Genomic DNA, 113,149 nt, shown 5'->3' with positions numbered 1-113,149 from the left:
GGGGCCTGCGGTGTTCGCCGAAAGCAACCGCTGGCGGCCCTTCTGCAGCGAACGTTGCCGCAGCGTGGACCTGGGCGCCTGGGCCAGCGAGCGCTTCCGGGTGCCCGCTGAGACGCCGCCGGGCGACGACGACCAAGCCCCGCCGACGCACTGAGCCACGCGGCCACGCGCCGCGCAACGGTGGCGCTCAAGGCGCCGGCGCTGGGCTGACGGTGGACAGGCTGCGCAAGAAGGCCAGCAGATCATCTGTTTGCTGCGGGCTGAGGCGCAAGGGGCGCAGGATGCGCTCACCATCGGTGTGCAGCCGCTCTTCATTCAGCTCGCTGTAGTGCCGCACGACATCGGGCAGCGTGCGCAGGCTGCCGTTGTGCATGTAGGGCGCGGTGTGCACCAGCTGCCGCAGCCCGGGCACGCGGAACTCGCCGAAGTTGCGGTGCTGCTGCACCACGTGGCGCGTGGCCACCGCCTGCGGGTCGGCCGGGCCGGCGTCGTTGTGCGACCCCAGCCGGTTCCAGGGGCTGGCCAGCAAGCGCTGCAGCCCACCATGCCGGCCGCTGTCCACGCCCCCCGGCACGAAGAAGGGCACACCGATATCCGCGAACTCGCCGTTGGTGAAGCCAGGCCCGGCATGGCACACGGTGCACCGGCCCTCGCCGATGAAGAGGCGCAGGCCGCGCTGCGCCGCCAGCGGGTAGCGTGCGGCGCCGCGGCGGTCACCGCGCGCCATTGCATCACGGAAGTCGTCGAAGGGCGTGCGGGGCGACACCAGGGTGGCCTGGTAGGCCGCCAGGGCCTTGCCCAGGTCCACCGGCAGCTGTGCGGGGTCGGCCGGCAGCGGCCGCCCGAAGGCTTGCGTGTAGGCGCGCTCGAGCGCAGGCCGGGCGCGCAGCCGCTGGGCCAGGTGCGCAGGCTTCGCGGCCATTTCACCGGCAGCCAGCAAGGGGGTGATGCTGGCGGCCCACAGGCTGTCGTGCGCGCCGTCCCACCCCAGCCATCGGTGGCCCGCGGCATCGAAGAGGCTGGGCGTGTTGCGCGGTCGTTCACCCGCGGGCAGCGCCACGGCGCGGCCGTCCTGGAAGGCGCGCGCCGGGATGTGGCAGCTGGCACAAGCCAGATCTCCCCGGGCCGAGAGCGAAGCGTCGAAAAACAGCTGCCGGCCGAAGGCCACGGCCGCGGGCTGCCCGACGAACCGGTTGGAGGCATCGCGGTGGCGCGGCGGCGGCCAGGGGCCGTGCGCCTGGATCTGCTGCAGCTCGGCTGGCGTGAAGGGCAAGATCCCGGCCTCGCGTTCGGGCTCGGTCTCGGGTTCGGCAGACTGCGCCTGCAGCGCAGCGGCCAGGGCCAACAGCAGCACCAGCAAGCGCCCTGCCCGTCCCAAGCCGACGACCCCATCGCGCTTCATCGCAGCTCCACCGCCTGGCGCAGGCTGTGGCGGGCCCCGGCCACTTCCACGTCGAAACGCAACTCCCAGGCGCCCGCCATGTGCCAGAGCATGCCGTCCACGCGCCAGCGGCCATCCCCCAGCGGGTGCAGGCTGGGGCGGTAGTTCATGCCGTGGCGATGCGCGGGCATGGTGGCGTCGACGGCCTTCAGCACGGCCGTTGCGGGGCACAGCCGCACCGCGAGCCCGAAGGGCTGGCCATTGCGGATCGGCAAGGGCTGGGCCTGCCAGGCCAATTGCACGCCGGCGGCCGAAAGCGGCTGCCCATCACCCTCCTGCAGCGTGCAGGCCGTCGCCCAGGGCACGCCGGCGGCAGCCAACGCTCCAGCAGCAGCGGCCCGCTGCCAGCGGCACCAGCGGCGGCTCACGGTCGCGCCCCGGCCAGCATCGTGGTGAACAAGGCCTCGCCGTTGCGCCACGCGATGCGCTCGGCCACGTCGGCGGGCAGGTCGGCCAGCCACTCGCGCGTCCAGCGCGCGTGTTCGCCCACGTAGTGCCAGCGCTCGGGCGTGAAGGTGTCGGTGCCGACCAGGAAGCGATCAGGGAAGGCGAGGAAGACGGCACGCCAGGCGGGATCGACCTTGCCGCCGCTCGCGTGGTCGCTGCGGAAGGCGAGGTCGCACCACAGGTTCTGGTGCTTGCGCAGCATCTCGGCCACCTTCTCGGGCGCATCGAATCCGGCATGCGCCCACAGGATGCGCGCCTGCGGGTCTTGCGCAAACTGGCGGTCGATGGCCTCGGCGTCGGAGTGCGAGTGCAGGAAGAGCCGGTGCTCGCGCGCCAGTTGCACCACACGGCGCATCACGGGCAGGTCGGCATCGGCGCCGAACACGTGGTACTCGCCGATGGCGACATACCGGAAGCGCCGCAGCCGGGATTCCAGGTGCGCGATGACGGAGCCGTCGCGCACCCAGGTGCCGATCTCGCCGCGGGTGCGGTAGGGGCGCAGCGAAGGCAGCACCAGATCAGGGGCTGCCGCGTACAGCTTCTGCGTGCCTTCGTCGCTGCTGCTGCTGACCATCGCCCGCTTCAGCCCGGCCTGGCGCAGCAAGGCGATGGCCTGGGCCGGCGGCAGGGGCTCCCAGGCGTCGTGGCTGTAGTGCAGGTGGGCGTCGAAGATGGGCAGGGGCGGCTTGGCAGCGGCCGGCGTTTGGGCGTGCGACGTCGAGAGCGCGCACAGCCCGAGGGCCGCGAACACCGATGCCGCGGCGACGCGGCCAACACGCCGGCGCGGCAAGACAGGCCGGAAAGGTGCGTCAATGCGTGGCATGCAAGGCTCCTTCGGCCGGGTTCGCCCGGCCGTGCCCGCGATGGTGCAGCATCCCGCCGCGGCGCGCGCATGATGCAAGCCTGGGCAAGGTGCATCGCGAGCGCACGCCTTGCGCATCCACCAGACGGCAGCCCGACCATGTTCATCTTCCGCCAGCTTTACGACGCGACCTCGTCCACCTACACCTACCTGCTGGCCGACGAGGGGCAGGCCGTGCTGATCGACCCGGTGTTCGAGCAGGCGCGGCGCGATGCGGCCCTGCTGCGCGAACTCGACCTGAGGCTGCTCTACACGCTCGACACCCACGTGCACGCCGACCACGTCACTGCAGCGTGGCTGTTGCAACGCCGCCTGGGCAGCCGCATCGCCTTGTCGGCCGCCTCGGGCGCGCAGGGCGCCGACCGCTTGCTGCAGCACGGCGACCGCGTCAGTTTCGGCCGCCGCCACCTGGAGGTGCGCGCCACGCCGGGCCACACCGACGGCTGCGTGAGCTACGTGCTCGACGATCAGCAGATGGCCTTCACGGGCGACACGCTGCTGATCCGCGGCTGCGGCCGCACCGACTTCCAGCAAGGCAGCGCCGAACGCCTGTTCCGCTCGGTGCACGGGCAGCTGTTCACCCTGCCGGCGGGCTGCCTGCTCTACCCCGGGCACGACTACCGTGGCATCACCGCCAGCAGCGTGGCCGAAGAGCGCCGCCACAACCCGCGGCTGGGCGGCGAAGCCGACCTGGGCGACTTCACGGGCTACATGCAGCACCTGGGCCTGCCGCACCCCAAGCTCATCGACCAGGCGGTGCCGGCCAACCTGCGCTGTGGCCGGCCGGCCGACGGGGCCCTGCCCCCGCCCGAGCCCGGCTGGGCGCCGCTGGCCTACACCTTTGCCGGGCTCTGGGAGATCGAGCCCGATGCGCTGGCAGAGAGCGCCGCCCGGGTGCAGATCGTCGATGTGCGAGAGGCTGCCGAACGCAACGACGCGCTCGGCCACATCCCCGGCTCGCTGGCCCTGCCGATGGCGGAGCTCGAGGCGCGCCGTGCGGAACTGGCCACCGACCGCCCCATCGTCACCGTCTGCCGCTCCGGCACGCGTTCGGCCCAGGCCTGCCTGCTGCTGCAGCGGGCCGGCCACACCCGGGTGGCCAACCTCTCGGGCGGCATGCTGCGCTGGCGCGCCCAGGCCCGCGCTGTGCACGGCGAAACCGCCTGAGCGCCGCCGCGCCACGCTGCGCCCGGGGCCAACCCCAGCCCTTGAACTGTCACCGGCCGCCCCTATAATCCTGCTGCTAGCACTCACCGAGCTTGAGTGCTAACGATCGACGAGGCGCTTCGCGCGCGCCGATCCCCGCATGTCAGCGAGCGCTGACTTTGTCAACGCACCGCAAAGTGCTTATCCGTACCCTGAAGGAGATGCTATGAAACTTCGTCCGTTGCACGATCGCGTGATCGTCAAGCGCCTGGAACAAGAGACCAAGACCGCTTCCGGCATCGTCATTCCCGACAACGCCGCCGAAAAGCCCGACCAGGGCGAAGTGCTGGCCGTCGGCCCGGGCAAGCGCAACGACAAGGGCGACTTCGTGGCCCTGAACATCAAGGTCGGCGACCGTGTCCTGTTCGGCAAGTACTCGGGCCAGACCGTCAAGGTCGACGGCGACGAGTTGCTGGTGATGCGCGAAGAAGACCTGTTTGCCGTCGTCGAGAAGTAATCCTTCCGACCACCGCAAACCCTCAACACTGAATCTCGGAGATACACAACATGGCAGCAAAAGACGTCATCTTTGGCGCTGACGCCCGTCACCGCATGGTCGAAGGCGTGAACATCCTGGCCAACGCGGTCAAGGTCACCCTGGGCCCCAAGGGCCGCAACGTCGTGCTCGAGCGCAGCTTCGGCGCCCCCACCGTCACCAAGGACGGTGTCTCGGTGGCCAAGGAAATCGAGCTGAAGGACAAGCTCCAGAACATGGGCGCGCAGATGGTCAAGGAAGTCGCTTCCAAGACCAGCGACAACGCCGGTGACGGCACCACCACCGCCACCGTGCTGGCCCAGAGCATCATCCGCGAAGGCATGAAGTTCGTCGCCGCCGGCATGAACCCCATGGACTTGAAGCGCGGCATCGACAAGGCCGTCCTGGCCCTGGTCGACGAGCTGAAGAAGGCCAGCAAGGCCACCACGACGAGCAAGGAAATCAGCCAGGTCGGCTCGATCTCAGCCAACTCCGACGAGTCCATCGGCGAAATCATCGCCAAGGCCATGGACAAGGTCGGCAAGGAAGGCGTCATCACCGTCGAAGACGGCAAGAGCCTGGACAACGAGCTCGACATCGTCGAGGGCATGCAGTTCGACCGCGGCTACCTGTCGCCCTACTTCATCAACAACCCCGAGAAGCAGAGCGCCACGCTGGACAACCCCTTCGTGCTGCTCTACGACAAGAAGATCAGCAACATCCGCGACCTGCTGCCCGTGCTGGAGCAGGTGGCCAAGAGCGGCCGCCCTCTGCTGATCATCGCCGAGGAAGTTGACGGCGAGGCCCTGGCCACGCTGGTGGTCAACACCATCCGCGGCATCCTGAAGGTCGTGGCCGTGAAGGCCCCTGGCTTCGGCGACCGCCGCAAGGCCATGCTGGAAGACATCGCCATCCTGACGGGCGGCAAGGTCATCGCCGAAGAAGTGGGCCTGACGCTCGAGAAGGCCACGCTGGCCGACCTGGGCCAGGCCAAGCGCGTCGAAGTGGCCAAGGAAAACACCACCATCATCGACGGCGCCGGCGCTGCGGCTGACATCGAAGCCCGCGTCAAGATGATCCGCGTGCAGATCGAAGAAGCCACCAGCGACTACGACCGCGAGAAGCTGCAAGAGCGCGTGGCCAAGCTGGCCGGCGGCGTGGCCGTCATCAAGGTCGGTGCTGCCACCGAAGTCGAGATGAAGGAGAAGAAGGCCCGCGTCGAAGACGCCCTGCACGCCACGCGCGCTGCGGTGGAAGAAGGCATCGTCGCCGGTGGCGGCGTGGCCCTGCTGCGTGCCCGCCAGGCCGCTGGCACCATCAAGGGTGACAACCCCGACCAGGAAGCCGGCATCAAGATCGTGCTGCGCGCCATCGAGCAGCCGCTGCGCGAGATCGTCGGCAACGCCGGCGACGAACCCAGCGTCGTGATCAACAAGGTGCTGGAAGGCAAGGGCAACTATGGCTACAACGCCGCGAATGCCACCTACGGCGACATGATCGAGATGGGCATCCTCGACCCGACCAAGGTCACCCGCACCGCGCTGCAGAACGCCGCCTCCGTGGCCGGCCTGATGCTGACGACCGAGTGCATGGTCGCCGAAGCGCCGAAGGAAGAAGCGGCCGGCGGCGGCATGCCGGGTGGCATGGGCGGCATGGGTGGCATGGGCGGCATGGATATGTAAGCCCCACGGGGGCCACGAATCCGCCACCGCGGGTTCGTGGCATCCGCACCGGGTTCCCACCCCAAGAAAAGGCCTGCAGGGTTTCTGCAGGCCTTTTTCATTGATGCCGCCACGGGCCTGACGGGATAATGGCACGCATGGTTCAACGGCCGCTCTCGCCCGCGATGCGCAGGTTCGTCGATGACGAGCTGTTGCGCGCGCCGTTGCTCTTCGACCAATTGCTCGACGGCACGCTCGACCACACCCGCAAGAGCCTGCCGACGATGGCCCCCCTGCAGCGCGCCACCACGGGCGAACTGATGCAGGCCATGCTCTCGCAGCGCCGTCGCCTCGGCGACTACTTCATGCGCTCGCTGCAGGAACAGGTGGACGCCGAACTGCAGAACCAGCCTCGGCACGGTGCAACCGCTTCGACCGCGCCGCGCCGGATGTCACTGGCCCTGGTGGACGAAGAAGTGGTCGCGATGGATGTCGAGCTCTCGCACATCATCGAAGCCATCAAGAGCAACGCCGAGTACGAGCTGCGCGAGTTGCAGACCTACATCTCGGCGCTGGTGGGCGACATGGACGTCAGCGTCGACCACAACCCTTTCCGCGCCGAAACCTACGCGCGCGCCACCTGGGCTGCCGCGCAGGCGCTGCCGCTGTCACGCGGCCACCAGCTCGCCTTCATGCGGTCTGCCGGGCCGGCGCTCGCGCAGCTGCTGCGGACGGCCTACGCCGCTTCAAGCTCGCGCCTGGACGCGATGGGCATCGAGCCCGCGGCGCACCGCACGGTGATCCTGCCTTCCGGCACACGCCGAGGCTCGCGCAGCAACGAGGTGACCTTCAGCCCCGACCTGCACAGCATCCGCGACACGATGCCAGGCCCGATCGACGCGCCCTTGAGCTACGAAGGTCAGGGGCGCCAACCGGGTGGGTCGGCCGCGTCCACGCCCGCCTTCAGGCCTGCGGGCGGCAGCACGGCCGCTGCCCCGGGCACACCGCGCGAGCACTGGACCGAGATTGCGCGCACCACCAGCAGCCGCGTGGACCGGCAGTCGATCGAACTCGTCAGCCGGCTCTTCGATGCCATGCTCACCGACGAGCGCGTGCCCGAAGACGTGCGCATGATCATCTCGCGCCTGCACGGGCCGGCCATGCGCCTGGCCCTTCGCGACAGCAGCCTGCTCGACCGCGACAAGCACCCCCTGTGGCGCTTCATCAACCGGATGGTCTTCGAGTGCGAGATGGCCCCCGACCCGAGCGACCCGGAACGCCGCCAGTTGCTGAAGACGGCGTTGGGCACTGCCGAGCAACTGGTGGCAGAACCCGAGCAGAACAACGCCCTCTACCGGTGGGCGCTCGACCGCTTCGAGAGTTATCTCCACAAGCGCCTGACACGCCGTCTGGCTGCTGCGGCCAGCCAGATCGGTGCCCTGCAGAAGCTCGAGGACAAACTCCTGTCCGGCCGCACCGACGCCCACAGCTCCTTCCACGGCATGCTCGACGTGGAAGCGCTGGACACCGTGCCCGCCGACCTGATGGAGCACAGCGCCCCGATCTCGCGCGCTGAAACCCCCACCGACACCTGGCTCGACGGCCTGCGGCCGGGTGACTGGGTGCGCATGTTCCTGCAGGGCCGCTGGGTGCAGGCACGGCTGTTGTGGCCAGGCGAGCGCGGCGAGGTCTTCCTGTTTGGCGATGGTGCTTCCGACACCACCTGGGCGGTACGGCGCGGCGCCCTGCTGGCCATGCACGCCGCGCGCCTGGCCAAGTCGCTCAAAGAGCGCTCCATCGTGGGCAGCGCCGCCGCCCGGGTGCAGGAGCAGATGGCCTCTGCCGCGGCCTGAACGGGCGCGCCTCGCGGTCCGCCACCGGCTCAGAGCAGGCCGGCGATCACCTCGGCCACACGGCCCGGCCGCTCATGCACCACCCAATGCGTCGCCCCCGGCTCGCGCAGCAACTGCAGCTGTGGCACCCATGAGTCCAGGCCGTCCAGCAACCCGGGTCGCAAGGCCACGTCACCCTCGCCCCACAGCACCGTGGTCGGCACCGGCACCGTGACCACGGTGTCGGGAAGCACCAGGGTGTACAAGGCATCGTCGGGCCCGGTGGCCGGGCGCAGCGGCGACGCGCGGTAGTAGTTCAGCGCGCCCTCGAGGCCCCGGCCCCCGTTGTGCCAGGCCTGCCGGTACCGGTCTCGCAGGGCCGGGGTGAGCCAGGCCGCATCGCCAAAAAATGGCCACAGGCGGGCGTAGTCACGCTCCGCCAGCAAGCGGGCGGCATCGGGCCGGCAGAGGAAGTTCATGTAGGCGCTGGCCGCCTGCTGCTCGGCGTTGTGCCTCAGTTCGCGCAGGAAGGTGGCCGGATGCGGCGAATTGACGATGAGCAGGCGCTTCATCAAGCCGGGATGGGCAGCCGCCAGGTTCCAGGCGAGCGCGCCGCCCCAGTCATGCGCCACCAGCAGGTCCAGCGGGCCGCCAGTGGTTTCGATGGCGGCCGCGATGTCGGCCACCAGGGGCCTGGCCTTGTAAGCCGCCACCTCGGTCGGCGCCGAAGACCCTTCGAAACCGCGCAGGTTGGGGGCCAAGCAGTCTGCACGGTCGGCCAGCAAGGCCATCACCTCATCCCAGACGAAGGCCGCTTCGGGGAACCCGTGCAACAGCATGACGCGGGGCGCCCCCAGCCGGCCCTCGGCGCGGCAGGCGAGTGTGATGCCGTGGGGCAGTGCGAGATCGAAACAGCGCGTCATCTCTCGCCGGGGGTGAGGGTCGGCGCGGGCACAGGCGCAGGCTCTGTGCTCTCGCCGGCCTCCGGTGCCTGCAAGGGCGCGTGAACCCAGCCGTACAGCGTCTCCGCCACGTCTTCCAGCCCCTGGCGCGAGAGCGCCGAGAACAGCGTCACGCCGATGTCGCTGTTCTCGGTGGAGATCGCGCCCAGTTCGTCCTGGGCCTTGCGCAGCGCCAACTGGCCCTCGCTGCGGTTGAGCTTGTCGGCCTTGGTCAGCAACGCCAGCAGGCGCACTTCGCCGTTGGCCAGGCGGGGCGCCATCAAGGCCAGCAGCCGCTTGTCGAGATCGGTGAACCCCAGGCGCGAGTCGACCATCAGCACCACGCCGTGCAGCGGGCGGCGCAACTGCAGGTAGTCGGCCATCACCTCCTGCCAGCGCAGCTTGGCCGACCGCTCCACCGCGGCGTAGCCGTAACCGGGCAGGTCGGCAAACAGCGCGTCGGCGGCGTCTTTCGGGCCGACCTCGAAGAGGTTGATGTGCTGCGTGCGACCCGGCGTTCGCGAAGCGAAGGCCAGGCGCTTCTGCTGCGCCAGCCGGTTGATCGCGGTGGACTTGCCGGCGTTGCTGCGGCCCACGAAGGCGATCTCGGGCGTCTCGCTCGCCGGCAGCTGCGAGAGCTGGCTGGCCGTGGTGAGGAAGCGCGCGCTGTGGGTCCAGGCCAGGGCCTGCCGGGCGGTGTCGGCGGGGGCGGCAGGGCGGCCGGGAAGCCCGTGAAAGCTGTTTGTCATGGGGCATTGTAAAATTCATGGCTTTGGTTCCCGCGCACTTCTCAACGAAGCCACCTGCGCACCCCCTTTGAAGGCACCTGCATGATGTCGCGAATGAAGTCGCTGGCCGTGTCGACCCTGTCGGCTGCCACCCTGGCCCTGCTGTCTGGCGCGGCCCTTGCCGCGGCCCCCGCCCCGGCGTTCAAGCCCGATCTGGCCAAGGGCCAGCAGCTTGCGGCCTCGTGCGGCGCCTGCCACACCAGCGATGGCTCGCGCGGCACGCCGGCCAACCCGATCCTGGCGGGCCAGCACCCCGAGTACCTGGTCAAGCAGCTCGTCGAGTTCAAGAGCGGCAAGCGCAAGAACGCCATCATGGCCGGCATGGCGGCCGGGCTGTCCGAAGAGGACATGAAGCACATCGCGGCCTACTACGCCTCGAAGAAGGCCAAGCCGGGCGCGGCGCGCGACCCCAAGACCGTGGCCTTGGGTGAACAGATCCACCGTGGCGGCATCATGGCCAAGGGCGTGCCCGCGTGCGCCGGCTGCCACAGCCCCAACGGCGCCGGCATCCCTGCGCAGTACCCACGCCTGCAAGGGCAACACGCCGAGTACACCGAAGCCCAGCTGCTGGCCTTCCGCTCGGGCGCCCGCGGCAACAGCGCCCAGATGATGGCCATCGCCGCGAAGATGAGCGACGCCGAGATCAAGGCCGTGTCCGATTACCTCGCCGGCCTGCGCTGACCCCCACGCGCCACAACACCCCCGACGGGCCGGTCTTTACCGGCCCGTTTTCATTGCAGCCGCACGGGCGATGTAAGGTGCAGGCGTCGGCCTCGACCGACAGGCACACCCCCGGAGCAGACATGCACTTCCTGAAGGACCACGGCTTCCAGCACCCCATCGCCTCGGAGATCACGCCGCGTGCGGTCTACCAGCAGCGTCGTCAGCTGTTGCAGGGGCTGGCCGCCGCCGGGGCGCTGGGCGCGCTGCCGGCCTTGCGCCCGGCCCAGGCACAGAGCCCCCGCCCGGGCAAGCTGGCGGCCTTGCCCGGCGCGCGCAGCGCGGTGGCCGGCGCCATGGCGCTGGACAAGCCCACGCCCTACAAGGACGTGACCAGCTACAACAACTTCTACGAGTTCGGCACCGACAAGGCCGACCCCGCCAAGTACGCCGGGTCCCTCAAGACCCGCCCCTGGACCGTCGCCGTGGAAGGCGAGGTCAGGAAGCCCGGCAACTACGACCTCGACACCTTGCTGAAGCTCGCGCCGATGGAGGAGCGCATCTACCGACTGCGCTGCGTGGAAGGCTGGTCGATGGTGGTGCCCTGGGTGGGCTGGTCGCTGGCCGAGCTGATCAGGAAAGTGGAGCCGACGGGCAACGCCAAGTTCGTACAGTTCATCACCTTGGCCGACCGCGCGCAGATGCCGGGCCTGAGCCAGGCCGTGCTCGACTGGCCCTACGTCGAGGGCCTGCGCATGGACGAAGCCCTGCACCCGCTCACGATGCTGGCCTTCGGCCTGTATGGCGAGGTGCTGCCCAACCAGAACGGTGCCCCGGTGCGCCTGGTGGTGCCCTGGAAGTACGGCTTCAAGAGCGGCAAGAGCATCGTCAAGATCCGCTTCGTCGAGAAACAGCCGCGCACCAGCTGGGAAGCCGCCATCCCCAGCGAGTACGGCTTCTATTCGAACGTGAACCCCAAGGTCGACCACCCGCGCTGGAGCCAGGCCACCGAGCGCCGCCTGGGCGAAGACGGCCTCTTCGCGAAGAAGCGGCCGACGCTGATGTTCAATGGCTACGAGCCGCAGGTGGGCCAGCTCTACGCCGGCATGGACCTCAAGAAGTTCTACTGAGGTGAACCGCCTGCTGCTGAAACCGGCGGTCAAGCCGCTGGTCTTCGCGCTGGCGCTGGTGCCGCTGGGCTTGCTGGTCTGGGGCGTCTTCGCCGACACGCTGGGGGCCAACCCCGCCGAGACGCTGATCCGCAGCACCGGCGACTGGACGCTGCGGCTGCTGTGCCTGACGCTGGCCGTGACGCCGTTGCGGCAGCTGACGGGCTGGCACGCACTGGCGCGGCTGCGCCGCATGCTCGGGCTCTTCACCTTCTTCTACGGCCTGCTGCACTTCCTGGCCTTCGCCTGGCTGGACATGGGGCTGGACCTGGCCGCCATCGTGGCCGACATCGCCAAGCGCCCCTTCATCCTGGTGGGCAGCGCTGCACTTCTGCTGATGCTGCCGCTGGCGCTGACCTCGTTCAACCGCGCCATCAAGGCCCTGGGTGCGGCCCGCTGGCAGGCGCTGCACCGCGCCGTCTACGCCGTGGCGGTGCTGGCGGTGCTGCACTTCCTGTGGATGCGCAGCGGCAAGAACGACCTGGCCGAGGTGGGCGTCTATGCCGCGGTGATCGGCAGCCTGCTGGGCTGGCGCGTCTGGCGGCTTCGGCAGAGTCGCTGAAGCGCGCCTCGCGCCAGGCCTCAGGCCACGCGGCCGAGCACAGGCGCCAGCGCACGCCCCGTGTGCGAACCACTGGCCACCACGGCCTCTGGCGCGCCGGCCACCACCACGCGGCCGCCGCCCGTGCCGCCTTCGGGGCCCAGGTCCACCACCCAGTCGGCTTCGGCGATGACATCGAGGTCGTGCTCGATCACCACCACGCTGTGGCCGCCTTCCACCAGGCGGTGCAGCACGCGGATCAGCCGCTCCACGTCGGCCATGTGCAGGCCCACGGTGGGCTCGTCCAGCACATACAGCGTCTTGGGCGGCTTCTGGCCGCGGCGCGTGACGTCGTCGCGCACCTTGCTGAGTTCGGTGACGAGCTTGATGCGCTGCGCCTCGCCGCCGCTGAGCGTGGGGCTGGGCTGGCCCAGCGTGAGATAGCCCAGGCCCACGTCCTTCAGCAACTGCAGCGGGTGCGCGATGGAAGGCATGCTGGCGAAGAACACCACTGCCTCGTCCACCTCCATCTGCAGCACGTCGCCGATGCTTTTGCCGCGCCAGGTGACGGCCAGCGTCTCGGGGTTGAAGCGCGCGCCGTGGCACACGTCGCAGGGCACCTTCACATCGGGCAGGAAGCTCATCTCGATGGTCTTCATGCCCTGCCCTTCACAGCCCGGGCAGCGCCCATCGCCGGTGTTGAAGGAGAAGCGCGCCGTGCCGTAGCCGCGGGCCTTGGCCTCCAGCGTCTCGGTGAAGAGCTTGCGGATGGCGTCCCAGAAGCCGATGTAGGTGGCCGGGCAGCTGCGCGGCGTCTTGCCGATGGGCGTCTGGTCGACCTCCAGCACGCGGTCGATGTGATGGAAGCCTTCCAGGGTCTCGCAGCCGGCCCATTTCCGGTTGCCGGTCAGCGCACTTTGAACGTTGGCCAGCAGCACGTCGCGCGCCAGCGTGCTCTTGCCGCTGCCGCTGACGCCGGTGATGGCCACCAGCCGCCCCAGCGGCACGCGCAGGTCCACACGCTGCAGGTTGTGCAGCGTGGCGCCGCGCAGCATCAGCGCCGGGGCTTCCCAGTCGATGGCGCGGCGCGCCACCAGCGGGTGCTGCAGCGGGTGCGCCAGCAGCCGGCCGGTGACGGAGTCGGGCTGCGCCGCCAAATCGGCCGCCGTGCCTTGGGCCACCAGATGGCCACCACGTTTGCCGGCGCCGGGACCGATGTCGATGATGTGCTCAGCGCGGCGGATGGTGTCTTCGTCGTGCTCCACCACCACCAGCGTGTTGCCGGCGCTGCCCAGCTTGGCCAACGCGTTGAGCAGGATGCCGTTGTCGCGCGGGTGCAGGCCGATGGTGGGCTCGTCCAGCACGTAGCACACGCCCTGCAGGTTGCTGCCCAGCTGCGCCGCCAGGCGGATGCGCTGCGCCTCGCCGCCTGACAGCGTGGGCGCGGCGCGGTCCAGCGTGAGGTAGCCCAGGCCTACGTCTTCCAGGAAAACGAGGCGGCTCTTGATCTCGCTGACCACGTCGCGCGCGATGTCGGCGTCGCGGCCGGTGAGCTGCAGGGTCTCGATCCACGCGCGGGTCTCGTGCACCGAGAGGCGGGCGATGTCGCTGATGGCCCGCTCTTCGAAGGTCACGCCGCGCGAGGCCTTGTTCAGCCGCGCGCCGCCGCAATCGCCGCAGGGCTCGTCGACCACGCCTTCGACCTCGGGCTCTTCGCTCGGGAAGCTCTGCTCTCGGCCCTTGTTGTCGTCGTCGCGCACGCTGTCGTCGTAAGCCTTGCGCTGCTCACGCGTCAGCTTCAAGCCCGTGCCCACGCAGCCGGTGCACCAGCCGTGTTTGCTGTTGTAGCTGAACATGCGCGGGTCCAGCTCGGGGTAGCTGGTCCCGCACACCGGGCAGGCGCGTTTGGTGCTGAAGACCTTCACCGTGCCGATGCCGCGGCCTTGCGTGCCGCCCTCGACCATGCTGTCGTCCAGCCCCGTCAGCGGGTGCAGCAGGTGCAGCACGCCCTTGCCCAGCTCCAGCGCCTTGCTCAGCATCTCGCGCAAAGCGGTTTCGTTCTCGGGCGTGACGATCAGGTCGCCCACCGGCAGCTCGATGGTGTGTTCCTTGAAGCGGTCGATGCGCGGGAAGGGACTCAGGCTCAGGAACTCGCCATCCACGCGCAGGTGGCTGTGGCCGCGCGCCTTGGCCCACTTGGCGAGGTCGGTGTAGACGCCCTTGCGGTTCACCACCAGCGGCGCCAGCAGGCCCACGTGCTCACCCTTGTGGTCGCGCAGCAGCTGCGCCGCGATGCTCTCGGCGCTTTGCGCCTTCACCGGCGCGCCGTCGTGCACGCAGTGCTGCAGGCCCAGCTTCACCCACAGCAGGCGCAGGAAGTGCCACACCTCGGTGGTGGTGGCCACCGTGCTCTTGCGGCCACCGCGGCTCAGGCGCTGTTCGATGGCCACCGTGGGCGGGATGCCGTAGACCGCATCCACCTCGGGCCGGCCCGCCGGCTGCACGATGCTGCGCGCGTAGGCGTTCAGGCTTTCGAGGTAACGCCGCTGCCCTTCGTTGAACAGGATGTCGAACGCCAGCGTGCTCTTGCCGGAACCACTCACGCCGGTGATGACGTTGAACTTGCCGCGCGGGATCTCCACGCTCAGACTCTTCAGGTTGTGTTCCTTGGCGTTGACGATGCGGATGCTGTCGTCCGCCGCTTGGCGCGCGCGGCGCGCCTCGCGCAGCACGGTCTGCAGCGCGCGGCTTTCTTCGGCCTGCGGCGTGCCGAAACCCAGGGCCTGCTCGTACTCGCGCAAGGCGAGCGCGGTGTGTGAGGTGGGGTGCAACTTCACATCGTCCGGCGTGCCTTCGCAGACCAGCTCACCGCCCGCCTCGCCGCCCTCGGGGCCAAGGTCGACGATCCAGTCGGCGGCGCGGATCACATCCAGGTTGTGCTCGATGACCAGCAGCGAATGCCCCGCGTCCTGCAGCTTGCGCAAGGCGCGCATCAGCTTGGCGATGTCGTCGAAGTGCAGGCCCGTGGTGGGCTCGTCGAAGAGAAACAGCGTGCCCTTCTTCGCCAGCCGTGAACTGGCGTAGCTGCTGGCCGAAGCCGCCGCTTCGGCCAGAAAGCCCGCCAGCTTCAGGCGCTGCGCCTCGCCGCCCGACAAGGTCGGCACGGGCTGGCCCAGGCGCACGTAATCGAGGCCCACGTCCACGATGGGCTGCAGCCGCGCCACCACCTCGCGGTCGTTCTGGAACCAGTGCGCGGCCTCGGCCACGGTGAGGTCCAGCACGTCGGCGATGCTCAATTGCATCGGGCCGCGCACCACCTTCACGTCGAGGATCTCGCTGCGGTAGCGGCGGCCGTCGCAATCCTGGCAGCGCAGGTAGACGTCGCTGAGGAACTGCATCTCCACGTGTTCAAAACCGCTGCCGCCGCAGGTGGGGCAGCGGCCGTCGCCGGCGTTGAAGCTGAAGGTGCCCGCGGTGTAGCTGCGCTCGCGCGCCAGCGGCGCCTCGGCAAAGATCTTGCGCAGTTCGTCGAAGGCGCCCACGTAGCTGGCCGGGTTGGAACGCGCGGTCTTGCCGATGGGGCTCTGGTCGACGAACACCGCGTCGGCCAGCGCGTCGGCGCCCAGCAGGCGGTCGTGCACGCCGGGCGTTTCGGTGGCCTTGCCGAAGTGGCGGGCCAGCGCGGGGTAGAGCACATCCTGGATCAAGGTGCTCTTGCCGCTGCCCGACACGCCCGTCACGCACACCAGGCGCTGCAGCGGGAAGGCCACGCTCACGTTCTGCAGGTTGTGTTCGCGCGCGCCTTCCAAGATGAGCTTGGGCGTGGCCTCGTTGACCAGCTTGCGGAAACCAGCGCCCACCTGCTTGCGGCCGCCGAGGTAGGCACCGGTCAGCGTGTTGGCGTTGCGCGCGGCCTCGGGCGTGCCGTCGAAGACGATCTGCCCGCCGCGTTCTCCCGGGCCCGGGCCCATGTCGATCAGGCGGTCGGCGGCCAACATCACGGCCGGGTCGTGCTCCACCACCACCAGCGTGTTGCCGGCGTCGCGCAGGCGCTGCATGGCCTGCACGATGCGGTTCATGTCGCGCGGGTGCAGGCCGATGCTGGGCTCGTCCAGCACGAACATGGTGTTCACGAGGCTGGTGCCGAGCGCCGTGGTGAGGTTGATGCGCTGCACCTCGCCGCCGCTGAGCGTGCGGCTCTGGCGGTCCAGCGTGAGGTAGCCCAGGCCCACGTCGCACAAGTACTTCAGGCGCGTGCGCACTTCATCCAACAGCAGCTTCAGCGCGTCGTCCAGCAGCGTGCTGGGCAGCGTGAGGCTGTCGAAGAAACGGCGCAGGCGCTCTATGCTCAGCTGCATCAGGTCGTGCAGGCTCAGGCCGGGCAGGGCTTCGAGCTGCGCGCGGCTCCACTGCGCGCCCACCGGCAAGTAACGCTTCTCGGCCGGCAGCACGGCATCGGCACCGGGCTTGTCGCCGATGCGCCAGAGCAAGGATTCGAGCTTCAGCCGCGCCCCGCCGCAGGCGCCGCAGGGCGTGTAGCTGCGGTACTTCGACAAGAGCACGCGGATGTGCATCTTGTAGGCCTTGCTCTCGAGATACTCGAAGAAGCGGCGCACGCCGTACCACTGCTTGTTCCAGTTGCCGCTCCAGTTCGGCGTGCCTTCCACCACCCAGTCGCGCTGTTGCGGGGTCAGCTGGCTCCAGGGCGTGTCGCGCGGGATGCCGGCCTCGCCGGCGTACTTCACCAGGTCGTCCTGGCAATCGGCCCAGGCCGGCGTCTGCATCGGCTTGATGGCGCCGTTGCGCAGCGTCTTGCGGTGGTCGGGGATGACCAGGCCCATGTCGACGCCGATCACGCGCCCGAAACCGCGGCAGGTTTCGCAGGCGCCGTAGGCGCTGTTGAAGCTGAACATCGCTGGCTGCGGGTCGGCGTAGCGGATGTCGCTCTCGGGGCAATGCAGGCCGGTGCTCCAGCGCCACAGTTGCGCTTCGCCTTCGGCCGGCTGCACGTGCACCTTCAGCCGGCCGCCGCCGCGCTTGAGCGCCAGTTCGATGGCGTCCATCGCCCTCACCTTCTCGGTGCCGGCGATGCGGAAGCGGTCGGCCACCACGTCCAGGATCTTGCGCGTGCCTTCCACACGCTCTTCCTGCACGCGGGTGAAGCCGCTGGCGGCGAGCCACTGCTCTTGCTGCTCGGCCGTGGTGTCGGCCGGCAGTTCCACAGGAAAGGTCAACACCAGCCGCGGGTCACCCAGGGCTTCGGCGCGCGCCCGCAGGTCGGCGTGGATGCTCTCGGCCGAGTCGTGCCGCACCGGCAGTGCGGTCTGCTTGTCGAAGAGCTGCGCGGCGCGCGCGAAGAGCAGCTTCAGGTGGTCGTTCAACTCGGTCATCGTGCCGACCGTGCTGCGGCTGGTGCGCACCGGGTTGGTCTGGTCGATGGCGATGGCCGGCGGCACGCCGTCCACGCGGTCGACCGCCGGACGGTCCATGCGGTCGAGGAACTGGCGCGCGTAGGCGCTGAAGGTCTCGACATAACGCCGCTGGCCCTCGGCGTAGAGCGTGTCGAAGACCAGGCTGCTCTTGCCGCTGCCGCTGGGGCCGGTGACGACCGTCAGCTCGCCGGTCTGGATGTCGAGATCGAGGTTCTTGAGGTTGTGCTGGCGCGCACCGCGGATTCGAATGACACCTGACGAGGACATGGAGGCCTTCGGGCTGGGGAAGGCGAAGGATTCTAGGGACGCGTGCCCAGCAAGGCGGGCTGGCGGGTCAAGCCCTGGCCCCACGCCCGCCCGCCGCCCGGCTCCTTCAAATTAGGGTGTCGGCTCGCTTGACACAAAGCACGCACAAAGCGCGGCGCGCGATCGCCGCCTGCCAATCAAACCGTTGAATTCATTAAGAAATTCTCGGATTGGCACAGATCATGCAGCGAGTTCCCAGAAACGCGGGACCCAGGAGCTCTGCCCACCAGCAGGCTCGAAGCAACCACCCGACGCCTGAGCGTCACCATCACGGAGCCTTACATGAAACTTTCGTCCATCGTGCGCCGCCTGAGCGCGGTCCTCGCCGCAGGCGTGATGTCACTCAGCAGCCATGCAGCGGTCACCACCCAACTGGGCTTCCTCGTCGACGCCTCGGGCAGCATCGGCACGACCAACTTCAACATCATGCGCGCCGGCTATGTCGCTGCGCTGAATGCGCTGCCGGTCGACGGCACCATCGAAGTGACGATGGTCAACTTCGCAAACAGCACGACGACGGTCATTGCGCCCCAGGTGCTGACGGCCGCGTCGCGCGCCACCATGATCACTGCCATCAACAGCTTCAGCTACATCGGTGGTGGTACGGACACGGCCGCTGGCATCAATGCCATCTCGGCTGCGATGGTGGCCTCAACCAACTACAACGCCGGCCTGCGCAGCATCATCAATCTGGCCACCGATGGCGTGCCCAACAATCAGGCTGCCGCCGAAGCTGCCGCGCTGGCCTCGCGCAACGCCGGTATCGACGCCCTCACGGCTGAAGCCATCGGCAGCTTCAACTCCGCGGGCCTGCTCCGGATGGTGTACTCGCCAGTGACGACGGCCGGTACCGTCGGCGGCGGTGTGCTGCTGGCCAGCGGCGCCACGCCTCCCAACCCGATGACCAGCCAGCCCTGGGTGCTGCCGGTGAACAGCTTCGACGACTTCCAGACTGCCATCGTCGCCAAGGTGCAGGCCATCACCCAGACCGTGCCCGAGCCCAGCGCCCTGGCCCTGGTCGGCCTGGCCCTGGTCGGCCTCGGCATGAGCCGTCGCCGTACCATCGCGGCCTGAGATTCAGGTTCCTGGTGCGCGCTTCGCGCACCAGACTGCAAAGACCGGCCTCTGGCCGGTCTTTGTTCTTGCAGAGGACACACCGATGAACAAGCCCTGGGTACGCATGCCGCTGTTGCAGGCGGCGCTTCTGCCTCTGGCGGCGGCGGCAGCACTGATGACCATCCACCCCGCCGCGCTGGCCGCGCCTGAAGCCGCCTGCACGGTGAAGAGCCGCAGCGACCGTGTGGTGGTGATGATCTGCCCCCCCTCTGCGACGCCCGCCGTGATGAAGGCCGCCGGTGAGGCCGCCTGCAAGGGCAAGACCGGCGGCTGCAATGCCTGGATCTGGGACGACGCCGCGAAAGCGCCCCCGAAGGCGCCGGCCATCGACACCGACATGCCCAAGACCACCACCGGTAACGCGCGCGCCGTCTGGCTGCACGACTCTCAAAACCTCATGGAAGTGCGCAAGGCCCGCTGAAACGCAGCGAGCCGGGCCCAGCCGGCGGGCGCGGCCAAGCAGGCCGCAGCCGGCCCGTGCGCTCAGTCCGGAATGCTCAGGGTGGTGGCCGTCACGCTGATGCGGTCGCCCGCCGCCGGCGTCGCCGCAATCGGCGGCACGTTGCTCGCCGTGATGGCGTTGGCCGCCCCCGGCGTGCCCCCGCGCGGCGTGGTGCGCACCACCTGGCTGCCGGGCAGCGCGGTGCCGTTCTTCAGGTGCGCCCACATCGCGTCCATCGCGCGGATGTAGTACAGGTGCAGCGGGATGTAGCGCGTGTCGTAGCCGGCGAAGGGCAGGAAGCTGTCGAAGTGCTGGCCGTTGGTCACTTCCACATAACGCAGCCGGCTGTTGGCGCCTTCCACCTGCTGGTTGCGCAGCACGTAGGGGCGCGAGCTGAAGTTCACCGGGATCAGCGTGTCGCTGCGGCCGTGCACGATGATCGCCGGCTTGCCGCGCAGGTTGGCGGTGGCCTGCACCTCGGCGATGCCCGCCTTCACGCGCGCGGCGTTGGCACCCGTGCCCGCCCACAGCTGGCGCAGGCAGTTGGCGCCGTCAAAGGCGAAGTCCAGCGTTGCCGTGCTGGCCGAAGTGGCCGCAGCGTGGTTCTTCGCGCCGCCCACGCTGTCGTTCCAGATGAGCTGGATCGCACCGCTGGGCGGCACGCCGTTGCCGGTGCCGAAGATGCCGTTCAGGGCGCCGGCCGCCAGGGCCGCCGGTGAGCCGGTGGCGTCCACCGCGCCGAAACTGAAGCCGCAGAGGTTGTCGCTGACGCGGAAGCGGCCGTAGGTGTTGGCATAGGTCACGGCGATGGCGGGGCTGGCGAAGAGCCAGTGGCTGGCGTGCAGCAGGTTGGCGTCGGGCTCCCAGCCGTAGGCCAGCAGCCGGGCCAGCGCGTCGTCGGCGCGGGCCTGCGTGGTGGCGCCCGTCACCAGGCCGGCGGTGGCCAATGCGGCACAGCGGTTGCCGGCCACGAAGGCCGTGCCGCCGGTGTAGGCGAAGGGGCCCCCCGCCGCTGCCGTGGCCAGCGCCGCGCAGGGCTGCAGCAGGTTGGCGTAGGTGAAGTAGTCGAAGAGCGGCCGGCTGCCCGCGGTGTAGGCCGGCAGGCTGCCGCGCTGGATGGTGCCCAGCGCCGTGGGCGTGGCCGGCGCGCTCTGGATGTTGGGCTCGCTGACGGCCACGCCGTCGATGAGACCGCCGGTGTCGCGCTCGGCCGCAGCCAGCGCCGCGCCGGCGCCGTTGCTCACGCTGCTGGCGATCACCAGCGTGTTGGCCGGCGTGATCACCTTGGTGCGCCGGCCGTCGGCCAGCTGCGCGCCGAAACGCTCGTTCAGCACCCAGAAGGCGAACTCCACCGCCTGGAGCGTGTGCGTGCCCCAGTCCTTCTCGGGGTTCTGCTCGCTGTGCGCGTGCTTCACGGCCACGCGGTTGGGCGTGGCGGTGTTGAAGGCGGTGCGTTCGGCGGCGGTGAGCCGGGCCGTGAAGTTGCTGGCCGTGCCCGCGGCCGTGGCGTCGCTGCGGCGGCCGTCGATCAGGTTCACGGTGTTCGCCTGCAGGTCGTGCACGCCGCTGCCGGTGCCCTTGTCGGTATAGGCCACGGCGCAGCCGCGCTTCAGGCCCCATTCGCCCGCACTGCCGATGGCGCCGTAGACGCCGCGCGAACCCGAAGAAGTGGCCGTCACGATGCAGGGCGCCGCCGCGCTGAAGCTGGCGGGCACCTGTACCATCATCGTCACGTTCTGGCGGCCCGTGCCGTCGTCGGCCACGGCGATGGTCTCGGTGCCGGCGATCTTGCCGTCGCCCGTGCCGGCCACGCCGTCGACGCTGACGTTGGGGCCGTAGAGCGTGCCGTAGCCGCCACCGGCGGTGGTGTCGACGATGGCGCGGTAGTTGGTGTGGATGGCCAGCTTGCGCAGCTCGGCCGCAGTGGGCGTGGCCGAGAGCGTGGGCGCCACGGCCGAGGCCAGGCCGGCGCGGCCGAGGCCGGCGGTGAGCAGGTCGTCGGTGCTGCCATCGTAGGTGGTGCTGGCGGGCGTGCCGGCCAAGAAGGCCGGGCGCACGTTGACCTCGTAGTCACCGCTGCCGAGGGTGGTCTTGTCGCTGCCCCCGCAGCCTGCAGCCAGGCCCGCCAGGGCCAGGGTGGCGGCGCGTGCAACGCAGGTCTTCCGTCGATTCATGGGGTCATCTCCTCGCTGGGGTTGTTCTTCGCTGGGAGCAGCCGCCGGCGGCGCTGCGCAGGTCACGATAGCCCTGCGCGCCCGGGTCAACATCGGGTTGATCCGCAGGTGCCGGCGGGCGGCATGGGGCTCCGCTACAGTCCGCCCCGCCATGCCCCAGGACCTCACCCTGCTGTTCACAGACATCGAAGGCAGCACGGCCGTCAATGCACGGCTGGGCGACGCCGCGATGTCGGCGCTGTGGGCGCTGCACGACCGCGGCTCGCGCGATCTGCTGCAGGCCTGGCGTGGGCGTGAGGTCGACCGCAGCGACGGCCTTGTGGCGCTGTTCGACAGCCCCGCCGACGCCGCCGGCTTTGCCACGGCCTACCACCGCATGCTCGCGGCCCTGCCCGAGCCGCTGCGCGCCCGTGCCGGCCTGCACACCGGCCCGCTGGACGTGCGCCAGAACGCGCCCGAAGACGTGGCCCTGGGCGCCAAGCCGGTGGAGGCCTTCGGCATCGGCAAGGCCGTCGGCGCCCGGCTGATGGCCCTGGCGCGCGGCGGTCAGACCCTGGCCAGCAGCGCCGCGGCGGCGCAGTTGCAGACGGCCGGCTGGCAGACGCTGAGCCACGGCCATTGGCGCATGAAAGGCCTGCCCGAACCACTGGAAGTGCACGAGGTGGGCGACGACAGCGCCCCTTGGCTGCCGCCGCCCGACGCCGAGAAGTCCCAGCGTGTGGTGTGGCACCGTGGCCAGTGGATGGGCGGCGACCAGGTGCCGCACAACCTGCCGGCCGAACGCGACCGTTTCGTCGGCCGGCAGGCCGACCTGCGCGCGCTGGCGCTGCTGCTGGAGGGGCCGGCGCGGCTGGTCACGCTGCACGGCACCGGCGGCATGGGCAAGACGCGGCTGGCGCTGCGCCACGCCTGGGCCTGGCGCGGCAACTTCCCCGGCGGCGTGTGGTTCTGCGATCTGGCCCAGGCGCGCAACCTCGACAGCGTGCTGCAGGCCGTGGCCGTGGCGCTGGACGTGCCGCTGGGTGCCGACCCCGTGGCGCAGCTGGGCCGGGCCATCGCCGGGCGCGAGCGCTGCCTGCTCATCCTCGACAACTTCGAGCAGGTCACGCGCCACGCGCCCGAGACCGTGGGCCGCTGGCTCGACATGGCGCCCCAGGCGCACTTCGTGGCCACCTCGCGTGAGGTGCTGGGCCTGCGCGGCGAACACACCCTGGCGCTGGACGCACTGAGCACCGACGAGGCCGCCGAGCTCTTCCACGAACGTGCCCAGGCCGCCCTGGCCGGTTACCAGCGCGATGCCGAGTCCGACCGCGCCGTGCGCCAGCTGGTGGAACTGCTGGACGGGCTGCCGCTGGCCATCGAGCTGGCTGCGCCCCGGGTGCGGGTGATGGCGCCGGCGCAGCTGCTGGCGCGCATGGGCGACCGCTTCCGGCTGCTGGCGGTGCAGGGCAGCACCGGCCGGCAAGACCGCCAGGCCACGCTGCAGAACGCGCTGCAGTGGTCGTGGGAGTTGATGAGCGCGCCCGAGCGCCGCACGCTGGCGCAGCTGGCGGTCTTCGAAGGCGGTTTCGACTGGCCGGCGGCCGAGGCCGTGGTCAGCCTGGACGACCTGCCCGAAGCGCCCTGGCTCGTCGACCTGCTGCAGGCCCTGGGCGACAAGTCGCTGCTGCGGCGGCTGCCGGGCACACGCTTCGGGCTGCTGCGCGCGGTGCAGGCCTTTGCACTGACCCACCTGTCTGCCGACGAGCAGGCTGCCGTGCGCACGCGCCATGCGCGTTACTACGCCGCGCTGGACGAGCAGAACGCCATCGCCCGCGGCGGTGTGGAGCTCGACAACCTCGTGCAAGCCTGCCGCCATGCGGTGGCCTGCAAGGACGCGGCCACGGCGGCAGCCAGCCTGGGCCTGGTCTGGCTGGTGCTGCGCCTGACCGGGCCCTTGCGGGCAGCTGCAGACCTGGCGCAAGAAGTACGTGCCGGGCTCGCACTGCAGGGGCGCGAGGCCGCGGCGGTGGGCTGGGTGGAAGGGGTTGCGCTCGTGGGCAGCGGCCGCACGGCCGAAGCGCAGGCGGTCATCACGGCCTCGCTGGCCACCCACCCGGCGCCCGGCGGCGACCTGCTGGGCGGCCGGCTGCACGGTGCGCTGGGCGACATCCTCTCGGCCGCGGGCGACACGGCCACGGCCACCCTGCACCTGCAGACCGCGCTGGCGACCGGCTTGCGCCTGCAGAACACGGGTTTGCAGTGCCAGGCCCTCAACGAGCTGGGCGCGATGGCCATGAATGCCGGTGACCACCCGCTGGCGCAATCGCACTTCACACGCGCCCTGCGCATCGCCACCGAGGCAGAAGACCGCCGCTGGCTGGGCGGCCTGCAGGGCAACCTGGGGGCCCTGAACTACGCGGTGGGCCGGTTTGCCGAAGCCCGAGAGGCCTACGAGCAGGCCCTGCGCCTGGCGCGCGATACCGGCGACCGCCGCTGGGAAGCCAACCACCTCTGCAACCTGGGCCTGGTGTACCTGCGCCTGGAAGACACCGGGCTGGCCGAGCAGGCGATGCGCGAATCGCTGGCGCTGGCGCGCGACATCGGCCACGCACGCATCGTGCCGGCGGCGCTGTGCAACCTCGGCCATGTGCTGGCCGCGGCCGGCAAGGCGCACGAGGCGCGCAGCGCCTTGCTCGAAGCGCAGGCCCTCGCCCGGGAGGCGAACGACCAGCGCCTCTTCGAGGAATGCCAGGGCACGCTGGACACCCTGCCGCCGGAAACGGCGGTGGAGGGCAGCCCGCTGCAGTTCATTCGCGACTGATCACGATCGGATCCCAGGTCTTGCACGGCGTCCAGCTCTTGGCGCCCTGGGCCTGGTACTCGAGGTACACGTCGTAGGCCGAGATGCGCGGCGGCCAGTCGCGCACCACGCGCTCCATCTGCACGAGTTGCGGCTGCGCCTGCTGCGGCACCCAGATCGGCTGCATCGGGCTGGCCGGTGCCGAAGCCGAGGCCGCCACGTACATGAGGTTGTCGATGAGGTGCACGCCGAAACCGGGCGGCTCACCCGCGGCGGCCTCGCGGAAGCGGTAGTTGAAGTTGGCATCGCCGGCGGTGAGTTGCCAGCGCAGGGTGTTCGTGGTGCGGGGCACGGAAACCGCCGCGTTCATGACCACGGTGCAGGCGTCGCCGCTGCCGCCCGCCGGTGCGGTGGCCGTGAGGCCGATGACGCACACCCCGGGCTGCGTGGCGGGGCAGTCGGTGACGGTGACGGTGTCGCCCGGCTGCAGGCCGCCCAGGATGACCGGCGGCGGCTTGGCTTCGGCCGGTGCCGGGGCCTTCTCCGGGGCCGCCTCCGGGGCCTTCTGGCAAGCCGCCAGCAAGGCCGTGCACAGCACGACCCAGGCACCCAGCGCCTGACGGAACCTGGGCGAAGCAGACTGCGTTCGGCGGGTGGGCATGGGGTTCTCCTGGTGGGATGCTGAAGCCGCGGATTCTGCGGTCGGGTCGCGCCGCCGGCAGGGCTGCGGCGCGTGGCGCATCGACCGACGGGAGGACAGGCCAGCGGGTAAGCCCTGCCTTGTGATGCCGTAATTACAGACTTATGCTGCCCGCCATGGCCGAACCCATCCCTCTGCGCGGCACCTCCCTGCACGACGGCGTGGCCGCGCGCTTGCGCGCCATGGTCTTCGACGGCGAACTGCTGCCCGGCGCCTTCATCGACGAAAAGGCCCTGGCCGCGGCCTGGCAGGTGAGCCGCACGCCGCTGCGCGAGGCGCTGAAGGTGCTGGCCGCCGAGGGCCTGGTGGAACTGGTGCCGCACCGCGGCTGCCGCGTCATCGAGCTGACGGACGGCGACGCCGACGCGCTGTTCCCGGTGATGGCGCTGCTGGAAGGCCGCTGCGCCTTTGAGGCCGCCAGCAAGGCCACCGCCGACGAGCTGCGCACGCTGCAGCACCTTCACGAAGCCCTGGAGCGCCACGCCGCAGCCCACGACATCGGCGGCTACTACCAGGCCAACCACGCCTTCCACAGCTTCGTGCAGGGGCTGGCGGCCAACCGCTGGCTCGACCGCGTGACGAGCGACCTGCGCCGCTTCATGCGCCTCATGCGCGGGCGCCAGCTGGCGCTGCCGGGGCGCATCGAGGCCTCGATCAACGAGCACCGCGTGCTCATCGACGCCTTCCAGCAGCGCGACGCGGCGCGCGCCGAACGCGCGATGCACGACCACCTGATGGCGCAGCTGGTGGCCCTGAAGAAGCTGCGCAGCCGCCAGGCCCGCAGCGCCAGCGGCCGTCGCAGCCCCTGAACCAGCCCGCCCCAGCGCCCGCCCGGGAGACCCCATGCTCGAAGACATCCGCCACGCCGCCGCCCGCCAGCGCAAGGCCCGCGCCGTGCGCCGCATGACGCTGGACTGCAAGCGCCTCTTGTCCGAGAAGGGCGAACTCGGCGGCCAGGCCGTGGCGGTGGACCTCATCGACCGCCTGGAGACGCTGGACGACGAAGACCTCGACGGCTTCTTCGACTACCTGGCCAACGACCTGAGCCCCGACCCGCAGGCCGTGCTGCAGGCCGCGCAGGCCTACGCCGCGGCCCCCGGCGCGGCCACGCTGGCGCCGCTCACGCACCTGGCCGAACCACCGCGGCAGGAGCTCTTCCGCCGGCTGAACCGCATGCCCGGCGGCACCTCGGCCGTGCTGCGCCTGCGCCGGGCGCTGATGCGGCGGCTGCGTGCGCGGCCCGAGCTGGCCGCCATCGAGGCCGACCTGCTGCACCTGCTGACGAGCTGGTTCAACCCCGGCTTCCTGCGCATGAAACGCGTGGACTGGAACTCGCCGGCGCAGCTGCTGGAGAAGATCATCCTGCACGAGGCCGTGCACGCCATCGACGGCTGGGACGACCTGCGCCGCCGCCTGCAGCCCGACCGCCGCTGCTTCGCGTTTTTCCACCCGCAGCTGCCCGACGAGCCGCTGATCTTCGTGGAGGTGGCCTTGCTGCCCGAGATGCCGGCGTCCATCGCGCCGCTGATCGACAAGGCCAGCACGCCCCTGCCGCCCGACCGTTTCCGCGTGGCGGCCTTCTACAGCATCAGCAACTGCGAGCCCGGCCTGCGCGGCGTGAGCCTGGGCAACTTCCTCATCAAGACCGTGGCCACGCAGCTGCAGCGAGAGCTGCCGCGGCTGAAGACCTTCTGCACGCTATCGCCGATTCCGGGCTTCGCGGGCTGGCTGCTCGGCGAGCCCGACTTCGCCACGCTGCCCGGCGCCAGGAAGGCGGCCGTGGCCGAACTGGAGGCCGCGCGCACGCTGCTGCGCCAGCGCTGCGGCGGCGATCTCGGCGCGCTGCAGGGCGCGCACGTGCACGAGCAGCTGGGGGCCGAAGGCAACGCTGCCCTGCAGCTGCTGTGCGGCGCCTACCTCACGCTGCTGTCGCCGCACCCCGGCGGCGACGCGGTGGCGCGCTTCCACCTCGACAACGGCGCCCGCCTGGAGCGGCTGAACCCGCGCGGCAACCTCAGTGCCCACGGGCTGCGCCAGAGTTTCGGGATGATGGTCAACTACCTCTACGACCTCGGCAAGGTGGAAGCCAGCCACACCAAGTTCCGCCAGGGCGAGGTGGCGCGCTCGCGCGCCATCGCGACCCCAGGCTGAGAATCACCCTCACCAACACAAGACGGAGACAAACCCCATGACGCACTCTTTCCGACCCACGCGCCGTTCGGCGCTGATCGCCGGCGCCGCCACCTTGGCCGCCCCCTGGGTGCACGCCCAGAGTGGCTGGCCCAGCAAGCCGGTCAACGTGATCGTGCCCTTCCCGCCCGGCGGCGGCACCGACGCCTTCGCGCGGCCGCTCTTCGCGATGATGAGCAAGAACACGGGCAAGCAATTCGTCATCGACAACAAGGGCGGCGCCGGCGGCACGCTGGGCGCCACCCTGGCGGCCAAGGCCGCGCCCGACGGCTACAACTTCTTCATGGGCGCCGTGCACCACGCCATCGCGCCCAGCATGTACCCGAAGCTCGACTACAACATCGAGACCGACTTCATCCCCGTGGGCCTGGTCTCCAGCGTGCCGCAGGTCATCGTCGTGAACCCGCAGAAGGTGCAGGCCACCAACCTGAAGGATCTGCTGGCCTTCATCCGCAGCAACCCCGGCCGGCTGAACTACGGCAGCGCCGGCAATGGCACCAGCCACCACCTGGCCGGCGAGCTCTTCAAGCTGCAGACCAAGACCTTCATCACCCACATTCCCTACCGCGGCGCGGGCCCGGCGCTGCAAGACCTCATCGCCGGGCAGGTGGACCTGATGTTCGACGGCCTGGGCAGCAGCGCCGCGCACATCAAGGGCGGCCGTCTGCGCGCCATCGCCGTGGCGGCCGACAAGCGCGCCCCGGGCTTCCCCGACGTGCCCACCGCCGCCGAAGCCGGCACGCCGGGCTACGCCGTGGCCACCTGGTACGGCATCTGGGCGCCCAAGGGCACGCCCAAGGAGCTGGTGGCCAGCATGCAGGCCGAGATGCGCAAGGCGCTCAACGGTGACGAACTGAAGGCGCAGTGGACCGGCCTGGGCACCGAAACGCCCAACCTCTGGGGCGACGACTTCGGCAAGTTCGTCGGCAGCGAGGTCAAGCGCTGGGCCCAGGTGGTGAAGAGCTCCGGGGCCAAGCTCGACTGACTGCCCTGAACATGCGCGCAGAAAACCACAACCTGTTCGCCGCGCTGCGCGCGGCCTTCCCGGCCGATCTCGACGCCACGGCCATCGAGACGGCCGACACGGCCACGCCGCTCTTCTACACCTGGCGCGATCTGGAGCGTGGCACGGCCATGCTGGCCAACCTGATCGACAGCCTGGCGCTGCCGCCGGCCTCGCGCATCGCGGTGCAGACGGAGAAGAGCGTCGAAGCGCTGATGCTCTACCTGGCCGTGCTGCGCGCCGGGCACGTGTTCCTGCCGCTGAACACGGCCTACCAGGCCAGCGAGATCGAGTACTTCATCGGCAACGCCGAGCCGGCGGTGGTGGTGTGCGCGGGAAAGAACTTCGGCTGGGTCAGCAAGATCGCCTTCGTGGCCGGCACGAAACACGTCTACACGCTCAACGACGACCGCACCGGCACCCTGCTCGACCGCGCGGCCTTCCACAGCGACCGGCACACGCCGGCCGTGCGCGCGGCCGACGACCTGGCCGCCATCCTCTACACCAGCGGCACCACCGGGCGCAGCAAAGGCGCCATGCTCACGCACGGCAACCTGCTGAGCAACGCGCAGGTGCTGCACCAGGCCTGGGGCTGGCAACAGAGCGACGTGCTGATCCACGCGCTGCCCATCTTCCACGTGCACGGCCTCTTCGTGGCCAGCCACGGCGCGCTGCTGGCCGGCGCGAAGATGGTGTGGTTCAGCCGCTTCGACCCGCGTGCCACGGCCGCGCGCCTGCCGCAGGCCACCGTGTTCATGGGCGTGCCCACGCTCTACGTACGCTTGCTGGGCGAGGCCGGCCTCACGCCAGAGGCCTGCAAAGGCATGCGCCTGTTCGTGAGCGGATCGGCGCCGCTGCTGCTGGAGACCTTCCGAAGCTGGCAGGAGCGCACCGGCCACAGCATCCTCGAGCGCTACGGCATGAGCGAAACCGTGATGCTCACCAGCAACCCCTACCGCCCCGAGAGCGCCCGCCGCGGTGGCACCGTGGGCCGCCCGCTGCCCGGCGTGGGCGTGCGCGTGCATGACGACCAGGGCCAGCCCCTGCCCGCCTGCGAGATCGGCGGCATCGAGGTGCGCGGGCCCAACGTCTTCAAGGGCTACTGGCGCATGCCCGAGAAGACGAAGGAAGAGTTCACCGCCGACGGCTGGTTCAAGACCGGCGACGTGGGCAAGATCGACGCCGAGGGTTACGTCACCATCGTCGGCCGCAGCAAGGACCTGATCATCAGCGGCGGCTACAACGTCTACCCGGCGGAGATCGAGGGCTACGTGAACGACATGCCCGGCGTGGCCGAGAGCGCGGTGATCGGCGTGCCCCACCCCGATTTCGGCGAGGCCGTGGTGGCCGTGGTGGTGGCCAAGCCCGGCGCCACGCTCGAAGGCGGGGCCATCAGCGCCGCGCTGAAGCAGCAGATCGCCAACTTCAAGGTGCCCAAGCAGGTGTACGTGGTGGCCGAGCTGCCGCGCAACACCATGGGCAAGGTGCAGAAGAACCTGCTGCGCGAGCAGCACAAGGGCTTGTTCGCGCGCTGAGGGCGGCTCAGCGCGCGAGCAGCGCGCTCAGCTGCGCCGGCAGGTGGCGCACGTCCAGCGGCTTGGGCCAGTGCGCGATGAAGCCGCGGGCCAGCGCGGCCTCGCGGTCGGCGGGCATGGCGTCGGCGGTGGCCATCACCGCCGGCACCGCTTCCAGCCCTGGCAAGGTGCGCAGGCGCGCCAGCAGCTCGTGGCCTTTCGCATCGGGCAGGTGGCCGTCGATCACCAGCAGTTCGGGCTGCCACTGCGCCGCGACCGCCAGGGCCATCTCGCCATTGCCGGCCACGCGCAACGCCAGGCCGGTGTGCGCGCGCAAGGCCTCGCCGAAGAGCAGCGCGCTCAGCGGGTCGTCTTCCACCAGCAGCACACGCCGCGGCGCCGTGTCAGCCAGCGCGGCCACCGCCGCAGGCGCGCCCGCCGGGGCTGCCGCCTGCGCAGGCAGGGTGCCCAGCCCTGGGGCCGCTGCGGCCGGCAGCCACAGCTGCACCTTGGTGCCCTGGGCCGGCTGGCTCTGCACGGTGATGCGCCCGCCCTGGGCCTCGACCAGCCTGAGCGCGATCACCAGGCCCAGCCCGGTGCCTTCGATGCCCGTGCGTTCCCGGCCCAGGCGCTCGAAGGGCTGGAACAGGCGGGCCAGCTGCAGCGCGCTCATGCCCATGCCGTCGTCGTGCAGGTGCAGCTCGTGGCCGGCCACACGGCCCTGCAGGGCCTCGGCCAGCAGCCAGCGCACGCCGCCGCCCGGCCGGTTGTACTTGATCGCGTTGGAGCCCAGGTTCAGCAGCACCTGCCGCAGGCGCTGCGGATCGGCCAGCACCCAGGCCGGGCCGCCGGGGGGCGGGCCGAGCTGCACCTGGCGGCTCTGCGCCAGCGGCTGCAGCATCGCCACCACTTCGGCCACCAGGGCCGTCAGCTCGACGGGCTGGCATTGCAGCGCCATCAGGCCCTGCTCGATCTGCTGCACGTCGAGCACGTCGTTGATGAGGTCCTGCAGGTGCATGCCGGCCACCAGCATGTGCTGGAGGTAGTCGTCCCGGTAGCGGCCCTGCTGCTGCAGCAGGCGCGCAAAACCCAGCAGCGCGTTCAGCGGCGTGCGCATTTCATGGCTCACGCGCGAGAGGAACTCGCTCTTGCTGCGGCTGGCCAGCTCGATGGCGCGCAGCTCGCGCGCAGCGGCCTCGGCCTCGCGCTCGTGCGAGATGTCGCTGTGCGTGCCCACGATGCGCAGCGCCCGCCCGTTGGCGTCACGCAGCACGGCCTTGCCGCGGTCGCGCACCCAGACGTAGTGCCCGTCGGCATGGCGCACGCGGTTCACGGCCTCGTAGAGCTCGCTGCGGCCTTCCACGTGGGCATGCAGCGCGGCGATGACCTGGGGTCGGTCGTCGGGGTGCATGAGTGACAGACGGCTGCGCCAGTCGGCGCCCAGCTGCGCCTGCGTGAGGCCGAGCATCTGCGCCGAACGTTCGCTGAAGTAGGTGCGGTCGGTGGCGGCGTCCCAGTCCCAGACGCCATCGCCCGCGCCTTCGAGCGCGAAGCGCCAGCGCAGTTCGGCATCCACCAGGGCCTGCTCGGCGCGCTTGCGCTCGGTGATGTCGAGGGACAGGTGCACCACGCTGCCATCGGCCAGGCGGCGGTCGACCACCAGCGCCCAGCCCTCGCGCCAGCGCAGCTCCTGCGCCACGGGGGCCTCGCTCACCAGGCCCAGCCGCCACGCCAGGAAGGCCTGCTCACGGCCGAGCGCGTCCGGGTAGTGACCCTGCGCCACGTGATGCGCCACTGTCTCGGCCCAGGTGTTGCAACCGGCCGGCAGCGTGGCGTCCATGTTGTCGCGCCAGGCGGCGTTGGCCAGCAGAACGCGGCCTTCGGCGTCGCTGATCATCACGCGGGCCGGCAGGCCGGCCAGGGTCTGCTCCAGCAGTTCGCGCGAACGGTTGGCCTCGCGGCGTATCGCGAGTTCTTCCGTCACCTCGCGGTTGGCACCGCGGTAGCCGCAGAAACGCCCGGCTTCGTCGAAGTGCGGGTTGCCGCTGATCGACACCGTGAGACGGCCGCGCGGCACGTCGCGGTCGACCAGCAGGTCGCGGAAGGGCTCGCGCGCGGCGCGCTTTTGCTGGTAGCGCGTCCAGCTCTCGCGGTGCTCGTCGCTGCGCGGCGTGTAGACCTGGCTCACCAGCCGGCCCAACTCGGCGCGCGTGGGTTCGCCAGTCAGCGGGTGCAGGGGCTCGCTGATCCACACGATGTGGCCCTCAGCGTCGGTTTCCCAGAGCCAGTCAGACGCGACGCGGCCGGCATCGCCGCGGCGCACGGCCTCCTGACGCCAGGCTTCGGCGCGGGCGTGGGCGTCGATCAGGGCCTGCGCCACCTGTGCCGCGAGGGCCAGCTGCGGGCCGCCGGGCTGCAGCACCCCGGTGGCCCGCAGGCCGAGGGGTTCGCTCCAGGGCTCGCGGCCCAGGCTGGTGGGCGGGGCGCCGGGGTCGGCGGGCTGCAGGCGCAGCAGCCACGGCGCGCTGCCGAAGGGCTGGCTGTTGTCGGGATGGCCGTCACCGGGCAGGAGCGCGCCGTCAGGCAGGCCGAGCGCAGCGATCACGGCACCCGGTTCGCCTTCGGCGAAGCCGGTGCCCTGCCACCACACGGCGTTCGCGCCGCAGGCGTCGCGCAGGGCCGGCAGCAGCGCTGCCAGCGCGGCCACTGCAGACGCTGGCAGGCGGCCTGGAGCCTGCCCGGGCCGGGCGGCGGCGCCCTCTGCTGCTGATCCGACTGCACCCATCGAAGAAAGACACCGGCTCGTGGCCCGACTGCTGGCGCAGGATGCGACAAATGATAGAACCCGGGCCCCAGGCCGAATGCCACGGAGATACCCCATGAACCTGCTCATCCTCGGCGGCACCCGCTTCCTGGGCCGCCACTTGGCAGAACTGGCGCTGCAGGCCGGTCACGAGGTCACGCTGCTGCACCGCGGCCGCAGCAACGCGCAGCTCTTTCCCGAGGCCGAGCACCGCATCGCCGACCGTGACGATGCCGCGGCCTTCGCGGCCGCCTTGGGCCGCGTGAGCGAAGGCGGCACCTGGGACGCCGCCATCGACACCAGCGCCTACTTCCCGCGCCAGGTGGCGCAGGCCGCGGCGCTGCTGGCCGACCGCGTGGGGCAGTACCAGCTGATCTCCAGCATCAGCGTCTATGCCAGCTTCGACGGCCTGGCCACCGACGAGAGCGCGCCGCGGCTCACCTTGCCCGGCGCCGAGCAGGCGCAGGCCGTCACGGGCGCGAACTACGGCGCGCTGAAGGCCTTGTGCGAAGACGCGGCGCTGGAAGGTTTCGGCGAGCGGGCGCTCATCGCCCGCCCGGGGCTGCTGGTGGGCCCGTGGGACCCCACCGGCCGATTCACCTGGTGGGCCGAGCGCCTGGCGCGTGCGGCCACCGAGCCCGACACCGAGATGCTGGCCCCCGGCGACCCGCTGGGCCCGGTGCAGTGCATCGACGCGCGCGACGCCGCGCTGTGGCTGCTGCACCAGGCCGAGGCCTGTACCGGCGGCGCCTGCAACCTCACCGGGCCCGAAGAGCCCCTGACCATGGCCGGTTTCCTGGCGGCTGGGCAGGCTGCGCTGGCGCCGCAGGCGCGCCTGCAATGGGTGGACGAAGACTTCGTGCTTGCGCAGGGCGTGGCGCCCTGGAGCGACCTGCCCGTGTGGCTGCCCGCCGTCAGCAGCGGCGTGCACCGCGCCGACATCGGCCGCGCCCTGGCCACGGGGCTGCAGTGCCGGCCGCTGGCACAGACCTTTGCCGACACCGCGGCCTGGGCCGCGCAGCACGGCGGCGGGCCGCAGCCCATCGCCGGCGGCCCGCCGCGCCCTGCCGTGGGCCTGGCGCCAGCGCGCGAGGCCGCGCTGCTGCGGGCCTGGCACGCGCGCGGCTGACACCGTTCATCGCCGGCATCTGCCGCTCGGCGCACGCCGCCTGCGACCTGTCGCAAGCGCGTGGCCGCGCGCCGGGGCGCTGCCTACAGTGCACCCATCGACACACCCGTCGGTGCCCGCCACAGCGCAAAGGAGCCCTTCATGAACACCGCCCGTCACACCACCAGCACTCCGCTCACTTTCGGCGTCAGCCGTCGCGAAATCGGCCACCGCGCCGCCTCGCTGGGCCTGGCCGCCGTGATGACGCTGGTGCTCATGGGCAGCATCGACAGCCTGGCCGTGGCGCCCGCGCCCAACAGCCTGCTGGCCCAGCAAGGCCCGGTGCTGCTGGCCGCCGCGCCGGCACCGCGCGCCTGAGCGCCCGGCTGTTCTCCCTTGCGACACGGGGCCCCGCGGTGCGGGGCCTTTTTCATGGGCGCAACGACAACCAGCCCATCGCCAGTGCCAGGCTCATCAGCGTCACCGGCAGACCGATGCGCAGGTGCTGCCGCCAGCCGATGGCGATGCCTTGCTGCTTCGCCAGATCGGCCACGATGAGGTTGGCGATGCTGCCCACCAGCAGCAGGTTGCCGGCGAAGGTGCTCACCAGCGCCAGCATCACGCCGGCCTGCTCACCCTGCAGGTGCGGCAGCAGCAGCATCACCGCGGGCACGTTGCTCACCAGGTTGGACAAGAGCACCCCCACCACCAGGAGCGGCCCGGGCTCGTGCAGATGCACACCCTGCGCCGCCAGGGCCTGCACCGCCTGCGCAGCCAGCCCCGTGCCTTCGAAGGCGTGGTTGACGATGAACAGGCCGATGAAGAGCAGCAGCAGCGGCCAGTCGATGAAGCCCAGCACCCGCGCCGAATGCAGGCGCCGGCTGAGCAGCAGCACCCCGGCCCCGACCAGCGCGCACACCTCGCGCGGCCAGTCGGTGACGAGAAAGATCAGCACCAACGCGCCGGCCACGAGCAGGCCCTTGGCGGTCTGGACGGTGTCGTAGGCCGGCTCATCGTCCACAGGCACCACCTCGGGCACGCCTGGGCCACCGCCCGCGCTGCGGCCCGGGCCTCCGGGGCGATACGCCAGCCACAGCCACAGCAGCAGCAGCGCGCCGGCCACGGGTGGCAGCGCGGCACGCACGTAGTCGGCGAAGTGCAGTTGCAGCACCGAGCCGATCAGCATGTTCTGCGGGTTGCCGATGAGCGTGGCCGCCGAGCCGATGTTGGCCGCGCAGGCCAGGCCCACGAGGAAGGGCACGGGGTCGGCGCGGCGCTGCAGGCACAGGCGCGCCACCACGGGTGTCATGGCCAGGCAGACCACGTCGTTGCTGAACACCGCCGAGAGCACGCCGGCCACGGCGATCAGCGCGCCGAGCAGGCCGGCCTCGCTCAGCGGCAGCGCCCCCACACGCCGCGTGACGGCGCCGTAGAAGCCGCCCAGGCGCAACTGCGCCGACACCACCATGAAGGCAAAGAGCAGCACAAGCGTGGGCAGGTCCACGCTGCGGGCAGCCTCTTCCACGCTCCAGCCCGCGAGCGCGATGGCGGCAATGGCGCCCAGCAGTGCCACGCCGGTGCGGTCGAGCTTCAGCCGCGGCAGGCCGCCGAGGAACATGCCGAGGTAGACCACCGCGAACACCGCGGCGATGCCCCAGGCTTGCAGTTCGGGGCTCAGGGACGCGGCGACCATGGCGCGCCTCCGCGTCAGCCGGCGCGGCCCGCGGGCAAGGGCAGCGGCGGACGCCGGTCACGCCGCACACACAGTTCCGCCCCCACGGCCACGGCCAGTGCGGCGCCCAGGCTCCAGGCGGCCGTGAGGCCCAGGTGCACCGCGCCCACGCCGGCCAGGCCGGCCAGCGCGGGCCAGGGGCCGAAGACCCAGGGGCTGGGCTTGGCCTGCAGCCGCCGGGCGCGCCACTGCGCCAACCAGGGCAAGGGCAGGCAGAGCAGCGCCACGAAGAGCACGAAGTCGCGGCTCGCGGCGCCACCCTGGTGGGTGAGGGCCAGCGCCAGTGCCGTGAGGCCGGCCCAGAGCAGCACGGCCTGGGCGCGCCAGCGCTGCTCCAGCCCGGCCATGCCCGGGCCGCGCGGGCAGCCCGGCAGCAGCAGCATCAAGGCCTGCTCGCGGCGGCGCGCCCACAGGCGTTCGAGCCGGCCGTTCAAGACCCCGGCCAGCATCGAGAACAGCCCGATGCAGATGCCCAGGCGCCCCGGCTCGGCCAGCATCGACCACGACACCTGCCGCGCCCAGAGCATCAAGCCCAGCACGGCAAAGATGCACACGCCCAGCCACAGCAAGGCAGGCATGGCGCCGCCCGTGCCGAGGGCCACCCCCAGCCGCGTGCCCATCGGCAGCCGCGGGCCTGCCGCAATGACCCGGCGGCGCCACACGCGCTGCGGCCAGTCGAAGCAGCGCGTGACGGCGCGGCCCAGCCGGCCCTGGTCCACCGCGGCCACGGTTTCGCCGCGCGACAGCGCGTCGATGGAGCGCTGCAGGCGGCGGTGGCGCCCGTCGAACCACAAGTGCCAGGCCCCGCCCTGGCCGGCGCAGGCGGCCAGCAGCAGCACCAGGCTGCCCAGCCCCAGCAGCTGCGCGCCCCAGGGCAGGCCGGCGAGCTGCTGCGTCCAGCGCGGCAGCTCGCCCAGCAGCGGCGAGAGCAGGCCGAAGGCGATCCAGCCCAGCGGCTCGCGCACCAGCCAGGCCAGCATCACCACCACCATCAGGCACAGCCACAGCCAGCGCAGCTGCGGGCTGCTGCCCAGGCTGATCAGCAGCACGGCCACGGCGGTGAATGCCAGCCCTTGCACCAGCAGGCTGAGTTGCAAGGCCTGCGCATGGCCGGGCACCAGCCGGGCCAGCACATGGCGGTTCTGCCGCAGCAGGCCGTCGACCTGCAGGTGCCACAAGATCACCAGCAGCACCAGCCCGCCCATCATCAGCACGCCGCCAGCCTTCAGGCGCAAGGCGGTGCTCAAGGCCAAGGCCACGCCCACCGCCAGCACCGGCACCAGCGACAGCGACAGCCAGCTGCGCCGGTTGCGCCGCGCCTGCCAGGGCTGGCGCAGCAGCGAGGCGTGCAGCGCCCAGGGGTTCAGGCGCGGGGCGGCGGCGCTCACGTCAACACCTCGAACAGGTCTTCCAGGCTGGCGCGCTGGGCCACCAGGCCGGCGGGCAGCGCGGCGCCCTCCGCCCGGCGCACCAGCCAGCGGCCGGGCTGGCGGGCCAGCACGTCGGCAGCCGGCAGCAGCGCCAGCTGCGCTTCGGCGCCCACCACGATCTGGCTCGTCTCCAGCAATTCGTCCAGCGCCGCCTGCAGCACGATGCGGCCTTCGCGCAGGAAGGCGACATTGAAGGCCACGCGCTCCAGGTCCGACAGGATGTGCGTGCTGAAGACCACCGTGGTGCCGCGGTCGAGCACCTGTTCCACCAGCTCACGCAGGAAGTCGCGGCGCACCAGCGGGTCGAGGCTGGCCACGGGTTCGTCCAGCACCAGCAGATCGGGCTCGTGCGCCAGCGCGCGGATGATGGACAGGCGCTGCTGCTGGCCGCCGCTCATGCGGGCGATGTCCAGGTCCAGCGGCACCTCCCAGCGCCGCAGCAGCTGCGCCACCTTCTCGCCGTTCCAGCGCGGGTAGAAGCCGCGGAAGTAGTCGAGCAGCTGCGGCGCGCGCAGCTCGCCGAAGAGGTCGTTGCTCTGCGGCACGTAGCCGATGCGTGCGCGCACCGCGTCGCTGGGCTTCGATGCCGGCTCGCCGAAAAGCTGCACGCTGCCGCCCTGCGCATCGCGCAGGCCCAGCAGGGCTTCCAGCAGCGTGGTCTTGCCGGCGCCGTTGCGGCCCAGCAGGCCCACCACCTGGCCGGGCTGCAGCGTCCAATCCAGGCCCTGCAGCACCGGCTGGCCGCGGTAGGCCACGCGCAGGCCGTTGATCTGCACGCTGGCGGGTGCGGCAGGCAGCGTGGCGGTCTGCAGCAGCAGCCCGGTGGGGGCCGCGCCGGCGGAAGACGAGGGGCTCAGGTTCATCAGAGGGCTCCGGTGTCAGGGGCGTCGAGCAGACGCTCGAAGAGGCGCAGGGCCTGGGCTTTCGGGATGTCGAGTTCACGCGCTTCGGCGGCGGCGCGCGCCAGCGCGGGGCGCAGGCTTTCCAGCCGGTCGCGCGCGGCGGCGGGCCGGGCGTGGCCGGCGGCAATCACCATGGGCAGGCCGCGCCGGCGCTCCAGCAGGCCTTCCAGCTCCAGCAGGCTGTAGGCCTTGGAGATGGTCATCGGGTGCACGGCCAGCTGCAGCGCCAGGTCACGCACCGAAGGCAGCTCCTGCCCCGCCACCCACTGCCCCGCGGCCACCCGGCGGCGCAGCTGGTCCATCAGTTGGCGGTAGATGGGCTCGGCGGAGCCGGTGTTGATCTGGAACAGGATCGGGGTGTCCATGTGGACTAGTGTACGGGTTCACTAGTACACCTTGTCAAGAGGTACATCGTGTAGGCTGGTTTGCATGCGCCGCCCCCGATCCGGCGCTTCAGGCTTGCAGCATGACCCACAGCGAGCGCATGGCACGGCATGCACAGCTCTCACAAACACTGGCACGGCTGAGCGAGCCGCAGATGGCGCAGCTGATGAGCAGGGCCGAGCCCCTGGGCTCGGGCATCGGCGGCGCCACGTTTTCGCTGGCGCTGGAAGGCCAACAGGTCTTCGTCAAGCGTGTGCGGCTGACCGACCTGGAGCGGCGCCCCGAAAACCGGCTGTCAACGGCCAACCTCTTTGGGCTGCCGACGTTTTGCCAGCGCAATGTCGGCTCGGTCGGCTTTGGGGTCTGGCGCGAGCTGGCCGCCCACACCATGACGACGGGCTGGGTGCTCGCGCAACAGCTGGAGAGTTTTCCCTTGATGCACCACTGGCGCGTGCTGGAAGACGCTGCGGCAGCGGGGGCCGGGCCGCTGCCCAGCGAGTTGATCGACATCGAGGCCGCTGTCGGCCACTGGGGTGGGGCCGAGGCCATGGGCCGACGCCTGCAGGCGCTGGCAGCGGCTTCGGCCAGCGTCATGATCTTCATGGAGCGCCTGCCCTGGACGCTGTCGGCATGGCTGAAGCAACAACTGGCGGCGGGCCCGGACGCGCTGGAGGCAGCGTGCGCCATGGTCGATCACGGCTTGACGGTCGATGTTCCCCGTATGAATGCGCTGGGCTTGCTGCACGGCGACGCCCACTTCGACAACATCCTGACCGATGGGCAAGGGCTCTGCTTTGCCGATCTCGGGCTGGCGATGTCCGAGAGCTTCGCGCTCTCGGCCGATGAGTTGGGCTACCTGCGCCACCACGCCAGCCTGGACCGCGCCTACGTCCTGGCCCGCTGGACGGCCTGGCTGGTCCAGGCCTTCGTGCCGGCAGCCGGCAGCGCGCAGGAACGCATGGCACTGGTTCGGGCCGTGGCGCAGGGAGAAGACCCGCACCGGCTGATGCCGGCCTTGCCTTCATGCGCCGCGGCCCTTCTCATCCGCCACGCGCCGACAGCCGCTGTCGTCGACGACTTCTACGTGAAGCTGCACCGCGAAGGCAGAGACGCACCTTACCCGCGTGAAGAGATCGAAGCCCTGCTTTCGGGGCTGCCGGCCGTGCCGGGTGCCGGTGGCCTCAGTACCGCAGCTGCGCGTACCAGGTCTTCTGCGCCGCCGCCCGCGCCTGACCGAGCGTGACGATGCCCTGCTGCGCCAGCAGCGGCAGCATGCGACGGAAGATCTCGGCCGTGACCAGCGCGTCGCCCAGCGCGGTGTGCCGGCCCTGCACGCTGACGCCGAAACGCTCGGCAATGGCCTCCAGCCGGTGCGAGGCCTGCGCGGGGTGCAGCACGGCCGAGAGCAGCAGGGTGTCGAGCACCGGCTGCTCGAAACGCAGGCCGGTGGCGGCTTCCTTCATCTGGAAGAAGCGCAGATCGAAGGCGGCGTTGTGCGCCACGAGCACGGTGTCGCGCGCGTAGGCGTGGAAGGCCGGCAGCACCGTGGTGATGGGCGGCTGACCGGCCACCATCGCTGGCGTGATGCCGTGGATGGCGATGCCCTCGGCGGGGATGCTGCGGCCCGGGTGCACCAGCTGGTCGAAGCTTTCACCCTTGAGCAGCCGACCGGCGAGCAGGCGCACGGCCCCGATCTGCAGGATCTCGTCGGTGGCCGGGTCCAGGCCCGTGGTCTCGGTGTCGAAGACGGTGTAGCTCAGTTCGGCCAAGGGCCGGTCGTCCAGCGCACGCTGGTGCTGGCTGGCGGCGAAGAGGTCGAAGCCCAGGTAGTCGGGGCGGCCTTCGTCGCCGGTGTCTGCGGCTTCCAGGGTTTCCAGCAGCGCCGTCTCGGCGGCCAGGGGCAGCACGAAGCGAAAGAAGGCCTCATGCCGCGTGCGTTCGCGCTCGAACCAGACGCTGCCGCCGTGGCGCTGCACGACCTCGCGCACGCTCAGGCTGGGCGGGCCGCCGGGGCCTGCGGCGGCGCCCGAGCGGGGCAGCGCATCGAGCTCCCAGCCCATCGCGGTTTCGGTGCTGAGGGCGGGGCCGGTCCAGAGCAGATCGAGCTGGGCGCGGCGCGGCCCTCCGCTGTCACCTTCGCCCTCAGGCCGCTCCTGCAGGCGCAGCTGCACCTGGCGCAAGCCCAGTTCCTCGTGCACACGCTCGGCCAGGCCGGCCAGCGCCAGCATCAGCGAGTAGCTGTCCACACGCAGCCACAGCGTTTCGTCCACCGTCCCCAGCGTGCAGGCCAGGCGCCCGCCGGCCTGGATGCGCGCCTGCGCCGCCTGCAGCACGTCGCTGCCGCGCATGTCTTCGAGCGGCCAGCGGGTGTTCTCGGCATCGGCCTCGAACTCGCGCGTGACGTTGTCGAGCAACAGCACGAAGCCCGCCAGCGTGGCGGGCCCAGCGCGGCCCTGCGGTGCTTCTCGCGCAGCCTTCTCTGCCACCGCACGCACCGGCGACAAGCGCACGCGCAGCAACTGCCCGCTGGGCGTGCTGGTGATGAACTGCGCGCTCGGCTGCTCGGCCCCGCGCTGCAGGCGCTGCTGCACCGAAGCCAGCGCGTGCGCCACGAGCTCGCGGTCGAAGACAGCGTGGATGCTGCGCCCCAGGCCCAGCAGCTCGGCACCACCGGCGGCGCCGGGCGCGCCGCTCAAGGCGCGGAACTGCAGGCGCGCGCGCCGGTTGTACAGCAGCACACGGCCGTCCAATGTGCAGACCACCACGCTCTGCGGCAGCTCGCTCATCAGCGCCGCCAGGCGCTGGCGCTCCTGCTCGATGTGGCGGCTGGCGCTGGCCACCTCGCCGGCGATGTCGGCGCGCAGGGCATCGCGCTGCGCGGCCAGCGCGTTGATGTGCGCCGCCAGCGCCTGCAAGGGCGCCGCGGCCCCGGGCAGCGTGAGGTTGCGCTGCACCTCGGGACCCAGCAGCACCTCGGCCTGCTCGGCCAGTTGCGCGGGGGCGGCCACCCAACGGCGGTGCAGCGGGCCGGCCGCGGCCGCGGCGGCCAGCACCACCCCCAGCGCCACGGCCACCAGCCACGGGCCGTTTGTCGCCAGCAGCCCTGGCACGGCCTGCAGCGCCGGGCGGTCTTCCGAGCCGGGGCCGCCCCACAGCAGCAGCGCGCTCAGGCCGGTGAAGAGCAGCAGCACCGCGGCCGCGGCGCCGGCCACGGCCACACGGGTGACGAGCAGGCTGCGGTCGCTGCGCCTCACAGCCGATCGAGGTGGAAATGCGAACGCAGCCAGTCGCGCCAGCGGCGCACGAGGGCCAGCGCGTCCTGCAGCGCCTGGCGCTCCAGGGTCGAGAGTTCGGCCGGGTGCACGGCGTTGTCGGGCAAGGCGCCCACGGCGTGGCCCGCATCCAGCTGCCGCAGCTGGTGCGCCGTGCGCAGGGCCATCAGCAGGTGCAGGGCTTCGGTGAGGTCGCGCGCGAAGGCCGCGTCGAGCACGCCCGCCCCAGCCAGCGCCTGCAGGCGCGCGGCCGTGCCGGGTTCCTGCAGGCCGTGCTGCAGCGACAGCGCGCGCACACCGTGCACCAGCGGGAAGAGGCCGAGCTTCTTCAGGTCGATGGGATGGGCGGCGGGGTCGGGCGCGAGATGGGCCAGGTGCGCCAGCTGCGCCAGCCAGGCGCTGGGTTCGTGGAAGCGGTCGGCCGGCTCGGCGAAGCGCGCCAGCCAAGTGTCGCGCCCCGTGAGCAGCCGGCCGAGATGCTCACGCGCGGCCTGCAGCAGGCCGGCATCGCCCGCCACGCAGCGGGCATCGAAGAACACCGCGAGGTTCAGCGGCCCCTCGGGCGCGGCGCCATGCGTCCAGTGCTGCAGCGTGGCCTTGAACGCCGAGATCGGCTGGCACCAGGGCGCGCGGCTCAGCATCACACCGCCCGGGCACGGCGGGTAGCCCAGCTGCGCCAGCGCGGCGCTGAAGTCCTGCGTGAGCCGGCTCACGGCCTCGGGCGTCACCCCCTCGGGCAGCACGTCGGGCAGCAGCAGCGCGTTGTCCTGGTCGGTCTTCAACAGCTGCTCGGCACGCCCTTCGCTGCCCATCACCAGCAGGCAGGCACGGGTGGCCAGCGACGGCGGCGCCAGCAGCGCCCACAGGCGTGCGAAGAGGCGCGCGTGCAGCTCGCCCACCAGCCGCGCCACGCGCTCCACGCGGATGCCCCCGGCCAGCAGGTGGCGCACGGTCTCGTCGATGCGCTGCGCGGCCGCCTGCAGTGCGGCCACGCTGGTGGCATCGTCGATCTGCAGCGCCACGGTGTGCGAGTGCCGCGCCATCTGGCTGACCACGTCCAGCTGGGCCAGCACGCCCAGCACCGGGGCCTGCGGCTGTGCGCCGTCGCGCACCACGAGGCGGTGCACGCGGTGGCGCACCATCAGCCAGAGGGCTTCGAAGAGATCGGCCTCGGCGTCGATGGACACGAGTTCGAAACGCGCCACCTCGCGCACCGCCAGCTGCGAAGGCGGCACCGGGTGCAGCAGCGCATCGCGCAGGTCGGTGGTGGTGAAGATGCCCAGGCGCTCGGGGCCGCCGCCGGGCGGCGTGTCGTGCACCAGCGCGTGCGTCAGGCCGTGCTGCGCCATCGCGGCGCACACGCTGACGATGCTGTCGGTGCCGGCCACGTCGCAGGGCCTGCGCAGGCCAGCGTCGCGCACGCGGCCCGTGAGCAGGCCGATCAGTTCGGACGGCGCTGGGTTGGCGAGGGCTTCGGGCACCGGTGGCTCCAGGAAAGGCGAGGCAGAAAAGGGACAGGGGCCGCGGCATCATGCCCGCGGCCCCTGCGATGGGGTGTGATCTGGCGCAAAACTGCGGCCCAGGCGCAGCACGAACGCGGCGCAGGCGCGGCAGCTCGGCCGGCCGCGCCACGCCGTGCGCAGGCCTCAGTGGCCGCTGGCCCCGGCGGCGCCGATGCCGGTTTCCGAACGCAGCTGCTGCATCGCGAAGCCGGCCTTGTCCTTGGCGGCGCGCTTGCTGTTGTCCAGCACGCTGAACAGCCAGATGCCGACGAAGCCGATGGTCATGCTGAAGAGCGCCGGGCTGGTGTACGGGAACAGCGCGCTGCCCTTGGGGTTGCCGAGCGTCGCTTCCCAGACCGCGGGCGACACCACCGTGAGGCCCACGCTGGAGATCAGCCCCAGGAAGCCGCCGATCACCGCGCCGCGCGTGGTGCAGCCCTTCCACAGCACGCTCATCAAGAGCACGGGGAAGTTGGCGCTGGCCGCGATGGCGAAGGCCAGGCTCACCATGAAGGCGATGTTCTGCTTCTCGAAGGCGATGCCCAGCACCACGGCGATGACGCCCAGGCACACGGTGGTGATCTTCGAGACGCGCAGTTCCTCGCGGCCGTTGGCCTTGCCCTTCTTGATGACGGTCGCGTAGAGGTCGTGGCTCACGGCGCTGGCGCCGCTGAGCGTGAGGCCGGCCACCACCGCCAGGATGGTGGCGAAGGCCACCGCCGAGATGAAGCCCAGGAACACGTTGCCGCCCACCGCGTTGGCCAGGTGGATGGCGGCCATGTTGCTGCCGCCGATCAGCCCACCCTTGGCATCGAGGAAGCTCGGGTTCGTCAGCACGAAGGTGATGGCGCCGAAGCCGATGATGAAGGTGAGGATGTAGAAGTAGCCGATCCAGGTGGTGGCCCACAGCACGCTCTTGCGCGCTTCCTTGGCATTCGGCACGGTGAAGAAGCGCATCAGGATGTGCGGCAGGCCGGCGGTGCCGAACATCAGCGCCATGCCGAAGCTGATGGCGCTGATCGGATCTTTCACGAAGCCGCCCGGGCCCATGATGCTGAAGCCGGCCTTGGCGGCGTCTTCCGGGCTCTTGCCGGCGGTCTGCGCGATGCCGGTCTTGATCTCCACGGCCTTGGCGAACATGGCCTCGGGGCTGAAGCCGAAGTGCCACAGCACCGCGCCGGCCATGAAGGTGGCGCCGGCCAGCAGCATCACGGCCTTGATGATCTGCACCCAGGTGGTGGCCGTCATGCCGCCGAAGAGCACGTAGACCATCATCAGCGCGCCGACGATCACCACCGCCACCCAGTACTCCAGCCCGAACAGCAGCTTGATGAGCTGGCCCGCACCGACCATCTGCGCGATGAGGTAGAAGGCCACCACCACCAGCGTGCCGCTGGCGGCGAACACGCGCACCGGCGTCTGCTCGAAGCGGAAGGCCGCCACGTCGGCGAAGGTGAACTTACCCAGGTTGCGCAGGCGCTCGGCCAGCAGGAAGGTGACGACGGGCCAGCCGACCAGGAAGCCGATGCTGTAGATCAGGCCGTCGAATCCGCTGGCCATCACCGCCGCGCTGATGCCCAGGAAGGACGCCGCGCTCATGTAGTCGCCGGCGATGGCCAGGCCGTTCTGGAAGCCGGTGATGCCACCGCCGGCCGTGTAGAAGTCAGCCGTGCTGCGCGTCTTGGCGGCGGCCCACTTGGTGATCCACAGCGTGAAGGCGACGAAGGCGCCGAACATGCCGATGGCCGTCCAGTTGGTGGCCTGCTTGGTGGCCTGGCCCAGGTCGGCCCCGGCGGCCAGCACGGCGGCCGAGGTGCCGAACAGCACGGCCAGCAAGGCGGCCTGGCGAAGGGTGTTGGAGGATTTCATGGCCGGCCTCACTTCAGCACCGAGGCGTTGACTTCGGCCGCCAGGCGGTCGTACTCGCCATTGGCACGGCGCACGTACAGCCCGGTGATCACGATGGTGAAGACGATCACGCCCAGGCCCAGCGGCATGCCCAGCGTCATCACGCCATCGCCCAGGCGCGTGGCCAGCAGCGGCTTGTTGAAGGCCACCAGCATGATGAAGCCGTAGTACACCAGCATCATGGCGGCGGTGAGCCACCAGCCGAAGCGGGTGCGATCGGCTCGAAGCTGCTGGTACGAGGGGTGCGCTGTGATGCGCTCGGCGAGTGAGGCGTCCATGGGGGTCTCCTTGGGGTCTTGCGGTTCTTGGCAGAGCCCCACCCGACGCTGGGGAGGCTTGACCCCACTGTGAGCAGGCCTACTGACCATGCTCTGACGCGAAACCAACGCGCGCTGACAGAAAGACCCCGCAAGCCGAAAACGCTGCGGGTTAACCCTTGGAAATCAGCCCCTCGCTCCAAAGAAAAAGGCCGCGGCTGCGCAGCCGCGGCCCGACGCAGGGCTTCAGTTGCTGCCGATCTTGCTGCCCTTGATGGCGAGGTCGCCGCTGCTCTTGGCGTTGATCCTGGCGCTGGCGTCGAGCGTGATGTCGCCGCCCTTGATGACGATGCTGCCGTCCTTCTTCATCGTGATGCTGGCGGCGCCGCAACGCAGCACGAGGCTGTCGCCAGCGGTGAGCACGAAATTCCGGCCCACGGTCTCCTGCTGGTGGCCCTGCACGGTGCTGACGGCATCGCGCCCCACCGAACGCACGCTGCTGCCGCCAACGCTGACGGTCTCGTTGACACCGACGCTGACGGTGAGGTGGCTGGGGTAGACCGGGTTCGGGTCGGCGGGCATGCGGGCTCCTGGAAGGTGAAGCCGCATGCTAGGCCGCGGGGCGCGGGGCGCGCCATCGTGCGTGCGGGGGGCGGCGCGCCGGCGCCGCGGGTGCCTCAAGCCCGGCGCACGCCCGGGCGCGGCGCGCCTTCGGCCTGCCACGCCGGGCCCTCGAACCAAGCGCCGCCGGCCAAGGCGTCGCGCAGCATGGGCAGCGCATCCAGGCCCCAGAAGAGTCGCCCCTCGTGCTCGAACGTCGGCACGCCGAAGATGCCGGCCGCGGCCGCCGCCTCGGTGTTGGTGCGCAACTCGGCCTTCACTTCGGCGCTGTTCGGGTCGCGCGCAGGGGCCAGGGCTTCGGTCAGCGCGGCCAGGCGCGCAGGGTCGTTGGCATCGCCGCCTTCGGCCCACACATGGCGGAACAGCGCTTCCACCACGCGCCGGTTGGGCCCGCAGGCCAGGGCCAGGCGCTGCAGCGCCAGCGGGTTGAAGGGGTGCTGCGCCGGCGTGACCAGCGGCACGCCCTGCTGCGCGGCCATCCAGTGCACGTGGCGGAAGGTCCAGGCGCGCTTGGGCTCCACCTCGGCCGGGCCTTTCTGGCCGAAGTGCTGCAGCAGGCCGGCCAAGAGCAGCGGGCGGTACTCGACCTCGTGACTCAGGCCCTCCAGCACCTGCGGCAGGCGCTGGAAGGCCAGCCAGGCGAAAGGTGAGAGGACATCGAAATGGAAGACGATGCGGTGCATGGCGGGCCCTTCAGGTTCAACGCGGCCGCGAGCGCGGCGGCTGCGGCGCGGGCAAGGTGCGGCCGCTGGCCAGCCAGGCCACGCGCCGCTCGGGCAGCGCGGCCAGCACGGCCTGACGGCGGGTCTCGTCCAGCGACGACCAGCGGGCGATCTCGTCCAACGTGCGCAGGCAGCCCCCGCACCAGCCGGTGGTGGCGTCCATCTGGCAGACGTTGATGCAGGGCGAGGCGGCGGGGGCGGTCATGGCGTGCTCACAGTTTGGACGACATCGGCCACCGGGGCCCCGGTCAAGCGCAGCAGTTCGTCGGGCGCGCAGCGGAACACCCCGTTGGGGTGCCCGGCAGCGGCCCAGATTTCGTCGAAGCGGAAGAGCTCGCGGTCGATCAGCGTCACCGGCCCTTGCAGGTGGGCCAGCGGCGCCACGCCGCCGATAGAAAAACCGGTGGTGGCCTTGACGAAATCGGCGTCGGCCCGGCCCAGCGGGCCGACCTGGGCAGCGACGCGCTTCTCGTCCACCCGCCGGTCGCCCGAGGTCACCACCAGCACGGCCACGCCGTCGCTCTGGCGGCGGAAGATCACGCTCTTGGCGATCTGGCCCAGCGTCACGCCCAGCACGTCGGCGGCCTCCTGTGCTGTGCGCGCCGCCACGTCCAGCCAACGCGGCGGGTGCGGGTGGCCGGCCCGGGCCAGTGCTGCGGCCACGCGCTGGAATCCTTCGGGACGTTCGGTCATGCCGCAGCCCCGGCCGCCGTTGCCACACGCTGGCGCCGCGTCAACAGCGCCTTGCCCGCACGAGAGGCGCTCGGCCGGCCCAGCACCTCGCTGATGTAGGCACCAGCGTCGACCAGTGCGTCGAGGTCGTGCCCGGTGGCGATGCCCATGCCCTGCAGCATGTAGACCACGTCTTCGGTGGCCACGTTGCCGGTGGCGCCCTTGGCATAGGGGCAGCCGCCCAGGCCGGCGATGCTGGTGTCGAAGACGTGCACGCCCAGTTCCAGGCTGGCCAGGATGTTGGCCAAGGCCTGGCCATAGGTATCGTGGAAGTGCCCGCTCACCTCGGCCAGCGGGTAGTGTTTCAGCGCGCGCTCCAGCGCCGCCTGCACCTTGCGCGGCGTGCCCACGCCGATGGTGTCGGCCACGCCGCAGTGGTCCACGCCGATGGCCTTCATCAGCAACACCACACGCTCCACCTCGTCGGGCGAGACCTCGCCCTGGTAGGGGCAGCCCAGGGCGCAGGAGATGGCCGCGCGCACCTTCAGCCCAGCCGCGTGCGCCGCGGCCACCACAGGGCGGAAGCGCTCGATGCTTTCTTCGATGCTGCAGTTGATGTTCTTCTGGCTGAAGGCCTCGCTGGCGGCGCCGAACACCACCACCTCGTGCACCTGGGTGGGCAGCGCGGCTTCCAGGCCCTTCATGTTGGGCGTGAGCACCGAATAGCGCACGCCCGGCTGGCGCGCAAGGCCGGCCAGCACCTCGGTGTTGTCGGCCATCTGCGGCACCCACTTCGGGCTGACGAAGCTGGTCACCTCGATCTCGCGGCAGCCCGCGGCCTGCAGGCGGTGCACCAGTTCGATCTTGTGCGCGGCGCTGACGGGCTGGGCCTCGTTCTGCAGGCCGTCGCGCGGGCCGACTTCGACCAGGGTGACTTCGGTGGGTCTCATGAGCTCATTTCCCTGTTTTTCTGGCGTAGCAGGTTACACGGGCACCGCCCGCATGGCGCCGGCCTTCGGCCTTCGTGGGGATGGCGCCGCCCCGTCGTCCAGCGCACACTGCCATGACCACCATGAACACGCGTCGTTGTCTGAAGGTTGCTGCCCGCATCCATGCGCTGCTGGTCCAGGAACTGGGCCAGGGCATCGAACCAGCGCGCATGCTGAGCGAGCCGTTGTACGCGCGTGACGTGCTGCTGGTCTGCGAGGGCCTGCCGGGCACCGAACTGCCCCAGCTGGCGTTCAAGTTCCGCCAGGCGCTGGCGGCGGTCGACCCCGAAGACGCCGCCCGCGCCGGCCAGACCTCGGGCTTCAGCCCCTCGCGCTTCCTGAACTCGCTGTTCGGCGCCACCACGGGCAGCCCGGCGAGCACGCTGGACACCCCGCCCGACAAGCCGCCGCGCAGCTGGTTCGGCCGCCTGCGCGACAGCATCAAGTAGCGGCCCTGGGCCTCAGCCCGCCGCGGGGGCCAGGCGCAGCAGTTCGCCGCCCTCGGCCACCTGGTCGCCCACGGCGTAGAGCAGCTCGCCCACCACACCGTCGCGCGGTGCGGTGAGCGTGTGCTCCATCTTCATGGCCTCCATCACGGCCACGGCCTGGCCGCGCTGCACGGCATCGCCGGCCTTCACGAAGAAACCCACCACCTTGCCCGGCATGGGCGCGCTCAGGCGGCCCTCGGCGCCAGCGCCGGCGCCGGCCTGGGCCAGCGGGTCGTGGTCGGCCAGCAGCGCGCTGCCCTCGGCGGTGAAGACGGCGTAGCGGCGGTCTTGCGGCGCACCATGAGCGTAGACGGTGGCCGTCAGGCGCCGGCCGGCCAGGTGCAGTTCGTGCCGGCCTTCGCCCAGGGCGCGTGCGCTGAAGGCCAGCGGCGCGGCGCCCGTGCCCACGCGCAGCTGCACGCCGCCGACGTGCGCACGCTCGATGCGCAGCGGCAGCGGCTGGCCCGCCAGTTCCAGGTGCAGCACACGCACCGCACCGCCGTGCAGGCGCCAGCCGTCGCGGCGCGACCAGGGGTCGGCGCCTTCCAGCGCCGCCTCGGCCTGCAGCACGTGCGCGGCCACGGCGGCGGCGGCCAGCTCGGGGGCCATCGCCGGGGCTTCGAACAGCGCCGCGCGTTCACGCTGGATCAGCGCGGTGTCGAGGTCGGCCGTCGCGAAGGCGTGCGTGCCCACCACGCGGCGCAGGAAGGCCACGTTGGTGGCCGGGCCCATCAGGTGCGTCTGCGCCAGCGCCGCGTCCAGCCGCGCCAGCGCCTGCTTGCGCGTTTCGCCCCACACGATGAGCTTGGCGATCATGCTGTCGTAGTGCGGGCTGATGGCATCGCCCTCGCGGATGCCGCTGTCCACGCGCGGCTGCTGTTCGCTGCGCGTGAAGGCCACGTGCGCCGGCCAGCGCGCGACATGCAGCGTGCCGGTGGCGGGCAGGAAATCGGCGTCGGGGTTCTCGGCGCAGATGCGGGCTTCGATGGCGTGGCCGCGCAGGTGCACCTGTTCCTGCGTCAGCGGCAGCGGTTCGCCGCTGGCGATGCGCAGCTGCCACTCCACGAGATCCAGGCCCGTGACGGCTTCCGTCACCGGGTGCTCGACCTGCAGCCGCGTGTTCATCTCCATGAAATAGGCGCGGATGTCACCGTCGTCGAGCTCTTCGGCAACGAACTCCACCGTGCCCGCGCCCACATAGCCCACCGCCTTCGCGGCGGCCACGGCCGCGGCCCCCATCTCGGCGCGGCGCGCGGCGCTCAGGCCCGGCGCCGGGCTTTCCTCCAGCACCTTCTGATGGCGGCGCTGCACCGAACAATCGCGCTCGCCGAGGTGGATGACGTGGCCCTGCGTGTCGCCGAAGACCTGGATCTCGATGTGCCGCGGCCGCGTGACGTAGCGCTCCACCAACACGTGCGCGTTGCCAAAGCTGGCCTGCGCCTCGCGCTGGCAGCTGGCAAGCGCGGCCTCGAAGTCTTCAGGCCGGTCGACACGCCGCATGCCCTTGCCGCCGCCGCCGGCGCTGGCCTTGATCAGCACCGGGTAGCCGATGAGCGCGGCCTGCTCGGCCAGGAAGGCCGGCTCGTTGTTGTCACCGTGGTAGCCCGGCACCAGCGGCACGCCGGCCTTCTCCATCAGCGCCTTGGCTGCGCTCTTGCTGCCCATGGCGGCGATGGCGCTGGCCGGCGGGCCGATGAACACCAGCCCGGCCGCGGCACAGGCCTGGGCGAAGTCTTCGTTCTCGCTGAGGAAACCGTAGCCGGGGTGGATGGCCTGGGCGCCGGTGGAAAGCGCCGCGTCGATGATGCGCTGCCACTGCAGGTAGCTCTCGCGCGGGGCGTTGCCACCGACGTGCACGGCCTCGTCGCAGGCGTGCACGTGGCGCGCGTCGGCATCGGCGTCGCTGTAGACGGCCACGGTGCGCACGCCCAGGCGGCGCGCAGTGGCCGCGACGCGGCAGGCAATCTCACCGCGGTTGGCGATCAGGATCTTCTTGAACATCGTCAGGCTTTCTTCAGGCCACCGAGGGCCGGGCCGGTGTGAACCGCCGCAGCAACTGCCGCAGGAACTTGAACAGCACGGCGATCAACACCAACGCCAGCACCACGGCCAGCGCCAGCACCCCGAGTGCGGCCACGGGGTAGGCCCAGGCCAGCCACAGCAGCCCGGGCACGGCCGCATCACCGGCCAGCGACAGGCCGATGTTGGAGAAGGGCTCGGGGCTCGTGTTGGCCGCTGCGCGCGTGGTGGCCTTGGCCGCGTGGGCCGTGGCCGCCAGCGTGCCCCCGGCGAGTGCAGCCGCGAGGGCCCAGGCACTGCCCCACTCGGGGCCCAGGCCGGCGAACACGCCCGCGGCCAGCGCCGCACCGGCGGGAATGCGGATGAAGGTGTGCAGCGCATCCCACAGCGAGTCCAGGCCCGGCACCTTGTCGGCCACGAACTCGGCGGTGAGCATCAGGCCGCTGGTGCCCAGCACCAGCGGGTGCTGCAGCAGCTGCAGGCCCGGCGGCAAAGGCACCCAACCGAAGAAGCCGGCGGCACCGGTGAGAAAGACCACCAGGTACAGGCGCATGCCGCTGGCCCAGCCCAGCGCAGCGGCCAGGGCCAGCAGCTGGGTGAGGTCGAGCGCGGGCAGCGGGTTCATGGCGGCGGCTGACGCAGCGTAGGGAGCCGGAGGCTCAGCCGGGCGCGCGCCAGGCCGGGTCGCGCTTGTTCAGGAAGGCCTGCACGCCTTCACGTCCTTCGGCGCTGGCGCGGATGTCGGCGATGCGGCGCGCGGTGTCGTCGCGCAGCGCGGCATCCAGGGGGCGGCCAGCCACGTCCTTCACCAGTTGCTTGCAGGCGCGCACCGCAGCCGGGCCATTGGCCACCAGCGCGGCCACGGTTTCGGCCACGTGGGCGTCGAGCGCCTCTGGCGCCACCACCTCGTGCACGAAACCCAGCGCCAGCGCACGTTGCGCGCTGAAACGTTCGGCGGTGGTGAAGTAACGGCGCGAGGCCTGTTCGCCCAGAGCCTTGACGACATACGGGCCGATGGTGGCCGGCAGCAGACCAAGCTTGGCTTCGCTCAGGCAGAAGTGCACGCCTTCGGCGGCGATGAGCACGTCGCACACGGCGGCCAGGCCCACGCCGCCGGCGTAACAGTCACCGTGGATGCGGCCCACCACAGGCACGGCGCAGCTGTAGACCGTCCACAGCATCTCCGCCAGCGCGCTGGCGTCGGCGTGGTTCTGCGCCCAGCTGTAGTCGGCCATGGCGCGCATCCACGAGAGGTCGGCGCCGGCGCAGAAGGCCTTGCCGTGGCCGCCCAGCACGATGGCGCGCAGCGCGCCGTCAGCCCCCAGCGTGCGGAAGGCGGCCGTCAGCTCGGCGATGACGCCGTCGTTGAAGGCGTTGCGCACCTCGGGCCGGTTCAGCCACACCTCGGCCACGAAGGGCGAGGGGCGGCGGATGTCCAGCGTGCCCGTCATGCCACCAGCAAGGTGCCCGCCAGCACCACCTGGCAGCCACCTTGTGCGGCCACCAGGAACAGCGCTGCGCCCAGGCGCAGGCCGAAGCCGCGCCAACGTTTCAACCAGCCGTCTTGTGTTGTCATGTGAGAACCTCCTTGGGTGGCCATGCCGTCGTACCGGGTCTGCCGCCCGGCTTCACATGCGGAAGACGCCGAACCGCGGCGCCTCGGGTATCGGTGCGTTCAGGCTCGCGCTCAGGCCGAGTGCCAGCACGCGGCGCGTGTCGGCGGGGTCGATGATGCCGTCATCCCACAGCCGCGCGGTGGCGTAGTAGGGGTGGGCCTGCTGCTCGAACTGCTGCTGGATGGGCGCCTTGAAGGCGGCCTCGTCTTCGGCGCTCCAGGTGCCGCCCTTGGCCTCGATGCCGTCGCGCCGCACGGTGGCCAGCACGCCAGCGGCCTGCTCGCCGCCCATCACGCTGATGCGCGCGTTCGGCCACATCCACAGGAAACGCGGGCTGTAGGCACGGCCGCACATCCCGTAGTTGCCGGCGCCGAAGCTGCCGCCGATGATGACGGTGAACTTGGGCACGGTGGCCGTGGCCACCGCCGTGACCATCTTCGCGCCGTGCTTGGCGATGCCTTCGTTCTCGGCCTTGCGGCCGACCATGAAGCCGGTGATGTTCTGCAGGAAGACGAGCGGGATCTTGCGCTGGCAGCACAGCTCGATGAAGTGCGCGCCCTTCTGCGCGCTCTCGCCGAAGAGGATGCCGTTGTTGGCGACGATGCCCACGGGCATGCCCTCGATGTGCGCGAAGCCCGTCACCAGCGTGGCGCCGTAGCGCGCCTTGAACTCGTCGAACTCGCTGCCGTCGACGATGCGGGCGATGATCTCGCGCACGTCGAAGGGTTTGCGCGGGTCGGTGGGGATCACGCCGTGAAGTTCAGCGGCATCGAAGGCCGGCGGGCGTGGCGGGCGCAGCGCCAGTTGCTCGGGCTTGCGCCAGTTCAGGTTGGCCACGCTGGCGCGGGCGATGGCCAGCGCGTGCAGGTCGCTCTCGGCCAGGTGGTCGGCCACGCCGCTCAGGCGCGTGTGCACGTCGCCGCCGCCCAGGTCTTCGGCGCTCACCACCTCGCCAGTGGCGGCCTTCACCAGCGGCGGGCCGCCCAGGAAGATGGTGCCCTGGTTCTTCACGATGATGGCTTCGTCGCTCATCGCCGGCACATAGGCGCCGCCGGCCGTGCAACTGCCCATCACCACCGCGATCTGCGGGATGCCCTGGGCGCTCATCTGCGCCTGGTTGTAGAAGATGCGGCCGAAGTGGTCGCGGTCGGGGAAGACCTCGTCCTGGTTGGGCAGGTTGGCGCCGCCGCTGTCCACGAGGTAGAGGCAAGGCAGGCGGTTCAGCTGTGCCACCTCCTGCGCCCGCAGGTGCTTCTTCACCGTCATCGGGTAGTAGGTGCCGCCCTTGACGGTGGCGTCGTTGCAGACGATGAGGCACTCCACCCCGCTCACGCGCCCGATGCCGGCAATGAGCCCGGCGCCAGGCGCGGCGTTGTCGTAGAGGTTCAGCGCCGCCAGCGGTGCCAGCTCGAGGAAGGGCGTGTCGGGGTCGAGCAGCATCTCCACGCGCTCGCGCGGCAGCAGCTTGCCGCGCGCGGTGTGCTTGGCCCGCGCCGCCTCGCCGCCGCCCTGGGCCACCTGCGCCAGCTTGGCGTTCAGGTCGGCCAGCAACTGCTGCATCCAGCCCGCGCTGGCCTTGAAGGCCTCGGAACGCGGGTTCAGCTGGGACGTGAGGACGGGCATCGGGTCTCCTGCTCGGGGGGCGGCCTGCGGTGGGCCGGCATGCAAGCGCGCGCCGGGTAGGCACGCGGTGCATTGACGTTAACGTCAATCAAAGAACATTCTAGGGTCGGCGGCTAGCATGGGGCGATGGGGCTGCTGCCATGGGTGCATCTGGGTCTGGCCTTGCTGGCGGTGGTGCTGGCACTGGCGCTGCGCCCATGGCGCGCCCTGCCGGCCGCGCCGCCCTGGCCGGCGCTGGCCTGGTGGGTGCTGCTGCCGGTGCTGTGGAGCGTGGACCTGCTCTCGGCCCAGCCCGTGATGCAGCCGCTGGCCGGCACGTGCCTGCTGCTGCTGATGCTGGGCTGGCCCATGGCGGTGCTGATGCTGCTGCCCGTGGCCGGGGCCGTGATGGGCCTGGCCGACGCCAGCGCGGCCGATGCGCTGCAACGCCTGGTGTGGCTGGGCCTGGTGCCGATGACGCTGGCACTCGCTCTGGGCGCGGCCTTGCGGCGCTGGCTGCCCAAGCACCTGTTCATCTACATCCTGGGCCGCGGCTTCCTTGCCACGGCCCTGGCCGTGGGCGCGGCCGGCGCCCTCTCGGCCTGGGTGCAGGGCGTGCCGCCCACCCTGGCGGTGGAAGACGTGGTGCTGGCGCGGGTGCTGGCGGCCTTCGGCGACGCCTTCATCACCGGCATGCTGGTGGCCGTCTTCGTCGCCTTCAGGCCGCAGTGGCTGGCCACCTACACCGACCGCCTCTACCTGCCCAAAACCTGAGGCCCTCAGCGCCGCCAGAACGCCGGGGTGAACAGCACCAGCACGCTGAGCAGCTCCAGCCGCCCCAGCATCATCGCGAAGGTGCAGACCCAGGTCTGGAAATCGCTCAGCCCGCCGAAGTTGTTGGCCGGCCCCACTTCGCCGAGGCCGGGGCCGATGTTGTTGGCGCAGGCGATGACGGCGGTGAAGGCGGTGACGACGTCCAGCCCCGTGAACACCAGCAGCATCGTGAAGCCGACCAGGATGGCGCCGTAGATCATCATGTAGGCGATCACGCTCTGCATCACGCGGTCGCTGATGGCCTGGCCGTTGAGCACCACCGGGTTGACCACGTTGGGGTGCACGATGCGCACGAGCTCGCGCCGGGCCTGCTTCAGCATCAGCAGCATGCGCACCATCTTGATGCCGCCGCCGGTGCTGCCGGCGCAGGTGGCGAAGCAGCCCAGCAGCAGCATCAGCAGCGGTGCGAACAGCGGCCACTGCCCGTAGTCCTGCGTCGCGAAACCGCCGGTGGTGGCCACCGAGACGACGTGGAAGGCGCTGTGCCGCAGCGCCACCAGCGGCTCGTTGTACTCGCCTCGCCACAGCAGGTAGGCAGCCACCACGCCCGTGCCTGCCAGCAGCACCATGTAGAAGGCGCGCACCTCGGTGTTGCGCCACAGGCCGCGAAGCGAGCGTGCCCGCCACACCGCGAAGTACAGCAGCAGGTTCACGCCCGCCAGCACCATGAAGACCATCGCGATGGCCTCGATCAGCGGCGAATCGAAATGCCCGAAGCTCGCGTCGTAGGACGAGAAGCCGCCCAGGCTGACGGTGCTGCACATGTGCATGAAGGCGTCGGCCCAGCCCATGCCGGCGGCCGCGAAGGCGAAGAAGCAGGCCACGCTCATCGCCAGGTAGGCCACCCAGATCACGCGCGCGGTGTCGGCGATGCGCGGCGTGAGCTTCTGGTCCTTCATCGGGCCGGCCACCTCGGCCTTGAAAAGCTGGCTGCCGCCCACGCCCAGCATCGGCAGGATGGCCACCGCCAGCACGATGATGCCCAGGCCGCCCACCCAGGTCATGAAGCAGCGCCACACGTTCACCGACAGCGGCAGCTTGTCCAGCCCGCTGAGCGCCGTGGCGCCCGTGGCGGTGAAGGCCGAGGTGGCCTCGAAGTAGGCGTCGGTCATGCTGAGGCCGGGCACCGCCAGCCACAGCGGCAGGGCGCCGAACAGCGGCAGCACGGCCCAGGTCATGCCCACCAGCAGGAAGCCGTCGCGCGGCTGCAGTTCGCGCCGGAAGCGGCGCGTCACCAGGCTCAGCAGCAGCCCGCAGACGGCGGTGGCGGTGGCGGCGGTGACGAAGGCCGGCTTGGCATCGTCGTCGCCCAGCAGCGCAAAGGCCAGCGGCACCAGCAGCAGCAGCGCGAACAGCAGCACCATGCGCCCGACCAGCGCGACGACAGGCAGGAAACCCATGTTCAGAACAGGAAGGTGGCGCTGACCTGGAAGAGCTTCTCGACCTCGCGCACCATGCGCTTGCGCGGCACGAAGACGATGACGTGGTCGTTGGGCTGCACCACGGTGTCGTGGTGGGCGATGATGACTTCGGGCTTGGCGTCTTCGCCGGCTTCGCTGCCGTCGGGCCGGTGCAGGCCGCGCACGATGGCCCCCACCGTCGCGCCCTTGGGCAGGCCCACCTCGTCGATGCGCCGGCCGGCGAAGCGGCAGGTCTTGCGGTCGCCGCGCACGATGGCCTCCAGCGCCTCGGCCGCGCCGCGGCGCAGGCTGTGCACGGCTTCCACATCGCCCCGCCGCACATAGGCCAGCAGTTCGCCCAGCACGGTGTGGCTGGGGCTGATGGCGATGTCGATGGTGGTGCCCTGCACCAGATCGGCGTAGGCGCGGCGGTTGATGACGGCCAGCACGCGCCGCGCGCCCAGGCGCTTGGCGAGCAGGCAGCTCATGATGTTGTCCTCGTCGTCGCTGGTCAGCGCGAGGAAGAGGTCCATCTGGTCGACGTTCTCGTCGCCGAGCAGGTCTTCGTCGGTGCTGTCGCCGTGGAGCACCAGCACGCCGGCGGGCAGCTCGGTGGCCAGGTAGTCACAGCGCGGTTTGAGCGGCTCGATGATCTTGAGCTGGTAATCCCCGTGGATCTCGCGCGCCAGGCGCAGCCCCACCTTGCCGCCGCCGGCCACCATCACGCGCTTGACGGGCTGGTCGCGCGTGCGCAGCGCGCCCAGCACGGTGCGGATGTGTTCGGTGGCGGCGAGCACGAAGACCTCGTCGCCGGGCTCGATCTGCGTGCGCCCGTCCAGGTCTGGCAGCACGGTGTCCTGCCGGTAGATGGCCATGATGCGCATGGGCGTGCCCGGCACCAGCTGCGGGATTTCCTCCAGCCTGTGGCGCACCAGCGGTCCGCCGGCCACCGCACGCACCGCGATCAGGCTCACCAGGCCGTGCGCGAACTCCAGCACCTGCAGCGCCTCGGGGTATTCGATGAGCTTGCGGATGTAGGCAGTGACGCTCTGCTCGGGGCAGATGACCTTGTCGACGCCGAAGCCGTTCTTGCCCAGCAGCGGGCTGTCGTCCTGGAACTCGGGGCTGCGCACGCGGGCGATGGTGGTCGGGACATTGAACATCTCCTTGGCCACCTTGCACGCGACGAGGTTGGTCTCGTCCTGCGGCGCGCAGGCGATGAGCATGTCGGTGTCCTGCACGCCGGCGTCCTGCAGCACGCTGGGCTGGATGCCGTTGCCCACCACGCCGCGCAGGTCCAGCCGGTCTTGCAGGAAACGCAGGCGCACCGGGTCGGTGTCGATGACGGTGATGTCGTTGCGCTCGCTGACCAGGCTCTCGGCCACGCTTTCACCGACGCGGCCGGCACCGAGGATCAGGATCTTCATGGCAGGCAGTCTAGAGCTTCAGGCGTGGCGCCCGGGGCCGCCCAGGGCCTGCACCAGGGTGTCGGCCAGCGGCGCCTGCAGGCTGAGCGCGAGCGCGGCGGCCTCGCCCGGGTTGGCGCAGGTCTTGCGCCGCGCGCGCCACAGCGTGGCCAGCTGGCCCTGGCGCGCGGCCAGCGCCGGGGCCAGGCGCTGCGCGGCTTCTTCGGGCGCGAGGCCGTGGGCGGCCCCCAGCGCGCGCTGCAGCAGGGTTTCGGTGAAACGGGTCAGCGCGGCTTCGTCCCAGGCCACGAAACTGCGGTCGGTGCCGCGCACCAGGTTCAGCCCGCGCGCCGCGCCGGCCGCGCCCAGGGCCCCGAGCAAACCGCCGGCCACCGCGCCCGCGCCCAGGGTGAGTCCGCCGCTGAGCAGGTCGGCCTTCAGCCCCACCAGCGCGCCGCTGAGCGCGCCGCCCACCAGGGCCGCGCGGCCTTCGCCAACGCGGGCGCGCAAGGCCGTGCCTTCGCCCGTGGCCGACCGCAGGGCCGCGCCCTCGCCGCCGGCGAGCACCGCGCTCTCGGCGGCACCCCACAGCAGCACCTGCAGGCGCTGCAGGTGGCCTTGCAGGCTGGTGTCCAGCCGCTGCTCCAGCCGCGTGCGCGCGGCCTCGGCCTCGCCACCGCGTGAGAGCAGGCTGCCTTCGTCGGCCAGGGCCTCGTGGGTGGTGGCCACTTCGGCCAGGGTGTCGGCCAGCTCGGCCACGAGGGCGTCGAAACGCGCGGCCTGCGCCGCCTGCCAGCTGGCGGTCAGGCGCTGCAGGCGCAGGTCGTCGTCCAGCGCCGCCGCCAGGGCTTGCAGAAGGCGGCCCTCGGGCAGCCATCCGTCGGCGCGCTGCCTGGCGGGTAGCGTGGTGGGGGCGGTGGCGTCAGGCTCCGCACTGTCTTCCAGCAGCACCACCACGGGCCGGCCCAGGCGCGCCAGCCACGCCGGGCGTTGTGCGCCAGCGCGCGTGTGCAGCAGCACGGCGGCCACCTGCTCGCGCAGCGCCGGCAAGGGGTCGGCCGCGGCGCGGCCACCTGCAAAGCCGAAGACCTGTGCCACCGTGGCCCACCAGGGCGTGCCGCCGGCCGCAGGCGCCTCCGCGGCGGCTTCCAGGCCCGGCGGCGCGCACAGCAGCTGCAATTCGTCGCCCAGCTCGCCGCGCAGCACGGTGAAGGGCTCGCCGGCCGCCGGTGCAGGCGCCCAGGGCACGCCGAAGAGCGCGGGCGCCGGCAGATCGGCGGGTGCCGCCACCCACAGCAGCCGCAGCACGTGCGGCCGGCCCGGGCGCATCAGCGGGTGCAGGGCTTCGAAGTAAGGCGTGTCCAGCTTCAGCGGGAACCGCCGCGCCTGCGCGCTGGCGCGGCGCGCGGCCCACAGCGCGAGAAGCGTACGCGGCAGCACCACGGCCAGGCCCAGCGTGGCGGCATAGAGGTGGATCCACGGTGCGGCGCTGGCTGCGGCGTCGGCCCCGGGCGCCAGCTGCAGCGGTGCCACTTCGGGCACGGCAATGCCCGTCAGCGCGCTGGCCGGCGCCAGCAGCCAGCCCAGGGCCTGCTGCACGGCCGTGGCGTCGAGAAAGGTGCTCTGCCAGCCCGCGCGGTAGTCGAGCACCAGGCCGCGCAGATAGAGCCCGGCCACCAGGCCGGCCGCCAGCGCGGCGGCACCGCTGTGCAGCACGAGCGCGGCGCGGTGGCGCATCAGCGGCGCGGCGTGTTCGGCCCACAAGGCACCGGCGCGGGCCGTGGCGCCATCACCACCGGGCACCCGCAGTCCCAGTTGCGCCAATGCCGCGCGCAGCCCACCGCCTGGCCAGTGGGGCAGCGGCAGCAGCAAGACGAGGTAGACCGCCAGGTTCCAGGCCACCACCGCCCACACGGCGGGGGCCAGCAGGTTCACGCGCTGGGGCGCGCCGAGTTGGTCGGCCAAGAGGCCCGCTGCGGCACCGAGCACCAGCGCCAGCAGCACCCAGGCCGGGTGCCAGCCGCGGCGCGCCAGCCAGCGCTGCAGGGCGGCATCACGCGGCAGCAGGCGTTGCAGCGCCATCTCGGCACGCGCCTTCACGAAGGCCGCGGGTGCCGCGCCCTCGCCCACCGCCGCCAGCGCCTGGCGCGTCGCCCAGGCGCTGTCGTCAGCGCCCCAGACTGGCCGCTGCCCCGGGGGCGTGGGCGCGGTCTCCAGCGCCTGCAGCAGCAGCACCTGGCGGGCTTCTTCTTCGGTCATCGGGGCGGAATGTAGCCGCCCTGCCCCGAGCCGGGGCCTTCACCTCGGGGCCGGCAGGCCCCGCAGGCATCACACCGCGTGCAGCAGCGCCACCAGCGCGGCCTGGCTGTTGGTACCGGTCTTCTCGTACATCTGGCCCACGTGCGTGCGCACGGTGCTGATCTTCACGCCCAGCTTCTCGGCAGCGCAGGTGGGGCGCATGCCTTCGCAGAGCATCTCGGCCAGGCGCGCCTGGGTGTGCGTGAAGCGGAAGCGGCGGCGCATGGCGTCGGTGCGCGTGAGTTGCACCTGCTCGATGGTGGCCAGCAGCCAGCCACCGGTCTGGCCGGTGCCTTCGCCAGCGGGCATGGCGCGCAGCGTGATCTGCATCGGCGCGTTGCCCTCGGCTTCCAGCGGCAGCACCATCTCGCCGCTGGCGACCACCTGGGCGTGCCAGCGCGACAGCGGCACCCAGCGGCCGGCCTGGCGCAGCGCCAGGCGGCCGCCGGCGTCGAGCCACAGGCCGTCGCGGCGCTCGATGCGGCGCGTGGCGGCGGGGTTGGCTTCGAGCACGGCACCGTCGGCATCGGCCACGATCAGCGGGGTTTCCAGGCGCTGCATCAGGCACTGGCCCAGGGCCGCCAGGCGCTGCGAGCGGGCGGGCTGCGGGGCGGCGGCACTGCCGTTGTAGGCGCCAGCGAAGCTGTGGTTGGCGGGGGTGCTGAAGGGGGTGTGGGTTTGCATCGGGAGCCTCCTGTTGTCGATGGAGGCATTGGGCCGCAGCCTGTCCTTCAGGAGAATGACACCAAGGTATCCCACCCCCGTGGGGGGAGTCAGGCCAGCGCCCTGCCGATCAATATCTTCTGCACCTCGCTCGTGCCCTCGTAGATCTGGCAGACGCGCACGTCGCGGTAGATGCGCTCCACCGGGAAGTCGCTCACGTAACCATAGCCGCCGTGCACCTGGATGGCGTCGCTGCACACGCGCTCGGCCATCTCGCTGGCGAAGAGCTTGGCCATGGCGGCTTCCTTCAGGCAAGGCTGGCCGGCGTCCTTCAGCGCGGCGGCGTGCCAGATCATCTGCCGCGCCACCTCGATCTGCGTGGCCATGTCGGCCAGCTTGAACTGCACCGCCTGGTGCTGGAAGATGGGCTGGCCGAAGCTCGTGCGGTCTTTGCTGTAGCGCAGCGCCGCCTCGAAGGCCGCGCGCGCCATGCCCAGGGCCTGGCTGGCGATGCCGATGCGCCCGCCTTCCAGCCCGCTGAGCGCGATCTTCAGGCCCATGCCTTCTTCGCCCAGCAGGTTCTCGGCCGGCACGCGGCAGTTCTCGAAGTTGATCTGCGCCGTGTCGCTGGCGTGCTGGCCGAGCTTGTCTTCCACGCGCGCCACGGTGTAGCCCGGCGTGCTGGTAGGCACGATGAAGGCGCTGATGCCCTTCTTGCCCGCGGCCTTGTCCGTCACCGCCATCACGATGGCCACATCGCCGTTCTTGCCGCTGGTGATGAACTGCTTCACGCCATTGAGCACGTAGTGGTCGCCGTCCTTCACCGCGGTGGTCTTCAGGCCGCCAGCTTCGCTGCCCACGTGGGGCTCGGTGAGGCAGAAGGCGCCGAGCATCTCGCCACGCGCCAGCGGCTTGAGCCAGCGCTCTTTCTGCGCCGCGTTGGCGTAGGCCATCAGGATGCTGCACACGGGGCAGTTGTTGACGCTGACGATGGTGCTGGTGGCGCCGTCGCCGGCGGCGACTTCTTCCAGGATGAGCGCCAGCGCCAGGTAATCGAGCCCCGCGCCGTCCCATTCGGCGGGCACGGCCACGCCGTAGCAGCCGAGGGCGGCCAGGCCCTTCAACGCCGCGGCCGGGAAGGTGTGGCCCTTGTCCCAGGCGGCGGCGTGCGGGGCCACTTCGGCCTGCACGAACTGGCGCACGGCGTCTTGCACGGCGCGGTGGTCTTCACTCAACTGCATGGTGGGCTCTTTCGGGCGTCGGGTTCAAGGGGTTCAAGGCCGCTGGTGCGGCGGCGCCACCGGGCGCGGCAGCGGCTGCTCGGCCAGCTGGCGCAGCAGGTGGTTGACGGCGGCGTCGAGTTGGGCGTCGCCGCCTTCGTGGGTGGCGCGCGGCGGGTTGTCGACATCGATGTCGGGCGTGACGCCGCGGCCTTCGATCAACCAGCCCCCGTCCAGCGCGTACTGGCCGGTCTCGGCGGCGCGCATGATGCCGCGGTCGAGCAGGCGGTTGCCGTCGCTCAGCCAGATGCCCGCGCCGGCGGTGCGGCGGCCGATCAGCGTGCCCAGCTGCAGGCGCTTGAAGCCTTCGGCGAAGGTCTCGCCGTCGGAGTAGGTGTCGGCGTCGATCAGCACCGCAATGCGCCCGCGGTAGGCCTGCTGCATGTTCGAGTAGGTCTCGGCGCCCTCCGGCGAACGCGGCTGCCACCAGGCCCAGGCGCGGCGCAGCAGCTGCGTGAGCACCCAGCTGTCGATGTTGCCGCCGTTGTTGTTGCGCACGTCGATGATGAGCGCCTCGCGGTCGAGCTGGGCGTAGAACTCGCGCGCGAAAGTGGCCATGTCGCCGCGGCCCATGGCCCGCAGGCGCAGGTAGCCCACGCGGCCCTGGCTGCGCTCGGCCGCGCGCTGCAGGCGGCCGTGCTCCCAGTCGCCCTCGCGCAGCGCGGCTTCGCGTTCGGCGTTGATGGGCAGCACCACCACGCGGCGCTCGGCGCCCGCGCTACCACTGGCAACTTCGGGCTTCACGGTCAGCAGCACCTGGCGGCCCACCTGGCCGCGCAGCAGCTCCGGCAGCGCCGCCACGCCAGCCAGCGAGCGGCCGTTGAGCGTGGTGATGATCTCGCCCACCTTCACGCCAGCTTGCACCAGCGGGCCGGCTTCGGTGGGCAGCTCGGGGTCGCTGCGGAAAAGCTGCTCGACGCGGAAGCCCTGCGCCACCTTGCTGAAGCGCGCACCCAGACCGGCCGCAGCGATGTCGTCGGGTCCGCGGCGCACGTCGCCGGCGGCCACCTGGCTGTGCAGCGCGCCCACCTCGGCCACCATCTGCGCCATCAGCTCGGCGAGTTCACGGCGCTCGCCCACACGCGGCAGCAAGGCGGCGTACTTGCGGCGCACGGCGGGCCAGTCGGTGCCGTGCATCTTGGCGTCGTAGAAGTGGTCGCGGTGCAGGCGCCAGGCGTCGTCGAAGAGCTGCCGCCATTCGGCGGCGGGCTCGGTCTGGATCTGCCAGTCGGCCCAGCGCACCTGCGTGCGCGCCAGCACGGCCGGCTCGGTGGGCGGCTTGGCGGCGGCGTCCATCAGCTGGATGTCGGCCGCCTGCTGCGGGCTGGCCGCGCGGCGCACCAGCAACAGGCGCTTGGCGTCGCCGCTCAGCTCGTAGTCGTTGACATCGGCGGCAAACAGTTCGGGCTGCGGGCCGGTGTTCTCGATGGCCAGCGTGCGCAGGCTGGTGCGGCGTTCCACCGTGGAATCGGCCTCCAGGAAATACAAACGCCGGCCGTCGGTGTGCAGGCGTGTGTAGTTGCCCGGGGGCAGCGGCACCTCGTGCAGGCGCTGCGCCAGGCCTTCGAGTTCCAGCGGCGCCACGGCGGCCGAACGCGCAGCGCCTGCAGCGCCGCCAGTGCGGGCCGGTGCAGTGCCGGCGGCCGAAGCGGCGGCAGCCGCCGGCGCAGGGGCTGCCGACGCCTCGCCTTCTGCCTGCAACTCGTCGCGCGGCTGGAAGGGGAAACGCGGCCCGCTGGCCTGCAGCGCCAGCGCGTAGATCTTGCTGCGGCGGTCGAAGTAGGGGCCCAGGTTGCGGTCGCCCCAGGGGCCGGCGTTCAGCGAGGCGAAATGCCGGTCGGAGAGGAAATAGAGCCAGCGCCCATCGGGTGTGAAGGCCGGGGCGCTGCTGCTGTAGCGGTCGCTCGTCAGCGCCACCGTGCGAGCCTGCGCCACGTGGTGCAGGAAGAGCCGCCCGCGGTTGGCATCGGCGCCGCCGCGCGTGAACACGAAGCTCTGGCTGTCAGGTGCCCACACCAGCTGGGCCGGCGCATTGCGCGCAGCCCCCGGCAGTTCCACGGCGCGGGTGGCGCCGGGCCCGTTGGGGGTCAAGGCCGTGAGCGACAACTTGCCGTTCTTGTCGGTGTGCGCCAGCCAGCGGCCATCGGGCGAGGGAAAGATCGCCAGCCGCCGCATCGTGGCCCCGCGCGTGATCTGCAGCGGCGCGCCGCTGCCATCGGCGTTGAAGCGCCACACCTCCAGTTCGGCCGGCGGCGCACCCGCGGCCACGGGCGCGGGCGCGATGTCGCACAGCGCGTACACATGGCGCCCGTCGTGCCCGAACACGCCATCGCGGCAGCGCGCGTCGGCCGGCACCGGCAACTCCGCGCGGCGCAGCGTGCCCGTGCCTTGCGTGGCGAGGCGGCCGCGCACGTTTAGCAGCGCGCGCTGGCCGTCGGGCGACACCCGCGCGCCGTCGAAGAAGCCCTGAGGCCGCTGCACCCAGCGCGCGCGCAGCGCATCGGCGTCGCCGCCCAGCGTGATGGCCAGGCGCTGGTCTTGCCCCGTTTCCAGGTCCACGAGGCGCAGGTCGGCGCCGAGCGCGTAGACCACGCGCGTGCCGTCGATGCTGGCGTGGCGGATGTCCCAGCCGCGGTGGCGCGTGTGCTGCTGCAGGTCACCGCCCTGCGCGTTGACGCTGTAGAGGTTGAACTGCCCGTCACGGTCGCTGAGGAAGGCGATGCGCTCGCCCAGGCTGCCGCGGTAGGGCATGGGGCGCTGGTCGTTGCCGGCCGGGCGGGCGCCCGCTGCAGGCACCGGCAACAGCGGCTGCGCCTCGGCCTGGCCGCGCAGGTCCAGCCGCCACAGCTGCGCCATGCCGCCGCCGCGGTAGGCGCGCACGTTGTCGCTGAGCAGACCCAGCCGCGTGAAGTAGAGGATGTGGCCGTCGGCGCTGAGCGCGCCGTCGCTGGCCTGGCCCACGGGCAGCACCCGCTGCGCCTGCGTGCGCGGGTCGATGGCGTAGAGCTGCGTCACCGGCTCGCCGCGCTGCGCGGGCGCCGTCACCAGCACCTCGCCGGCCGGCGTGTGCCCCCAGACGCGCGGGTTCTGGCCCTGCCAGGTCAGGCGTTGCGGCACGCCGCCGGCCAGCGGCAGCGTGTAGACCTCGGCCACGCCTTCGTAGGCGCCCACGAAGGCCAGCGTGCGGCCGTCGGGCGAGAGCGCGGCGCGCGCTTCCAGTTCGGGGTGGGTGGTGATGCGCTCGGCGCGGCCGCCCTGCAGGCCCACGCGCCAGAGGTCGCTGTCGGCGGTGAAGACGATCGTCTGCCCGCGCAATGTCGGGAAACGGTAGAAGCCTTCGCGCTCGCCCGTCGGCGTCGCACTTTGGGTGGCGGTTTGGGCCAGCGCCGCGGTGGGGCCGGCCACGGCTGCGCCCAGCAGCGCCGCAGCCAGGCATCGGGTCAGCAAGGAATGCATGCGTTTCACCACGCCAGCGGCGTGCCGTCGAAGTTGAAGAAGCCGCCGTGGCCTTCGGGGCCGAGGCTGGCGATGGTCTGGCGCATGCCGGCCACGCTGGTGGCGGCGTCGATGTCGGCCTCTGCGCCGCCCATGTCGGTGCGCACCCAGCCCGGGTGCAGCGCCAGGCACAGCGCGCGGCCCTGCAGCGTGAGCGCGGCGTCCTTCATCACCGAGTTCAGTGCCGCCTTGCTGGCGCGGTAGAGCCAGCCGCTCGCGTTGGCGCGCAGGCCGATGGAGCCCATGCGCGAAGACAGCACGGCGATGCGCGGCAGCCCGCCCGATGCACGCTCAGGTGCGGCCAGCGCCTCCGCCACCTGCGGCAAGAGACGCATGGGGCCGAGCACGTTGGTGTGCATCACGGCGTCGAACTCGGCTTCGGTGGGCGTCTGCAGGCCCTGCGTACGCGGCCCGTAGACACCGGCGTTGATCACCACCACGTCGAAGGCCGCGCCGTCCACCTGCCAGGCCAGGCCGGCGGCGCTGGCCGTGTCGGCCACATCCAGCGGCAACGCGGTGGCGCCCAGCGCGCGCAAACGCACCAGGCCGTCTTCAGACCGCGCCGTGGCCGTGACGGCCGCACCCGCGGCGCGGTACTGCGCCACGAACTCCAGCCCCAGCCCGCGCGAGGCCCCGATCACCAGCACCTGCATCGCTGTTCCCTTTCGATCAAACACCCAGGGGCCGCTCACGCAGCAGGCGCAGCGCCAGCGCCACGAAGAGCAGCCCGCCCAGCGTCTGCAGCCCGCGCGCCACCGCCGGCCGCGCCTGCAAGCGCCGCAGCCGGGCACACACGGCCACCAGCACCAGCAGGAACAGCAGCCCCTGCACCACGAACCACGCGCCGAGCAGCAGGAAAGACGCCGTGGCCGACCACGCGCCGGCCGGCACGAACTGCGGCAGGAAGGCCAGGAAAAACAGCGCCACCTTGGGGTTGAGCATGTTGGTCAAGAGCCCGGCACGGAAGTCGGCGCTCAGGCTGCGCGGCGCCACGGCAGCGGCAGTCGGCGGGGACGCGGCACCGCCCCGCCAGGCCTGGCGCAACATCCCCAGGCCCAGCCACACCAGGTAGGCCGCGCCCACCCACTGGATGAGCTGCAAAGCCTGCGGGTGCAGTGCCAGCAGCGCCGCCAGGCCGAAGGCCGCGGCCAGCGCGTGCACCACGCAACCGGCCGCGATGCCGCTGGCCGCGGCCACGCCCGCGCGCACGCCACCCTGCAGCGTGCGGCTGACGGTGAGCAGGAAATCCACGCCCGGCGTCGCGTTGAGGACGAACACGGCGCCGGCGAACACTGCCAGCTCGGCCGGGCCGGGGAGCAGACCCTGGCCTGCCATCAGCACATCTCGACCGCCATCGCGGTGGCCTCGCCACCACCGATGCACAAGGCCGCCACGCCGCGCTTCAGCCCCCGCTTCTTCAGCGCGCCCAGCAGCGTGACGACGATGCGCGCGCCGCTGGCGCCGATGGGGTGGCCCAGCGCACAGGCGCCGCCGTGCACGTTGACGATCTCGTGCGGCAGCTGGAACTCGGCCATCGCGGCCATGGTGACGGCGGCGAAGGCTTCGTTCACCTCCCAGAGGTTCACGCTCTTGGCGTCCCAGCCCGCCTTCTTCAAGGCCTTCTCGATGGCGCCGGCCGGCGCGGTGCTGAACCACTCGGGGGCCTGCGCATGCACGGCGTGCGCGGCGATGCGCGCGATGGGCTGCAGGCCGCGCGCGCGCGCCGTGCTCTCGCGCATCAGCACCAGGGCTGCGGCGCCATCGCTGATGCTGCTGGCGTTGGCGGCGGTGATGGTGCCGTCCTTCTTGAACGCGGGCTTCAGGCCCGGGATCTTGTCGACCTTGGCCTTGGCCGGCTGCTCGTCGGCCTTGACCACGACATCGCCGCCGCGGCCGCTGAGCGTGACAGGCGCAATCTCCCAGTCGAAGCTGCCGTCTTCGTTGGCCAGCTTGGCGCGCTGCGTGGAAGCGATGGCGTAGGCGTCTTGCGCCTCGCGCGTGAAGCCGTACTTGGCCACGCACTGTTCGGCGAACACGCCCATGGCCTTGCCGCGCTCGTAGGCGTCTTCCAGGCCGTCCATGGCCATGTGGTCGAACATCTGCGCGGCGCCGTACTTCACGCCCTTGCGCGCGAACATCAGGTGCGGCGCATTGGTCATGCTCTCCATGCCGCCGGCCACCACCACCTGCGCGCTGCCCGCGGCCAGCATGTCGTGACCAAACATCATGGCGCGCATGCCGCTGCCGCACATCTTGGAAAGCGTCACCGCGCCCGCGCTCTGCGGCAGGCCGGCCTTCAGCGCCGCCTGGCGCGCCGGGGCCTGGCCCTGGCCGGCCATCAAGCAGTTGCCCATCAGCACTTCATCCACCGCATCGCCGGGCACGCCGGCACGTTCGACGGCGGCCTTGATGGCCACACCGCCCAGTTCCCAGGCGGCGAGGCCGGCGAAATCACCCAGCAAGCCGCCGATGGGCGTGCGTGCGGCAGAAACGATGACGATGGGGTCGGACATGGGGTTCTCCTTGCGATGAAGCCAGCGGCGCGCTTCAGGCGCGGCCGGCGGTGAAACGTTTGGCGGGTTCGTAGGGAAAGACGTCGTGCACGTGGCCTTGCTGGATGCGCTCTTTGCAGCCCTGCCAGAAGGCGGCGTCCAGCAGGTCGGCGTGGTGGGCCATGAAGACCTCGCGCACCGCCGTGTTGCCCAGCAGGAAGGGGCCGAAGGTCTCGGGGAACACGTCCTTCGGGCCTACGGTGTACCAGACCTCGCCGCTCATCTCTTCTTCTTCGTTGCGCGGCGCGGGCACGCGGCGGAAGTTGCAGTCGGTGAGGTACTCGATCTCGTCGTAGTCGTAGAACACCACCTTGCCGTGGCGCGTGACGCCGAAGTTCTTCCACAGCATGTCGCCCGGGAAGATGTTCGCAGCCACCAGGTCCTTGATGGCGTTGCCGTACTCCACCACCGCATCGGCCACCTGCTCGGGCGCGGCCTCCTGCAGGTAGATGTTCAGCGGGATCATGCGGCGCTCGATGTAGACGTGCTTGATGACGAGCTGGTCGCCGTCTTCCTCCAGCAGGCTGGGGCAGAAGTGGCGCAGCTCGGCCACCAGCTCTTCCTCGAAGCGGTGGCGCGGGAAGGCGACGTTGCTGTACTCCAGCGTGTCGGCCATGCGGCCGACACGGTCGTGCTGCTTCACGAGAAGGTACTTGCCCTTGATGAGCTCGCGCGTGGTGTCCTTCTGCGGCGGGTAGAAGTCCTTGATGACCTTGAACACATACGGGAAGCTCGGCAGGTCGAAGACCAGCATCACCATGCCCTTGATGCCGGGCGCGATGCGGAACTTGTCGCTGCTGTGCCGCTGGTGCGCGAGGAAATCCCGGTAGAAGAGGTTCTTGCCGTGCTTCTGCAGGCCGATGGCGTTGTAGAGCTCGGCGCGCGGCTTGCGCGGCATCAGACCGCGCAGGAACTGCACGTAGGCCGACGGGATCTCCATGTCCACCATGAAGTAGGCCCGCGCGTAGCTGAAGATCATCAGCAGGTCGTCTTCGCCGAAGAGCGCGGCGTCGATCACCAGCTTGCCGCTGGGCCCGTGCAGGATGGGCAGCGCCAGCGGCGTCTCCTGGAAGCCGTTGATGATCTTGCCCACCAGGTAGGCGCCCTTGTTCCGGTAGAACAGGCTGGCCAGCACCTGGATCTGGAAGTTCGCACGCGGGCGGAAGCCGCCCAGCTCGGCCAGCATGGCTTCCACCACGTGCTCGACATCGCGGTCGAGATCCTCGAACTCGCGCTGCAGCTGGAAGTTGTGGACGATGCGCGCCCAGGTCTCGCGCAGGTTGTCCTTGTTCGGGTAGTAGGCGCGGTAGGTGGGCAGCGCGCCGGGCTCGTCGTCCTCGATGTATTCGGTGCTGACGGCCGGGCGCACGAAGATGAAGTCGTTGTTGAAGTAGGCGCGGTGCAGCAGCTTGGACGTGACCGAATTGAAGAAGGTCTCGGCCAGCTCGGGCTGGTGGTGGTCGGTCAGCAGGCCGATGAAGTGCAACTTGGCCTGCTGCCAGGTGTCCATGCTCAGCGCGTCGATGTTGAACGCCTGCCGCAGCTTGCCCACGGCCTCGTTCACGCGCTGGTCGTAGAACTCGATGCGCTGCGCCTGCGCCTGCTGCTGGCCGTGCCAGTCGGCCTGCTCGAAGCGCTTCTTCGCCAGCGCCGTGGTCTCGCGGAAGAGCCGGTAGTGGCGGTTGAAGCCGTCCAGCAGGGCCTGGGCGATGTCGAAGGCCAGCTGGTCGGTGAGGCGGTGCGGAAACATCGGCGATCCTTGCGCAGGGCCTACAGGCCGGCCGGCCCGAAGCGGGTATCGGGGCTCAGGTCTTCGTCGTCGGCAGCGCCTGCGGCCTCACCGCGCGGGTAGCGCTTGAGCGCCGCAGAGAACACCTCCACCACCTGCTCGGGCCGCTCCATCGTCACGCCCAGGTCCTTCAACAGGCCGTCCTTCAGGCCGTAGACCCAGCCGTGCACGCTGACCTGCTGGCCGCGCGCCCAGGCGTCCTGCATCACGGTGGACAGCGCCACGTTGCCCACCTGCTCGATGACGTTCATCTCGCACAGCACGTCTTCCTGCTGCTCGCGCGGCAGGTGGTCCAGGCGCTTGCGGTGGCGCAGGCGCACGTCCTGCACGTGGCGCAGCCAGTTGTCGGCCAGGCCCACGCGGATGCCGTGCATCGCCGCGCGCACGCCGGCGCAGCCGTAGTGGCCCACCACGAAGATGTGCTCCACCTTCAGGTGCTCCACCGCGAACTGGATGGTGCTCAGCGCGTTCAGGTCGGAGTGCACCACCACGTTGGCCACGTTGCGGTGCACGAAGACCTCACCCGGGTCCAGGCCCGTGATCTCGTTGGCCGGCACGCGACTGTCGGCGCAGCCTATCCACATGTAGCGCGGGTTCTGCTGCTGGGCCAGGCGCGTGAAGAAACCGGGGTCGCGCGCCTTGGTGGCGTCGGCCCAGCTGCGGTTGTTGTTCAGCAAACGGTGCGGCAAGGCGGCCTCACATCGTCTCGGCGAAGAGCTCGCGGCCGATCAGCATGCGGCGGATCTCGCTCGTGCCGGCGCCGATCTCGTAGAGCTTGGCATCGCGCCACAGACGGCCCAGCGGGTACTCGTTGATGTAGCCGTTGCCGCCGAAGATCTGAATGCCCTCGCCGGCCATCCACGTCGCCTTCTCGGCGCACCAGAGGATGACGCTGGCGCAGTCTTTGCGCACCTGGCGGACATGTTCGGCACCCAGCAGGTCGAGGTTCTTGCCCACCGTGTAGCAGAAGGCGCGGCCGGCCTGCAGCACGGTGTACATGTCGGCCACCTTGCCCTGGATGAGCTGGAACTCGCCGATGGATTGCCCGAACTGCTTGCGGTCGTGGATGTAGGGCACCACGTTGTCCATCACCGCCTGCATGATGCCGATCGGGCCGGCGGCCAGCACCGCGCGTTCGTAATCGAGCCCGCTCATCAGCACCTTGGCGCCGCCGTTGACATGGCCCAGCACGTTCTCGGCCGGCACCTCGACGTTGTTGAACACCATCTCGCCCGTGTGGCTGCCGCGCATGCCCAGCTTGTCGAGCTTCTGCGCCGTGCTGAAACCCTTCATGCCCTTCTCGACGATGAAGGCCGTGACGCCGCGCGCGCCCAGCTCGGGCTCGGTCTTGGCGTAGACCACCATGGTGTCGGCATCCGGGCCGTTGGTGATCCACATCTTCGTGCCGTTGAGCAGGTAGTGGTCGCCCTTGTTCTCGGCCTTGAGCTTCATGCTGATGACGTCGGAGCCGGCGCCGGGCTCGCTCATCGCCAGTGCGCCCACGTGTTCACCGCTGATGAGCTTGGGCAGGTACTTCTGCTTCTGCGCCTCGGTGCCGTTGCGCTTGAGCTGGTTCACGCACAGGTTGCTGTGCGCGCCATAGCTCAGGCCGATGCTGGCGCTGGCGCGGCTGATCTCCTCCATCGCAATCATGTGCGCCAGGTAGCCCATGTTGGCGCCGCCGTACTCCTCGCCCACGGTGATGCCCAGCACGCCCAGCTCGCCCATCTTGCGCCACAGGTGCATGGGGAACTGGTCGTTGCGGTCGGTTTCGGCGGCCAGCGGGGCAATCTCGGCTTGCGCGAACTCGCGCACCGCGTCGCGCAGCGCGTCGATGTCTTCACCAAGCTGGAAGTTCAGGCCGGGCAGGTTCATGGGTCTTGTCTCCGTTCGAAAAAGGTTCAGGGCTTGGCGCCGGGTGCGACGAGGCGCTGGCGCTCTTCGGTGGGCGGGTGGCTCGAAGCCCAGGGCGGCAGGCCGCCGCCGCCGCGTGCTTCTTCCTGTGCGAAGCGCTGCCACACCTCGGCCCACAGGCGTGGCGGCAGGCCGGCGCTGGCCATGAAGCGCAGCGCCCCGGCGTCGGCTTCACGCTCGGCGTCGCGGCTGTAGCTCAGGCCCTGCAGGCCGGCCATGCTGGCGGCGGCAATGGTGGAAAAGTCGCCCAGCGCCACGCCGGCCACCGCGAGCAGGCCCATCTGGCGCAGCAGGGCCTGCATGCCATGGCGTTCGCGCACGTGGGCGAGCTCGTGGCCCAGCACCACCATGAGCTGGTCGTCGGTGAGGGCTTCCACCAGACCATCCAGCAGCACGATCTGGCCATTGGGCAGCGCAAAGGCATTGAAGCCCGCACCCTCGGCCGTGCGCCGGCACAGCACCAGGGGCAGCTGGTTGCGGGCGTCGAAGGCCACGGCCGCGCGGTCGAAACGCTCGGCCAGTGCACGGCAACGGTCGGTGTGGCGCGAGGGCCTGAGCCACTGGCCGTCGATGCTGGCCCAGGCGCGGTTGCCGATCTCGCGGTCGACACGCTCGGGCACCAGCGGCAGCGCGGCCCGCGCCATCTGGCCGGCGCCCGAATGGCTGAACCAGCCCAGCAAGGCCACCAGCAGCAGCACGGCCACCAGCACCGCCGGCCAGCTGCCGATGGCCCGGGCCACGGGCCCCACGCCCCCGGCGGCCTGGCGCAGGGCCCGCGCGAGCGCGGTGTCGTCCACCCACAGCGTGCCGCCATCGGGCAGGCGCACAGGGCAGGCCGCCGCGCCGATCGCCTCGCCCACACGCAGTTGTGCGGCGGGGTAGCTGCGGGCGGGGGCGCTGGGGTCTGAGGCCTCCAGCACCAGCAGGGTGGGCGCCTCGAAGCGCAGCAGCACGGCCTGCGGGCGTGTGCTGCGGCCGTCGAAGGCGCGCGCAGGCACGCCGGCCGCAGGCATCGGCGCGGCGGGTTCCGGGGCCGGCATGTCGTGCGGCAGGGGCAGCGTGTCGTTCACCATCCGATGTCCAGACCGAAGAAGTCGGCCGCGCCGTCACCGGCCGCGCGGCCTTCGCGGGGGGCGGGGGCGGGGGCGTGCATCTCGGCCAGCGGCTCGTCGCTCAGCACCACGAGGCTCTGCACGCGGTAGCGCGCAATCGCCACCGCGGCAAAAGGCCACCACAGGCCGCAGGTGAGCAGCACGCCCAGCATGTGGCGCAGCACCAGGCCCCAGAGCGCGCCGCCGCGCATCTCACCGCGAAAACGCAGCCGGCCGAAGTGCGTGTGGCCCCACACGATCTGCTGCAGCCGGGCCGCGAACCAGGGCCAGGCCATCAGCCACATCAGCAGCGCGGCCAGCACGCCGGCCAGCAGCCCGAGCAAGGCCTGGCGCTGCTGTCGCTCCACGTTCAGGGCGTCGCCGGCGGCCTCGGCGGCAGCGGCCGTCTGGTAGCCCGCCCACACCGCCGCCAGCACGCCGGCGATGATGGCGCCCACCACCGCCAGGGCCACGCCCTTGGCGTAGAGGCCGTAGAACTCGGGTGCGCTGGGGTCGTAGCGGAAACGCTGGCCGCCGAACTCGGCGTGGCTGTGCTGCATCTGCTTCAGGCGCGCATGCGCCCAGGGCAGGCCCAGCACCGGCAGCAGGCCGGCGGCCACCAGGCCCCAGCCCTCGGCCCCCAGGGCCTGGGCCACCGTGCCGGCTGTCCACAGCAGCAGCATCGGCACGCACACCACATAGAGCTGGCGCCGCGGCACGTCGAAACCGAAGTGCAGTCCGCGCCAGCTGGTGTTGGCCAGCTTGAAGCGCTGCGCGCTGGCAAAGAGCAGCGGCCCCAGCACGCAGAACAGCCCCAGCACCGCCAGGCCCAGCCAGGTGGCGATGTCGAAGGCCCAGGTCCACGCCGCCAGCAGCGCCAGCGCCACCACGCGCCCGGCCAGGATGCGCCAGGGCTGGCCGTGGAAATCGAAACGGTCGCCGTCGAGCTCGGTGTGCTGCGCGAACCAGCGCGCCTTGCGCACCTTGGCCCAGGCCGAATACACGCCCAGGGTCAGCAGCGTCAGCAGCAGCTGCACCACCCAGACGCGGAAGTAGGCGCTGCCGGTGCCCGTGAAGCGCAGGCGGCGGTCGTGCGGGCTGGGGGGGCGCTCGGCCGGTTTGCGGTCGGGCGCGATGCCGAGTTCGCGGCGCAGCGGGCCGTCTTCCAGCTGTGCGGCCAGGCTGCCAGGAAGGGGCGCGACCGGGTTGGGCTCGGAGGGCTGCTGCATGGAGCGAGGTTCCATCAAGCCACCGCCGGCTTGCGCCGCGGGGCGGTGCGGGCCCGCGCGGGCGCCGTGGCTGTGGCCAGCAGACTGCGGCACCGCGCCTCGTGCTGGGCGATCTCGGCCAGCGTCACTTCCAGGTCTTCGCGCTGCTGCTCGAGCTGCCGGCGGTGCTCGGCCAGCACGGCCATGAAGGCGGTGAGCTGCTGCTGCGTGTCGGAGGGGCTGTCGTACATGTCGACCAGTTGCTTGATCTCCTGCAGGCTCAGGCCCAGGCGCTTGCCGCGCAGCGTGAGCTTCAGCCGCGTGCGATCGCGGTGGGTGTAGACACGGTTGCGGCCGCGGCGCTGCGGGCTGAGCAGGCCCATGTCTTCGTAGAAGCGGATGGCGCGGGCCGTGATGTCGAACTCGGCCGCCAGCTCGGTGATGGTGTACTGCCGCGCGCTGCCGCGGGCGGCGGCGCTCTCGGCAGCCGGGCTGGCAGTGCGGGTGGTGCGGGCAGACGGCAAGGCGGGCATGGTTAGACTGACGTTGACGTAAACGTAAACCCAGCCGCGAATATAGAACCATGGCCGAGCCCCGCCCAGGCCGCCCCGAGGCCGTCCTGCATCCGACGGCGGAGGCCGAGTTGCAGTACCCGCTGGGCACCGCCCTGCCCGCCCCCGGCCGCACGCTGGAAGTGGCCCCTGGCGTGCGCTGGCTGCGCATGGGCCTGCCGTTTGCGCTGAACCACATCAACCTGTGGCTGCTGCGCGACCGCATCGACGGCCGCGAGGGCTGGACGGTGGTGGACTGCGGCATCGACAACGCCGCCACGCGCGCGAACTGGGAGGCCGTGTTCGCCGAAGAACTGCAGGGCCTGCCGGTGCTGCGCTTGATCGTCACGCACATGCACCCCGACCACATCGGGCTGGCGCATTGGTTGTGCGAACGCTGGAGCGGGGACGGGCGCGCCGCCGCCGGGCCGCCCCAAGGCGGCGCGAGCCCCCTCGGGGGGTGGCGCAGCGGCGAAGCCGCAAGCCTGGGGGCCCATGAATGCCGGTTGTGGATCAGCGCCACCGACTGGAACGCCGCGCGCGTGGCCAGCAGCAGCACCACCGGCTTCGGCGGCGAAGAGGCCGCGCGTTTCTTCGCGCTGCACGGCCTGCGCGACGAGGCCTCGCTGGCCGGCGTGCGCGCCCGCGCCGGCTACTACGCGAGCCTGGTGCCGCAGGTGCCACGCCGCTACCGGCGGCTGATGGACGGGCAGGTGCTGCAGATCGGCGGCCAGGCCTGGCACTGCATCGCCGGCTACGGGCACGCGCCCGAGCACATCGCGCTGCACGCGCCGGGCCTGGGCGAGCACGGCGTGCTGATCTCGGGCGACATGGTGCTGCCGCGCATCTCCACCAACGTCAGCGTCATCGACCTCGAACCCGAAGCCAACCCGCTGCCGCTCTTCCTGCGCAGCGTGGCCGCGATGCGTGCGCTGCCGGCGCAGACGCTGGTGCTGCCTTCGCACGGCCAGCCCTTCACCGGCCTGCACACACGCATCGACCAGCTGCTGCAACACCACGAAGACCGCCTGGCCGAGCTGCTGCAGGCCTGCGCCGAGACAGCGCTGAGCGCCGCCGAGCTGCTGCCGGTGCTGTTCAAGCGCCCGCTCGACCTGCACCAGACCACCTTCGCCATGGGCGAGGCCATCGCTCACCTGCACCTGCTGGCCGAAGAAGGCCGGCTGCGACCGGTGAGGGGCGCCCATGGCGTGCAGCGCTGGCGCAGCGAGGCGCACCAGTCAGCCGCCAGCGCGGGGGCCTGAAACACGCGCGGCAGGCCAGGTCTGAACCTGCCTGCCGCGGTGCCCGGGCCTCCCAGCCCGGTCTTGCTGTGTACTGCCTGGTGATGACTGAGACGGCCCGCAGTATCAAGGCCGCACCGCCCTTGCACATCCACCCAAAGGTGGGTGAACGCGGCTCAGTCGAAGACCGGCAGCACCTCGTGGCGCAGCGAGCCGCGCGCCTGCTCGAAATCGGGCACGGCCGAACGCACCACTTCCCAGAAGGCGGGGCTGTGGTTCATCTCTCGCAGGTGGGCCAGTTCGTGGGCGACCACGTAGTCCACCACCGGCATCGCGAAGTGCACCAGGCGCCAGTTCAGGCGGATGCTGCCGTCGGCGCTGGCGCTGCCCCAGCGCGTGGCGGCCGAGCTCAGGCTCAGACGTTTCATGCGCACGCCCAGGCGTTGCGCGAAGAGCGCGCAACGCTCCTCGAAGATGCGCCGCGCCTGGCGCTGCAACCAGCTCTGCACGGCGTCGCGGATCTGCGCCGGCTCGGCCGTGTGCGGCAGGCCCAGGTGCAGCGTGAGGCGCGGCACACCGGGCAGGGTTTCGGGCGCCTCTTTCAGCTGTGCGCCGGTGGTGCGGGTGTCCAGCACGACGATGACGGTCTCACCCAGGAAGGGCAGCGTGGTGCCGTCGCGCCAGTCCACACGCGCGGCCTGCAGGCGTCGGCCGCGCTCGCGCTGCTCGTGCAGCTTGCGCAGGATCCACGCTGCCTTCTCACGCAGCGCAGCCTCGATCTCGCCCAGGCCCACCCAGCGTGGTGCGCTCACCGCCAGGCCTTCGGCGCCGACCACGAAACCGATGCTGCGCCGGCGCGCACGCCGCAGCGCATAGGCCACGCGGTGGCCGGCCAGCACGATCTCGCGATGGGCCTGGGGGTGCTGGAAAGGCAGGGCCGGCGCGGTGGCGGCAGCTTCGGCAACCGGCGGCATGGTCCACACAGGGGCGGGGACCGGTGCGGCAACCGGTGGCGCCGCTGATGAGCTCGCGTGCGCCGCGAAAGCAGGCGCAGACGGCGACACCTCGTCGAACAGCGACAGCTGCAGGGAGGGCGTGGCGGGCCGTTGCGGCATGGGCGCGGATTCTAGGGCGCCCACCCGTCGCAGCACCGCGACGGACTACTTCTCGGCCACCGCTTTCAGGCCAGCCAGGCCGGCCTCGAAATCCTTGCCCACCATGCCATCGGCAAACAGCGCGATCCAGCCGAACAACGGGTTGCGGCCCATGTTGCCCTCCATGGTCCAGCTCACACGCGTGGCGCTGCCTTCGGGCACCAGGCGCAGCTCGCCGCGCGAGGTGGTGCCGAAGTCGGGGAAGTAGAGGTCGTAGGCCAGCAGGCCGGGCGCCTCGGCGCGCGTGAAGCTCATGCGGCCGTCGCCTTCGGTGGCGCTGCGCCATGCCCACACGGCGCCCACGCCCGAAGGCGCGCCCGAGTAGGTGATGGCCATCGCCGGGTCGCGCTGGTTCCACACCGACCACTGCTTCCAGCCGCGCGGGTCGGCCACCAGCGGGTAGATCTTCTCTGGCGGTGCGTTCACGAGCAGGCTGCGCGTGACCTTGAAGTCGGAACCCAGCAACCAGCCGCCGCCCACCAGCACGGCCGCCAGCACCAGCACGACGCCCGCCATCCACTTCAGCACACGCATGTTCAGACCCTTTCGTGTTGCGGCGCCGCGGCGTGCGCCACGGCCCCGGGTGCATAGGCCTCGGGGTCGAGGCGGCGCATCTCGGCCTCGATCCAGGTCTCCACTTCCTTCATCAGCTCTTCCGGCTGGCGGCCGTCGCTGCTGATGGGCGCGCCGATGCTCACGTCCACCGTGCCCGGGCGCAGCAGGAAGCTCTTGCGCGGCCAGCACTTGGCACTGCTGGCGGCGATGGGCACGATGGGCACGCCGGTGGCGATGGCCAGGCGTGCGGCGCCGCTCTTGTAGGCGCCTTGGCCGCCGCGCGGCGTGCGCGTGCCTTCGGGGAACATAATGACCCAGATGCCCTCTGCCGCCAGGCGCTTGCCCTGCGCCGCCACCTTGTTCCAGGCCTCGGCGCGCTTGCTGCGGTCGATGTGGATCATGTCCAGCCGGCCCATCGCCCAGCCAAAGAACGGGATGTAGAGCAGCTCGCGCTTGAACACGTAGGCCAGCGGGTGCGGCATCAGCGTGGGAAAGGCAAAGGTCTCCCAGGTGCTCTGGTGCTTGGCCGCCAGCACCACCGCGCCATGGGCGTCGGCTGCGGTGGGCAGGTGGTGCATGCCGTGCACGCGGTAGTTGACGCCGCAGATCACGCGGGCACCCCAGATCGCCATGCGCAACCAGCGCATGGTGGGCCAGTACAGCCGGGTGCCGCGGACGAAGATCGACAGCCCCAGCATCAGCACCGCCCAGGGCACGACGGTGACGGTCATCCACAGGATGAACAGCGCGGAACGCAGCGCCCAGAACAGCTTCATCGGCCCAGCCCCCCGGCGGTGGAGTCGGCCGTTTCGCTGCGTGCGAGCAGGGCGTCGACGAAGGCGCCCAGGTGCGCGTGCACCTGCGCCCCGGGCGCCTGGTCCAGCAGCTGCTGCAGGGCTTCGCCGGTCAGGCCACTGGCGCGGCCGCTGAGCACCAGGTGCGGCTCGCAACCGGCGGCGCTGGCGGCCTGCAGATCGCGCAGGGTGTCGCCCACCACGGGCACGTTCTGCAACGCCAGGCCATAGCGCCGGCCGATGTCCTGCAACAGCCCGGGCTTGGGCTTGCGGCAGTCACACTGGTCTTCGGGCGTGTGCGGGCAGAAGAAGACGGCATCGATGCGGCCGCCCTGGGTCTGCAGCATCTGGTGCATGCGCGCGTGCACCGCGTTGACGGCGCTCATGTCGATCATGCCGCGGCCGATGCCGCTCTGGTTGGTGGCCACCACCACATGCCAGCCGGCATGGTTGAGCCGGGCCACGGCCTCCAGCGCGCCGGGCACAGGCACCCACTCCTCGGGCGCGGTGACGTGCCCCTCACGGAACTCGTTGAGCACGCCGTCGCGGCCGAGGATGACCAGAGGCACCGTGTGCATGTCAGCTGGCCAGGCGCGAGAGGTCGGCCACGCGGTTCATCGCGCGGTGCAGCTGGCCCAGCAGCGCCAGGCGGTTGCGGCGCAGCGCGGGGTCTTCGGCGTTGACCATCACGTCTTCGAAGAAACGGTCCACCGGCGCCTTCAGCACCGCCAGGGCCTGCAGCGAGGCGGCGTAGTCGCCACGCTCGAAGGCCTGGTCGGCCCCCGGCGTCGCCGCGGCCAGGGCTTCGGCGAGCGCGGCCTCGGCCGGCTCCTTCAGCAGCGTGGCGTCGGCGCTGTCGGCCGGGGCCTCTTCACTCTTCTTCAGGATGTTGCCCACGCGCTTGTTCGCCGCGGCCAGGGCCGGAGCCTCGGGCAGGCTCGCAAAGGCGCGCACGGCCGCCAGGCGGCGCGGCACTTCGCCCAGGCGCGGGGGCTGCAGCGCGAGCACGGCGTCCACCTCCTGCGCGCTGTAGCCCTGGTCGCGCAGGCTCACGGCCAGGCGGTCGCTGAAGAAGGCCAGCAGCGCGGCGCTGGGGTCGGTGATCAGCTCGCCGAAGGCGGGCAGCGCCTGCTGCACCAGCTCGGGCAGCTGCAGCGGCAGGTTCTTCTCCACCAGGATGCGGATCACACCCAATGCGTGGCGGCGCAGCGCAAACGGGTCTTTGTCACCGGTGGGCAGCTGGCCGATGCCGAACAGGCCCACCAGCGTCTCCAGCTTGTCGGCCAGCGCCAGCACGGTGCCGGTGTGGTTGCGCGGCAGCGCGTCGCCCGCGAAACGCGGCTTGTAGTGGTCTTCGATGGCGATGGCCACGCCGTCGCGCAGGCCCTCGTGGCGCGCGTAGTAGCCGCCCATGATGCCCTGCAGCTCCGGGAACTCGCCCACCATGTCGGTGAGCAGGTCGGTCTTGGCCAGGCGCGCGGCCTGCTGCACCTTGCTGTCGAGCACGGCGAACTCGTCCTGCGCCTCCACGGTGTAGGGCAGCGTGGCCATGCGCAGCTGGTTGACGATGGCGTGCGCGATGGCGCGCACGCGCTCGGCGCGCTCGCCCTGGCTGCCCAGCTTGCCGTGGTAGACCACCTGGGCCAGCTGCGGCACGCGGCTTTCCAGCGTGCGCTTGCGGTCCTGGTCGAAGAAGAACTTGGCGTCGGCCAGGCGCGGGCGCACCACGCGCTCGTTGCCGCCGATGACCTGGCTCGCATCGTCGGGGCGGATGTTGCTGACCACCAGGAACTGGTGCGTGAGCTTGCCTTGCGCATCCAGCAGCGGGAAGTACTTCTGGTTGGCCTTCATCGTGAGGATGAGGCACTCGGGCGGCACGGCCAGGAACTCGGGTTCGAACTGGCACAGCAGCACGTTGGGGCGCTCGACCAGGCCCGTCACCTCGTCGAGCAGCGCCTCGTCGTCGATGGGGCGCAGGCCCAGCGCGGCCGCGGCGTCCGAGAGCTGGCGCACGATCTCGGCACGCCGGCCCTCGAAGCTGGCGATGACGGCGCCTTCGTCGAGCAGCTGCTGGGCGTAGCTGTCGGCGTCGCGCAGCGTCACGGTGGCCTGCGGGGCCTCGAAGCGGTGGCCGCGCGTGCTGCGGCCGGCCTGCAGGCCCAGGGCCTCGACCGCCACCACCTCGCTGCCGTGCAGCGCCACCAGGCCGTGCGCCGGGCGCACGAAGTTCACGCTGGTCCAGCCGGGCTGGAAACCTTCGCCGCTGCCGCTGTGCAGCTGGTACTGCATGACCTTGGGGATGGGCAGCTGGGCCAGAGCATGATCCAGCGCTTCCTGAAGGCCACCGCGCAGCAGCGCACCGGGCACGAGGCGGTCAAGGAACAAGGCCTCGGCCTTGCCATCGGGCGCGCGCTGCAACTGCGGCAGCACGGCGGCGTCCAGGCCCATCGCGCCCAGCTTCTTCAGCAGTGCCGGCGTGGGCTGGCCCTCGGCCGTGAGCGCCACGGCCACCGGCATCAGCTTGATGCGCTGCGGCTTGTCGGCAGCCTGCGCCAGCACGTGGCTCACATGCACGGCCAGGCGGCGCGGCGAAGCAAAGGCCGCCACCAAAGCGTGCGCCGGGGCCAGGCCCTGCGCCTTGAGGCTGTCGGCCAGGCCCTGGGCAAAAGCGGCGCCGAGTTTCTTCAGCGCCTTCGGCGGCAGCTCTTCGACGAAGAGTTCAACAAGCAGGTTGCGATCGTCTTGCATGGTTCAGGCCGCCTTGCGTTGGGCGGCGGCAGCGGCTTCGGCCGCCAGCTGGGCCAGCACCTCGTCGGCCCAGGCGCGCGGGGCCAGCGGGAAACCCAGGCGCGCACGGCTGTCGAGGTAGCTCTGCGCGACGCTGCGCGCCAGGTTGCGGATGCGGCCGATGTAGGCGGCGCGCTCGGTCACGCTGATGGCGCCGCGGGCGTCCAGCAGGTTGAAGCTGTGTGCGGCCTTGAGCACCTGCTCGTAGGCCGGCAGCGCCAGGCTCTGCGTCATCAGGTGGCGCGCCTGCTTCTCGTGCGCGCCGAAGGCCTGCAGCAGGAACTCGACATCGCTGTGCTCGAAGTTGTAGGTGCTCTGCTCCACCTCGTTCTGGTGGTAGACGTCACCGTACTTCAGGCCGGGCGCGAAGGTCAGGTCGTAGACGTTGTCCACGCCCTGCAGGTACATGGCCAGGCGCTCCAGACCGTAGGTGATCTCGCCGGTGATAGGCTTGCAATCGATGCCGCCCACCTGCTGGAAGTAGGTGAACTGCGTGACTTCCATGCCGTTGAGCCAGACCTCCCAGCCCAGGCCCCAGGCGCCGAGCGTCGGGTTCTCCCAGTCGTCTTCGACGAAACGCACGTCGTTCTTCTTGAGGTCGAAGCCCAGCGCCTCCAGGCTGCCGAGATACAGCTCCAGGATGTTGGCCGGCGCGGGCTTGAGCACCACCTGGTACTGGTAGTAGTGCTGCAGGCGGTTGGGGTTGTTGCCGTAGCGGCCGTCCTTCGGGCGGCGGCTGGGCTGCACATAGGCGGCTTTCCAGGGCTCGGGGCCCAGGGCGCGCAGGAAGGTGGCGGTGTGGCTGGTGCCGGCGCCCACTTCCATGTCGTAGGGCTGCAGCAGCGCGCAGCCCTGGGCGTCCCAGTAGCTCTGCAGCTGAAGGATGATCTGCTGGAAGGTCAACATGGCGCGGTGGGCAAGGTCAGGTCTCGGGGGCTCTGGAGTTTACGGGCCGGGCCTGCGGCGGCCGGCCACCAATGCTGCAGCGCCCAGCAGCAGCGCCAGGCCCAGCAGCGGGGCCAGGCCCGAACGCGAGGCCCACCAGGCAAAGGGCGTGAGGCCCTCGCGCCCTTCAACCACGGCATCGAGCACGCCGCGCGTGTGCGGGGCCAGCTGCGCCGTCACACGGCCACGGTGGTCCACCACGGCCGTGGCGCCAGTGTTGGTGGCGCGCAGCATCGGCCGCTGAAGTTCCAGCGTGCGCAGGCGAGAGATGTTCAAGTGCTGGGGGATGGCGATGCTGTTGCCGAACCAGCCGATGTTGCTGAGGTTCGCCATCACCGTCGGTGCGGTGGCCGGGTCGGCAAAACGCTGCGCGAGTTCTTCGCCGAACAGGTCTTCGTAGCAGATGTTGGGCGCCACGCGCTGGCCGCGCACCGCAAACGAGGGCTGCTGCAGGCCGCCGCGCGAGAAGTCGCCCAGCGGGATGTTCATCATCTGCGTGAACCAGCGGAAGCCCGTGGGGATGAACTCGCCGAAGGGCACGAGGTGGTGCTTGTCGTAGCGGTACTCCGCTGCACCGGCCGGCCGCGCCGTGAGCCCGGCCACGCTGTTCGTGTAGCCGCGGTCGAAGTCGCCCAGCGGCACGCCCACCAGCGCGGCGCGCGGGCCGCCGCCCACGCCCGCACCGGTGGTGGCGAAATGCGCCTGCAGTTGCTGCCAGTAGCCAGGTGCGAACTCTTCCAGCTGCCCCGGCAGCAGGGGCACCGCGGTTTCGGGCGCCACCACCAGCTCGGCCCGGGCTTCCAGCAGGCCGCGGGCCACCCAGGCCAGGCTTTCGGGCAGGCGCTCGGCGGAAAACTTCTCGTCCTGCGCGACGTTGGTCTGCAGCAGCGCCACCTGCAACGGCCCTGTGGGCCGGGTGAATTCGGCCGGCGCCGCCACGGCGGCCAGCAGCACCCCCAGCGGCAGGGCCAGGGCCAGCGCGGCACTGCGCACGGGGGCCAGGCCGTGTGCCGCCCGCAACACGCCCCACAGCCCAGCGGCCAGCGCCGCCATCACCGCGCCCATGCCGTAGACCCCCAGCCACGGGGCCAGTGCGGCCAGCGGCGCGTCCACCAGCGCGTAGCCCGCGGCGACCCACGGGAAGCCCGTGAACAGCACGCCGCGCGCCAGCTCCGCCAGCAGCCACACAGAGGTGAAGAGCGCCACGTCCCACCCGGTGCCACGCCGCCAGCGCGCATAGGCGGCGCAGGCCAGCGCGAGGTACAGCGACAGCGCCGCCGAGAGCGCGAACACCGCCGCCGCCGCCAGCGGCGCGGGCAGCCCGCCATAGCGGTGCATGCTGATGAAGAGCCACCAGGTGCCGGCGGCCAGCCAAGCCGTGCCGTAGCACCAGCCCAGCAGTGCGGCCCGGCGCGGGGAGGCGGTGTCCAGCAGCGCCACCAGGCCCGCCAGCGCCAGCAGCGGCAGCGGCCACCACGCGGTGTGCACGAAGGCCAGGGTCTGCAGCGCGCCCAGCACAGCGGCGGCCGACGGCGCCAGCCACCGCCAGCGCCCGCGGCGCGGGGGTAGGGGTGGGGGTGGGCCGCCGAAACTCAATCGAGCTGGCCGTCGTCGGCCGTCACCGGCGCCGCCGGCACACGCGCCACGCGGAACCAGCGCACGGCGCCGCCGCGCGTCAGCATCACGGCAAAGCGCAGGCCGCCCACTTCCACGGCCTCGCCGCGGCGCGGCACGCGGCCGAGCTCTTGCGCCACCAGGCCGCCGATGGTGTCGAATTCCTCTTCGGGCAGTCGCGTGCCGAAGGCCTCGTTCACGGCACCGATGCCCACGTCGCCGGCCACCCGGTGCGTGCCGTCGGCCAGGGTGTAGATGCCGTTCTCCTGCTCCTGCTCGTCGAACTCGTCTTCGATCTCGCCAACGATCTCTTCCAGCACGTCTTCGATGGTGATGAGCCCGGCGGTGTTGCCGAACTCGTCGATGACGATGGCCAGGTGGTTGCGGTTGCTGCGGAAGTCGCGCAGCAGCTCGTTCAGGCGCTTGCTCTCGGGCACGAAGACGGCCGGACGCAGCAGCGTGCGCAGGTTCAGCTCGGGCGCGCGCTGCAGCTTGAGCAGGTCCTTCGCCATCAGGATGCCGATGATGTTGTCGCGCTCGCCGTCGTACACCGGGAAGCGCGAGTGCGCGGTGTCGATCACCACGCCCAGCAGCTCGTCGTAGTCGGCGTTGATGTCCAGCAGGTCCATGCGCGGCGTGGGCACCATCACGTCGCCGGCCGTCATGTCGGCCATGCGCAGCACGCCTTCGAGCATGAGCCGCGATTCGGGCTCGATCAGCTCGCGGTCTTCGGCCTCGGCCAGGGTTCTGAAGAGTTCGTCCTTGCTGTCAGGCCCCGGCGAGATGAACTCGACCAGGCGCTGGAAGAAGGGTCTGCGGTCCGCACGCGGGGCCACGGGGGCGGCGCGTGCGGACCGATGAGGGGCGGGGTCGGACACTGGAGCGGGGCCGTCAGTGTGGCTGTGCAGGAGGGACCGGAAGAATAACCGAGTGCAGGCGCCCGGCGCCGCCTGGCGGCTACCGGCTCAAGCGCAAGGCCGCCACAGCGGCGACAATCACGCCCCCGCTGCGCGACCCCGCCCCCGAATGAGCTCCTTCCTGCCCCCCCACCTGCGCTGGCCCGTGGCCGCCATGGCCGCCGTCATCGTGCTGTCCAACGTGCTGGTGCAGCACCCCATCAACGACTGGCTGACCTGGGGCGCCTTCAGCTACCCGCTGGTCTTCCTGGTCACCGACCTCACCAACCGCGGCCTGGGCCCGGCCGCGGCGCGCCGGGTGGCCTGGATCGGCTTTGCCGTGGCCGTGCTGGTGTCGCTGGCGCTGGCGCCCTGGCGCATCGCCGTGGCCTCGGGCGCTGCCTTCATCCTGGCCCAGGTGATGGACATCCTCGTCTTCAACCGCCTGCGCCAGGCCAGCTGGTGGAAAGCACCGCTGCTGGGCTCGCTGGCCGCCAGCGTGGTGGACACGGCCGTCTTCTTCTTCATCGCCTTCGCCGGCAGCGACATGCACTGGCTCATGCTCGCCAGCGGCGACCTCGCCGTGAAGGCGCTGATGGCCGCCGTGCTGCTGGCCCCCTACCGCGCCCTGCTGCCGCGCCTGGACCGCTGGGCAGCCCTGACGACCCCGGCTGCCGCTCCCCCGCCGGCAGCCTCCTGACCACGCACCGCCCTTTCTCTTCGAGAACACCCCATGTCGAACAGCCTCATCCCCGCCACCATCCTCACGGGCTTCCTGGGCTCGGGCAAGACCACGCTGCTCAAGCGTGTGCTCTCGGAAGCCCACGGCCAGAAGATCGCCGTCATCGAGAACGAATTCGGTGAAGAGAACATCGACAACGAGATCCTCGTCGCCGACACGCGCGAGCAGATCATCCAGATGAATAACGGCTGCGTCTGCTGCACCATCCGCGAAGACCTGCGCACCACGCTGAGCGACCTGGCCGAGAAACGCCGCAAAGGCGAGCTGCAGTTCGACCGCGTGGTGATCGAGACCACGGGTCTCGCCGACCCCGGCCCCGTGGCCCAGACCTTCTTCATGGACGACGAGATCGCCGAGAGCTACCTGCTCGACAGCATCCTCACGCTGGTGGACGCCAAGCACGGCGAGCAGCAGCTCAACGACCGCCAGGAAGCGCGCCGCCAGATCGGCTTTGCCGACCAGATCTTCCTGAGCAAGAGCGACCTGTGCACCGAGGCCGAGACCGCCGCGCTGCTGCACCGCATCAAGCACATGAACCCGCGCGCGCCGCAGCACAAGGTGCATTTCGGCGAAGTGCCGATCGCCGACGTCTTCGACCTCAAGGGCTTCAACCTCAACGCCAAGCTCGAGATCGACCCCGAGTTCCTGAACGCCGACAGCCATGGCCATGATCACCACGACCATGCGCACCACGACCATGAACACGGCGAACACTGCGACCACCCCCACCACCACGCCCACGACGACGATGTGAAGAGCTTCGTCTTCCGCAGCAACAAGGCCTTCAACCCGGCCAAGCTGGAAGACTTCCTCGGCGCCATCGTGCAGGTCTACGGCCCCAAGCTGCTGCGCTACAAGGGCGTGCTCTACATGAAGGGCAGCGACCGCAAGGTCATCTTCCAGGGCGTGCACCAGCTCATGGGCAGCGACCTGGGGCCCAAGTGGGCGCCGGGCGAGACCAAGCTCAGCAAGATGGTCTTCATCGGCATCGACCTGCCCAAGGACGTGCTGCTGCAGGGCCTGGAGCAGTGCCTGGTCTGAGCCGTGCCGCCCGATCGGGGCCCGCCAGGCCCTGAGGGAAAACCACCTGCCGAGCGCCGCAACGCCCCCGCTGGGGCCGTGGCTACAATCGCGCGCCTTGCAGACCCGGGGGCACCCCTCGGGCCGGGCAAGGCCCCGCCGCAAGCGGGGAGCGCGCGACGAGGGCCCTGCCTCTGGCATGGCCGATGAAACCCAAGCCCGACCAGGCGTGAATTCGACAGGCGAGGAGGTTCCCGTGAGCAAGCCACCGGCCAAGACTGCGGCCGCCAGCAAGGCCAAGACCGCAGGCGCGAGCCCCGAAGCGCCCAAGCAGGCGGCCAAGGCCGCCGCAAAACCGGCCGCCAAGGCGCCTGCGAAGGTGGCCGAGAAGCCCGTCGAGAAACCTGCTGCCAAGGCTGCCGCAAAACCCGATGCCAAGGCTGCTGCCAAGCCAGCCGCCAAGGCCACGCCCGCCCCCGCCCCCGCCCCGCTTCCAACCCCCGCACCAGCACCGGCCCCTGCCCTCGTGAAAGCACCTGCCCCCAAGAGCGCTGCCCAGAAGGCTGCGGCCAAGGCTGCGCCCCAGAACCAATTGCCCACCCCGGCGCCCGCACAGGCCGTGAACCGGTTCACCGACCGCTTCGCCCCGGCCGCGCCCGCCGCCCGACAGATGACCGAAACGGCCGACCTCCCCAAGAATGCCCGCCAGCGCGACCCCAAGCTGGCCAATGCCTGGAAGACCAAGCCCGGGCGCGAGCTCACCGTCGACGAGCTGCTGGCCATGCCCGACAGCGAGTACATGAACGACAAGCAGCTCGATTTCTTCCGCGCGCAGTTGCAGAAGCAGAAGGACGACCTGCTCAGCAACGCCGGCGAGACCACCGAGCACCTGCGTGAAGACACCAGCATCGTGCCCGACCCGGCCGACCGCGCCACCATCGAGGAAGAGCACGCGCTGGAGCTGCGCACGCGCGACCGCGAGCGCAAGCTGCTGAAGAAGATCGCGCAGTCGCTCAGCCGCCTGGACACGGGCGAGTACGGGTATTGCGACGAGACCGGCGAGCCCATCGGCCTGCAGCGCCTGCTGGCCCGTCCCACGGCCACGCTGTCGCTGGAAGCGCAGCAGCGCCGCGAGCTCAAGCAGAAGATGTTCGGCGACTGAAGTCATGGTCGCGGCGGGCGCGCAGCCCGCCGGTGGCCAGGGCCGCAAGCCCGCCACAGACCCTGGCGTACCATCCTGGCCCATGTCCGAGAACGAGAGTTTCTTCCGCAAGGTGGCGCGCTTCGTCGCGAACCCGACCACCGACTGGACCGATCTCAATTCCCGTCAGGAAGACACGCGCGAGCTCGAACTCGAGAAGTCCGAGCTCAAGGCCATGATCGAGCGCAAGCGGCGCAACGACTTCGTGCGCAAGCGCGAGTTCGACATGCTGCGCCGCGTGCGCCGCGAAGGGCTCTCGCCCGAGCAGTTGGCCTCGCTGGGCACCTCGTCGCGGCTGGACGACTCCGAAGCCCGCCTGCCGGACAACAACACCGCTCGCCCCGACGGCGTGAAGGCCAAGATCGACGAGATCGAGCAGCAGATGGTGGGCGACGCCGGCTTCAACGGCGGGCGGAGCAGCCGTCCCATGCCGATGAACAGCGGCATGCCCCCACCGCGCGAGATGCGCGACACCGTCCCGGTCTACGGGCCGCCGCCCCAGCTCCCTGCGACGCCAGCCCCCAGCCACGGCGCCGGCGCGCTGGGCACGGGCTTCAACCCGGGGCCGGCCGGGTCGGGCTTTGACGCGCCACCAGCCCCGCCGCCGCCCGCCCCACCACCGCTGCCCATGCTCGATCTGCCACCCGCGGCCGCGCCGGCGCCGGTGCAGATGGGCAAGGGTCTGCCGCCGCTCGCGCCGATGACGGCCGTGTCCTTCGAGGCCGCACTGGGGCCGCTGCCGCCCGCGTCCGACGACCGACCCCAGGCCCCACCGGCCAACACGGCCAGTGCGCTGAGCGACTTCAGCAGCCCCTTCGCTGTGGAAGTGAGCGAGGTCGTGCACGACCCCGAACTCGACGAGGCCGTGATCTCCTTCGCCAACGCCGATTTCACGCAATGCGAAGAAGCGCTGCAGCGCCTGACGGCCGACAGCGGCGCGCGCGGGCAGCATGCCGAGACCTGGCTGGTGCTCTTCGACCTGTACCGCGCCACCGGGCAGCAGCAGCGTTTCGAGAGCCTGGCGGTGGAGTACGCGCAGCAGTTCGGCTGGAGCGCGCCGCAGTGGTATTCGCTGCCCAAACTGGTGGCCGATGCCCAGGCCGACAGTCCCGAACTGCGCGAACCGGCGCCACCGCGCAACAGCGCCGGCGCCATGGACGTGGGTTGGCTCTCGCCCGAGCACCTGGACATCGAGGCCGTGGCGCGCCTGCGCTCGCAGGCGCTGCAGATGCCGCTGCCCTGGGTCTTCGACTGGCACCAGCTCAAGCTCATCGACGCCGAGGCGGCGATGCAGCTCTCCACGCTTTTCCGGCTGTGGAGCGGGCAGGCCATCGAGCTGCGCTGGATCGGCGGCGAGCGCCTCTTCCAGGTGCTGGCCGAAGCCGCGCCCACGGGCGTGCGCGACGCCGATCCGGCCTTCTGGCTGACGCGGCTGGATGCGCTGCGCCTGGCCAACCGGCCCGACCAGTTCGACGAAGCCGCCATCGACTACTGCGTGACCTACGAGGTGAGCCCGCCGAGCTGGGAGCCCACGCGGTGCAAGGTCCACATCAGCAGCGGCGGCGCGTCGACACGCCAGCCCGACCTCTCGCTGGTGAGCGATGTCTCCACCGGCTTCATGGAATCGAGCCTCTTCGACGAAGCCGGCCACCCGCCGGGGCAGGTGGAGGTGGCCAACGTCGAGCTCTCGGGCCAGCTCATCGGCGACATCGGGCCGACGCTCCAGAAGCTGCAGAACGAGCTGACGAACGCCCCCGTCATCAGCGTGAACTGCGGGCGCCTGATCCGCGTGGACTTCATCGCCGCTGGCGACCTGCTGAACTGGGTGCTTTCCAAGCGCACGGAAGGCCGCAGCGTGCAGTTCGTCGACACGCACCGGCTGGTGGCGCTGTTCTTCGGAGCCATGGGCATCAACGAGCACGCCAAGGTCCAGGTACGGAAGGTGTAGCCCCCCCGGGCTGGCAGTTGCCGCGCGTGTCCTTGATCTGGGCGGCTTCGCCCTCACGATAGGGACCTATGGAAACCTACCACGGCACCACCATCGTCAGCGTGCGTCGCGGGCCGCTCGTCGCCATCGGCGGCGACGGCCAGGTCACGTTGGGCCACATCGTCGTCAAGAGCAGCGCACGCAAGGTGCGCAAGCTCTACCGCGAGCAGGTGCTCGCCGGTTTTGCCGGCGCCACGGCCGACGCCTTCACGCTCTTCGAGCGCTTCGAGGCCAAGCTGGAGAAGCACCAGGGCCACCTGCAGCGCGCCGCCATCGAGCTGACCAAAGACTGGCGCACCGACCGCGTGCTGCGCCGCCTGGAAGCCATGCTGGCCGTGGCCGACCGCACGAGTTCCTTGATCATCACCGGCAACGGCGACGTGCTCGAGCCCGAACACGGCATCGTGGCCATCGGCTCGGGCGGCGCCTACGCGCAGGCGGCGGCGCGGGCCCTGGTGCAGCACACCGAGATGGGCCCGGCCGACATCGTCAAGCGCAGCCTGGAGATCGCGGGCGACATCTGCATCTACACCAACCACAACCACATCATCGAGACGCTGGCATGAGCATGACGCCGCAAGAGATCGTCAGCGAGCTCGACCATCACATCGTCGGGCAAAACGCCGCCAAGCGCGCCGTGGCCATCGCGCTGCGCAACCGCTGGCGGCGCCAGCAGGTGCCGGGCGCACTCCGCGCCGAGATCACGCCCAAGAACATCCTGATGATCGGCCCCACCGGCGTGGGCAAGACCGAGATCGCGCGCCGGCTGGCACGCCTGGCCGACGCGCCCTTCATCAAGGTGGAAGCGACCAAGTTCACCGAGGTGGGTTACGTCGGCAAGGACGTCGACACCATCGTGCGCGACCTGGTGGACGTGGCCATCAAGGAAGAGCGCGAGCGCCAGGTGCGCCGCAAGCGTGCCGCCGCGGAAGACGCGGCCGAAGATCGCATCCTCGATGTGCTGGTGCCGCCACCGCGCGAAGCGGCGCGCGTGGGCTTCGACACCGGCAGCAGCACACCCGCCGACAACACCGCGCGGCAGATCATGCGCAAGCGCCTGCGCGAGGGCACGCTGGACGACAAGGAGATCGAGATCGATCTCGCCGAGCCCAAACCGACGCTGGAGATCCTGGGCGCCGGCGGCATGCCCGGCATGGACGAGATGGCCGAGCAGTTGAAGGGCCTGTTCTCGCAGGCCGGCGTGGCCAAACGCAAGACGCGCAAGCTGAAGATCGGCCAAGCGCGCCAGCTGCTGGTGGACGAAGAAGCCGGCAAGCTCGTCAACGAGGACGAGATCCGCGCGGCGGCTCTGGCCAACGCCGAGGGCAACGGCATCGTCTTCATCGACGAGATCGACAAGGTGGCCAGCCGGCAAGAGCACGGTGGCGCCGAGGTCAGCCGCCAGGGCGTGCAGCGCGACCTGCTGCCGCTGGTGGAAGGCACCACCGTCAGCACCAAGTACGGGCCGGTGAAGACCGACCACATGCTCTTCATCGCCAGCGGCGCCTTCCATCTGGCCAAGCCCAGCGACCTGATCCCCGAGCTGCAGGGCCGCTTCCCCATCCGCGTGGAGCTGCAATCGCTGAGCGTGCAGGATTTCGAGGCCATCCTCACCAGCACCCACGCCAGCCTGATCAAGCAGTACCAGGCGCTGCTGGCCACCGAAGGCGTGACGCTGCAGGTGCAGCCCGAGGGCGTGCAGCGACTGGCGCAGATCGCCTTCGAGGTGAACGAGCGCACCGAGAACATTGGCGCACGGCGCCTGGCCACGGTGATGGAACGCCTGCTCGACGAGATCAGCTTCGACGCCCCCAACCGCAGCGGGGACACGGTGGTCATCGACGCCGCCGCCGTCGACGCGCGCCTGGCCGACCTGGCCCACGACGAAGACCTCTCGCGCTACATCCTGTGAGCCGCTGAGCCCCTGAAGCGCGTGGCAGCGCGGCCGCGGCGATGTGGCCACAATCGCGGTTTTTCATCCGCTGCCTCGTTGCCATGCGCCTTTCTGCCCAGCTCATCCGCCTGCCCCGCCTGCGCGCCACCACGCTGGCGGCCGTCACCTTCGGCCTGCTGCTGGGTGCGGCCCACGCCGAGTTCGACGACGACGAACTGCTGGCCGAAGCGGCGGCCGCTGCGGCCACTTCGGCGGCCGCCCAGACCGCCAGCCCGGCCGCCGACCCGAAGTACGTCTGGGACCTGAGCCCGCTCTTCGCCAACGACGCCGCCTGGGACGCCGAGCGCACCGCCTTGCTGGCCGAACTGCCCGCGCTCAAGGCCCTGCAGAAGGACTTCGGCAAGAGCCCCGCCAGCCTGCGCGCGGCGCTGGACAAGCTCTCGGCCGCGCAGCAGCGTCTGCGCCGTGTGGGCGTGTACGCCAGCGCCATCGCCAGCACCGACAACCGCAACCCGCGCAACCAGGAGCGCAGCGGCCAGGCGCGTTCGCTCTCGGGCCAGTTCGGCGCCGCGGTGGCCTGGGTAGACGGCGCCATCGCCGCCCTGGGCGAGAAGAAGATCAACGCCTGGCTGAAGGCCGAGCCCGGCCTGGCGCGCCACAGCGCCCGGCTGCAGGAGGTGCTGCGCGAGGCCAAGCACAAGCTGCACCCCGAGGCCGAAGCGGCACTCGCGGCCCTGGGCCCGGTGCTCGGCGGCCAGGCCAACACGCGCACGCTGCTGACCACGGTGGACATGGAGTGGCCCAGCATCACGGTGGACGGCAAGCCCGTGCGCGTGGACAACACCGGCTACAACCGCCTGCGCGCCCACCCCAACCGCCAGGTGCGCCAGCAGGCCTTCGAGGCCTTCTACCGCGCCAACGGCCGCTTCGAGAACACCATGGGCAGCACCCTGGCCCAGCGCGTGGAGGTGGGCGTGATCAATGCGCGCCTGCGCGGCCACCCCTCGGCGGTGGCGGCCAGCCTGTCTGACAACGCCATCCCCGAGAGCGTGTACCGCACGCTGGTGGCCGAAGCGCAGCGCGGCCTGCCCACGCTGCACCGCTACTTCAAGCTGCGCCAGAAGATGCTGGGCCTGCCCGACCTGGGCTACCACGACATCTACCCCGAGCTGGTGAAGACCACGCGCCGCTACACGCCCGAGGTGGCGGCCGAGCTCACGCTGGCCGCGGTGGCGCCGCTGGGCGCGCCCTACCAGGCGCAGCTGAAGAAGGCTTTGGGCGACCGGACCATGCACGTCTACCCTGCGGCCGGCAAGAGCCCGGGCGCCTACCAGAGCGGTGTGTACGGCATGACGCCGCTGATCTTCCTGAACCACCAGGACACCTTCGGCAGCGTCAGCACCTACGCGCACGAGTGGGGCCACGGCATGCACACCGTGCTGGCCGACAGCACCCAGCCGCCCGAGAAGGCCGGCTACCCGCTCTTCCTGGCCGAGATCGCGGCCTTCACGCACGAACTGCTGCTGCAAGGCCACGTGCTCAACACCGCCAAGAGCAGGGAAGAGCGCCTGTTCTACCTGGGCGAAGCGGTGGAGCGCCTGCGCAGCGCCTTCTTCCGCCAGACCATGTTTGCCGAGTTCGAACTGAAGGTGCACGACGCGCTCGAGCGCGGCGAAGCCGTCACCGGCAAACGCATGACGCAGATCTACTGCGGCCTGCTCAAGCAGTACCACGGCGCCGACACGGGCGTGATGAACATCGACCCGAACGTGTGCACCGAGTGGGCCATCATTCCCCACTTCTACCGGCCGTTCTATGTGTACCAGTACGCCACCTCGATGGCGGCGGCCCACCACTTCAGCACCCAGCTGCTGGCCGGCAACCCGGCCCAGCGCGACACCTACCTGAACGTGCTGAAGAGCGGCGGCTCGCGCCACCCGGTGCCGCTGCTGAAAGACGCCGGCCTGGACATGAACTCGCCCGCGCCCTACCGCGCCCTCATCGCGCAGATGGACAAGATGCTCGATGAGATGGAAAAGCTGCTGGCCGAAGGCGCCGCAGCTGCCGCCCCAGCCGCCACTGGGCAGCAGCCGGGTTGAAGCACGGGCTGGCCGGGGGCCGATAATTCAGCATGACGTCCTTGCCGCTTTTCATCGCCCCCACCCGCTTCGACAACCCCGAGGCCGCACTGGCCCAGGTGCAGGCCATCTACCGCAGCAGCACCGAGCACCTGCGCGAGAGCCTGCGCCGCTTCGTGGCCGGTGAAGACGACGGCCAGCCGGTGCGCGCCTGCTACCCCTACGTGCGCGTGCGCACCACCACGGTGGCGCGCGCCGATTCGCGGCTGAGCTACGGCTTCGTGGCCGGGCCGGGCAGCTACGAGATCACCGTCACGCGGCCCGATCTCTTCTCGAACTACTACCTCGAGCAGTTCCGCCTGCTGCTGAAGAACCACGGCGTGGCCATCGAGGTGGGCACCAGCGCGCAGCCGATTCCGGTGCACTTCTCGCTGGCCGAGCACGACCACCTGGAAGGCAGCCTGCCGCCCGAGCGGCGGCTGAAGATGCGCGACCTCTTCGACCTGCCCGACCTCGCGGCCATGGACGACGGCATCGCCAATGGCACGCACAACCCGGCGCCGGGCGAGCCGCAGCCGCTGGCGCTGTTCACGGCGCCGCGGGTCGACTACTCGCTGCACCGCCTGCGCCACTACACCGGCACCGCGCCCGAGCACTTCCAGAACTTCGTGCTCTTCACGAACTACCAGTTCTACATCGACGAGTTCATCAAGCTCGGCCACGCGCTCATGGCCGACGCGGCCAGCGAGTACGAGGCCTTCGTCGAGCCCGGCAACGTGATCACGCGCCGCACCGGCACCAGCGCGCGCCCGGGCGACGAGCTCGGCGCGCCGCCGCCGCGCCTGCCTCAGATGCCGGCCTACCACCTGCGCCGCGCCGACAACAGCGGCATCACGATGGTGAACATCGGCGTCGGCCCGGCCAATGCCAAGACCATCACCGACCACGTGGCGGTGCTGCGCCCGCACGCCTGGCTGATGCTCGGCCACTGCGCCGGCCTGCGCAACAGCCAGCAGCTGGGCGACTACGTGCTGGCTCACGCCTACATGCGCGAAGACCACGTGCTCGACGAAGACCTGCCGCTGTGGGTGCCCATCCCGGCGCTGGCCGAAGTGCAGGTGGCGCTGGAGCAGGCCGTGGCCGAGATCACGCAGCTGCAGGGCTACGAGCTCAAGCGCATCCTGCGCACGGGCACCGTGGCGAGCACCGACAACCGCAACTGGGAGCTGCTGCCCAGCCACGGCGGCAACAGCCCCGAGCGGCGCTTCAGCCAAAGCCGTGCGGTGGCGCTGGACATGGAGAGCGCGACCATCGCCGCCAACGGCTTCCGCTTCCGCGTGCCCTACGGCACCCTGCTGTGCGTGAGCGACAAGCCGCTGCACGGCGAGATCAAGCTGCCAGGCATGGCCAACACCTTCTACCGCGAGCGGGTCGACCAGCACCTGCGCATCGGCATGCGCGCAGTGGAATTGCTGCGGCAAGAGCGCCCCGGCAGCCTGCACAGCCGCAAGCTGCGCAGCTTTGCCGAGGTGGCGTTCCAGTAAGGGCGCCCGGGCCGGCCCTCAGCGCGGCGGCGGGGCCGCCCACAGCGGCCGCAGGGCCAGCAGGCCCAGCACCGGCCCCAGCGCCAGCCAGGGCAACAACGTGGCCAGGGGCTGGGTCGCCGAGAGGCGCACGAAGAGCTCGATGCTCAGCGCCGAGATGGCGAAGCCGATGCTGTTGGTCAGCGTGAGCACGCTGCCCACCGCCTCGCGCGGGGCGTTGGTGGCCGTCAGCGCGCTGAACTGCGGCGAATCACCGGACACCGTGATGCCCCACAGCACCAGCCAGGCCAGGAACAGCGGCAGGGGCGCCTGCAGCATCCAGGGCGCGGCCAGGCAGCACAGGCCGCTGGTGGCCAGCTGCGTGCCGGCCACGCGCGCGCTGCCGAAGCGCGGCGCCAGCAGCCCGCCCACCACGCAGCCCAGCGCGCCGGCGCCCAGGGCCACGAAGGCCCAGCCCGACACGGCCACCGCGCCCTGCAGGCGCGTGGCCAGCACCAGCGGCATCAGCACCCACACGGTGTAGAGCTCCCACATGTGGCCGAAGTAGCCGAAGACCGAGGCGCGGGTGCGCGCATCGCGCCACAGGCTGGCCAGCGCGCCCAGCCGCAGCGGCACGGCGCCAGGGCGCGCGGGCGGCTCAGGAATCAGCCGCACCACCGCCACGCCCGCCAGCACGGCCAGCGTGGCCACGGCGACGAACACGCTCTGCCAGGGCAGTGCGGCGCCCACGGCACGCAGCAGGTAGGGGCTGGCGCTGCCGAGCACCAGCGCGCCGAGCAGCCAGCCCAGCGCCGTGCCCAGGCCGCGCGGGAACCACTGCGATGCGATCTTCATGCCCACCGGGTAGATGCCGGCCAGGCAGAAGCCCGTGGCCACGCGCCACAGCAGCAGGCCGGTGTAGCTGTGCGCCATGACCGCGGCGGCCACGGTGCACAGGGCGGCGCTGCAGGTGCTGAGCAGGAAGAGCCGCCGTGCCGAGAAGCGGTCGGCCAGCGCCAGCAGGGCGAACAGCAGCGTGCCGGCGATGAAGCCCAGCTGCAGCGCCGAGCTCAGGGTGCCCACCGCAGCTTCGGTGTAGCCGTGGGCGCGCTGCAGTTCGGGCATCACCGCGTTGACGGCGAACCAGGGCGAGGTGCCGCCCAATTGCGCCAGCACCAGCGTGGGCAGCAGGTGGCGGGGTGGGACCGGCGCAGGCGTCGCGAAGGCGGTGGCGGCTGTGCTCAAGCGGGCTGCGTTCGGGGGTTCGTCCAAGCCACGGTAGCACGGCTTGCGAAGGCAGACGGTCTGCTCAGGACGCCCGCGATGCGTGCACTAAGCCGCAGCCTTCGCTTGGCGGTGGCTTCGGCATGGGCCTTGCGTTGTCAGGGCTGATCCAGGCTGCTTAACATCCCGCCTGTCGAAAGGGGAGTAGCACGCAGCGCCATGCTGCCGCGCCATCCCGTCAGTACGGCTGTCTTCCGCAGTGTCAGCCCGGGACCGCAGGGATCTCCTCCCGCAAGACCTTTCGGCGCGAACCCCTCTCAATCACAACCATTCACGGGAGTGTCCATGGACACCATCGCGCCGCTCTGGCTTTGGGTATTTTTCGTCTGCGCCGTGCTCGCTGCGCTCTTCATCGACTTCGTCGTGCTCAACAAGCAGGGCGCGCATGAAGTGACGGTGAAGGAGGCCATCAACTGGTCCATCGTCTGGGTGCTGCTCAGCTTCGCCTTCAACGGGCTGTTCTGGTTCGCGGTCTACCAAGACCACGGCACCGAGCTCGCCAACACGAAGAGCATGGAGTTCCTCACCGGCTATCTCATCGAGAAGAGCCTGGCGGTGGACAACATCTTCGTCTTCCTGATGATCTTCACCTACTTCGCGGTGCCGCCGGCCTACCAGAAGCGGGTGCTGATGATCGGCATCATCGGTGCCATCGTGCTGCGCACGGTGATGATCCTGGTGGGTGCCTGGCTGATCGCGAAGTTCCACTGGGTGCTGTACGTCTTCGGCGCCTTCCTCATCCTCACCGGCATCAAGATGTGGTGGGCGGCCGACAAGGAGCCCGACCTCGAAAGCAACCCGGCGCTGAAGCTGCTGCGCAAGGTGATGCCGGTGGGCAAGAACTTCGACGGCGAGAAGTTCTTCACCATCGAGAACGGCAAGAAGATCGCCACGCCGCTGTTCCTGGTGATCTGCCTGGTGGGCCTGACCGACGTGATCTTCGCGGTGGACAGCATCCCGGCCATCTTCGCCATCACGATGGACCCCTTCATCGTGCTGACGAGCAACATCTTCGCCATCCTCGGCCTGCGCGCGATGTACTTCCTGCTGGCCGCCGTGGCCGCCAAGTTCCACCTGCTGAGCTACGGCCTGGCGGTGGTGCTGGTGTTCATCGGCACGAAGATGATGCTGATCGACATCTACAAGATCCCGGTGGTGGTGTCGCTGGGTGTCGTCGTCGCCATCCTGGCCATCACCATGGTCTGGAGCGTGAAGACCGCGCCGAAGATCAAGGACAAGGCCGCCAGCTGAGGCCGGCCCGCGCGGGCGGGCTGAGAGCCCGCAGCGCCCACCACCGCTGAAGCCAGGCCCCCGCCTCAGCTGCAGCGCCCGCCAACGCCGCCACGCCCTTCGGGCTGGCGGCGTTGGGCTTTGTGGACGGGAGATCGGTGAGCGCGGCACGGATACAACATTGTTATTGCGAACCATTCGCATTCGCAATACGATGCGCTTCCTGTCGTTCGGGCCGCTGGCCCTCCCTGCACGATGTCTGCCCGCCCTGCGCCGCCCCTGGTGCACCCGATCACCCTCAGTCTGGCCCCGCGCCCGGGGGCACCGGCCCCGCCTGCGCCCGACTGGACGCAACTGCTGCGCCGCCCCGCCGAAACCCCATCGCGGCAAACGCGCGGGCTGATCGCCGGCGTGGCGGTGCTGCACCTGGCCGCTGGCTGGGCCCTGCTGCAGGTGCCCGCAGTGCGCTCGGCGATGCTGGAGGCCGCGCCCCTCGTCGTCGACCTGCTGGCCGCCCCCACCACCCCACAAGCCCCACAACCCAAGCCACCGCCGCCGAGCGCCGCGCCGCAGCCGCCCGTGCGCGTGGCGGCCCCCAGCACCGTGCTGGCGGCACCGAACCCGGCGCCGCCGCTGGCCGAGGCCTTCACCGCACCGGCGCCCACTCCGGCCCCTGCGGCCCCGGCCGCGGCCACGCCGAACCCGCTGGCGGCACCCGCTGCTGCGTCCGTCCCTGCACCCGCCCCTGTGCCGGCGGTTCGCAAACGGCTGCCTGCTGATGCCGTGGTTTACCTCGTGCAGCCGCCCGCCGAGCTGCCCCTGGCCGCGCGCCGCGCCGGCGAAAGCGGCGTGGTCTGGCTGCGCGTGGTGGTCGACGTGCGCGGCCTGCCGGCGCAGGTGACGCTGCAGCGCAGCTCAGGCCACGCGCGGCTCGACGCCCAGGCCCTGGGCGCGATGCGCCAGGCGCGTTTCCGCCCCTACACCGAAGACGGCGTGGCCCTCGAAGTCGAGGTCACCGCGCCCATTGAATATCCGCTGGAGTAAGCACTGACATGGAACTCACCGCCACCGCCACCCCCAGCCTGGGCTTCGCCCACCTGCTGGCCCAGAGCGACGCAGTTGGCAAGACGCTGCTGGCCGCGCTGCTGCTGATGAGCATCGCCTCCTGGGGGCTGATCGTCGTCAAGGGCTGGGCGCAATGGCAGCGCCGCCGCCGCGGCGACGCCTTCCTGCATTTCTTCTGGAACGCCCACACGATGGACGAGGTGCAGCACGAACTCACCACCCACGGCGCGCGCGACCCGTTTTCGCACCTCAGCGCCCACGCACTGCACGCCCAAGCGCACCACGCGCGCCACGGCGCCACGCGCCTGGCCGATGCCGGCAGCGCCAGCGACTACATCACGCGCACCCTCAAGAAGGTGCTGGATGAAGAGACCATGCGCCTGGAAAGCGGCCTCACCGTGCTGGCCACGGTGGGTGCGACGGCGCCCTTCGTGGGCCTGTTCGGTACCGTCTGGGGCGTGTACCACGCGCTGGTGGCCATCGGCCTGAGCGGCGCCGGCACGCTGGACAAGGTGGCCGGGCCGGTGGGCGAGGCGCTGATCATGACGGGCCTGGGCCTGGCCGTGGCCATCCCCGCGGTGATGGCCTACAACACCTTCACGCGCGGCAACCGCGTCCTCACGGGCCGGCTGGACGCCTTCGCCTTCGAGCTGCACAGCTTCCTCACGCTGGGCCAGGCGCCCGGCGCGGCCAGCCAGGCGACACCGGCTGGCGGCGCCCAGGTGCGCGCGCTGAAACCCGCGGCCTGAAGGAGCAGCACCGCCATGGCCTTCGCCTCCTTCGACCGCCAGCGCAGCGCCGCGCCGCTGGCCGAGATCAACATGGTGCCGCTCATCGACGTGATGCTGGTGCTGCTGGTGATCTTCATCGTCACGGCCCCGCTGCTCACCCACGCCGTGAAGCTGGACCTGCCCAAGGTCAGCACGCAGCCGAACACGCCACCGCCGGAGAAGATCGACTTCGCCATCGACGCCGCCGGCCAGCGCTACTGGAACGGTGAGCCCGTCACGCGCGCGGTGGCAGCCGAGCGCTTCAGCGCCGCCGGGCGCCTGCCCGTGCAGCCACAAGTGCACCTGCGCGCCGACCAGGTCGTGCCCTACCGCTTTGTTGCCGAGACGCTGGCCGATGCCACCCGCGCAGGGCTCACGCGCGTGGGCTTCGTCAGCGAGCCCGAGGCGCGCTGACGCGCAGCGTCCGTCGCCGCCCCCAACCCTTCTGCGCCCACCCCGCACGTCCGCGCCAGCCGCGGCCGGCAGGCCGCGCTTTGCCTGATCACACACCGAACGAGACTGCCATGCGCAACGCCTTCCGCCTGCCGACCCGCCCACCCCACGCCCTTCGAACCGCAGCCGCCGCAGCGTTGATGGCGCTGGGCACCACCACCACCCAGGCTCAGATCGCAGCGCCGGCCGGCGCTGCATCAGCCCCCGCCCCTGCCCCTGCCAGCACCGTGCTGCCCGTGGTGCGCGCCCGCGTGCAGGCAGAACCCGCCGGCAAGGACAGCGTGCAGGCCACCACCACCCGCATCGGCAAGGGCCAGCAGGAACTGCGCGACGTGCCGCAGAGCGTGACCGTGGTCACCGAGCGCCTCATCGACGACCGCAACCTCGACACGCTGAAAGACACGCTGAAGAACACCGCCGGCATCAGCTTCCTGGCGGCCGAGGGCGGCGAAGAAGACATCCGCCTGCGCGGCTTTTCATTGCAGGCCACGGGCGACATCTTTGTCGACGGCCTGCGCGACCCCGCCTTCTACGAACGCGACAGCTTCAACTGGGACCGCCTGGAGGTGCTGCGCGGCAGCGCCAGCATGCTCTTCGGCCGCGGCAGCACCGGCGGCGCCGTCAACCAGGTGAGCAAGCTGCCGACGCTGTTCGCGGGCAGCGAGGTGGGCGTGACGCTGGGCAACCAGGGATACCTGCGCGGCACGGCCGACCTCAACGTGAAGACGGGCGACAACGCCGCCTTGCGCGTCAACGGCATGGTCACCCTGGGCGACAACCACGGCGCCAAGATCGACAAGCACGGCATCGCGCCCAGCTTCCGCTGGGGCATCGGCACCAGCGATGAATTCCTGGTGAGCCTGTACCACCTGGAGAACAACAACGGCATCCACTACGGCCTGCCCTGGCTGAATGGCAAGGTGCTGCCTGTGGACCCGAGCAGCTACTACGGCGCCTTGAGCGACGTGAGCGCAGGCAGCGCCACGATGACGACGCTGGGCTACACCAAGCGTTTCGCCGACCGCAGCGAGTGGAAGACGACGCTGCGCGTGGGCCGCTACGAACGCGACCAGCGCGCCAGCGCCGTGCGCTTCGCGGCGGCGGCGCTGCAGCCGGGGGGCGTGGCCGTCAGCGAGGCCACCTTCGGCCCCGACACCGTGCTGCAGCGCTCGGGGGGCAACGGCACCCACGCCAAGATCCAGGACCTGGACGCCATCACCTTCCAGAGCGACTACGACAAGAAGTTCCAGGCCCTGGGCCTGAAGCACTCGGTGCAGGCGGGCGTGGATGTCACGAAGGACGCGTTCATCGGCTTCACGGCCGCCAACCCGGCCTCGGGCGCCTTGATCAAGCCCACCATCACCGTGGCGCAGAACCGCGGCGGCGGCTGGGTCGACGAATCGCTGCGCGTCATCCACAAGAACCGCGATTTCGAGAGCGAGGCGCTGGGCGCCTACGCGCAAGACCTGGTGCAGCTGAGCCCCGGCTGGAAGCTGCTGGCCGGCCTGCGCTGGGACCGCTTCGAAGGCCGCTACCGCACCTACAGCACCGCCACGGCCAACTTCGGCGCCGTCACCGGCGACCGCGGCCGCAGCGACTCGCTGTTCAGCGAACGCCTGGGCGCGCTGTGGCAGCCCACGCCGCTGACCAGCTTCCACTTCAGCTACGGCACCAGCTTCAACACCTCGGGCGACGCCTACCAGTTCGACGCGCTGGGCAGCAACACGCCGCCCGAGAAGAGCCGCAACTTCGAGCTCGGCGCCAAGATCGACAGCGAGAGCGGCAAGGCCACGCTGCGCCTGGCGCTCTTCCACGCCACCAAGTACAACGAACGCAACCGCGACGAAGAGTCGGTGAGCCCGACGAACTACGTGCTCTCGGGCCAGCGCCACGCGGCGGGCTTCGAGATCGACGTGGCCGGGCGCATCACACCGCAGTGGGAGGCCTTTGTCTCGCTGGCCTGGATCCCCGACGCCGAGGTGGACCGCGCCTCGTCGGTGCTGGGCACCACGCTCACGGGCGAAACCGTCGGCCAACGCCCGGGCCTGACGCCCAAGCTCTCCGGCACGGTGTGGAGCACCTACCAGCTCACCCCCAGGCTGCGCCTGGGCGGCGGGCTGAACGCACGCAGCAAGGACACGCCGCAGCAGAGCAGCATCGTGGCGCGCGGCTTCGTCACGGCCGATCTGATGGCCGAGTTCGACGCGGGCGGCGGCCTGCTCTTCAAGCTCAACGTCAGCAACCTCACCAACATGCTCTACGCCGAGACGCTCTACCGCGGCCACTACATCGCGGGCAAGCCGCGCACGGTGCAGCTGAGCTCGGTGTTCAAGTTCTGAGCGAGGCCGGCCCATGATCGCAAGACGCACAGCCCTGAAGGCCTTGCAGGCGCCCTGGCTGCCGCTGCTGGCGGGCACGGTGGCGAGGCCCGCCTGGGCGCAGGCCGACGAAGCCCCGGCACCGCCAGTGCTGCAGCGCATCGCCTCCGCCTGGCGCGTGGCCGGCGCCACCGCGCCCGACAGCGGCGACCGTGTCGGCCTGCTGCAGGTGCACTGGGCCGAAGGCCGCGTGCAGGTGCTGGCCGAACAGGCCGTGCCCAGCCGCGCCCACGGCCTGCTGCCGCTGGCCGACGGCGGCTTCCTCGCCGTGGCCAACCGGCCCGGCCGCTGGCTGATGCGCTGCGACGCGCAAGGCGCCGTGGTGCAACGCATCACCACCGACCACGAGCGCCCGGCGCGCACCTTCAATGGCCATGTCGAAACCAGCGCCGACAGCCAGTGGCTCTACACCACCGAAACCGACCCCGCCACCGGCGCCGGCTGGATCAGCGTGCGCGACCCGCAGACGCTGGCGCGCGTGGCCGAGTTCAGCAGCCACGGCATCGACCCGCACCAGCTGCTGCGCGGCCCGGGTGCGATGGCCGGCCGGCTGATGGTGGCCGTCGGCGGCATCGTGCGTGACCGCCTGGGCCGCAAGCTGGATGAACCCATGGAACCTGCGCTGGTGCAGCTGGACGCCAGCACTGGCGCGCTGCTGGGCCGCTGGACGCTGCCCGATGCGCAGCTCAGCCTGCGCCACATCGCCTGGGCGCAGCACCCGCTGCCGCGGCTGGGCGTGGCGCTGCAGGCCGAACACGCGCAGCCCGCGCTGCGCGGCGCGGCGCCCGTGCTGGCGGTGTGGGAAGCCGATGCACGCGGCGACGGCGGCCACCTGGCCCTGAGGGGCGACAGCGCCGCGGCGGTGGCGCAGAGCGGCGGCTACGCAGGCGACATCGCCGCCGGCCCAGGCGGGGGTTTTGTGCTCAGCGCGCAGAAGCAGGGCCGCGCGCTGTGGTGGCACCCGTCGCTTCCGGCCGACTACACCACGGTGGCGCAAGTCACCGAACCCTGCGGCCTGCTCACCCTGCCCGATGGCCGCGGCGTGGCGCTCAGCGCCGGCCGAGGGCTGGCACTGTGGCACCTGCGGGCCGCGCCGCGCATGCTGGCCTGGCCCGGCGTGCGGGTGCCTGACAACCACTGGGTGGCGCTGGGCCGGGCCTGAGGCAGGTGAAGGCGGATTTATCATCCGGCCCTCCATGCAAGCCAGCCCCCATGACCCTGCCCAGGTCCTCGCGCAGACGCGCCTGGACAACGCGCTGGCCCTCTTCGAAGAGTTCGTGCGCGCAACCGCACGCCACGCCGACGCCGCCACCCTGCGCGGCCTGGAGCGACGTTTCGCAGAACGCGTGCAGATCCAGCCCAGCTACTGGAGCCAGATCAAGAGCCGCAGTCGCCAGATCGGCGAACGCCTGGCGCGTCAGTTCGAGCACCTGTGCCAGAAGCCCAACGGCTGGATGGACGTGCCGCACGGGCCGGCCGCAGCCAGCGGTCTGGCAGCACGCAGTGCAGGGCTGGCCGCCCCCGACACGCCCCCCGCTGACGACGCCGCACCCCGCGACGACGACGAACGTTTCATCGTCGGCCTCGTGCTCACCTACTACCGGCGCCATCCACAGCGCGCCCGCACGCGGCTGCTCGATCTGCTCGGCGAAGTGCTGGCGCCCACGCCCGCCCCGCTGCCGGTTCAGCCCGCCCCCACGGCGCCTGCACGTGCGCTGGCGCCGGGCGTGCGGCGCCCGCCGCCGCCCGTGCCGCTGGCCCCGCAGGCCGAAGACGCCCATGCACTGTGGCTGCGCTCGCAAAGTGGCGTGGCTCCGCTGAAGCGCAAGAAGTAGCCTGCAGACTGCGCACCGCCGGGCGCAGGCAGACCAACACCCGGCATCCCTTGTTTGCAGGGATTCGTTGATCAAATCCCCTTGCTCTCTGATAACGGTATGTTTATCATCTGCGCAAGCCTGCAGTCGGCACCCGACCCTTCCGGTGCTTGCAGCCGATCCACCCACACCCGAGTCCCGATGAACCGAACCACCGCCTTCGCCAACCTGCCGGTGCGCCGCCCTGCGGCCAGCCCGGCACCGTCGGTGGCGGTGCGTGCGCAAGTTGCGGCTCAAGTTCAAGGCCCCCGACCCAGGGCGCCGGTGCGCTGACGGCATTTCAAGCCAGTCTGCTCACCACGGCCCGGGTTGCTGCCAGCACCCGGGCCGTTTTGTTTTCGAAGTCCGGGCTTGGCAGCCCCAGCAACGTTCCATGCCGCCGGCTGCGCCGGCTTCAACCGCCCCCCAAGGCCACCCAGGAGAGCCCCGATGAAGATGACCGTCAAAACCATCAAGCCGCGCAACCCCTTCGTGGCCGCCAGCCTGCGACGTGTCGCCGGCTCGCACGCCGCGAGCCCACGCGCCCGCCGCCAAGCCGAACAACGCCTGCTGCGCGCCGAACTCGAGCGCCTGAAACCCAGCCCCTGAGCCAAGACACCGCCGCCTCGCGCTTGCACAGCCGCCCCACACAGCGGCCCGGCGCGGCGGCAGACCCGGAGAACCGCCATGTCCCTGCATGAACTGTCCCTCGAAGCCGCAACGCCCGGCGAACGCCGTCTGCGCGATGTCGCTGCCGCCCTGCTGCGCCTGCTGAGCCACACGCTGGGCCTGCTGGCCGAGCGTGTGGCGCCGCCGCCCGCGGTCGCCCCCGTCGAGCCCCTGCTCGAATTCCACGCTGAAGCCGGCGCGCCCGAAGGGGCGCTGTACGTCAACGGCCAACTCGTCGGGCACCTGCCCGGCGTGCACCGCCTGTAATTCGCGCGGTGCCCCGGCAGGGGCGGTGCCCGGTGGGCCCGCCCCTGCCACCCCTCAATGCGCGCCTGCGGCCGTCGCGCGGGTGACAGCCCGGCCCCGCCGTGCCGCGCATGCTGCGGTGCCCCACAGGAGCACCGCATGCGCAGCGACACCGGCCACCGCCTCTTCCTCCAGCGCCAGCGCCTGGCCGCAGCGCGCATCGGCCCCGACCCCGACGCTCCTGCGCATCGCGCCCTTCAGCCCGGCCAGGCCCGGCTGGCCATCGAACACTTCGCCCTCACCGCCAACAACATCACCTACGCCGCCTTCGGCGAAGCGATGAAGTACTGGCACTTCTTCCCCGCCGCCGAGCCGGGTGAAGGCTGCCTGCCGGTGTGGGGCTTCGCCACGGTGGTGGAGTCGCTGGCCGAGGGCGTGGCAGTTGGCCGGCGCGTGTGGGGCTACTTCCCGGCCGGCAGCCACCTGGTGGTGACGCCGGGCCGCGTGAACGCGGGCGGCTTCGTGGATGCCGCACCGCACCGCGCCGACCTGGCGGCTGTCTACAACCACTGCGCCTGGTGCGATGCCGACCCTGGCTGGCAGCCCGCGCTGGAAGGCCTGCAGGCGGTGATGCGGCCGCTGTTCATCACCTCCTTCCTGATCGACGACTTCCTGGCCGAGGCGGCCTGCTTCGGCGCCGAGCAGGTGCTGCTGAGCAGTGCGTCGAGCAAGACGGCCTGCGCCACCGCCTTCTGCCTGGCACAGCGCCGCGGACAGCCGGGCGCGCCGCGGGTGCTGGGCCTGACCTCGCCGCGCAGCATGGGCTTCGTGCGTTCATTGGGTTGTTACGACGATGTGCTGGCGTACGACGCACTCACAGGCCTGGCCCCCGGCGTGCCCACGGTCTATGTCGACTTCGCCGGCAATGCTGCGCTGCGGCGCGCGGTGCACGAGCACTTTGCAGGCACGCTGAAGTACAGCGCCTCGATCGGCGGCACCCACTGGGACGCGCTGGCTGCCGCAGGCACCAGCGCCAGCCTGCCGGGGCCGCGCCCCACGCTGTTCTTCGCGCCCGCACAGGTGAAGAAGCGCAGTTCGCCGCCGCCCGAGGGCTGGGGCCGCGATGGGCTGGACAGGCGCCTGGCCCAGGCCTGGAACGCCTTCACCACGGCCGCCACGGGCCCTGAGCCGTGGGTGCAGATCAGCCACCGCAGCGGACCCGAGGCCGTGCTGGTCGCCTATGCCGAGGTTCTGAGCGGCCAGGCCGATGCCCGCCAGGGGCTGATGCTGTCCCTGGCCTGAGCCCAGCTCAAGGTGGTGGCCGGGCCGGCCGATAACCCGGGCAGCGACTTCGCCTTTGCCATGCTCAGCCCGCCGCCTTTCATCAGCCAAGCGCCGCGCGACCTCGCGGGCTGGTCCGCCTTGTTCGAGCATGCCGACCTGCCGGTGCTGGGCGAAACGGTCGACGCCTTGGCCGAACTGGCCGAGAACGAGGATGCGGTGGATGCCCGGCTCATTGCCGACGCGGTGGTCAGCGACCCGCTGATGACCATCAAGCTGCTGGCCCATGTGGCCGAGCTTCGCCGGGGCCGTGAAGGCAGTGACACCGAAACCGCGACCGAAGCGCTGGTGATGCTTGGCGTGCCGCCCTTTTTCCGTGCGTTCGCCGGGTTGACCGAGACCGCCGACTGGCTGGCCGGCCAGCCCGAGGCGCAGGTGGGTTTCCGCCGCGTGCTGCGCCGCAGCCGCCGTGCCGCACGCTACGCCATGGCCTTCGCGGTGCACCGCATGGACCACGACGCCGCCGTCATCCACGAGGCGGCGCTGCTGCACGACTTCGCCGAACTGCTGCTGTGGCTGCGCGCGCCGGCCCTGGCGCTGGCCATCCAGCAACGCCAGCAGGCCGACCCCGCGCTGCGCAGCGCGGTGGTGCAGCGCGAAATGCTGAACATCGAGCTCACCGAGCTGGAACACGCGCTGATGCTGAAGTGGCGGCTGCCGCGGCTGCTGGTGCAGATCACCGACGAGCATGCCCGCCAGGTGACGCCGCAGATGCGTAACGTGCAGTTGGCCATCCGCGTGGCGCGCCACAGCAGCCAGGGCTGGGACAACCCGGCGTTGCCGGACGATGCCCATGATGTGGCCGTGCTGCTGAACCTGTCGCACGAAGCCGCCTGGCGGCTGCTGCACGACATCGACGGGGTGGACGAAGGGCCGCCCCTGCCGCCACGCCCGAAGCCCCTCTAGACGGGCACGGCGGTGGTGCCTTTCAGGCGCCGCAGCATGAAGCTGGTCTTGCAGTCCTGCACCGCAGGGTGGCGCAGCAGCTGGTCCATCACGAAACGCGAGTAATGCGCCATGTCGTGCACCAGCACGCGCAGCAGGTAGTCCATCTCGCCGCTGAGCGCCACGCACTCCACCACCTCGGGCCAGGCCTGCACGGCGGCGGTGAAGGCGTCGATGGGGTTGCCGCCCTGGCCCAGGTGCTTGGCCAAGCGCACGTTGATGTAGGCGGTGAGGCCCAGGCCCACGCGCTCGGGTGCCAGCAGCGCCACGTAGCCGGTGATGACACCCTCCTCCTCCAGCCGCTTCACGCGGCGCAGGGTGGCGCTGGCCGACAAGCCGACGGCCAGCGCGAGCTCGTCATAGGTGCTGCGGCCTTGCTGTTGCAGCGCAGCAAGAATGCGCCTGTCGATGGCGTCGAGCGTGCTTGTGGTTTCCATGGCCTGGATTCTGCAGTTTTCCTGCGCAAGCCCGCACTGCTGCGCCACGCAACGCAAACAAGCTGCGCGCCAGCGCCCGTACAGTGCGGCCACCTTCCCCACCCGACGAGACGGCGCATGCAATTCACCCCCTGGGACAACCCGATGGGCACCGACGGCTTCGAGTTCATCGAGTACGCCGCGCCCGACCCCGTGGCCATTGGCGCGCTGTTCGAGCGCATGGGCTTCCAGGCGATTGCCAGGCACCGCCACAAGAACGTGCTGCTGTACCGCCAGGGCGAGATCAACTTCATCGTCAACGCCGAGCCCGACAGCTTTGCGCAGCGCTTCGCGCGCCTGCACGGGCCGAGCATCTGCGCCATCGCCTTCCGCGTGCAGGACGCCAGGCACGCCTTCGAGCGTGCCAAGGAACTGGGTGCCTGGGCCTACGCCGGCACGGCCGGCCCGGGCGAGCTGAACATCCCGGCCATCAAGGGCATCGGCGACAGCCTGATCTACCTGGTCGACAAGTGGCGCGGCAAGAACGGCGCGAAGGACGGCGACATCGGCAACATCGGCTTCTTCGACGTCGACTTCGTGCCCTTGCCCGGCGCCACGCTCAACCCGGTGGGCCACGGCCTGACCTACATCGACCACCTCACGCACAACGTGCACCGCGGGCGCATGGCCGAGTGGGCCGATTTCTACGAGCGCCTGTTCAACTTCCGCGAGGTGCGCTACTTCGACATCGAGGGCCAGGTCACGGGCGTGAAGAGCAAGGCCATGACCAGCCCCTGCGGCAAGATCCGCATCCCCATCAACGAAGAAGGCAACGAGAAGGCCGGCCAGATCCAGGAGTACCTGGACAAGTACCACGGCGAGGGCATCCAGCACATCGCCCTGGGCTCCGACGAACTGCTGGCCACGGTGGACGCCATGCGCGCCAGCGGCGTGAAGCTGCTCGACACCATCGACACCTACTACGAGCTGGTGGACAAGCGCATCCCGGGCCACGGGCAAGACGTGGGCGCGCTGCAGCAGCGCAAGATCCTCATCGACGGCAAGGCGGGCGAGCTGCTGCTGCAGATCTTCAGCGAGAACCAGCTCGGGCCCATCTTCTTCGAGTTCATCCAGCGCAAGGGCGACCAGGGCTTCGGCGAGGGCAACTTCAAGGCGCTGTTCGAGAGCATCGAGCTCGACCAGATGCGCCGCGGCGTGCTGGCCAAGACCTGAGCCCGGCAGCGCAGCGATGAGCGGCCCCGATTTCCACGACGGCGTGAACAAGGGCGTGGCCCCGGTGACCTACGGCACCGGCGACCGCCCGCCGCGCGGCGACTACGGTCGCGCCCGCAGCGACTACACCTGCGCGCAAGACTTCGCGCAGTACACCGAGGCCGACCACGTCACCTACCGGCGCCTGTATCAACGCCAGCTGCAGCAGCTGCCTGGGCTGGCCTGCGACGAGTTCATCAACGCCGTGCAGCAGCTGGGTGCGCCGGAGCGCATCCCGCGCTTCGACGACATCAGCGAGCGGCTGATGAAGGCCACCGGCTGGCAGATCGTGGGCGTGCCGGGGCTGATTCCGGAAGAGGCCTTCTTCGCCTTGCTGGCCGAACGCCGCTTTCCGGTGACGGACTGGATTCGCAAGCCCGAGGAGTTCGACTACGTCGTCGAGCCCGACATCTTCCACGACCTCTTCGGCCACGTGCCGCTGCTCTTCAACCCGGTCTTTGCCGACTACATGCAGGCCTACGGCGCCGGCGGCATGAAGGCCAGCCGGCTCGATGCCTGCGAGTTGCTGGCGCGCCTGTACTGGTACACGGTGGAGTTCGGCCTCATCCAGACGCCGCAGGGATTGCGGGCCTACGGCGCGGGCATCCTGAGTTCGGCGGGCGAGCTGCGCTACAGCGTCACTTCGCCCGAGCCTCAGCGCGTGGGCTTCGACCTGCAGCGGCTGATGCGCAGCCGTTACCGCATCGACACCTTCCAGGCCAGCTACTTCGTCATCGACAGCTTCCAGCAGCTCTTCGATGCGACCGCCCCAGACTTCACCCCTGTGTACGCACAGGTGCGCGAGCGCATCGCACACGAAGGCGAGATCGAAGCCGGCCAGGTGCTGGCCGGCGAGCGGCTCTACCTTGCCTTAGGCGCCTGAAGCAGGGCCTGCACGGCCTGCCAGGGCGCCGGGTGGTCGACCATGTGCACGTGTGCCACGCCGGGCAGGTGGCGGTTGTCGGCTCCCGGCAGCGTGGCGGTGGCGGCAGGGAAGACGATGTTGTCGCAGTGGCTGTAGAAGCAGGTGAAGCGGCGGTGGCGTCCCGCAGGCTCGTGCGAGGCCAGCGCGGCCAACCACGGTGAGTGGCGCCGCATCTCGCGCGCATTGGGCGTGGTACCCCACCGCGCCAGCCAGGTGCCCTGGTGCGGTGTGCCGATGGTGACCGCGTGATGCACGCGTGCATCGTCGCCGTGCTCGGCCCACCAGCGGCGCAAGGCGAGCCCGCCCATGCTGTGGCCGACGATCACTGGCGCCAGGCCGGTGCAGGCCTCGAGCCGGCGCATGCCAGCCTCGATGGCCGCCACGCCGGCATCGATGCTGCCGAAGGGCGGCTCCATGGTCACGGCGACCACCGGCACCCCCTGCTGACGCAGCCGCTGCAGCCAGCGGTTCCACAGGCCACGGTTGCAGACATAGCCATGCACCAGCAGCACGCCGCGGCGGCCCTGGGCGTTGGTGGGCAGGTGGTCGGGATACGCAGCGTGCCGGAAAGGCTGGCGCCAGCAGAACACCCTCGGGGCATGCAGCACCTCGCCCCACCAGGCGCCCAGCAGTTGGGCGGCACGGGCGCGCGGGGTCGGGTCGGCGCCATGAACGGCGGCCAGCAGCAGGAACTCGATGCCGAGCACGAACGCATGCCCGCCCAGCAGCGCCAAGGCGCCAAACAGTGCCCAGCCGGGCCGCCCTTGCTGCAGGCACACCCACAGCCAGATCACGACCCCGGTGAGGGCCCCCAGCGTCAGGATCTGTTGCAATCGTGCGAGCATGCCGGCTGCATTCTCGGGCAGGCTGGCAGGGCCCGCCGTGCCGGGGTTCCAAGGTTCGCTAGACGGCATTCGCGCCGCACATCGCAATGACATCTACAAGGGGCGGCACATGGCCCTGAATCCGGCGGGTGAAGAGATCCTCGACTGCCTGCGGCAGGTTGACGAGCAGCGGCAGTTGCGCCTGAGGGATGCCGGCCTGGGCGGGCAGGTGGCGGCTGTGAAGGCCTACCAGCACCAGCGCTTCGCACAGACCTATGCAGACCAACTGACCCACCCCAGGTTCGGCGACGCCGCCAGGTTTTTTCTCGAAGACCTGTACGGGCCGGACGATTTCAGCTTGCGCGACCAACAGTTCGCACGGGTGGTGCCCGCCTTGGTTCGCTTGTTTCCGCGTGACATCGTCGACACCGTGCTGTCCCTCGGCCGGCTGCATGCCTTGTCCGAGGTGCTCGACACGCAGATGGCGCGGTGCCTGCTGGCGCAGGCGCCAAAGCCTGCGCCCTGCAGCGGCGAGGCTTACGGGCGCTGCTGGCGCCTGGCAGGCACTCCCGCAGACCGCGAACGCCAGATTTCATTGATGCTGGCCGTGGGCCAGGCCCTCGACGGCTACACGCGCAACCCGCTGCTTCGCCACACCCTGCGCCTGATGCGTGGCCCGGCTCAGGCGGCAGGGCTTTCGGCGCTGCAGACCTTTCTGGAGCGGGGCTTTGACACCTTTCGCGCCATGAAAGGCGCCGAGGAGTTCCTTCGCACGATCGCCCAGCGCGAACGCGCGCTGGCCGCAGCCTTGTTTGCAGGTGGCGATGGGCCCGACCTCGCGCTGTCGCCTGGAGGACAAGGCGTCCTAGGACAAGCACCGAGGCTGTGACGGCGGCGGCACCGCCACCATAAACGGTTTGTTTCTGGTGGAGAGTAGGTCCCGTGCAGTCACCTTGGCTTGATCACTACCCCCCCGGCGTTCCGGCCGAGGCGGACGTCGGCGCTTACCGCAGCGTGGCCGAGCTGCTCGATTCGGCTTTCCGCCGCCATGCGCAGCACGACGCCTTGTGCTGCATGGACCAGCGCCTGCGATATCGCGACATCGATGAGATGTCTCAAGCGCTGGGCGCGTGGTTGCAAGGGCAGGGTCTGCAGCGCGGGGACCGTGTCGCCATCATGATGCCCAACGTGCCGCAGTACATGGTGGCGATCGCGGGGATCCTGCGGGCTGGCTTCGTGGTGGTGAACGTCAACCCGCTCTATACCGCCCGCGAGTTGCAGCACCAGCTCAAGGATTCCGGCGCGGTGGCCGCCATCGTTCTTGAGAACTTCGCGGTCACGCTGGAAGAGGTGATTGAGCAGACCGACGTGAAGCACGTGGTGCTGGCTGCGCTCGGTGATTTGCTGGGCTACTGGCAAGGCCGCTGGATCAACTTTGCTGTGCGGCACCTCAAGCGCATGGTGCCTGAGTTCAGCCTGCCGATGGACGGGGGCCGCACGGTCACACGCTTCAACGACATGCTGGTGGCGGGTGGCCGCCAAGCCCTGCGGCGGCCGGACATCGGGCCCGAGGACATCGCCTTCCTGCAGTACACCGGCGGCACCACCGGAGTGAGCAAGGGCGCAGTGCTGCTGCACCGCAACGTGGTGGCCAACCTGATGCAGGTGGATGCATGGTTCCGCCCCAAACTCGCGGAACTGGGGACAGCGCCATTGACGGTGGTATGCGCGCTGCCGCTGTATCACATCTTCGCCTTGACGATTTGCGCGCTGTTCGGCGCCCACATGGGGGCGATGAATTTGCTGATTCCGAACCCACGCGACATTCCCGGGTTCGTGCGGACACTGGCCAAGCACCGCTTCCACATGTTCCCAGCCGTGAACACCCTGTTCAACGCGCTGGCCAATGACCCCGACTTCGCGCGGCTCGATTTCTCGGGTTTGCGAGTTTCCAATGGCGGCGGCATGGCGGTGCAGCAAGCCACCGCGGAGAAGTGGTTCAAGGTCACCGGGTGCCCGGTGGTGGAAGGCTACGGCTTGTCAGAGACCTCGCCCGTGGCCACCTCGAACCGCCTGGACGTCAACGACTTCACCGGGACGATTGGCTTGCCGATCCCGTCGACCACGATCGCCATCCGTGACGATGACGGCAACGATTTGCCGATTGGCCAGCCCGGCGAGATCTGCATCCGCGGCCCGCAAGTGATGGCAGGGTATTGGAACCGCGCTGACGAAACCGCCAAGGTGATGACTGCCGACGGGTTCTTCAAATCGGGCGACGTCGGCATCATGGACGAGCGCGGCTACGTGCGCATCGTCGACCGGAAAAAGGACATGATTCTCGTGTCCGGTTTCAACGTGTATCCCACCGAGATCGAGCAGGTGGTGAACCTGCTGCCAGGGGTCTTGGAGTGCGCGGCGATTGGCATTCCTGACGGCAAGTCGGGCGAGGTTGTGAAGCTGTTTGTCGTGAAGGCAGACGCGACACTGTCTGAAGACGACGTGAGCGCCTATTGCCGCGACAATTTCACTGCCTACAAGCGGCCGAAGTACATTGAATTCCGCGATGAGCTGCCCAAGAGCAATGTGGGCAAGATCCTCAGGCGGGAGCTTCGCGCACCGAGCAGCTGATGACGGTGTCTGTAGACAAAGGCGGCCCGGCGGGCCGCCTTTTTTTGTGGCCGAGTTCCGGCGAGAGTATCTGTTTGGCCAAGCAATCTGCAGTTTCGTGAACTCAATCCCGCAAAGCAAAAAGCCCCGATCTCTCGATCGGGGCTGATGCTTAATAAATAGCCTGACGATGTCCTACTTTCACACGGGAACCCGCACTATCATCGGCGCAAAGGCGTTTCACTGT

General features: G+C 70.7%; 98 protein-coding genes (1 of these 98 cut by a window edge). 45 read left to right on the top strand and 53 right to left on the bottom strand.

Going from position 1 to position 113,149, the window contains the following annotated elements:
- Window positions 1–154 carry the 3' portion of a DNA gyrase inhibitor YacG gene (locus EOE66_RS20510; protein WP_128230617.1) on the top strand. It extends 44 nt beyond the left edge of the window, so 154 of the gene's 198 nt are visible here — the last part of the coding sequence; its start codon lies off the left edge, out of view; its stop codon occupies window positions 152–154.
- A 33-nt stretch (window positions 155–187) separates the two neighbouring features.
- Here the strand turns inward: EOE66_RS20510 and EOE66_RS20505 are convergent, their stop codons facing one another.
- From EOE66_RS20505 to EOE66_RS20495, 3 genes are read right to left on the bottom strand one after another with little or no spacing between them, the layout of a single operon-like run.
- Window positions 188–1,402, bottom strand: coding sequence for a cytochrome-c peroxidase (locus tag EOE66_RS20505; protein WP_128230616.1), 1,215 nt, complete (start codon window positions 1,400–1,402; stop codon window positions 188–190).
- The gene (locus EOE66_RS20500; protein ID WP_128230615.1) at window positions 1,399–1,809 is read right to left on the bottom strand and encodes a hypothetical protein; all 411 of its coding nucleotides are present in this window, start codon (window positions 1,807–1,809) and stop codon (window positions 1,399–1,401) included. Before EOE66_RS20500 ends, EOE66_RS20505 begins: the two co-directional genes overlap by 4 nt.
- Window positions 1,806–2,711, bottom strand: coding sequence for an amidohydrolase family protein (locus EOE66_RS20495; RefSeq protein WP_205702778.1), 906 nt, complete (start codon window positions 2,709–2,711; stop codon window positions 1,806–1,808). Before EOE66_RS20495 ends, EOE66_RS20500 begins: the two co-directional genes overlap by 4 nt.
- A 138-nt stretch (window positions 2,712–2,849) precedes the next feature.
- Here EOE66_RS20495 and EOE66_RS20490 point away from each other — a divergent pair, with 138 nt between their 5' ends.
- The 4 genes from EOE66_RS20490 (at window position 2,850) to EOE66_RS20475 (ending at window position 7,945) form a co-directional block, all read left to right on the top strand.
- On the top strand, window positions 2,850–3,917 hold the full coding sequence (locus EOE66_RS20490) for an MBL fold metallo-hydrolase (RefSeq protein ID WP_128230614.1): 1,068 nt from the start codon (window positions 2,850–2,852) through the stop codon (window positions 3,915–3,917).
- 205 nt (window positions 3,918–4,122) lie between these two features.
- Window positions 4,123–4,413, top strand: a complete 291-nt coding sequence (groES, locus tag EOE66_RS20485; RefSeq protein ID WP_054018942.1) for a co-chaperone GroES — start codon at window positions 4,123–4,125, stop codon at window positions 4,411–4,413.
- A gap of 50 nt (window positions 4,414–4,463) precedes the next feature.
- Entirely contained in the window at window positions 4,464–6,113 is a 1,650-nt protein-coding gene (groL, locus tag EOE66_RS20480) for a chaperonin GroEL (protein WP_128230613.1), read from the top strand.
- A 137-nt stretch (window positions 6,114–6,250) separates the two neighbouring features.
- The gene (locus EOE66_RS20475) at window positions 6,251–7,945 is read left to right on the top strand and encodes a DUF1631 family protein (protein ID WP_128230612.1); all 1,695 of its coding nucleotides are present in this window, start codon (window positions 6,251–6,253) and stop codon (window positions 7,943–7,945) included.
- 29 nt (window positions 7,946–7,974) lie between these two features.
- Here EOE66_RS20475 and EOE66_RS20470 read toward each other — a convergent pair whose 3' ends face one another.
- A complete protein-coding gene (locus EOE66_RS20470; RefSeq protein WP_128230611.1) occupies window positions 7,975–8,847 on the bottom strand; it encodes an alpha/beta fold hydrolase in 873 nt (290 codons plus the stop codon).
- Window positions 8,844–9,614 (bottom strand): ribosome biogenesis GTP-binding protein YihA/YsxC, encoded by a 771-nt coding sequence (yihA, locus tag EOE66_RS20465; protein ID WP_128230610.1) that lies wholly within the window; start codon window positions 9,612–9,614, stop codon window positions 8,844–8,846. Before yihA ends, EOE66_RS20470 begins: the two co-directional genes overlap by 4 nt.
- A gap of 93 nt (window positions 9,615–9,707) precedes the next feature.
- Here yihA and EOE66_RS20460 point away from each other — a divergent pair, with 93 nt between their 5' ends.
- The 3 genes from EOE66_RS20460 (at window position 9,708) to msrQ (ending at window position 12,044) form a co-directional block, all read left to right on the top strand.
- The gene (locus EOE66_RS20460) at window positions 9,708–10,334 is read left to right on the top strand and encodes a c-type cytochrome (protein ID WP_128230609.1); all 627 of its coding nucleotides are present in this window, start codon (window positions 9,708–9,710) and stop codon (window positions 10,332–10,334) included.
- A gap of 122 nt (window positions 10,335–10,456) precedes the next feature.
- Window positions 10,457–11,443 carry a protein-methionine-sulfoxide reductase catalytic subunit MsrP gene (msrP, locus tag EOE66_RS20455; RefSeq protein ID WP_128230608.1) on the top strand — a complete coding sequence of 329 codons (987 nt, stop codon included), beginning with the start codon at window positions 10,457–10,459 and terminating at the stop codon, window positions 11,441–11,443.
- 1 nt (window position 11,444) lies between these two features.
- The gene (msrQ, locus tag EOE66_RS20450) at window positions 11,445–12,044 is read left to right on the top strand and encodes a protein-methionine-sulfoxide reductase heme-binding subunit MsrQ (protein ID WP_245479123.1); all 600 of its coding nucleotides are present in this window, start codon (window positions 11,445–11,447) and stop codon (window positions 12,042–12,044) included.
- 20 nt (window positions 12,045–12,064) lie between these two features.
- Here the strand turns inward: msrQ and uvrA are convergent, their stop codons facing one another.
- A complete protein-coding gene (gene uvrA / locus EOE66_RS20445) occupies window positions 12,065–17,722 on the bottom strand; it encodes an excinuclease ABC subunit UvrA (protein ID WP_128230606.1) in 5,658 nt (1,885 codons plus the stop codon).
- 321 nt (window positions 17,723–18,043) lie between these two features.
- On the opposite strand from uvrA, the gene EOE66_RS20440 reads away from it, so the two are divergent.
- Entirely contained in the window at window positions 18,044–18,835 is a 792-nt protein-coding gene (locus EOE66_RS20440) for a vWA domain-containing protein (protein ID WP_128230605.1), read from the top strand.
- Window positions 18,836–18,920: 85 nt separating this feature from the next.
- Window positions 18,921–19,298, top strand: a complete 378-nt coding sequence (locus EOE66_RS20435; RefSeq protein ID WP_128230604.1) for a hypothetical protein — start codon at window positions 18,921–18,923, stop codon at window positions 19,296–19,298.
- A gap of 62 nt (window positions 19,299–19,360) precedes the next feature.
- Here EOE66_RS20435 and EOE66_RS20430 read toward each other — a convergent pair whose 3' ends face one another.
- Window positions 19,361–21,493, bottom strand: a complete 2,133-nt coding sequence (locus EOE66_RS20430) for a 3-hydroxybutyrate oligomer hydrolase family protein (protein ID WP_128230603.1) — start codon at window positions 21,491–21,493, stop codon at window positions 19,361–19,363.
- Between the two features lie 151 nt (window positions 21,494–21,644).
- Between EOE66_RS20430 and EOE66_RS20425 the strand changes: the two genes are divergently transcribed.
- Entirely contained in the window at window positions 21,645–24,296 is a 2,652-nt protein-coding gene (locus tag EOE66_RS20425; protein ID WP_128230602.1) for an ATP-binding protein, read from the top strand.
- On the opposite strand, the gene EOE66_RS20420 is transcribed toward EOE66_RS20425, so the two are convergent.
- Window positions 24,283–24,936: a hypothetical protein gene (locus tag EOE66_RS20420; RefSeq protein ID WP_128230601.1), complete on the bottom strand. Its 654-nt coding sequence runs from the start codon at window positions 24,934–24,936 to the stop codon at window positions 24,283–24,285. The genes EOE66_RS20425 and EOE66_RS20420 overlap by 14 nt on opposite strands.
- 155 nt (window positions 24,937–25,091) lie before the next feature.
- Here EOE66_RS20420 and EOE66_RS20415 point away from each other — a divergent pair, with 155 nt between their 5' ends.
- Genes EOE66_RS20415 through EOE66_RS20400 form a run of 4 tightly spaced genes read left to right on the top strand, consistent with a single transcriptional unit; the run spans window position 25,092 to window position 29,703 of the window.
- Complete coding sequence (locus EOE66_RS20415; protein ID WP_128230600.1) at window positions 25,092–25,784, top strand: GntR family transcriptional regulator; 693 nt, start codon at window positions 25,092–25,094, stop codon at window positions 25,782–25,784.
- A 34-nt stretch (window positions 25,785–25,818) separates the two neighbouring features.
- Window positions 25,819–27,126 carry a malonyl-CoA decarboxylase domain-containing protein gene (locus EOE66_RS20410; RefSeq protein WP_128230599.1) on the top strand — a complete coding sequence of 436 codons (1,308 nt, stop codon included), beginning with the start codon at window positions 25,819–25,821 and terminating at the stop codon, window positions 27,124–27,126.
- Between the two features lie 37 nt (window positions 27,127–27,163).
- Complete coding sequence (locus EOE66_RS20405; RefSeq protein WP_128230598.1) at window positions 27,164–28,150, top strand: Bug family tripartite tricarboxylate transporter substrate binding protein; 987 nt, start codon at window positions 27,164–27,166, stop codon at window positions 28,148–28,150.
- A gap of 11 nt (window positions 28,151–28,161) precedes the next feature.
- Window positions 28,162–29,703 (top strand): malonate--CoA ligase, encoded by a 1,542-nt coding sequence (locus EOE66_RS20400; protein WP_128230597.1) that lies wholly within the window; start codon window positions 28,162–28,164, stop codon window positions 29,701–29,703.
- A 7-nt stretch (window positions 29,704–29,710) separates the two neighbouring features.
- Here the strand turns inward: EOE66_RS20400 and EOE66_RS20395 are convergent, their stop codons facing one another.
- Window positions 29,711–32,389 (bottom strand): PAS domain-containing hybrid sensor histidine kinase/response regulator, encoded by a 2,679-nt coding sequence (locus EOE66_RS20395; RefSeq protein ID WP_128230596.1) that lies wholly within the window; start codon window positions 32,387–32,389, stop codon window positions 29,711–29,713.
- 172 nt (window positions 32,390–32,561) lie between these two features.
- On the opposite strand from EOE66_RS20395, the gene EOE66_RS20390 reads away from it, so the two are divergent.
- Together EOE66_RS20390 and EOE66_RS20385 are read left to right on the top strand one after the other, a co-directional pair.
- A complete protein-coding gene (locus EOE66_RS20390; protein WP_164885202.1) occupies window positions 32,562–33,614 on the top strand; it encodes an NAD-dependent epimerase/dehydratase family protein in 1,053 nt (350 codons plus the stop codon).
- A 141-nt stretch (window positions 33,615–33,755) separates the two neighbouring features.
- Window positions 33,756–33,971, top strand: coding sequence for a hypothetical protein (locus tag EOE66_RS20385; RefSeq protein ID WP_128230594.1), 216 nt, complete (start codon window positions 33,756–33,758; stop codon window positions 33,969–33,971).
- Between the two features lie 52 nt (window positions 33,972–34,023).
- Here EOE66_RS20385 and EOE66_RS20380 read toward each other — a convergent pair whose 3' ends face one another.
- From EOE66_RS20380 to EOE66_RS20365, 4 genes are read right to left on the bottom strand one after another with little or no spacing between them, the layout of a single operon-like run.
- Window positions 34,024–35,286 carry an SLC13 family permease gene (locus EOE66_RS20380; protein ID WP_128230593.1) on the bottom strand — a complete coding sequence of 421 codons (1,263 nt, stop codon included), beginning with the start codon at window positions 35,284–35,286 and terminating at the stop codon, window positions 34,024–34,026.
- A 14-nt stretch (window positions 35,287–35,300) separates the two neighbouring features.
- Window positions 35,301–36,713: a hypothetical protein gene (locus EOE66_RS20375; protein ID WP_128230592.1), complete on the bottom strand. Its 1,413-nt coding sequence runs from the start codon at window positions 36,711–36,713 to the stop codon at window positions 35,301–35,303.
- Window positions 36,710–37,618 (bottom strand): ABC transporter ATP-binding protein, encoded by a 909-nt coding sequence (locus EOE66_RS20370; protein ID WP_128230591.1) that lies wholly within the window; start codon window positions 37,616–37,618, stop codon window positions 36,710–36,712. The genes EOE66_RS20375 and EOE66_RS20370 overlap by 4 nt, the downstream gene beginning before the upstream one ends.
- On the bottom strand, window positions 37,618–38,022 hold the full coding sequence (locus tag EOE66_RS20365; RefSeq protein ID WP_205702777.1) for a GntR family transcriptional regulator: 405 nt from the start codon (window positions 38,020–38,022) through the stop codon (window positions 37,618–37,620). Before EOE66_RS20365 ends, EOE66_RS20370 begins: the two co-directional genes overlap by 1 nt.
- Window positions 38,023–38,123: 101 nt before the next feature.
- Here EOE66_RS20365 and EOE66_RS20360 point away from each other — a divergent pair, with 101 nt between their 5' ends.
- Window positions 38,124–39,284, top strand: coding sequence for a BUD32 family EKC/KEOPS complex subunit (locus EOE66_RS20360; RefSeq protein ID WP_205702776.1), 1,161 nt, complete (start codon window positions 38,124–38,126; stop codon window positions 39,282–39,284).
- Here EOE66_RS20360 and EOE66_RS20355 read toward each other — a convergent pair.
- The 9 genes from EOE66_RS20355 to EOE66_RS20315 form a co-directional block, all read right to left on the bottom strand.
- Window positions 39,223–41,295 (bottom strand): 3'-5' exonuclease, encoded by a 2,073-nt coding sequence (locus EOE66_RS20355; protein ID WP_128230590.1) that lies wholly within the window; start codon window positions 41,293–41,295, stop codon window positions 39,223–39,225. The two genes, EOE66_RS20360 and EOE66_RS20355, sit on opposite strands and share 62 nt — an antisense overlap.
- Complete coding sequence (locus EOE66_RS20350) at window positions 41,292–42,794, bottom strand: putative nucleotidyltransferase substrate binding domain-containing protein (protein ID WP_245479122.1); 1,503 nt, start codon at window positions 42,792–42,794, stop codon at window positions 41,292–41,294. The genes EOE66_RS20355 and EOE66_RS20350 overlap by 4 nt, the downstream gene beginning before the upstream one ends.
- A 165-nt stretch (window positions 42,795–42,959) precedes the next feature.
- Window positions 42,960–44,684 (bottom strand): cation acetate symporter, encoded by a 1,725-nt coding sequence (locus EOE66_RS20345; RefSeq protein WP_128230589.1) that lies wholly within the window; start codon window positions 44,682–44,684, stop codon window positions 42,960–42,962.
- An 8-nt stretch (window positions 44,685–44,692) separates the two neighbouring features.
- Window positions 44,693–45,001, bottom strand: coding sequence for a DUF485 domain-containing protein (locus tag EOE66_RS20340; protein WP_128230588.1), 309 nt, complete (start codon window positions 44,999–45,001; stop codon window positions 44,693–44,695).
- 225 nt (window positions 45,002–45,226) lie between these two features.
- Window positions 45,227–45,562 carry a hypothetical protein gene (locus EOE66_RS20335; protein WP_128230587.1) on the bottom strand — a complete coding sequence of 112 codons (336 nt, stop codon included), beginning with the start codon at window positions 45,560–45,562 and terminating at the stop codon, window positions 45,227–45,229.
- 95 nt (window positions 45,563–45,657) lie between these two features.
- Window positions 45,658–46,284 carry a 2-hydroxychromene-2-carboxylate isomerase gene (locus EOE66_RS20330; protein ID WP_128230586.1) on the bottom strand — a complete coding sequence of 209 codons (627 nt, stop codon included), beginning with the start codon at window positions 46,282–46,284 and terminating at the stop codon, window positions 45,658–45,660.
- A gap of 16 nt (window positions 46,285–46,300) precedes the next feature.
- Window positions 46,301–46,528, bottom strand: a complete 228-nt coding sequence (locus EOE66_RS20325; RefSeq protein WP_128230585.1) for a DUF1289 domain-containing protein — start codon at window positions 46,526–46,528, stop codon at window positions 46,301–46,303.
- The gene (locus EOE66_RS20320; protein WP_128230584.1) at window positions 46,525–47,016 is read right to left on the bottom strand and encodes a YbaK/EbsC family protein; all 492 of its coding nucleotides are present in this window, start codon (window positions 47,014–47,016) and stop codon (window positions 46,525–46,527) included. Before EOE66_RS20320 ends, EOE66_RS20325 begins: the two co-directional genes overlap by 4 nt.
- Window positions 47,013–47,945 carry a hydroxymethylglutaryl-CoA lyase gene (locus EOE66_RS20315; protein ID WP_128230583.1) on the bottom strand — a complete coding sequence of 311 codons (933 nt, stop codon included), beginning with the start codon at window positions 47,943–47,945 and terminating at the stop codon, window positions 47,013–47,015. Before EOE66_RS20315 ends, EOE66_RS20320 begins: the two co-directional genes overlap by 4 nt.
- A 122-nt stretch (window positions 47,946–48,067) precedes the next feature.
- Here EOE66_RS20315 and EOE66_RS20310 point away from each other — a divergent pair, with 122 nt between their 5' ends.
- Window positions 48,068–48,433, top strand: coding sequence for a hypothetical protein (locus EOE66_RS20310; protein ID WP_205702775.1), 366 nt, complete (start codon window positions 48,068–48,070; stop codon window positions 48,431–48,433).
- 12 nt (window positions 48,434–48,445) lie between these two features.
- Here the strand turns inward: EOE66_RS20310 and EOE66_RS20305 are convergent, their stop codons facing one another.
- From EOE66_RS20305 to EOE66_RS20290, 5 genes are read right to left on the bottom strand one after another with little or no spacing between them, the layout of a single operon-like run.
- Window positions 48,446–50,473, bottom strand: coding sequence for an acetyl/propionyl/methylcrotonyl-CoA carboxylase subunit alpha (locus EOE66_RS20305; protein WP_128230581.1), 2,028 nt, complete (start codon window positions 50,471–50,473; stop codon window positions 48,446–48,448).
- Window positions 50,474–50,486: 13 nt separating this feature from the next.
- The gene (locus tag EOE66_RS20300; protein WP_128230580.1) at window positions 50,487–51,116 is read right to left on the bottom strand and encodes a DUF4126 domain-containing protein; all 630 of its coding nucleotides are present in this window, start codon (window positions 51,114–51,116) and stop codon (window positions 50,487–50,489) included.
- A 34-nt stretch (window positions 51,117–51,150) separates the two neighbouring features.
- Window positions 51,151–51,942, bottom strand: a complete 792-nt coding sequence (locus tag EOE66_RS20295) for an enoyl-CoA hydratase/isomerase family protein (protein ID WP_128230579.1) — start codon at window positions 51,940–51,942, stop codon at window positions 51,151–51,153.
- On the bottom strand, window positions 51,939–52,067 hold the full coding sequence (locus EOE66_RS22310; protein WP_259376403.1) for a hypothetical protein: 129 nt from the start codon (window positions 52,065–52,067) through the stop codon (window positions 51,939–51,941). Before EOE66_RS22310 ends, EOE66_RS20295 begins: the two co-directional genes overlap by 4 nt.
- A gap of 52 nt (window positions 52,068–52,119) precedes the next feature.
- Complete coding sequence (locus EOE66_RS20290; protein WP_128230578.1) at window positions 52,120–53,730, bottom strand: carboxyl transferase domain-containing protein; 1,611 nt, start codon at window positions 53,728–53,730, stop codon at window positions 52,120–52,122.
- A 126-nt stretch (window positions 53,731–53,856) separates the two neighbouring features.
- Between EOE66_RS20290 and EOE66_RS20285 the strand changes: the two genes are divergently transcribed.
- Window positions 53,857–54,483: a hypothetical protein gene (locus EOE66_RS20285; protein WP_128230577.1), complete on the top strand. Its 627-nt coding sequence runs from the start codon at window positions 53,857–53,859 to the stop codon at window positions 54,481–54,483.
- A 5-nt stretch (window positions 54,484–54,488) separates the two neighbouring features.
- Here the strand turns inward: EOE66_RS20285 and EOE66_RS20280 are convergent, their stop codons facing one another.
- The 15 genes from EOE66_RS20280 to EOE66_RS20210 all read right to left on the bottom strand — a co-directional run bounded on the left by EOE66_RS20280 (window position 54,489) and on the right by EOE66_RS20210 (window position 74,172).
- Window positions 54,489–55,943 carry a TrkH family potassium uptake protein gene (locus EOE66_RS20280; RefSeq protein ID WP_128230576.1) on the bottom strand — a complete coding sequence of 485 codons (1,455 nt, stop codon included), beginning with the start codon at window positions 55,941–55,943 and terminating at the stop codon, window positions 54,489–54,491.
- 2 nt (window positions 55,944–55,945) lie between these two features.
- Window positions 55,946–57,370, bottom strand: coding sequence for a Trk system potassium transporter TrkA (gene trkA / locus EOE66_RS20275; RefSeq protein ID WP_128230575.1), 1,425 nt, complete (start codon window positions 57,368–57,370; stop codon window positions 55,946–55,948).
- An 18-nt stretch (window positions 57,371–57,388) separates the two neighbouring features.
- Window positions 57,389–59,608, bottom strand: coding sequence for a DUF2868 domain-containing protein (locus EOE66_RS20270; protein WP_128230574.1), 2,220 nt, complete (start codon window positions 59,606–59,608; stop codon window positions 57,389–57,391).
- A 69-nt stretch (window positions 59,609–59,677) separates the two neighbouring features.
- The gene (locus EOE66_RS20265; protein WP_128230573.1) at window positions 59,678–60,331 is read right to left on the bottom strand and encodes a helix-turn-helix transcriptional regulator; all 654 of its coding nucleotides are present in this window, start codon (window positions 60,329–60,331) and stop codon (window positions 59,678–59,680) included.
- A gap of 89 nt (window positions 60,332–60,420) precedes the next feature.
- Window positions 60,421–61,551 (bottom strand): acyl-CoA dehydrogenase family protein, encoded by a 1,131-nt coding sequence (locus EOE66_RS20260; protein WP_128230572.1) that lies wholly within the window; start codon window positions 61,549–61,551, stop codon window positions 60,421–60,423.
- A gap of 33 nt (window positions 61,552–61,584) precedes the next feature.
- The gene (locus tag EOE66_RS20255; protein WP_128230571.1) at window positions 61,585–65,046 is read right to left on the bottom strand and encodes a S41 family peptidase; all 3,462 of its coding nucleotides are present in this window, start codon (window positions 65,044–65,046) and stop codon (window positions 61,585–61,587) included.
- A 5-nt stretch (window positions 65,047–65,051) separates the two neighbouring features.
- The gene (locus tag EOE66_RS20250) at window positions 65,052–65,738 is read right to left on the bottom strand and encodes an SDR family oxidoreductase (RefSeq protein WP_128230570.1); all 687 of its coding nucleotides are present in this window, start codon (window positions 65,736–65,738) and stop codon (window positions 65,052–65,054) included.
- A gap of 16 nt (window positions 65,739–65,754) precedes the next feature.
- On the bottom strand, window positions 65,755–66,420 hold the full coding sequence (locus EOE66_RS20245) for a LysE family translocator (RefSeq protein ID WP_128230569.1): 666 nt from the start codon (window positions 66,418–66,420) through the stop codon (window positions 65,755–65,757).
- A complete protein-coding gene (locus tag EOE66_RS20240; RefSeq protein WP_128230568.1) occupies window positions 66,420–67,598 on the bottom strand; it encodes an acetyl-CoA C-acyltransferase in 1,179 nt (392 codons plus the stop codon). The genes EOE66_RS20245 and EOE66_RS20240 overlap by 1 nt, the downstream gene beginning before the upstream one ends.
- A gap of 34 nt (window positions 67,599–67,632) precedes the next feature.
- A complete protein-coding gene (aceK, locus tag EOE66_RS20235; protein ID WP_128230567.1) occupies window positions 67,633–69,387 on the bottom strand; it encodes a bifunctional isocitrate dehydrogenase kinase/phosphatase in 1,755 nt (584 codons plus the stop codon).
- A 20-nt stretch (window positions 69,388–69,407) separates the two neighbouring features.
- Entirely contained in the window at window positions 69,408–70,115 is a 708-nt protein-coding gene (gene can / locus EOE66_RS20230; protein ID WP_128230566.1) for a carbonate dehydratase, read from the bottom strand.
- Between the two features lie 7 nt (window positions 70,116–70,122).
- Window positions 70,123–71,301 carry an isovaleryl-CoA dehydrogenase gene (locus EOE66_RS20225; RefSeq protein ID WP_128230565.1) on the bottom strand — a complete coding sequence of 393 codons (1,179 nt, stop codon included), beginning with the start codon at window positions 71,299–71,301 and terminating at the stop codon, window positions 70,123–70,125.
- A gap of 26 nt (window positions 71,302–71,327) precedes the next feature.
- The gene (locus tag EOE66_RS20220) at window positions 71,328–72,410 is read right to left on the bottom strand and encodes a M48 family metallopeptidase (protein ID WP_164885201.1); all 1,083 of its coding nucleotides are present in this window, start codon (window positions 72,408–72,410) and stop codon (window positions 71,328–71,330) included.
- Entirely contained in the window at window positions 72,407–73,660 is a 1,254-nt protein-coding gene (locus EOE66_RS20215) for a YjgN family protein (protein ID WP_164885200.1), read from the bottom strand. The genes EOE66_RS20220 and EOE66_RS20215 overlap by 4 nt, the downstream gene beginning before the upstream one ends.
- 14 nt (window positions 73,661–73,674) lie before the next feature.
- Complete coding sequence (locus tag EOE66_RS20210) at window positions 73,675–74,172, bottom strand: MerR family transcriptional regulator (protein ID WP_128230562.1); 498 nt, start codon at window positions 74,170–74,172, stop codon at window positions 73,675–73,677.
- A gap of 50 nt (window positions 74,173–74,222) precedes the next feature.
- Between EOE66_RS20210 and EOE66_RS20205 the strand changes: the two genes are divergently transcribed.
- Complete coding sequence (locus EOE66_RS20205; protein ID WP_128230561.1) at window positions 74,223–75,452, top strand: MBL fold metallo-hydrolase; 1,230 nt, start codon at window positions 74,223–74,225, stop codon at window positions 75,450–75,452.
- Between the two features lie 155 nt (window positions 75,453–75,607).
- On the opposite strand, the gene EOE66_RS20200 is transcribed toward EOE66_RS20205, so the two are convergent.
- From EOE66_RS20200 to EOE66_RS20165, 8 genes are read right to left on the bottom strand one after another with little or no spacing between them, the layout of a single operon-like run.
- Window positions 75,608–76,546 (bottom strand): M48 family metallopeptidase, encoded by a 939-nt coding sequence (locus tag EOE66_RS20200; protein ID WP_128230560.1) that lies wholly within the window; start codon window positions 76,544–76,546, stop codon window positions 75,608–75,610.
- A 45-nt stretch (window positions 76,547–76,591) separates the two neighbouring features.
- Complete coding sequence (locus EOE66_RS20195; RefSeq protein WP_128230559.1) at window positions 76,592–77,119, bottom strand: SRPBCC family protein; 528 nt, start codon at window positions 77,117–77,119, stop codon at window positions 76,592–76,594.
- A gap of 2 nt (window positions 77,120–77,121) precedes the next feature.
- Window positions 77,122–77,916: a lysophospholipid acyltransferase family protein gene (locus EOE66_RS20190; RefSeq protein WP_128230558.1), complete on the bottom strand. Its 795-nt coding sequence runs from the start codon at window positions 77,914–77,916 to the stop codon at window positions 77,122–77,124.
- Window positions 77,913–78,512 carry a D-glycero-beta-D-manno-heptose 1,7-bisphosphate 7-phosphatase gene (gene gmhB, locus EOE66_RS20185; protein WP_128230557.1) on the bottom strand — a complete coding sequence of 200 codons (600 nt, stop codon included), beginning with the start codon at window positions 78,510–78,512 and terminating at the stop codon, window positions 77,913–77,915. Before gmhB ends, EOE66_RS20190 begins: the two co-directional genes overlap by 4 nt.
- Window position 78,513: 1 nt before the next feature.
- Window positions 78,514–80,682 carry a glycine--tRNA ligase subunit beta gene (gene glyS / locus EOE66_RS20180; RefSeq protein WP_128230556.1) on the bottom strand — a complete coding sequence of 723 codons (2,169 nt, stop codon included), beginning with the start codon at window positions 80,680–80,682 and terminating at the stop codon, window positions 78,514–78,516.
- Between the two features lie 3 nt (window positions 80,683–80,685).
- Window positions 80,686–81,627: a glycine--tRNA ligase subunit alpha gene (glyQ, locus tag EOE66_RS20175; protein WP_128230555.1), complete on the bottom strand. Its 942-nt coding sequence runs from the start codon at window positions 81,625–81,627 to the stop codon at window positions 80,686–80,688.
- A 39-nt stretch (window positions 81,628–81,666) separates the two neighbouring features.
- Window positions 81,667–83,262, bottom strand: coding sequence for an apolipoprotein N-acyltransferase (gene lnt, locus EOE66_RS20170; protein ID WP_128230554.1), 1,596 nt, complete (start codon window positions 83,260–83,262; stop codon window positions 81,667–81,669).
- Window positions 83,259–84,158, bottom strand: coding sequence for a CorC family transporter (locus tag EOE66_RS20165; RefSeq protein ID WP_128230553.1), 900 nt, complete (start codon window positions 84,156–84,158; stop codon window positions 83,259–83,261). Before EOE66_RS20165 ends, lnt begins: the two co-directional genes overlap by 4 nt.
- 148 nt (window positions 84,159–84,306) lie before the next feature.
- Here EOE66_RS20165 and EOE66_RS20160 point away from each other — a divergent pair, with 148 nt between their 5' ends.
- From EOE66_RS20160 to EOE66_RS20125, 8 genes are all read left to right on the top strand, one after another.
- Entirely contained in the window at window positions 84,307–84,876 is a 570-nt protein-coding gene (locus tag EOE66_RS20160; RefSeq protein WP_245479121.1) for a VUT family protein, read from the top strand.
- Between the two features lie 33 nt (window positions 84,877–84,909).
- Window positions 84,910–85,959, top strand: coding sequence for a CobW family GTP-binding protein (locus EOE66_RS20155; RefSeq protein WP_128230552.1), 1,050 nt, complete (start codon window positions 84,910–84,912; stop codon window positions 85,957–85,959).
- A 235-nt stretch (window positions 85,960–86,194) separates the two neighbouring features.
- Entirely contained in the window at window positions 86,195–87,100 is a 906-nt protein-coding gene (dksA, locus tag EOE66_RS20150) for an RNA polymerase-binding protein DksA (protein WP_245479120.1), read from the top strand.
- Between the two features lie 82 nt (window positions 87,101–87,182).
- The gene (locus tag EOE66_RS20145; RefSeq protein ID WP_128230550.1) at window positions 87,183–89,087 is read left to right on the top strand and encodes an STAS domain-containing protein; all 1,905 of its coding nucleotides are present in this window, start codon (window positions 87,183–87,185) and stop codon (window positions 89,085–89,087) included.
- 68 nt (window positions 89,088–89,155) lie between these two features.
- The gene (hslV, locus tag EOE66_RS20140; protein WP_128230549.1) at window positions 89,156–89,692 is read left to right on the top strand and encodes an ATP-dependent protease subunit HslV; all 537 of its coding nucleotides are present in this window, start codon (window positions 89,156–89,158) and stop codon (window positions 89,690–89,692) included.
- Window positions 89,689–91,038: an ATP-dependent protease ATPase subunit HslU gene (hslU, locus tag EOE66_RS20135; protein ID WP_128230548.1), complete on the top strand. Its 1,350-nt coding sequence runs from the start codon at window positions 89,689–89,691 to the stop codon at window positions 91,036–91,038. The genes hslV and hslU overlap by 4 nt, the downstream gene beginning before the upstream one ends.
- An 83-nt stretch (window positions 91,039–91,121) precedes the next feature.
- The gene (locus EOE66_RS20130) at window positions 91,122–93,119 is read left to right on the top strand and encodes a M3 family oligoendopeptidase (RefSeq protein WP_128230547.1); all 1,998 of its coding nucleotides are present in this window, start codon (window positions 91,122–91,124) and stop codon (window positions 93,117–93,119) included.
- 32 nt (window positions 93,120–93,151) lie between these two features.
- Complete coding sequence (locus EOE66_RS20125) at window positions 93,152–94,642, top strand: AMP nucleosidase (RefSeq protein ID WP_128230546.1); 1,491 nt, start codon at window positions 93,152–93,154, stop codon at window positions 94,640–94,642.
- 18 nt (window positions 94,643–94,660) lie between these two features.
- Here the strand turns inward: EOE66_RS20125 and EOE66_RS20120 are convergent, their stop codons facing one another.
- On the bottom strand, window positions 94,661–95,866 hold the full coding sequence (locus EOE66_RS20120; RefSeq protein ID WP_128230545.1) for an MFS transporter: 1,206 nt from the start codon (window positions 95,864–95,866) through the stop codon (window positions 94,661–94,663).
- A 324-nt stretch (window positions 95,867–96,190) separates the two neighbouring features.
- On the opposite strand from EOE66_RS20120, the gene EOE66_RS20115 reads away from it, so the two are divergent.
- From EOE66_RS20115 to EOE66_RS20070, 12 genes are all read left to right on the top strand, one after another.
- On the top strand, window positions 96,191–97,156 hold the full coding sequence (locus tag EOE66_RS20115) for a TerC family protein (RefSeq protein WP_128230544.1): 966 nt from the start codon (window positions 96,191–96,193) through the stop codon (window positions 97,154–97,156).
- A 234-nt stretch (window positions 97,157–97,390) separates the two neighbouring features.
- A complete protein-coding gene (locus EOE66_RS20110; RefSeq protein ID WP_128230543.1) occupies window positions 97,391–98,179 on the top strand; it encodes an energy transducer TonB in 789 nt (262 codons plus the stop codon).
- 8 nt (window positions 98,180–98,187) lie between these two features.
- On the top strand, window positions 98,188–98,949 hold the full coding sequence (locus tag EOE66_RS20105; protein ID WP_128230542.1) for a MotA/TolQ/ExbB proton channel family protein: 762 nt from the start codon (window positions 98,188–98,190) through the stop codon (window positions 98,947–98,949).
- A gap of 15 nt (window positions 98,950–98,964) precedes the next feature.
- Window positions 98,965–99,384 (top strand): ExbD/TolR family protein, encoded by a 420-nt coding sequence (locus tag EOE66_RS20100; RefSeq protein WP_128230541.1) that lies wholly within the window; start codon window positions 98,965–98,967, stop codon window positions 99,382–99,384.
- Between the two features lie 110 nt (window positions 99,385–99,494).
- Window positions 99,495–101,762, top strand: coding sequence for a TonB-dependent receptor (locus EOE66_RS20095; protein ID WP_245479119.1), 2,268 nt, complete (start codon window positions 99,495–99,497; stop codon window positions 101,760–101,762).
- A 13-nt stretch (window positions 101,763–101,775) separates the two neighbouring features.
- A complete protein-coding gene (locus EOE66_RS20090; RefSeq protein ID WP_128230540.1) occupies window positions 101,776–102,963 on the top strand; it encodes a DUF1513 domain-containing protein in 1,188 nt (395 codons plus the stop codon).
- A 34-nt stretch (window positions 102,964–102,997) separates the two neighbouring features.
- Window positions 102,998–103,636 (top strand): hypothetical protein, encoded by a 639-nt coding sequence (locus EOE66_RS20085; RefSeq protein WP_128230539.1) that lies wholly within the window; start codon window positions 102,998–103,000, stop codon window positions 103,634–103,636.
- 180 nt (window positions 103,637–103,816) lie between these two features.
- On the top strand, window positions 103,817–103,948 hold the full coding sequence (locus EOE66_RS22305; protein WP_259376402.1) for a hypothetical protein: 132 nt from the start codon (window positions 103,817–103,819) through the stop codon (window positions 103,946–103,948).
- Window positions 103,949–104,104: 156 nt separating this feature from the next.
- Complete coding sequence (locus EOE66_RS21885) at window positions 104,105–104,263, top strand: hypothetical protein (protein ID WP_164885199.1); 159 nt, start codon at window positions 104,105–104,107, stop codon at window positions 104,261–104,263.
- Between the two features lie 78 nt (window positions 104,264–104,341).
- Entirely contained in the window at window positions 104,342–104,590 is a 249-nt protein-coding gene (locus EOE66_RS20080; protein ID WP_128230538.1) for a hypothetical protein, read from the top strand.
- Window positions 104,591–104,728: 138 nt separating this feature from the next.
- Complete coding sequence (locus tag EOE66_RS20075; RefSeq protein WP_128230537.1) at window positions 104,729–105,871, top strand: DUF2855 family protein; 1,143 nt, start codon at window positions 104,729–104,731, stop codon at window positions 105,869–105,871.
- Window positions 105,872–105,931: 60 nt separating this feature from the next.
- Window positions 105,932–106,816 carry an HDOD domain-containing protein gene (locus EOE66_RS20070; protein ID WP_128230536.1) on the top strand — a complete coding sequence of 295 codons (885 nt, stop codon included), beginning with the start codon at window positions 105,932–105,934 and terminating at the stop codon, window positions 106,814–106,816.
- Here the strand turns inward: EOE66_RS20070 and EOE66_RS20065 are convergent.
- The gene (locus tag EOE66_RS20065; protein WP_128230535.1) at window positions 106,813–107,292 is read right to left on the bottom strand and encodes an Lrp/AsnC family transcriptional regulator; all 480 of its coding nucleotides are present in this window, start codon (window positions 107,290–107,292) and stop codon (window positions 106,813–106,815) included. The genes EOE66_RS20070 and EOE66_RS20065 overlap by 4 nt on opposite strands.
- Before the next feature lie 117 nt (window positions 107,293–107,409).
- On the opposite strand from EOE66_RS20065, the gene hppD reads away from it, so the two are divergent.
- The gene (hppD, locus tag EOE66_RS20060) at window positions 107,410–108,504 is read left to right on the top strand and encodes a 4-hydroxyphenylpyruvate dioxygenase (RefSeq protein ID WP_128230534.1); all 1,095 of its coding nucleotides are present in this window, start codon (window positions 107,410–107,412) and stop codon (window positions 108,502–108,504) included.
- A gap of 16 nt (window positions 108,505–108,520) precedes the next feature.
- Window positions 108,521–109,426, top strand: coding sequence for a phenylalanine 4-monooxygenase (phhA, locus tag EOE66_RS20055; RefSeq protein WP_128230533.1), 906 nt, complete (start codon window positions 108,521–108,523; stop codon window positions 109,424–109,426).
- Here the strand turns inward: phhA and EOE66_RS20050 are convergent.
- Complete coding sequence (locus EOE66_RS20050; RefSeq protein ID WP_128230532.1) at window positions 109,405–110,313, bottom strand: esterase/lipase family protein; 909 nt, start codon at window positions 110,311–110,313, stop codon at window positions 109,405–109,407. The two genes, phhA and EOE66_RS20050, sit on opposite strands and share 22 nt — an antisense overlap.
- Here EOE66_RS20050 and EOE66_RS20045 point away from each other — a divergent pair.
- Window positions 110,312–111,181: a DUF8198 family protein gene (locus tag EOE66_RS20045; RefSeq protein WP_205702774.1), complete on the top strand. Its 870-nt coding sequence runs from the start codon at window positions 110,312–110,314 to the stop codon at window positions 111,179–111,181. The genes EOE66_RS20050 and EOE66_RS20045 overlap by 2 nt on opposite strands.
- 53 nt (window positions 111,182–111,234) lie before the next feature.
- A complete protein-coding gene (locus EOE66_RS20040) occupies window positions 111,235–112,923 on the top strand; it encodes a long-chain-fatty-acid--CoA ligase (RefSeq protein WP_128230531.1) in 1,689 nt (562 codons plus the stop codon).
- Window positions 112,924–113,149 lie beyond the last annotated feature (226 nt).

Origin of the sequence: Rubrivivax rivuli, assembly GCF_004016505.1 — a bacterium.
Classification (GTDB): domain Bacteria; phylum Pseudomonadota; class Gammaproteobacteria; order Burkholderiales; family Burkholderiaceae_C; genus Rubrivivax; species Rubrivivax rivuli.
Note: the sequence above shows the minus strand (reverse complement) of the source record. Positions and strands in the feature narration are given on the sequence as shown.

Excerpts from the sequence above, each read along its gene's own strand:
- EOE66_RS20125 (WP_128230546.1), top strand. The coding sequence starts at position 93,152 with ATGACGTCCTTGCCGCTTTTCATCGCCCCCACCCGCTTCGACAACCCC.
- EOE66_RS20330 (WP_128230586.1), bottom strand. The coding sequence starts at position 46,284 with ATGCACCGCATCGTCTTCCATTTCGATGTCCTCTCACCTTTCGCCTGG.
- gmhB (WP_128230557.1), bottom strand. The coding sequence starts at position 78,512 with ATGCACACGGTGCCTCTGGTCATCCTCGGCCGCGACGGCGTGCTCAAC.
- EOE66_RS20425 (WP_128230602.1), top strand. The coding sequence starts at position 21,645 with ATGCCCCAGGACCTCACCCTGCTGTTCACAGACATCGAAGGCAGCACG.
- hppD (WP_128230534.1), top strand. The coding sequence starts at position 107,410 with ATGCAATTCACCCCCTGGGACAACCCGATGGGCACCGACGGCTTCGAG.
- EOE66_RS20050 (WP_128230532.1), bottom strand. The coding sequence starts at position 110,313 with ATGCTCGCACGATTGCAACAGATCCTGACGCTGGGGGCCCTCACCGGG.
- trkA (WP_128230575.1), bottom strand. The coding sequence starts at position 57,370 with ATGAAGATCCTGATCCTCGGTGCCGGCCGCGTCGGTGAAAGCGTGGCC.
- hslV (WP_128230549.1), top strand. The coding sequence starts at position 89,156 with ATGGAAACCTACCACGGCACCACCATCGTCAGCGTGCGTCGCGGGCCG.
- EOE66_RS20280 (WP_128230576.1), bottom strand. The coding sequence starts at position 55,943 with ATGGGTTTCCTGCCTGTCGTCGCGCTGGTCGGGCGCATGGTGCTGCTG.
- EOE66_RS20370 (WP_128230591.1), bottom strand. The coding sequence starts at position 37,618 with ATGAACCTGAGCCCCTCGTCTTCCGCCGGCGCGGCCCCCACCGGGCTG.
- EOE66_RS20390 (WP_164885202.1), top strand. The coding sequence starts at position 32,562 with ATGAACCTGCTCATCCTCGGCGGCACCCGCTTCCTGGGCCGCCACTTG.
- EOE66_RS20310 (WP_205702775.1), top strand. The coding sequence starts at position 48,068 with ATGAACACGCGTCGTTGTCTGAAGGTTGCTGCCCGCATCCATGCGCTG.
- EOE66_RS22305 (WP_259376402.1), top strand. The coding sequence starts at position 103,817 with ATGAACCGAACCACCGCCTTCGCCAACCTGCCGGTGCGCCGCCCTGCG.
- EOE66_RS20260 (WP_128230572.1), bottom strand. The coding sequence starts at position 61,551 with ATGCAGTTGAGTGAAGACCACCGCGCCGTGCAAGACGCCGTGCGCCAG.
- groES (WP_054018942.1), top strand. The coding sequence starts at position 4,123 with ATGAAACTTCGTCCGTTGCACGATCGCGTGATCGTCAAGCGCCTGGAA.
- EOE66_RS20430 (WP_128230603.1), bottom strand. The coding sequence starts at position 21,493 with ATGAATCGACGGAAGACCTGCGTTGCACGCGCCGCCACCCTGGCCCTG.
- yihA (WP_128230610.1), bottom strand. The coding sequence starts at position 9,614 with ATGACAAACAGCTTTCACGGGCTTCCCGGCCGCCCTGCCGCCCCCGCC.
- EOE66_RS20200 (WP_128230560.1), bottom strand. The coding sequence starts at position 76,546 with ATGCCGCAACGGCCCGCCACGCCCTCCCTGCAGCTGTCGCTGTTCGAC.
- EOE66_RS20380 (WP_128230593.1), bottom strand. The coding sequence starts at position 35,286 with ATGGTCGCCGCGTCCCTGAGCCCCGAACTGCAAGCCTGGGGCATCGCC.
- EOE66_RS20155 (WP_128230552.1), top strand. The coding sequence starts at position 84,910 with ATGTCGAACAGCCTCATCCCCGCCACCATCCTCACGGGCTTCCTGGGC.
- EOE66_RS20105 (WP_128230542.1), top strand. The coding sequence starts at position 98,188 with ATGGAACTCACCGCCACCGCCACCCCCAGCCTGGGCTTCGCCCACCTG.
- EOE66_RS20505 (WP_128230616.1), bottom strand. The coding sequence starts at position 1,402 with ATGAAGCGCGATGGGGTCGTCGGCTTGGGACGGGCAGGGCGCTTGCTG.
- EOE66_RS20110 (WP_128230543.1), top strand. The coding sequence starts at position 97,391 with ATGTCTGCCCGCCCTGCGCCGCCCCTGGTGCACCCGATCACCCTCAGT.
- EOE66_RS20460 (WP_128230609.1), top strand. The coding sequence starts at position 9,708 with ATGAAGTCGCTGGCCGTGTCGACCCTGTCGGCTGCCACCCTGGCCCTG.
- groL (WP_128230613.1), top strand. The coding sequence starts at position 4,464 with ATGGCAGCAAAAGACGTCATCTTTGGCGCTGACGCCCGTCACCGCATG.
- EOE66_RS20440 (WP_128230605.1), top strand. The coding sequence starts at position 18,044 with ATGAAACTTTCGTCCATCGTGCGCCGCCTGAGCGCGGTCCTCGCCGCA.
- phhA (WP_128230533.1), top strand. The coding sequence starts at position 108,521 with ATGAGCGGCCCCGATTTCCACGACGGCGTGAACAAGGGCGTGGCCCCG.
- EOE66_RS20315 (WP_128230583.1), bottom strand. The coding sequence starts at position 47,945 with ATGAGACCCACCGAAGTCACCCTGGTCGAAGTCGGCCCGCGCGACGGC.
- EOE66_RS20435 (WP_128230604.1), top strand. The coding sequence starts at position 18,921 with ATGAACAAGCCCTGGGTACGCATGCCGCTGTTGCAGGCGGCGCTTCTG.
- EOE66_RS20250 (WP_128230570.1), bottom strand. The coding sequence starts at position 65,738 with ATGCAGGTGCTGGTGATCGGGGCCTCGCGCGGGCTGGGGCTGGAGTTC.
- EOE66_RS20340 (WP_128230588.1), bottom strand. The coding sequence starts at position 45,001 with ATGGACGCCTCACTCGCCGAGCGCATCACAGCGCACCCCTCGTACCAG.
- EOE66_RS20145 (WP_128230550.1), top strand. The coding sequence starts at position 87,183 with ATGTCCGAGAACGAGAGTTTCTTCCGCAAGGTGGCGCGCTTCGTCGCG.
- EOE66_RS20065 (WP_128230535.1), bottom strand. The coding sequence starts at position 107,292 with ATGGAAACCACAAGCACGCTCGACGCCATCGACAGGCGCATTCTTGCT.
- EOE66_RS20385 (WP_128230594.1), top strand. The coding sequence starts at position 33,756 with ATGAACACCGCCCGTCACACCACCAGCACTCCGCTCACTTTCGGCGTC.
- EOE66_RS20475 (WP_128230612.1), top strand. The coding sequence starts at position 6,251 with ATGGTTCAACGGCCGCTCTCGCCCGCGATGCGCAGGTTCGTCGATGAC.
- EOE66_RS20345 (WP_128230589.1), bottom strand. The coding sequence starts at position 44,684 with ATGAAATCCTCCAACACCCTTCGCCAGGCCGCCTTGCTGGCCGTGCTG.
- EOE66_RS20270 (WP_128230574.1), bottom strand. The coding sequence starts at position 59,608 with ATGACCGAAGAAGAAGCCCGCCAGGTGCTGCTGCTGCAGGCGCTGGAG.
- EOE66_RS20075 (WP_128230537.1), top strand. The coding sequence starts at position 104,729 with ATGCGCAGCGACACCGGCCACCGCCTCTTCCTCCAGCGCCAGCGCCTG.
- EOE66_RS20470 (WP_128230611.1), bottom strand. The coding sequence starts at position 8,847 with ATGACGCGCTGTTTCGATCTCGCACTGCCCCACGGCATCACACTCGCC.
- EOE66_RS20225 (WP_128230565.1), bottom strand. The coding sequence starts at position 71,301 with ATGAACCTGCCCGGCCTGAACTTCCAGCTTGGTGAAGACATCGACGCG.
- EOE66_RS20415 (WP_128230600.1), top strand. The coding sequence starts at position 25,092 with ATGGCCGAACCCATCCCTCTGCGCGGCACCTCCCTGCACGACGGCGTG.
- EOE66_RS20410 (WP_128230599.1), top strand. The coding sequence starts at position 25,819 with ATGCTCGAAGACATCCGCCACGCCGCCGCCCGCCAGCGCAAGGCCCGC.
- EOE66_RS20420 (WP_128230601.1), bottom strand. The coding sequence starts at position 24,936 with ATGCCCACCCGCCGAACGCAGTCTGCTTCGCCCAGGTTCCGTCAGGCG.
- EOE66_RS20215 (WP_164885200.1), bottom strand. The coding sequence starts at position 73,660 with ATGCAGCAGCCCTCCGAGCCCAACCCGGTCGCGCCCCTTCCTGGCAGC.
- EOE66_RS20130 (WP_128230547.1), top strand. The coding sequence starts at position 91,122 with ATGCGCCTTTCTGCCCAGCTCATCCGCCTGCCCCGCCTGCGCGCCACC.
- EOE66_RS20365 (WP_205702777.1), bottom strand. The coding sequence starts at position 38,022 with ATGGACACCCCGATCCTGTTCCAGATCAACACCGGCTCCGCCGAGCCC.
- EOE66_RS20360 (WP_205702776.1), top strand. The coding sequence starts at position 38,124 with ATGACCCACAGCGAGCGCATGGCACGGCATGCACAGCTCTCACAAACA.
- EOE66_RS20240 (WP_128230568.1), bottom strand. The coding sequence starts at position 67,598 with ATGTCCGACCCCATCGTCATCGTTTCTGCCGCACGCACGCCCATCGGC.
- glyQ (WP_128230555.1), bottom strand. The coding sequence starts at position 81,627 with ATGTTGACCTTCCAGCAGATCATCCTTCAGCTGCAGAGCTACTGGGAC.
- msrP (WP_128230608.1), top strand. The coding sequence starts at position 10,457 with ATGCACTTCCTGAAGGACCACGGCTTCCAGCACCCCATCGCCTCGGAG.
- EOE66_RS20300 (WP_128230580.1), bottom strand. The coding sequence starts at position 51,116 with ATGAACCCGCTGCCCGCGCTCGACCTCACCCAGCTGCTGGCCCTGGCC.
- EOE66_RS20205 (WP_128230561.1), top strand. The coding sequence starts at position 74,223 with ATGGCCGAGCCCCGCCCAGGCCGCCCCGAGGCCGTCCTGCATCCGACG.
- glyS (WP_128230556.1), bottom strand. The coding sequence starts at position 80,682 with ATGCAAGACGATCGCAACCTGCTTGTTGAACTCTTCGTCGAAGAGCTG.
- EOE66_RS20070 (WP_128230536.1), top strand. The coding sequence starts at position 105,932 with ATGCTCAGCCCGCCGCCTTTCATCAGCCAAGCGCCGCGCGACCTCGCG.
- EOE66_RS20335 (WP_128230587.1), bottom strand. The coding sequence starts at position 45,562 with ATGCCCGCCGACCCGAACCCGGTCTACCCCAGCCACCTCACCGTCAGC.
- EOE66_RS20090 (WP_128230540.1), top strand. The coding sequence starts at position 101,776 with ATGATCGCAAGACGCACAGCCCTGAAGGCCTTGCAGGCGCCCTGGCTG.
- EOE66_RS20265 (WP_128230573.1), bottom strand. The coding sequence starts at position 60,331 with ATGCAAACCCACACCCCCTTCAGCACCCCCGCCAACCACAGCTTCGCT.
- EOE66_RS20495 (WP_205702778.1), bottom strand. The coding sequence starts at position 2,711 with ATGCCACGCATTGACGCACCTTTCCGGCCTGTCTTGCCGCGCCGGCGT.
- EOE66_RS20160 (WP_245479121.1), top strand. The coding sequence starts at position 84,307 with ATGAGCTCCTTCCTGCCCCCCCACCTGCGCTGGCCCGTGGCCGCCATG.
- EOE66_RS20320 (WP_128230584.1), bottom strand. The coding sequence starts at position 47,016 with ATGACCGAACGTCCCGAAGGATTCCAGCGCGTGGCCGCAGCACTGGCC.
- EOE66_RS20210 (WP_128230562.1), bottom strand. The coding sequence starts at position 74,172 with ATGCCCGCCTTGCCGTCTGCCCGCACCACCCGCACTGCCAGCCCGGCT.
- EOE66_RS20305 (WP_128230581.1), bottom strand. The coding sequence starts at position 50,473 with ATGTTCAAGAAGATCCTGATCGCCAACCGCGGTGAGATTGCCTGCCGC.
- EOE66_RS20095 (WP_245479119.1), top strand. The coding sequence starts at position 99,495 with ATGCGCAACGCCTTCCGCCTGCCGACCCGCCCACCCCACGCCCTTCGA.
- EOE66_RS20190 (WP_128230558.1), bottom strand. The coding sequence starts at position 77,916 with ATGAAGCTGTTCTGGGCGCTGCGTTCCGCGCTGTTCATCCTGTGGATG.
- EOE66_RS20245 (WP_128230569.1), bottom strand. The coding sequence starts at position 66,420 with ATGGCAGGCCAGGGTCTGCTCCCCGGCCCGGCCGAGCTGGCAGTGTTC.
- EOE66_RS20325 (WP_128230585.1), bottom strand. The coding sequence starts at position 46,528 with ATGACCGCCCCCGCCGCCTCGCCCTGCATCAACGTCTGCCAGATGGAC.
- EOE66_RS20100 (WP_128230541.1), top strand. The coding sequence starts at position 98,965 with ATGGCCTTCGCCTCCTTCGACCGCCAGCGCAGCGCCGCGCCGCTGGCC.
- hslU (WP_128230548.1), top strand. The coding sequence starts at position 89,689 with ATGAGCATGACGCCGCAAGAGATCGTCAGCGAGCTCGACCATCACATC.
- EOE66_RS20405 (WP_128230598.1), top strand. The coding sequence starts at position 27,164 with ATGACGCACTCTTTCCGACCCACGCGCCGTTCGGCGCTGATCGCCGGC.
- EOE66_RS21885 (WP_164885199.1), top strand. The coding sequence starts at position 104,105 with ATGAAGATGACCGTCAAAACCATCAAGCCGCGCAACCCCTTCGTGGCC.
- EOE66_RS20195 (WP_128230559.1), bottom strand. The coding sequence starts at position 77,119 with ATGCGTGTGCTGAAGTGGATGGCGGGCGTCGTGCTGGTGCTGGCGGCC.
- aceK (WP_128230567.1), bottom strand. The coding sequence starts at position 69,387 with ATGTTTCCGCACCGCCTCACCGACCAGCTGGCCTTCGACATCGCCCAG.
- EOE66_RS20045 (WP_205702774.1), top strand. The coding sequence starts at position 110,312 with ATGCCGGCTGCATTCTCGGGCAGGCTGGCAGGGCCCGCCGTGCCGGGG.
- EOE66_RS22310 (WP_259376403.1), bottom strand. The coding sequence starts at position 52,067 with ATGACAACACAAGACGGCTGGTTGAAACGTTGGCGCGGCTTCGGCCTG.
- EOE66_RS20255 (WP_128230571.1), bottom strand. The coding sequence starts at position 65,046 with ATGCATTCCTTGCTGACCCGATGCCTGGCTGCGGCGCTGCTGGGCGCA.
- EOE66_RS20115 (WP_128230544.1), top strand. The coding sequence starts at position 96,191 with ATGGACACCATCGCGCCGCTCTGGCTTTGGGTATTTTTCGTCTGCGCC.
- EOE66_RS20490 (WP_128230614.1), top strand. The coding sequence starts at position 2,850 with ATGTTCATCTTCCGCCAGCTTTACGACGCGACCTCGTCCACCTACACC.
- EOE66_RS20285 (WP_128230577.1), top strand. The coding sequence starts at position 53,857 with ATGGGGCTGCTGCCATGGGTGCATCTGGGTCTGGCCTTGCTGGCGGTG.
- EOE66_RS20290 (WP_128230578.1), bottom strand. The coding sequence starts at position 53,730 with ATGCCCGTCCTCACGTCCCAGCTGAACCCGCGTTCCGAGGCCTTCAAG.
- EOE66_RS20085 (WP_128230539.1), top strand. The coding sequence starts at position 102,998 with ATGCAAGCCAGCCCCCATGACCCTGCCCAGGTCCTCGCGCAGACGCGC.
- uvrA (WP_128230606.1), bottom strand. The coding sequence starts at position 17,722 with ATGTCCTCGTCAGGTGTCATTCGAATCCGCGGTGCGCGCCAGCACAAC.
- EOE66_RS20295 (WP_128230579.1), bottom strand. The coding sequence starts at position 51,942 with ATGACGGGCACGCTGGACATCCGCCGCCCCTCGCCCTTCGTGGCCGAG.
- EOE66_RS20080 (WP_128230538.1), top strand. The coding sequence starts at position 104,342 with ATGTCCCTGCATGAACTGTCCCTCGAAGCCGCAACGCCCGGCGAACGC.
- EOE66_RS20400 (WP_128230597.1), top strand. The coding sequence starts at position 28,162 with ATGCGCGCAGAAAACCACAACCTGTTCGCCGCGCTGCGCGCGGCCTTC.